At 66.0% G+C, this 85,225-nt stretch carries 78 protein-coding genes, 2 pseudogenes and 2 riboswitches; of the genes and pseudogenes, 43 read left to right on the top strand and 37 right to left on the bottom strand.

The window, feature by feature from the left end:
* Positions 1 to 248 precede the first annotated feature (248 nt).
* Positions 249 to 854, top strand: coding sequence for a DM13 domain-containing protein (locus B5520_RS19195; RefSeq protein ID WP_079598658.1), 606 nt, complete (start codon positions 249 to 251; stop codon positions 852 to 854).
* Positions 855 to 1,013: 159 nt separating this feature from the next.
* Here B5520_RS19195 and B5520_RS22835 read toward each other — a convergent pair whose 3' ends face one another.
* The 7 genes and pseudogenes from B5520_RS22835 to B5520_RS19160 form a co-directional block, all read right to left on the bottom strand.
* On the bottom strand, positions 1,014 to 1,580 hold the full coding sequence (locus tag B5520_RS22835; RefSeq protein WP_079598657.1) for a hypothetical protein: 567 nt from the start codon (positions 1,578 to 1,580) through the stop codon (positions 1,014 to 1,016).
* A 113-nt stretch (positions 1,581 to 1,693) separates the two neighbouring features.
* Entirely contained in the window at positions 1,694 to 1,960 is a 267-nt protein-coding gene (locus tag B5520_RS19185; protein WP_079598656.1) for a GlsB/YeaQ/YmgE family stress response membrane protein, read from the bottom strand.
* Between the two features lie 133 nt (positions 1,961 to 2,093).
* Positions 2,094 to 2,927: an aldo/keto reductase gene (locus B5520_RS19180; RefSeq protein ID WP_079598655.1), complete on the bottom strand. Its 834-nt coding sequence runs from the start codon at positions 2,925 to 2,927 to the stop codon at positions 2,094 to 2,096.
* Positions 2,928 to 2,955: 28 nt separating this feature from the next.
* Positions 2,956 to 5,508 (bottom strand): rhamnogalacturonan lyase, encoded by a 2,553-nt coding sequence (locus B5520_RS19175; protein WP_079598654.1) that lies wholly within the window; start codon positions 5,506 to 5,508, stop codon positions 2,956 to 2,958.
* Between the two features lie 147 nt (positions 5,509 to 5,655).
* A complete protein-coding gene (locus tag B5520_RS19170; RefSeq protein WP_079598653.1) occupies positions 5,656 to 6,681 on the bottom strand; it encodes an NAD-dependent epimerase/dehydratase family protein in 1,026 nt (341 codons plus the stop codon).
* Positions 6,675 to 7,542 (bottom strand): annotated as a pseudogene (locus tag B5520_RS19165) (aldo/keto reductase). Before B5520_RS19165 ends, B5520_RS19170 begins: the two are co-directional and overlap by 7 nt.
* A 69-nt stretch (positions 7,543 to 7,611) precedes the next feature.
* Positions 7,612 to 8,433 carry an aldo/keto reductase gene (locus B5520_RS19160; RefSeq protein ID WP_079598652.1) on the bottom strand — a complete coding sequence of 274 codons (822 nt, stop codon included), beginning with the start codon at positions 8,431 to 8,433 and terminating at the stop codon, positions 7,612 to 7,614.
* Positions 8,434 to 8,641: 208 nt separating this feature from the next.
* On the opposite strand from B5520_RS19160, the gene B5520_RS19155 reads away from it, so the two are divergent.
* The gene (locus tag B5520_RS19155; RefSeq protein WP_079598666.1) at positions 8,642 to 9,553 is read left to right on the top strand and encodes a helix-turn-helix transcriptional regulator; all 912 of its coding nucleotides are present in this window, start codon (positions 8,642 to 8,644) and stop codon (positions 9,551 to 9,553) included.
* Positions 9,554 to 9,681: 128 nt separating this feature from the next.
* The gene (locus tag B5520_RS19150; protein ID WP_079598651.1) at positions 9,682 to 9,900 is read left to right on the top strand and encodes a hypothetical protein; all 219 of its coding nucleotides are present in this window, start codon (positions 9,682 to 9,684) and stop codon (positions 9,898 to 9,900) included.
* Between the two features lie 84 nt (positions 9,901 to 9,984).
* Here B5520_RS19150 and B5520_RS19145 read toward each other — a convergent pair whose 3' ends face one another.
* The 6 genes from B5520_RS19145 to B5520_RS19120 all read right to left on the bottom strand — a co-directional run bounded on the left by B5520_RS19145 (position 9,985) and on the right by B5520_RS19120 (position 17,018).
* Entirely contained in the window at positions 9,985 to 10,197 is a 213-nt protein-coding gene (locus B5520_RS19145; RefSeq protein ID WP_066287620.1) for a dodecin, read from the bottom strand.
* A gap of 139 nt (positions 10,198 to 10,336) precedes the next feature.
* Positions 10,337 to 11,638: a pectate lyase family protein gene (locus tag B5520_RS19140; protein WP_079598650.1), complete on the bottom strand. Its 1,302-nt coding sequence runs from the start codon at positions 11,636 to 11,638 to the stop codon at positions 10,337 to 10,339.
* Between the two features lie 36 nt (positions 11,639 to 11,674).
* A complete protein-coding gene (locus B5520_RS19135; RefSeq protein ID WP_079598649.1) occupies positions 11,675 to 13,687 on the bottom strand; it encodes a pectinesterase family protein in 2,013 nt (670 codons plus the stop codon).
* A gap of 102 nt (positions 13,688 to 13,789) precedes the next feature.
* Positions 13,790 to 14,695, bottom strand: coding sequence for a carbohydrate ABC transporter permease (locus B5520_RS19130; protein WP_079598648.1), 906 nt, complete (start codon positions 14,693 to 14,695; stop codon positions 13,790 to 13,792).
* A 9-nt stretch (positions 14,696 to 14,704) separates the two neighbouring features.
* Positions 14,705 to 15,658, bottom strand: a complete 954-nt coding sequence (locus B5520_RS19125; protein ID WP_079598647.1) for a carbohydrate ABC transporter permease — start codon at positions 15,656 to 15,658, stop codon at positions 14,705 to 14,707.
* 55 nt (positions 15,659 to 15,713) lie between these two features.
* Positions 15,714 to 17,018 carry an ABC transporter substrate-binding protein gene (locus B5520_RS19120; protein ID WP_079598646.1) on the bottom strand — a complete coding sequence of 435 codons (1,305 nt, stop codon included), beginning with the start codon at positions 17,016 to 17,018 and terminating at the stop codon, positions 15,714 to 15,716.
* 292 nt (positions 17,019 to 17,310) lie between these two features.
* Here B5520_RS19120 and B5520_RS19115 point away from each other — a divergent pair, with 292 nt between their 5' ends.
* The 4 genes and pseudogenes from B5520_RS19115 to map all read left to right on the top strand — a co-directional run bounded on the left by B5520_RS19115 (position 17,311) and on the right by map (position 21,643).
* Positions 17,311 to 18,195 carry a DUF6807 family protein gene (locus B5520_RS19115; protein WP_079598645.1) on the top strand — a complete coding sequence of 295 codons (885 nt, stop codon included), beginning with the start codon at positions 17,311 to 17,313 and terminating at the stop codon, positions 18,193 to 18,195.
* On the top strand, positions 18,192 to 19,769 hold the full coding sequence (locus tag B5520_RS19110; RefSeq protein ID WP_079598644.1) for a glycoside hydrolase family 43 protein: 1,578 nt from the start codon (positions 18,192 to 18,194) through the stop codon (positions 19,767 to 19,769). The genes B5520_RS19115 and B5520_RS19110 overlap by 4 nt, the downstream gene beginning before the upstream one ends.
* A 17-nt stretch (positions 19,770 to 19,786) precedes the next feature.
* On the top strand, positions 19,787 to 20,812 hold the full coding sequence (locus B5520_RS19105; protein ID WP_254865645.1) for a LacI family DNA-binding transcriptional regulator: 1,026 nt from the start codon (positions 19,787 to 19,789) through the stop codon (positions 20,810 to 20,812).
* A 64-nt stretch (positions 20,813 to 20,876) separates the two neighbouring features.
* Positions 20,877 to 21,643 (top strand): annotated as a pseudogene (gene map / locus B5520_RS19100) (type I methionyl aminopeptidase).
* 98 nt (positions 21,644 to 21,741) lie between these two features.
* On the opposite strand, the gene B5520_RS19095 reads toward map, so the two are convergent.
* On the bottom strand, positions 21,742 to 22,446 hold the full coding sequence (locus B5520_RS19095; protein WP_079598642.1) for a FadR/GntR family transcriptional regulator: 705 nt from the start codon (positions 22,444 to 22,446) through the stop codon (positions 21,742 to 21,744).
* 171 nt (positions 22,447 to 22,617) lie between these two features.
* On the opposite strand from B5520_RS19095, the gene B5520_RS19090 reads away from it, so the two are divergent.
* From B5520_RS19090 to B5520_RS19060, 7 genes are all read left to right on the top strand, one after another.
* Complete coding sequence (locus B5520_RS19090; protein ID WP_079598641.1) at positions 22,618 to 24,126, top strand: four-carbon acid sugar kinase family protein; 1,509 nt, start codon at positions 22,618 to 22,620, stop codon at positions 24,124 to 24,126.
* A 63-nt stretch (positions 24,127 to 24,189) separates the two neighbouring features.
* Positions 24,190 to 25,089, top strand: coding sequence for an NAD(P)-dependent oxidoreductase (locus B5520_RS19085; RefSeq protein WP_079598640.1), 900 nt, complete (start codon positions 24,190 to 24,192; stop codon positions 25,087 to 25,089).
* Positions 25,090 to 25,195: 106 nt separating this feature from the next.
* A complete protein-coding gene (locus B5520_RS19080) occupies positions 25,196 to 26,614 on the top strand; it encodes a GntP family transporter (RefSeq protein WP_079598639.1) in 1,419 nt (472 codons plus the stop codon).
* Positions 26,614 to 27,465 carry a class II fructose-bisphosphate aldolase gene (locus tag B5520_RS19075; protein WP_079598638.1) on the top strand — a complete coding sequence of 284 codons (852 nt, stop codon included), beginning with the start codon at positions 26,614 to 26,616 and terminating at the stop codon, positions 27,463 to 27,465. Before B5520_RS19080 ends, B5520_RS19075 begins: the two co-directional genes overlap by 1 nt.
* A gap of 58 nt (positions 27,466 to 27,523) precedes the next feature.
* The gene (locus B5520_RS19070; protein WP_079598637.1) at positions 27,524 to 27,943 is read left to right on the top strand and encodes a DUF1304 domain-containing protein; all 420 of its coding nucleotides are present in this window, start codon (positions 27,524 to 27,526) and stop codon (positions 27,941 to 27,943) included.
* Positions 27,944 to 28,025: 82 nt separating this feature from the next.
* Positions 28,026 to 28,352, top strand: a complete 327-nt coding sequence (locus tag B5520_RS19065) for a GNAT family N-acetyltransferase (RefSeq protein WP_079598636.1) — start codon at positions 28,026 to 28,028, stop codon at positions 28,350 to 28,352.
* A gap of 87 nt (positions 28,353 to 28,439) precedes the next feature.
* Positions 28,440 to 29,396: an NAD(P)/FAD-dependent oxidoreductase gene (locus tag B5520_RS19060; RefSeq protein ID WP_079598635.1), complete on the top strand. Its 957-nt coding sequence runs from the start codon at positions 28,440 to 28,442 to the stop codon at positions 29,394 to 29,396.
* 76 nt (positions 29,397 to 29,472) lie between these two features.
* On the opposite strand, the gene B5520_RS19055 is transcribed toward B5520_RS19060, so the two are convergent.
* Together B5520_RS19055 and B5520_RS19050 are read right to left on the bottom strand one after the other, a co-directional pair.
* Positions 29,473 to 29,841, bottom strand: coding sequence for a hypothetical protein (locus tag B5520_RS19055; protein WP_254865644.1), 369 nt, complete (start codon positions 29,839 to 29,841; stop codon positions 29,473 to 29,475).
* Between the two features lie 315 nt (positions 29,842 to 30,156).
* Positions 30,157 to 30,405 (bottom strand): hypothetical protein, encoded by a 249-nt coding sequence (locus B5520_RS19050; RefSeq protein ID WP_079598634.1) that lies wholly within the window; start codon positions 30,403 to 30,405, stop codon positions 30,157 to 30,159.
* A 274-nt stretch (positions 30,406 to 30,679) separates the two neighbouring features.
* Here B5520_RS19050 and B5520_RS19045 point away from each other — a divergent pair, with 274 nt between their 5' ends.
* From B5520_RS19045 to B5520_RS19025, 5 genes are read left to right on the top strand one after another with little or no spacing between them, the layout of a single operon-like run.
* On the top strand, positions 30,680 to 32,278 hold the full coding sequence (locus B5520_RS19045) for a pyridoxal phosphate-dependent decarboxylase family protein (RefSeq protein WP_079598665.1): 1,599 nt from the start codon (positions 30,680 to 30,682) through the stop codon (positions 32,276 to 32,278).
* Positions 32,275 to 33,696, top strand: a complete 1,422-nt coding sequence (locus B5520_RS19040; protein WP_079598633.1) for a lysine N(6)-hydroxylase/L-ornithine N(5)-oxygenase family protein — start codon at positions 32,275 to 32,277, stop codon at positions 33,694 to 33,696. Before B5520_RS19045 ends, B5520_RS19040 begins: the two co-directional genes overlap by 4 nt.
* Positions 33,693 to 34,262 carry a GNAT family N-acetyltransferase gene (locus B5520_RS19035; RefSeq protein WP_079598632.1) on the top strand — a complete coding sequence of 190 codons (570 nt, stop codon included), beginning with the start codon at positions 33,693 to 33,695 and terminating at the stop codon, positions 34,260 to 34,262. Before B5520_RS19040 ends, B5520_RS19035 begins: the two co-directional genes overlap by 4 nt.
* 20 nt (positions 34,263 to 34,282) lie before the next feature.
* Positions 34,283 to 36,139 (top strand): IucA/IucC family protein, encoded by a 1,857-nt coding sequence (locus tag B5520_RS19030; protein WP_303048435.1) that lies wholly within the window; start codon positions 34,283 to 34,285, stop codon positions 36,137 to 36,139.
* A gap of 45 nt (positions 36,140 to 36,184) precedes the next feature.
* Positions 36,185 to 36,958, top strand: coding sequence for an SDR family NAD(P)-dependent oxidoreductase (locus B5520_RS19025; RefSeq protein WP_079598631.1), 774 nt, complete (start codon positions 36,185 to 36,187; stop codon positions 36,956 to 36,958).
* Here B5520_RS19025 and B5520_RS19020 read toward each other — a convergent pair.
* Together B5520_RS19020 and B5520_RS19015 are read right to left on the bottom strand one after the other, a co-directional pair.
* A complete protein-coding gene (locus B5520_RS19020) occupies positions 36,926 to 38,044 on the bottom strand; it encodes an FUSC family protein (protein WP_079598630.1) in 1,119 nt (372 codons plus the stop codon). The genes B5520_RS19025 and B5520_RS19020 overlap by 33 nt on opposite strands.
* 285 nt (positions 38,045 to 38,329) lie before the next feature.
* The gene (locus tag B5520_RS19015) at positions 38,330 to 39,919 is read right to left on the bottom strand and encodes an MFS transporter (protein ID WP_079598629.1); all 1,590 of its coding nucleotides are present in this window, start codon (positions 39,917 to 39,919) and stop codon (positions 38,330 to 38,332) included.
* Between the two features lie 612 nt (positions 39,920 to 40,531).
* Here B5520_RS19015 and B5520_RS19010 point away from each other — a divergent pair.
* On the top strand, positions 40,532 to 40,789 hold the full coding sequence (locus B5520_RS19010) for a hypothetical protein (protein ID WP_079598628.1): 258 nt from the start codon (positions 40,532 to 40,534) through the stop codon (positions 40,787 to 40,789).
* Positions 40,790 to 40,922: 133 nt separating this feature from the next.
* Here the strand turns inward: B5520_RS19010 and B5520_RS19005 are convergent, their stop codons facing one another.
* Entirely contained in the window at positions 40,923 to 43,442 is a 2,520-nt protein-coding gene (locus B5520_RS19005) for an ATP-dependent DNA ligase (RefSeq protein ID WP_079598627.1), read from the bottom strand.
* A 40-nt stretch (positions 43,443 to 43,482) separates the two neighbouring features.
* On the opposite strand from B5520_RS19005, the gene B5520_RS19000 reads away from it, so the two are divergent.
* The 3 genes from B5520_RS19000 to B5520_RS18990 all read left to right on the top strand — a co-directional run bounded on the left by B5520_RS19000 (position 43,483) and on the right by B5520_RS18990 (position 46,130).
* Positions 43,483 to 44,661: a non-homologous end joining protein Ku gene (locus B5520_RS19000; protein ID WP_079598626.1), complete on the top strand. Its 1,179-nt coding sequence runs from the start codon at positions 43,483 to 43,485 to the stop codon at positions 44,659 to 44,661.
* A 192-nt stretch (positions 44,662 to 44,853) separates the two neighbouring features.
* Entirely contained in the window at positions 44,854 to 45,699 is an 846-nt protein-coding gene (locus tag B5520_RS18995) for a class I SAM-dependent methyltransferase (RefSeq protein WP_079598625.1), read from the top strand.
* Positions 45,699 to 46,130, top strand: coding sequence for an SRPBCC domain-containing protein (locus B5520_RS18990; protein WP_079598624.1), 432 nt, complete (start codon positions 45,699 to 45,701; stop codon positions 46,128 to 46,130). The genes B5520_RS18995 and B5520_RS18990 overlap by 1 nt, the downstream gene beginning before the upstream one ends.
* A 122-nt stretch (positions 46,131 to 46,252) precedes the next feature.
* Here B5520_RS18990 and B5520_RS18985 read toward each other — a convergent pair whose 3' ends face one another.
* The 5 genes from B5520_RS18985 to B5520_RS18965 all read right to left on the bottom strand — a co-directional run bounded on the left by B5520_RS18985 (position 46,253) and on the right by B5520_RS18965 (position 50,979).
* On the bottom strand, positions 46,253 to 46,531 hold the full coding sequence (locus B5520_RS18985; RefSeq protein ID WP_079598623.1) for an HPr family phosphocarrier protein: 279 nt from the start codon (positions 46,529 to 46,531) through the stop codon (positions 46,253 to 46,255).
* 59 nt (positions 46,532 to 46,590) lie between these two features.
* Positions 46,591 to 48,660: a PTS fructose transporter subunit IIABC gene (locus B5520_RS18980; protein ID WP_079598622.1), complete on the bottom strand. Its 2,070-nt coding sequence runs from the start codon at positions 48,658 to 48,660 to the stop codon at positions 46,591 to 46,593.
* 2 nt (positions 48,661 to 48,662) lie between these two features.
* Positions 48,663 to 49,643: a 1-phosphofructokinase family hexose kinase gene (locus B5520_RS18975; protein ID WP_079598621.1), complete on the bottom strand. Its 981-nt coding sequence runs from the start codon at positions 49,641 to 49,643 to the stop codon at positions 48,663 to 48,665.
* Positions 49,640 to 50,446 (bottom strand): DeoR/GlpR family DNA-binding transcription regulator, encoded by an 807-nt coding sequence (locus B5520_RS18970; protein WP_079598620.1) that lies wholly within the window; start codon positions 50,444 to 50,446, stop codon positions 49,640 to 49,642. The genes B5520_RS18975 and B5520_RS18970 overlap by 4 nt, the downstream gene beginning before the upstream one ends.
* A 275-nt stretch (positions 50,447 to 50,721) precedes the next feature.
* Positions 50,722 to 50,979, bottom strand: coding sequence for a DUF6458 family protein (locus B5520_RS18965; RefSeq protein WP_079598619.1), 258 nt, complete (start codon positions 50,977 to 50,979; stop codon positions 50,722 to 50,724).
* A 232-nt stretch (positions 50,980 to 51,211) separates the two neighbouring features.
* Here B5520_RS18965 and B5520_RS18960 point away from each other — a divergent pair, with 232 nt between their 5' ends.
* The 3 genes from B5520_RS18960 to B5520_RS18950 all read left to right on the top strand — a co-directional run bounded on the left by B5520_RS18960 (position 51,212) and on the right by B5520_RS18950 (position 55,475).
* Complete coding sequence (locus B5520_RS18960) at positions 51,212 to 51,829, top strand: alpha/beta hydrolase (protein ID WP_079598618.1); 618 nt, start codon at positions 51,212 to 51,214, stop codon at positions 51,827 to 51,829.
* A 430-nt stretch (positions 51,830 to 52,259) separates the two neighbouring features.
* Positions 52,260 to 52,997, top strand: coding sequence for an HAD family hydrolase (locus B5520_RS18955; RefSeq protein ID WP_079598617.1), 738 nt, complete (start codon positions 52,260 to 52,262; stop codon positions 52,995 to 52,997).
* Between the two features lie 132 nt (positions 52,998 to 53,129).
* A complete protein-coding gene (locus tag B5520_RS18950) occupies positions 53,130 to 55,475 on the top strand; it encodes a glycoside hydrolase family 65 protein (protein ID WP_079598616.1) in 2,346 nt (781 codons plus the stop codon).
* Between the two features lie 58 nt (positions 55,476 to 55,533).
* Here the strand turns inward: B5520_RS18950 and B5520_RS18945 are convergent, their stop codons facing one another.
* The 7 genes from B5520_RS18945 to gcvP all read right to left on the bottom strand — a co-directional run bounded on the left by B5520_RS18945 (position 55,534) and on the right by gcvP (position 65,521).
* Positions 55,534 to 56,838, bottom strand: coding sequence for an MFS transporter (locus B5520_RS18945; RefSeq protein ID WP_079598615.1), 1,305 nt, complete (start codon positions 56,836 to 56,838; stop codon positions 55,534 to 55,536).
* Between the two features lie 130 nt (positions 56,839 to 56,968).
* Complete coding sequence (gene lipA / locus B5520_RS18940; RefSeq protein ID WP_079598614.1) at positions 56,969 to 57,982, bottom strand: lipoyl synthase; 1,014 nt, start codon at positions 57,980 to 57,982, stop codon at positions 56,969 to 56,971.
* Between the two features lie 52 nt (positions 57,983 to 58,034).
* On the bottom strand, positions 58,035 to 59,477 hold the full coding sequence (locus tag B5520_RS18935; protein ID WP_079598613.1) for an L-serine ammonia-lyase: 1,443 nt from the start codon (positions 59,475 to 59,477) through the stop codon (positions 58,035 to 58,037).
* Between the two features lie 97 nt (positions 59,478 to 59,574).
* Entirely contained in the window at positions 59,575 to 60,888 is a 1,314-nt protein-coding gene (gene glyA / locus B5520_RS18930; protein ID WP_079598612.1) for a serine hydroxymethyltransferase, read from the bottom strand.
* Positions 60,885 to 61,268: a glycine cleavage system protein GcvH gene (gene gcvH, locus B5520_RS18925; RefSeq protein ID WP_079598611.1), complete on the bottom strand. Its 384-nt coding sequence runs from the start codon at positions 61,266 to 61,268 to the stop codon at positions 60,885 to 60,887. Before gcvH ends, glyA begins: the two co-directional genes overlap by 4 nt.
* 178 nt (positions 61,269 to 61,446) lie before the next feature.
* Positions 61,447 to 62,595, bottom strand: coding sequence for a glycine cleavage system aminomethyltransferase GcvT (gcvT, locus tag B5520_RS18920; protein ID WP_079598610.1), 1,149 nt, complete (start codon positions 62,593 to 62,595; stop codon positions 61,447 to 61,449).
* Positions 62,596 to 62,668: 73 nt separating this feature from the next.
* Entirely contained in the window at positions 62,669 to 65,521 is a 2,853-nt protein-coding gene (gene gcvP / locus B5520_RS18915; RefSeq protein ID WP_079598609.1) for an aminomethyl-transferring glycine dehydrogenase, read from the bottom strand.
* 178 nt (positions 65,522 to 65,699) lie between these two features.
* Positions 65,700 to 65,800: riboswitch (glycine riboswitch) on the bottom strand.
* A 269-nt stretch (positions 65,801 to 66,069) separates the two neighbouring features.
* Positions 66,070 to 66,168: riboswitch (glycine riboswitch) on the top strand.
* A gap of 150 nt (positions 66,169 to 66,318) precedes the next feature.
* Here gcvP and cycA point away from each other — a divergent pair.
* The 4 genes from cycA (at position 66,319) to B5520_RS18895 (ending at position 70,339) form a co-directional block, all read left to right on the top strand.
* The gene (gene cycA / locus B5520_RS18910; RefSeq protein ID WP_079598608.1) at positions 66,319 to 67,848 is read left to right on the top strand and encodes a D-serine/D-alanine/glycine transporter; all 1,530 of its coding nucleotides are present in this window, start codon (positions 66,319 to 66,321) and stop codon (positions 67,846 to 67,848) included.
* On the top strand, positions 67,845 to 68,708 hold the full coding sequence (locus B5520_RS18905) for a methylenetetrahydrofolate reductase (protein ID WP_254865643.1): 864 nt from the start codon (positions 67,845 to 67,847) through the stop codon (positions 68,706 to 68,708). Before cycA ends, B5520_RS18905 begins: the two co-directional genes overlap by 4 nt.
* 85 nt (positions 68,709 to 68,793) lie before the next feature.
* A complete protein-coding gene (locus tag B5520_RS18900; protein WP_079598662.1) occupies positions 68,794 to 69,606 on the top strand; it encodes a hypothetical protein in 813 nt (270 codons plus the stop codon).
* Positions 69,590 to 70,339 (top strand): LamB/YcsF family protein, encoded by a 750-nt coding sequence (locus B5520_RS18895; RefSeq protein WP_079598607.1) that lies wholly within the window; start codon positions 69,590 to 69,592, stop codon positions 70,337 to 70,339. The genes B5520_RS18900 and B5520_RS18895 overlap by 17 nt, the downstream gene beginning before the upstream one ends.
* A 94-nt stretch (positions 70,340 to 70,433) precedes the next feature.
* On the opposite strand, the gene B5520_RS18890 is transcribed toward B5520_RS18895, so the two are convergent.
* Entirely contained in the window at positions 70,434 to 71,783 is a 1,350-nt protein-coding gene (locus tag B5520_RS18890) for a DUF445 domain-containing protein (RefSeq protein ID WP_079598606.1), read from the bottom strand.
* A gap of 49 nt (positions 71,784 to 71,832) precedes the next feature.
* On the opposite strand from B5520_RS18890, the gene B5520_RS18885 reads away from it, so the two are divergent.
* From B5520_RS18885 to B5520_RS18855, 7 genes are all read left to right on the top strand, one after another.
* Positions 71,833 to 72,732 (top strand): glycerophosphodiester phosphodiesterase, encoded by a 900-nt coding sequence (locus B5520_RS18885; protein WP_079598661.1) that lies wholly within the window; start codon positions 71,833 to 71,835, stop codon positions 72,730 to 72,732.
* 8 nt (positions 72,733 to 72,740) lie between these two features.
* Complete coding sequence (locus B5520_RS18880; protein WP_079598605.1) at positions 72,741 to 74,105, top strand: CoA transferase; 1,365 nt, start codon at positions 72,741 to 72,743, stop codon at positions 74,103 to 74,105.
* Positions 74,106 to 74,207: 102 nt separating this feature from the next.
* A complete protein-coding gene (locus B5520_RS18875) occupies positions 74,208 to 74,753 on the top strand; it encodes a DoxX family protein (protein WP_079598604.1) in 546 nt (181 codons plus the stop codon).
* Complete coding sequence (locus B5520_RS18870; RefSeq protein WP_254865647.1) at positions 74,750 to 75,580, top strand: AzlC family ABC transporter permease; 831 nt, start codon at positions 74,750 to 74,752, stop codon at positions 75,578 to 75,580. The genes B5520_RS18875 and B5520_RS18870 overlap by 4 nt, the downstream gene beginning before the upstream one ends.
* Positions 75,577 to 75,888 (top strand): AzlD domain-containing protein, encoded by a 312-nt coding sequence (locus tag B5520_RS18865; protein ID WP_079598603.1) that lies wholly within the window; start codon positions 75,577 to 75,579, stop codon positions 75,886 to 75,888. Before B5520_RS18870 ends, B5520_RS18865 begins: the two co-directional genes overlap by 4 nt.
* 140 nt (positions 75,889 to 76,028) lie before the next feature.
* Positions 76,029 to 76,286, top strand: a complete 258-nt coding sequence (locus B5520_RS18860; protein WP_079598660.1) for a hypothetical protein — start codon at positions 76,029 to 76,031, stop codon at positions 76,284 to 76,286.
* 84 nt (positions 76,287 to 76,370) lie between these two features.
* Positions 76,371 to 76,667 (top strand): hypothetical protein, encoded by a 297-nt coding sequence (locus B5520_RS18855; protein WP_079598602.1) that lies wholly within the window; start codon positions 76,371 to 76,373, stop codon positions 76,665 to 76,667.
* Positions 76,668 to 76,766: 99 nt separating this feature from the next.
* On the opposite strand, the gene B5520_RS18850 is transcribed toward B5520_RS18855, so the two are convergent.
* Both B5520_RS18850 and B5520_RS18845 read right to left on the bottom strand, forming a co-directional pair.
* Positions 76,767 to 76,991, bottom strand: coding sequence for a hypothetical protein (locus B5520_RS18850; RefSeq protein WP_079598601.1), 225 nt, complete (start codon positions 76,989 to 76,991; stop codon positions 76,767 to 76,769).
* 176 nt (positions 76,992 to 77,167) lie between these two features.
* Complete coding sequence (locus B5520_RS18845) at positions 77,168 to 77,815, bottom strand: TetR/AcrR family transcriptional regulator (RefSeq protein ID WP_079598600.1); 648 nt, start codon at positions 77,813 to 77,815, stop codon at positions 77,168 to 77,170.
* Positions 77,816 to 77,934: 119 nt separating this feature from the next.
* On the opposite strand from B5520_RS18845, the gene B5520_RS18840 reads away from it, so the two are divergent.
* From B5520_RS18840 to B5520_RS18815, 6 genes are all read left to right on the top strand, one after another.
* Positions 77,935 to 78,258, top strand: a complete 324-nt coding sequence (locus tag B5520_RS18840; RefSeq protein WP_079598599.1) for a thiamine-binding protein — start codon at positions 77,935 to 77,937, stop codon at positions 78,256 to 78,258.
* Positions 78,259 to 78,332: 74 nt separating this feature from the next.
* Entirely contained in the window at positions 78,333 to 79,010 is a 678-nt protein-coding gene (locus B5520_RS18835; RefSeq protein ID WP_079598598.1) for an O-methyltransferase, read from the top strand.
* Between the two features lie 109 nt (positions 79,011 to 79,119).
* Positions 79,120 to 79,599, top strand: a complete 480-nt coding sequence (locus B5520_RS18830) for a Dps family protein (protein WP_079598597.1) — start codon at positions 79,120 to 79,122, stop codon at positions 79,597 to 79,599.
* Between the two features lie 128 nt (positions 79,600 to 79,727).
* Positions 79,728 to 80,723 carry an acyl-CoA dehydrogenase family protein gene (locus B5520_RS18825; protein WP_254865646.1) on the top strand — a complete coding sequence of 332 codons (996 nt, stop codon included), beginning with the start codon at positions 79,728 to 79,730 and terminating at the stop codon, positions 80,721 to 80,723.
* The gene (locus tag B5520_RS18820) at positions 80,717 to 82,096 is read left to right on the top strand and encodes a bifunctional PIG-L family deacetylase/class I SAM-dependent methyltransferase (protein ID WP_079598596.1); all 1,380 of its coding nucleotides are present in this window, start codon (positions 80,717 to 80,719) and stop codon (positions 82,094 to 82,096) included. Before B5520_RS18825 ends, B5520_RS18820 begins: the two co-directional genes overlap by 7 nt.
* A 2-nt stretch (positions 82,097 to 82,098) precedes the next feature.
* Complete coding sequence (locus B5520_RS18815; RefSeq protein ID WP_079598595.1) at positions 82,099 to 82,848, top strand: glycosyltransferase; 750 nt, start codon at positions 82,099 to 82,101, stop codon at positions 82,846 to 82,848.
* 69 nt (positions 82,849 to 82,917) lie between these two features.
* Here B5520_RS18815 and B5520_RS18810 read toward each other — a convergent pair whose 3' ends face one another.
* The 3 genes from B5520_RS18810 to B5520_RS18800 form a co-directional block, all read right to left on the bottom strand.
* Positions 82,918 to 83,094: a CsbD family protein gene (locus tag B5520_RS18810; protein WP_079598594.1), complete on the bottom strand. Its 177-nt coding sequence runs from the start codon at positions 83,092 to 83,094 to the stop codon at positions 82,918 to 82,920.
* A gap of 139 nt (positions 83,095 to 83,233) precedes the next feature.
* Entirely contained in the window at positions 83,234 to 83,491 is a 258-nt protein-coding gene (locus B5520_RS18805) for a hypothetical protein (protein WP_079598593.1), read from the bottom strand.
* A 331-nt stretch (positions 83,492 to 83,822) separates the two neighbouring features.
* Complete coding sequence (locus B5520_RS18800) at positions 83,823 to 85,019, bottom strand: YihY/virulence factor BrkB family protein (RefSeq protein WP_079598592.1); 1,197 nt, start codon at positions 85,017 to 85,019, stop codon at positions 83,823 to 83,825.
* Positions 85,020 to 85,225 lie beyond the last annotated feature (206 nt).

The raw sequence follows: 85,225 nt of genomic DNA, 5'->3' as shown, positions 1-85,225 counted from the left end.
ACTCCGCAAACTGCTCCCCAATGGCCTCCATGGGACAACTCTGCCAGTGACCACTGACAAAACATCCGGCCCAAAGCCGCTATGTGGAAAACCGGATGCATCCGGCTGTCATCCCTCCGTCACTTCACCAGAACTGACCGGATTGCGAGAGCAGCGGGTCCTAAATCTGTTGGTGTGGCTGTTTGAATCGCTGGTTGGACCATCGTGGCCTCGTTGCTTCAATGAACCAATGCGCGGACCATGAAGGCATGCGCAGAACCAATAGTCCTGGCCGCCGGCGGCTGTGGGCGCTGACAGTGGCGGTTGCCAGCCTGGGCGTGGTGATTGGGCTTGTGGTGTTCAAGCCCTGGCTCCTCTTCGTGGATGTGCGCGTGGATGAGCAGCTCCCGATCGCCGCGAGTGCGCCTGCCGGGACGCAATCCGCCGTTGCCGAACCGGTGCCGCCTGCCACAACTCCGGCTGGTTCTGCTGACACTGCGCAGGGGTCCTCGCGGCCTGCCGGTCCGCAGCAACTGGCGGTGGGCACATTGGTCAGTCACGAACACACGACGACGGGCACGGTGCGTATCGTCCAGCAGCCGGATGGCTCCCGCTTCCTTACGCTGGAAAACCTCGACACCTCCAACGGGCCCGATGTGCACGTCTGGTTAAGCGCCGCCCATGTGGTCGAGGGGACGGATGGGTGGTTCACAGCAGGCTCTGCCGAACATTACGACCTGGGCCTCATTAAGGGAAACCAAGGTAACCAGGTTTATGAGATACCCGCAGGAGTGGACCTCTCAAAGTACCGGTCAGTGGATTTATGGTGCGTGCAGTTCAGCGTATCTTTCGGTGCTGCTGAACTGGGGGCCTGAGGACTGGAAACCCGCGCCCAGTCAGCGGAAACGCCGCCGGCCGCCGCGTCCCCCAAGGATCGCGACGGCCGACAATGCGATTCAGTTGTAACACAGAGTTCCAGCAGCCCCCGTGTCAAGAATGGCTTCCGCGTCATGAAACGGAAGCCGTGGCTTCAACTAGGGCTTGGAGCCAGCTTCACCGGAGGTGCCCAAGTTGGTTGTTTCCGGGTGTGTGCTGTGGGCGGGGATGTGGTCCTCGCCAAGCTCGGTGTCGCTGAGCGTTCCGGAGGTCCCGGCCGCACCGGTAGTCCCGGCGGACGTGCCAAGGGTGCCCGTCGTGCCAAGGGTGGCTGACGTCCCGAGCGTATCCGTCGTGCCGGCAGTGCCCGACGTGCCGAACCCGCCGGATGTACCTGAAGTACCAGCAGCACCGGTGCCGGCGGCGCCCGCGGAAGTGGCGTCGTCGGAGGTTGTGGACTTGGCGCCGCCCGGGGAGCTGTCACGGTGCATGGCAGAGCCGATGACGGTGCCTGCCCGTCGTGCCGCCTCGGTCAGCTGGTCGGCAACATCGGGTGCCTTTTCCTTGATGGCTTCGGTGGCAACAGCCACTTTGTCCTGGACAGGCTTGCTGTCCCAGATGCCCGCTGCCCGCGCCTTGAGCTTGTCGTAAGCGGCGCGGCCGGACCGCGACCCCAGGACGTAGCCTGCGGCAATTCCAACGCCCAAAAGAAGTTTGTTTTTCACGATGAACTCCTGCTCCGTGAGAAGGTTTTCAGTTCCGGCCTCGTGGCCGGGAAAGTGAAAACCGGCCTGGGGGATTGTGGTCCCCAGGCCGGTTTCCTGGCTTGCGCGCGGTGTTAGCCGCGCACGCTGCGCTTGGTGATCATGCCGTACACCAGCAGCACGATGAGCGCGCCACCGATGGCCAGCAGCCACGTCTGCAGGGAGAAGAACTCCTGCAGTCCGGTGCCGAAGATCATGCCGCCGATCCAGCCGCCGAGGAGGGCCCCAACGACGCCGAGCACGAGGGTGATGAGCCAGCCGCCACCCTGCCTGCCCGGAAGGATCGCCTTAGCGATCGCACCAGCAATAAGTCCGAGAATCAGAAATGCAATAAATCCCATTTTTCGTTCCTCTTCCTAAGTAAAGGAGGCCTCCGGATCCCGGAAGCACTTCATCCTTCTGCATCAATAGTAATCATGCTTACTATCTCTTTGCCAACCCCGAAGATAACAAAAAGCGCACTTCAGGCCTGTTTTAGTGCCCGGTTACGTCGGAATCATTGCCGGCCCCGGGACCCTCGTCGAGGATGGACAATTCCGCGAGATCCTGCGGATCCAGGGCGAAATCAAAGATGTCCAGGTTCTCCCTCATCCGGTCCGGATCAGCAGTTTTCGGAATCGTTACAAGTCCATGCTGAATATGCCATCTCAGGACCAGTTGGCCGGGCGTTTTTCCATGCTTTTCAGCGAGCTGCGTCAGGATGGGAGCGCCCAGCAGGCTGGCCCCGGATCCGCCAAGCGGGCTGTAGGACTGGGTGACAATCCCATGCTTTTCGTGGAACTCCCGCTCGGCGGCCCGCGTAATGGCCGGAGTGAGCTGAATCTGGTTGACCGCCGGGACCACGTTGGTCTCCGCCATCAGCCGTTCCAGGTGGGCGGGCTTGAAGTTTGAGACCCCGATGGACCGGACTTTACCCTCCGCCTGCAGCCGTTCGAATGTTTTCCACGTGGAGATGTACTCATCCCGTGCAGGCAGCGGCCAATGGATCAGCAGCAGGTCCACGTACTCCAGCCCAAGCCGTCTCAGCGAGCCCTCCAGGCCCTCCACCGCCCTGTCCTTGCCCTGGAACTGGCCGTCCAGCTTGGTGGTGACGAAGACGTCAGATCGGTCCACGCCGCTGGCACGGATGCCGTTGCCGACACCGCGTTCATTGCCGTACTTCACGGCGGTATCGATGTGCCGGTAGCCGGCTTCCAAGGCCTGCACGACGGCGGTGGCCGCCTGATCGTCATCCAGCGGCCAGGTGCCAAGACCCAGCTGCGGGATGGAGTATCCGTCATTGAGTTTGATGAGCGGTGCAAGTGTCATTTGAACAGTCTCTCCCGTAGAAGGCGTCCTAGCCCCCAAAAGCCCGGAGAATATTCTCCGCATTGTGGTTCAGCACCACCCGGGCAGTGTCCGATACCGTGTCCGGACCCTTCTGCTGGGCAAGGAAGTCCACAAAGCGCTGGACGGTCCGGGCGGCCTTACCGGCGTCGCCATCCTCCACCGCCTTGCCTGCCTGCTGCACGCTGGCAGCCAGCTGGCTGGCCACCGGTCCGGCAACATCACCTGAATCCACGAGGTCCTCCAGGACGTGCTCCAGTGCCTTGACGCTGCCGGGCAGCCAGGCGGCGCGCAGCGGGACGTTGGCGAAGTCCATATCGGAGGCGAAATAGAAGTCGGTGTAGGACGGCTGGTTGTAGGTGGTGTTCTGCCGGGCAACTTCGGCGCGGTACTGCGGATCGTGCATGAGCGTGTACAGCTTGTGGCTGGTCACTTCCGTGCTCATGTACATCCGCAGGGCGGAACTGTCGGCAGTGCGGACCAGCATTTCCTCGCGCCAGTCGCCCACCACGTCCGCCACCAGGCTGGGCGTGCCCTTGGTGCCGTTGTTGGTCCGGGTGCCATCCGCGGTCAGCAGCCGGCCGCGCTTCCAGTCGTCGATGGTGGGGGTCTGGTCTCCGGAGCCGTTGATGATCTGGGTGGTCATGTCCGCCGCCCACTTGATGCTCATGTTGGTGCCGGGCCCGGTGGAGGAGAGCTTGTCGCCGTCGGCGGACTGCATGCCGATGGCCCAGTTCTCGATGCCGGGTACGGCCGGATCCACGTCACCGATCATGCCGCGGCCGGTGTCCTTGCCGGAGTAGGCACCGAACAGCACTTCGCCGTTGGCGGCGTCGCGCATGGCGTAGCCGTAGGGCGCGTAGGTGGCGCCCTCGTGGACCGTGAAGATCTCCTTGCCGGGCCGTGCCGGATCGATGTCCGTCACGTGCATCGCATCGCCGTGGCCCAGCCGCGCCTCTTCGCCGGGCGCGGCGCTGCCGGCCGGCAGGGTGCCGAACGAGCTGTACAGCAGCGAGCCGTCGTCGTCAATCGTTGCGGAGCCGTAGACGATCTCCTGCTTGCCGTCGCCGTCCACGTCCGATGCGCTCAGCGAGTGGAAGCCCTGCGTGGTCAGCTTCCCGTACTCCGGATCGGTTCCGTCGCGGCCGTGCGGCGAATCGTTGAACGGGTTGGTCATGGGTGTCCAGCCCGAGTCGATGTTCCACACGGGGGAGAGGTTCGTCCCGTCCCAGGTGTAGGTGGCCAGGGTGGTGCGGGTGTAGTAGCCGCGGGCGAAGACCGCCGCGGGCTTCTTGCCGTCGAGGTAAGCGACGCCGGCGAGGAACCGGTCCACGCGGTTGCCAGGCTCGATGCGGCCCATGGCGTAGTCGCCCCACATCAACCCGTCGTCGTGCCTGCCGGGCTCGTAGGCTACCGTCTTCAGCTCCTTGCCCGTGGCGCCCTCGAAAACGGTGAGGTACTCCGGCCCGGACACGATGAAGCCCTCGAAGGCGCGCAGGTTGTTCCGGGCGCTGCGCGAGGGTGCGTAGACGTCCATGAAGTGGTTGGTCAGCGCCTCCGCGTCGGCCTTGGACAGTGGGTATTGGTACTGGGGAGCGATGCCGAACGCCTCCTCCAGTGTAGCGGGCCAGTTGCCGGCCTTGACCTCCGGGTGCTCGGTCCAGCCTTGGAACGTCTTGACCAGGTGCTGGTAGTAGTCCGCCGCGCTCATCCGGTAGTCGTCCGTGTTGGCGTAGCCGGCGTCGACGTCGGACTGCAGCAGGGTGATGAACGCGCTGGAGGCAATGCTGCCGTCCGCGTTGTAGTTGGTGCTCTTGGTTCCCGGGGCGGTCTTCATCATCATCTCGGCGCGCCCGTCGCCGTCGAAATCGTTGACCAGCAGTTGCGTGTAGTGCGCGCCGGAGCGGATGTTCACGCCCAGGTGGATCCGGTGCAGGAGCGTGCCGTCCGCTTTGTAGGTGTCCACGTAGGTGTTGCCCGTGTAGCCCACCTGTGAGACGTCCTTGGAGTTGTTCGGGTCCCATTTGACGATGAACTCGTACTGGCCGTCGCCGTCCACGTCGCCCACCGACGCGTCATTGGCCGCGTAGGTGTAGGCCTGTCCGGAGGGCGTGACACCGTCGGCCGGCTTCTTCAGCGGGATGTCCTTGAAGTTGCCGCCCCAGGATGTGGCGGTTGCGCTGCGGTCCAGTTCAACGCCCCCGACGACGGCCCGCACCTGGTACTCCGACGCTGCGGTTCCAGCTGGGTCAAGGTAGTTGGTGCTGTCGGTGACCGTGGCGAGCTTCTGGCCGTCGCGGTACACGTTGAAGTCGGTACCGGTAAGGCCGGTGGCTGAGGAGCCGGTGGCTTCATGCCCCAGGAGGCGCCAGCTCAGGAAGACGCCCTCGGACGTTCCGGCGGCCACCAGTCCACGGTCGAGGTGGTCCAGCTGGACGGCGGGGTTGGCGGGCTTGGCGGAAGGTCCGACGGCGGACGCAGGGGCGGCGAGGCAGCCGATGGTCAGTGCGAGGCCGACGGCCCCTACCGAGAGAAGGCGCAGGGGAGTCCTGTGGGGATTCATCGATGAATCCTTTCAATCGTGAGACGGGAAAACGCTTCCCCAGTAATTTAGAGTGGGGGAGGGTACAAAACAAGCCCTTGCCAGAGTTGCCGGAAGGGGGTATTTAGAACGTTGTAGAAACGCCCGATACCAAGCCCGGAGTCGCCGTTATACGCCCTTGCGGGCCCATCCGGTAAGGCGGTCGCTGAGGTCCATGTAGCTCCGGTCCACCACCTGCAGTCCAGGGTTGGCGTCATACCAACGAACAATCTCGCGTGCACCGTCCGCGAAGGGGATGGTGGCCGTGTAATCCGGAACCAAGGATTTGATCTTGGTGTTATCGAAAATTACCGAATGGGACCGGTCACCGAGCAGGTTGGAGCCAAGTTCAGGGCTGTGAGCAGCGATGGTTTCGGATGCAACGTGGACGAGGTCAGGCTCAGGGGTGCCCGCGGCCCGCGCGAACAGCCGGTAGATCTGGTTCCAGGGCAAGTACTCGTCCGACGTGATGGTGTAGCTCTCACCCACCGCCTGCGGCCTGCCGAGCAGCCCCACGAAGGCCTTCGCGAAGTCGCGGCTGTGGGTGAGCGTCCAGAGGGATGTGCCGTCGCCGTGCACCATGACCGGCAGCCCGGACCGCATCCGGTGGATGTCGGTCCAGCCGCCCACCATGGCGATCTTGGTGCGGTCGTAGGTGTGCGAGGGACGCACCACCGTGAGTGGAAAGTCTTCCTCCCGGTAGGCCCGGTAGAGCAGTTCCTCGCACGCGATCTTGTCCCGCGAATATTGCCAGAAGGGATTCTTCAGCGGGGTGGACTCCCGGATCGGCAGGCGGGAGGGCGGCTTTTGGTAGGCCGACGCGGAGCTGATGAAGACGTACTGCCCCGTCCGGCCCCTGAACAGGTCCAGGCTGGCCTGCGCCTGATCCGGAGTGTACGCAATAAAGTCGGCAACGGCGTCGAACTCCCGCCCGCCCAGCACGTCCCGGACGGAGGCTGCGTCACGGACGTCGGCGGCCACGACCTCCACCCCTTCCGGGACAGGCCGCGTGGACCGGCCCCGGTTAAGGATGGTCAGCCGGTGGCCCAGCCCGGCGGCCAGCTCGGCCGCCGCTGTGCTGATGACCCCGGTGCCGCCGAGAAACAGGATTGTCCTCGGCGCCACCGTATCGGCTGCGTGCAAAGGGTCTACCACGCGTAGTCTTCCGGGGCCGTCCGGTGCCCGGGGAAGATGTCGTCCAGCCGCTTGAGGGCGTCGGCGTCCAGGGTGACATCAAGGGCGCCGATGGCCGCGTCCAGCTGTTCATGCGTCCGCGGACCCACAATGGGCGCCGTGACCGCAGGCTGGTGCAGCAGCCAGGCCAGGGCCACGTCCCCGGGTTCGTGCCCCAGTTCGTCCGCAAAGTCCTCGTATTGGCGGATCTGGTCCTCATGCTTCTTCAGCGTCTCCGCTGCCCGTCCCTCGGTGCGGCGGACGCCGTCGCGCTCTTTCTTCAGCACCCCGCCCAGAAGCCCGCCCTGCAGCGGTGACCATGGAATAAGGCCGAGGCCGTACTGCTGAGCGGCCGGGATGACCTCGAGTTCCACCTGGCGCATGAACAGGTTGTAGATGGACTGTTCGCTGACCAGCCCGGTGTAGTGCCGTCGGCTCGTCCCAGGGGGTGTCCCGGTCGATGTGGTGGAACTGGTAGACGTCGATGTAGTCCGTCTGCAGCCGCTTGAGGCTGGCATCCAGGGCGCGGCGGATGTTGAGTGCGGACAGCTTTGACTCATTGGGGCGGTCAGTCATGGTGCCGTAAAGCTTGGTGGCCAGCACCGTGTGTTCACGGCGCTCGCCGCCCTTGGCGAACCAGCGCCCGATGATTTCCTCGGTCCACCCGCGGTGCCCGGCACCGCCGTAGACGTTGGCGGTGTCGAAGAAATTGATGCCGTTGTCATGGGCGGAATCCATGATGCTGTGGGCGTCCGCCTCATCGGTCTGCGGCCCGAAGTTCATGGTGCCCAGGCAGAGTCGGGAGACTTTCAGGCCGGAGCGGCCCAGATGGGTGTACTGCATTGTTGGATCCTTTCGGTGGTACTGCCTGTTACTGCCTGCCGAACCGGTGGCTGAGCTTCCCGAGACCGGCTAAAGCTGGCTGAAGGAGGCGACGGCGGGATCGGAACCGAGGCGTGCCCCCGATTCGAGGGCGGTGATTGCCGCGAGCTCCTCGCTGGAAAGCGCGAGGGACGAGGCCGCGAAGTTTTCCCGGATGCGGGCCGGATCGACAGACTTCGGGATGACGATGTTGCCGGTGGCGAGGTGCCATGCAAGCACTACCTGGGCGGTGGTGGCGTTGTGCGCATTCGCGATGGTGGTGACGGCGTTTCCGTTGAGGTCGGCGCCCCGGCCCAACGGACTGTAGGCCTCCACCTCGATGCCCAGGCTCCGGCACTTTGCTGCCAGGTCCGCCTGCTGGTAGCTCGGGTGGAGTTCGATCTGGTTGACGGCGGGGACGATCTCGGCGGACTCAAGCAGGGTGTCCAGGTGTTCGGAGAGGAAGTTGGAGACTCCGATGGCCCGGATCTGGTTGTTCTCGTAGAGCCGCTCCATCTCCTTCCAGGCCTGGACGTACAGGCCCTGCGAGGGGACCGGCCAGTGGATGAGGTAAAGGTCCACGAAGTCCAGGCCCAGCGCCTTGCGGCTGTTCTGGAAGGCCTCCTGCGCCCGGCCCTGCTCGCCGTTCCGGAGCTTGGTGGTGACAAAGATGTCCTCACGCGGGATGCCGGTAGCGGTAATCGCCGCGCCCACGCCTGCTTCATTCCGGTAGCCGGCGGCGGTATCAATGTGCCGGTAGCCTGCTTCGAGGGCGTCTTCCACGATCCGCTGGGTGTCCTCGGGCGGGACCTGGAAAACGCCGAGGCCAAGCTGGGGGATGGTGACGCCGTTGTTGAGTGTCAGCTCTGACATGGGTGCTCCTTGCGTAATGCTGGTGATGTGCTGCTGGGAAGGGTGCCGGTTTGCTCGACGCCGAGAAAGCGGTTTCCGCTGGCTCACCATCGAGCCTATGCAGTTTTTGTCCCATAGTCAGCAGGAAAAGCTGATCCTGTTTTTCCTAGGACTGCCAGTCCTACCTTCGTTGTAGAACGGAACACCCTTGCCGGGCACAATGGTCACCATGGGTCAAAGCGCCGAGTTCGGAAAGTTCCTCAAAGCCATGCGGTCCCGGCTAAGCCCGGAGGACGCGGGAGCGGGCCCCACCTCCGGCGCCCGCAGGGTCCCCGGCCTGCGGCGCGAGGAGGTGGCCCGGCTGGCAGGGGTCAGCACAGATTACTACGTCCGACTGGAACAGGGCCGGAATATCCACCCCTCACGCGCCGTGCTCGAGGCCGTGTCACGGGCGCTCCGCCTGGACAGCAGCGAGCATGCGCACATGATGGACCTGCTGGAGAACTGCGCGAACAATCCCCGCACCCCCGGCAGCCCGTCAGTCCAGGGTGTCCGGCCGGCGCTGCGCCACCTCCTGGAGGCTGTGGGCGATGTGCCGGCCATGCTGCTGGGACGTCGCAGCGACGTCCTGGCGGGCAACCGGATGGCGTTCCTTCTCTTTACGGACTTTGCGGCGCTTCCCGCCGGGGAACGGAACCTCACCCGCTGGCTGATCCTCGATCCGGGGGCCAGGACCTTGTTCCGCGATTGGAAAACGGTGGCGGCGGAAGCCGCCGGAGCCCTTCGGATCGACGTAGGGCGGCACCCTAACGACCCCCAAACAAACCAGTTGGTGGGCGAACTCGCAGTGAACAGCGAGCACTTCCGGCAATGGTGGGCAGGGCACCGTGTGGCAACCCGGTCTGCCGGGACCGTCAGGCTGCACCACCCGGCCGTGGGCGACCTGGAACTGAACTTTGAAAACCTTGCCCTTCCGGACGAGCCCGACCAGACGCTGCGGGTGTACTCCGCCCGGCCTGGATCGCCGTCGTCGGACGCCCTCGCGCTGCTGGCCAGCCTGGGCGCCGGCCCCGCCCCGGTTGGGGAGCGCAGTATTTCCAGCCCGGATGCGGCGGTCGTCGAACGGGGAGAGGTGTCCTGAGCGCGCCACTCCTGCTGTGCATCTGGCCAAGCCAATACGCCAATTCTGGCCAGCCGTCCATTGGTTGGCGATCGTGCTGTTCCTAGGCTGGAGAAACAAGCTTTTCACCACCAAGGATGGTCTCAACGATGAAACGCATCGCACTGCTCAAGGAACGCCAGGCGGGTAACGCCGGCACCGCCTCCTCCACGGCCACCGGCTCGCATTGCCCGGTGTCCGGCCTTTGGAGCCCGGACCACGACCCGCACACCGTGCTGTCCTTCTTCGAAGGGCACGTGTTTCCCGCGTTCGACGGCGTTCCCACCGTGTGGCGCCGCCGTTCAGCCGGCACTGTCTCGGCCAACTAGCGCCGCTTTAACCCAAACTGACCCGCAGCCAACGCCGTCAAAACCAGGTTTTGCGACGTTTGACTGCGGGTCAGTTGGGTGTATCTAGTGCTCTTCGAGCCGGAAACCGAGCTTGATGGTCACCTGCCAGTCAGCGATTTTGCCTTCTTCCAGGTGGCCGCGGATTTCCTTCACCTCAAACCAGTCGAGGTTGCGGAGGGTCTGCGATGCCTTGGCGATGCCGTTGCGGACGGCGTCATCCACTCCCTGGGTCGATGTGCCGACAATTTCAGAAATGCTGTACGTGTGGTTGGACAACTTCGCTCCTCTTGATCATCGTTGCTCCCGGTTGCGGGCCGTTCTTGAAGACTAGTAGCACTCGCAGAGCCCTGACCAGCCCTTATCCGCCTGCCCTTTGTGGATATGACGTGGTGTCGTTTCTCCTATGAGGATCGATTCAGTGCGTGATGGATGGGTCCAGCTGCCCGGATCCTGCTCCCCGTTCAACCCGTTCTTGTGCGGCCGGTGCGGGTTCAATGGGCAGATGCGGGCCGGGTATGCCCGATACTTCCGGAGCCAGTGATTCGACCGGACTGGCCGTGTTATAGGCGTCCAGTACGCTGACACGTCGCCCGTTCACCCATGTGCCCTCTTCATCTATTCCAGTGCCACCAAAGTTCCGGATGACCTGGGCAGGAGGAATGCCCGCCGCCAGCTCAAAGGTATTGTTCCGCGCGATGATGCTGGACTCCACGCCGACGCCCCAGGAGTACTGGTAGCGGTCAGGGCTGGTTACCCTGTACACGTTGTTATATACATGGGCCTGCCCAAACCGCACCCGGGGTGCGCGCTGATCAAGATCAATCAATTCGTTGTGGTGCAGCGTAACGCGGAGGCGGCCACGATCGCCGGTGGCACCGTCGCCATTGCCCCACAGCAGGGATTTGTCATGCCCCACCATCCTGCTCCACGAAATGGTCACCAGGTCTGCCTGGCGGACGACGTCCAGGAGACCGTCGTGCCGCAGGAAGGGCTCACCAAAATACTCGGGCTGCTCAGCGTCGGCTGTCCCGCCGTCATCCAGTGTCAAGTGGTCCAGCCACACGTGGGTGGAGCCTGACACCACCAGGTTGTCCCACTCTGTTTTCCAGGTGTCCCCGTTCCAACCCGGGAAGCAGTCATAGGCGTCGGAGAGGCGTAGATTGCGGACAATCACGTTGTCAACCCCGTCAATGTTCAACGTAAAGCCCGTGAGCTGGACATCGCCCAGGCCAACGATGGTTGTGTTGGCGCCGACGTCGATCCGGATTTGCTTCCGCTGGTTGGCGCTTGATGCCTTGCGGGCATCTTCGAGGGGGCCGGACGCCTGCCCGGTCCAGTGCGCGGGATCGAACGCTGCGAGGTAGGCGTCCAGGGAGTAGCCGTCCACGGCGTAGTCTTCGCAGGCGATCGGAGTCCCGTCCGGGGCGGCATTTGCGTTGATGTGCTGTTCTACGTACACAATCTTGGGCTCGTTTCCGGCCACTGCCGCGGCAAGTTCATCCCTCGTTGAAACCTTTTGCACGTCTTCCGGCGCTGCATTGGCACCCCCGGTGGTGCCGCCGTCGGCAGACGCCCATCCGTCACCTGCCGCAAGAGTCTGCCTCCCCAGCTCGGTGGAAATCGGGTTGCGGTCAGCGGCATGCGGCGCTGGTGCGGGAACTGACGAACTGAGGGCAAGACCGGTGGCAATGACGATGGACAGGGGGAAGGACATCATCGTCGATGCTCCTTGGGGTGTTTGCTGCCGGCCATCTCAACCACGTCCCGCCGGGGTCCAGTCGCCAAGGAAGGTTTCCTTGGTGAATTTCGGGGCGTCTTCCGGTGGGAGCTGCGGGTGGAATTCGTTCACCTGGGCGCCCGGCCCTGAGTTGTTGTACTCGGCGAACCGTCCTTCCTTCCAGGAGTGGCCGCTCATGTCCGCCCATCCCTGGACGGCGATATGGCTGCCCAGCACCGAATCCCGGATGACCGCCATGGGGTGCGCCTGCGGATCGCTGCTGGCAAACCATGGGCGGCCCAGGCTGACGGTGCCGGCCGCCGCGTCAGAGGTGAGGGTGCTGTTGACGATCAGGATGCCGTAGGGGTTGGAGTTCTTGGTGCTTGGAGCCACGATGTAGCCGTTGTTCGTGCTGCTGCCGCGGTCCAGGGAGTGGATGGTGCAGCCGTCCAGGACAGCAGTTCCCCGGCCGTAGATGAAGTCCACGTCACCTTCGATGTAGCAGTCCTTGAGGTAGGTGCGGGCAGTCGCGTCCCGCCCTATGGTGTCTGCGAGGTAGGTGTCCTGATTGCCCAGGAAGCGGGTGCCGTCGAACGTTACACGGTCCGCCACGCTCCGGACCGCAAGTGCCTGGCTGCCGCCGTTGGCGGCTTCGTCGTAGGCGTTTTCCACCGTCAAGTTGCGGACGGTGGTGCCCTCGGCGAGGACGTTGAGGGTGGCGCTGCCGCCCGCGCCCCAGGTGCCGCCGAAGAACTTCACGCCGTTGGCCGGAAGGTCGTAGGTGATGACGACGTCGGCCGGGTTGGCTGTTGCGCCCTGGATGGTGAGGTTGGGCCGGTCGGCCCAAACATTGACGGATTCCCGGTACGTGCCGGGCTTGACGGTGATGGTGCGCGGCAGCGTGCTGCCGCTGGGGATCGAGCCGATGGCGGCCTGCAGGCTGCCGAAGTCCCCGGTGCCGTCCAGGGCAACGGTGATCTCCGTCGTCGTATTCGGGGCGCTGTTCCCGCGGGGGCCCGCTCCGGCTGCCACGATTTCCGGCACCCGGGCGGCGTCGTCCTTCTGGTAGCTGTAGTTCTGCGTCGGATCGAAGGCGGCTCCCACGTTGTCCTTGCGGCCGCGGGTGCCGTTGAAGACGTTGTCCCGGTTCACTACTTCGGTGGCGGGGTCCTTGGCGACGATGGGGTCCTGCACGGCGCTGAAGCTGTTGCCTTCGAGGACCACCTTGGCGGCGTTCCGGCCCATCATGCCGTACTGGCCAATGTCCTGCAGGAAGTTGTTGTAGACATGCGCCGCCGCAGTGTTGTCCAGGCTGAAGTTGCGCTGGGTGGTGTTCCGGATCCAGTTGTGGTGGATGGTCATCCGGGTCACGGCGTTGGCGGTCCAGCCCACGCCGAGAGCCTTGTTATTGTCCGAGAACACGTTCCACGAATAGGTGACCAGGTCCGAGTCCTTGCGGGTGTCGATCAGTCCGTCGCCCATCCGCTGGATGGCCATGTGGTCAACCCAGACGTGGTGGGTGGTGTCCAGCTGGATGCCGTCGCGGTCGTTGTCCGGGCGTTTGCCGTCCCAGTCGCCGGGGATGTAGGAGTCCCGGATGGTGAAGTTCCGGAAGATGACGTTGGAGACGTTGATGAGTTTGAAGCCGGCATTCACCACTTCCGCTCCCGCGCCCACGCCGATGAAGCTTTTGTTGGCGGCGACGGGAATCTTGACGTAGTCCGTGGCGGCAAGGCTGCCGCTGATGAAGATGACCAGGGGCTCGTCGGCCCCGGCATAGTCCTTGAGTTCCTGGATGGTGGACGCGGTGACCATCCTGCCGGACTGGCCGCCGGTTGTTCCCGGCAGCCCGTATCCGGGCAGCGCCGCGAAGCCGTCCGGTGTCTGCTTCCACAGCACTTCCGGAGTGCCTTCGGCCTTGGCGGCGGTAGTGGCAGGTGTGCCGGCTTCCTGGCCCGGACCGGGCGGTGCTGCCTGGGCTGGTGCCGCCGTGAGGCTTCCCAGCATAACGACGGCGGCAGCCGCGCCGAATAGACGTCGCAAACTCATGCAAAACTCCTTTGTTTTGTTCCCGGGCAGCCTCCAGCCCAGGGTTCAATAGGGTGTTCAGTGATGCGCGCGGAAGGGAAAGGGGCTTGCGTCAGCCCCGGGCTATTTCAAACCCGTGGTGGCGATGCCGTTGATGAGGTATTTCTGGCCCGCGATGAAGAATCCAATGATCGGGGCGATGGATACCACCGACATGGCGAACATGGGACCCCACATACTTTGGCCTTCCGAGTCCATGAAGGCGCGCAGCGCCAGGGGAACGGTGTAGAGGTCCTGGTTCTGGATATAGAGCAGCGGACCGAAGAACTCGTTCCAGGTCGAGATGAACGTGAAGATGGCGGTGGTGGCCATGGCGGGAACGCACAGCGGCAAAATGACCCGGAGGAACGTGCGGAAGGGCCCGCATCCGTCGATCTGCGCGGCGTCGTCCAGCTCTTTCGGCAAGGCCTTCATGAACTGGACCATCAGGAAGATGAAGAACGCGTTGGTGGCCATGAAGTTCGGCACGATCAGGGGCAGGTAGGTGTCCAGCCAGCCGAGTTGGGAGAAGATGATGTACTGCGGGACCAGGAGCACGTGGCCGGGCAGCATCAGGGTGCCCAGCATCAGTGCGAAGAAAAGCTTCCGGCCCGTGAACTCCATGCGTGCGAACGCATAGGCGGCCAGGGCACAGGAGAAGATGTTGCCCACGATCGAGAACACCACCACGATCATCGAGTTGATCAGGTACACGTGGAACGGCTGGTTCAGTGCCGTCCAGCCCTGTTCGTAGTTGCTGAAGTCCCAGTTTTCCGGCCACAGCCCCAGCTGCCGGAAGATGTCATTGCTCGGTTTGAAGGAGCTGGAAACCAGCCAGAGCAACGGGTACAGCATCACCAGGCCCACCAGGCACAGGATCAGGTGGCGGGAAAAGCGGGTGGTGGGTGTCCCCGCCAGGGCGTCTTCCGGGTCCTTCGGCTTGGCGGGCTTGTCTTGTTTGCGCTTCGTGGGTAGTTCGAGGAGTGCCATGGGGTTGCCTTAATTGTCGTAGAAGACCCAAAACTTGGATGCGATGAAGTTGATGGCGGTGAAAATCGCAATGATCATCAGCAGCAGCCAGGCCATCGCGGAGGCATACCCCATCTCGAATTCGGTGAAGCCCTTTTGGTAGAGGTACAGGTTGTAGAACAGGGTGGAATCCGCCGGTCCGCCGGTTCCGCCGCTCATCACGTAACCCTGCGTGAAGGTCTGGAAGGACCCGATGAGCTGCATGATCAGGTTGAAGAAGATGATGGGGCTGATCAGCGGAATGGTGATGCTGCGGAACTGCCTCCACCTGGACGCACCGTCAATCGAGGCTGCCTCGTAGTACATGGTGGGGACCTGCCGCAGGCCTGCCAGGAAGATCACCATGGGCGAGCCGAAGGTCCAGACATTCAGCACAATAAGGGTGCTCAGCGAGAAGTCGGGGTCGGTAACCCAGGCCGGCCCGGCAATCCCGAACAGGCCCAGGAAGCCGTTGACGATGCCGTCGTTCCCGAAGATGTAGCGCCAGAGCATCACGATGGCCACGCTGCCGCCCAGCAGTGAAGGCAGGTAGTAGATGGAACGGTAGATGGCCAGCCCCTGCAGCCCCCGGTTGAGCACCAGGGCGATCAGCAGGGCAACGGCCAGCGAGATGGGCACGGACACGAACGTGTAGATGAAGGTGACCTTCAGCGACTGCCAGAGCCGGGGGTCTTCGATCATGGCCTGGAAGTTCGCCAGGCCCACGAAGTTCGGCTCGGTGAACAGGTTGTAGTCCGTGAACGCCAGGTAGAGGGACGCGAAGAACGGGATGATCGTGAACAGCATGCCCAGGAACCAGGGCAGCAGGAACAGGTACCCCGAGCGCTGGTTCTTCCGCCGGGCAGTTCCCCTTCTAAGTTTCCCCGGTCCTCCGGAAGCCAGGGCGGCGGCCGCGCCGGGGGCTTGTTTGGTCAGCACTGACATGCGTCAGGCTCCTATCTGCTTCTGGTGGTGCGCTGTCCGGACGGAATGGCCCGGATTACTTGTTGATGGCTGCATTGCTCTTCTCGAGGAAGGTCTTGGCGGCGTCCGCCGGAGTGATACGGCCGAATTCAACCTCGGTGGCAAGCTGCTTGAGGGTGTCAGCCACCACGCTTGCGCCCTTGGGGTACACGTAGGCCGGTGCAAGCTCGTCTTCCTGGATGGCGGCCACCATGTCCACGAAGGCGGTGTCGTCCTTGCCAAGCTTGGGTTTAATGGCATCGGCCACATCAGGGTTGATGGGCACGCCGCGCTGGGTCAGCGTCTCCACCGCTCCATCCGCGTCATTGATGAGGAAGTTCAGCAGTTTGGCAGCTTCCTTGGGGTGCTTGGACTTTGCGGCGATGGACCACAGCATGCTCGGGTCAGCGGAGTAGCCGCGGCGCTCGCCGGTGGTTTCGCCGGGCATGCGGAGCAGCACCAGGTTTCCGCCGGACGCCTCGTTGTAGCCCTTGAAGTTGTTGATGGGAATGATCTGGGAAGCCACCGTTCCCTTGGCGAGGTAGGACTGCGCGGGCGAGCCGCCGATTTGTTCGAAGAAGCCCGCCGGGGGATAGCCGCCGGCATTCCGCAGGTCCACGCTGTACTGGAACCACTCACGGATGGTTTCCTCGCTGACACCGAGCTTGTTGTCCTTGGTGTAGAAGTCCTCGCCGCGCTGCCGGGCAAAAAGGATGGGTCCGGTTTCAGTGGCGACGTCGTACCCGGCCCCGTAGATCTTTCCTCCCGTTTTTTGGGTCACCTCGGTGGCAAATTTTGCGTAATCTTCCCAGCTCCAGGTCTTGTCGTCGGGGATGGTGACGCCGGCCTGGTCCGTGATGGTCTTGTTGACCACCATGCCGATGGTGGTGACGCCGGTGGCCAGCCCGTACAGCTTGCCGTCCACCTCACCACGGCTCTGGATGGTGGCGGGAATGTTGGCGAGGTCGATCTCAGGCAGGGACTTTAGGTCAGCCAGCGTGCCGCGCTGGGCATACTCAAGCAGGCTGCGGTTCGCCATGTTCAGCACGTCCGGCGGGTTGCCGCCCGCGAACCGGGTAGCAAGCTTGTCCGCGTAGGGGCCGCTGTCCTGGTATTCGCTCTTGACGGTGATGCCGGGGTTCTTCTCTTCAAAGATCTTGATGGCCGCGTCGGTCATTTTGGCCCGGTTGGAGTCGCCCCAGTAGACAAAGTTCAGTTCCACGTTCCCGCCTGCCGACGGGGACGACCCACCGCCGCAGCCGCTCAAGGCCAATCCGGCGGCTGTTATGGCCGCGCCCAGGAAGATCCTGCGCGGGACCCCGGTGGTTGCTGTCTTCTTCATTGAATGACGCCTTTCTGTGGCTGCCCGGTGATGGGCAATCGGTACATCCGAACGGAAACTTTCTGATTCTCTTTCGCGAGACACCGCTGAGTTTCGGTTGCGGAGCGCGGGTTTTCGGCAAGAGGAAAAGGTGAGTAAACGATTTCTAGCAAGGAAGGACTGTGACTGTCAACACAATTTTCCAAAGCTGCATCACTACAAATCAGAAACTTTCTACGTCTATTGCTGATTGTTTCCGCGGTGCTTATGCTGTTCTCCATTGCCACGCAGCAACTCGCAGGAAGGAGGCCTGATGGCAGAGCGAACTCCCAATCTCAATACCCTGGTGGGCCGGCATAGCGGCCGGGACCTTCCCGGGCACAGCTCACCCCGGCCATACCTTCATCCGGTCCGTTCCCTGGCCGGGGCCATGCTTACGGAGGTGGCACCGGAAGACCATCCTCACCATCTGGGCCTGTCGATCGCCTTCGCCGACCTCAACGGCACCAATTTTTGGGGCGGCTCCACCTTCACGCCGGACGGCCCGGCCGTATTGCCCAATCATGGGCGCCAAGTGCCCTCGGGCTGGACGGACTCCCCAACCGAAGCTTCCCCAACCGGGGCCGCCGGCACGGTGGTGTGGCGCTCGGAGCAAGGGGTGGACGTGGCCGTTGAACAGCGGAACATCCGCTGCTTCAGCCACCCGCAGCCGGGGACCTGGAGCCTGTCCGTGGAGTCGGTGATGGTTCCCGCCGGCAACGTCGGCCGCCTGGAGGTCTCGTCGTCGGCCGTTAAAGGACGGGCGGGCGCCGGCTACGGCGGGATCTTCTGGCGTTTCCCGGCCCCACGCTCCCAGCCGTTGGTGCTGTCAGCCAACGGTGAAGGAGCTGCGGCTGCCCACGGAAGCCGTTCGCCCTGGCTGGCCATCAGCACCACCGTCGACGGCGCCCCGGTCAGTGTTGTCCTGGCCCAGGGCGGCAGCCTCCGTCCCTGGTTCGTCAGGACAGCCGGCTACCTGGGCGCGGGACCTGCCGTCGCGTGGTCTGAAAAGGCCGTCGCCGTCGCCGCCAGCCCACTGGCCCAGTCCCTGCATGCCGTCATCCACGACGGGCTGGTGGAGACACCAACACAAGCCGTGGAACTCCTTCAGCACCATCCCGGAATCCCGGCCCTCAGCCCTCCCGACAGGACACCATGACATCCCGAAACGCCGTCCCCGTGTACACCAACCCGATCCTCAATGCCGACTGGCCGGACCCGGACGCGGTCCAGGTCCGGGGTGTCTACTACCTCATCGCCTCCAGCTTCAACCGGGTGCCAGGACTGCCCGTCCTGCGTTCCCGGAACCTTGTTGACTGGGAGCACGCCGGGCACGCCCTTCCCCGTCTGCCGCAAGCCAGCCATTACTCCTTGGTCCGCCATGGCGGCGGGGTGTGGGCGCCCTCCCTGCGCTACCACGACGGGCGCTTCTGGATCTTCTATCCCGATCCGGACCATGGGATCTTCGTCCTGAGCGCCGAAAAGGCGGAAGGTCCGTGGACCGAGCCGCACCTGCTCTACCCCGGACGCGGGCTCATCGACCCGTGCCCGCTCTGGGATGACGACGGCCAGGCGTACCTGGTCCACGGTTGGGCCCACAGCAGGGTGGGGGCCAAGAACCGGCTCACGGTCCACCGCATGAGCCCGGATGCCAGCCGCCTGCTGGACCACGGCACACACGTCATCAACGGCGCGGACCTGCCCGGCTACACCACGCTGGAGGGGCCGAAGTTTTACAAGCGGGACGGCTGGTACTGGATTTTCGCTCCGGCGGGCGGCGTGGCCACCGGCTGGCAGTCGGTGTTCCGCTCCCGCTCCCCGTTCGGTCCCTACGAAGGGCGCCGCGTCCTGGAGCAGGGGGATACCGCGGTGAACGGTCCGCACCAGGGGGCCTGGGTAACCAGTCCACGTGGCGAAGACTGGTTCCTGCATTTCCAGGACCGCGGGCCCTACGGCAGGGTGGTCCACCTGCAACCCATGGGCTGGGATGACGACGGCTGGCCATGGATGGGCGCGCGGGCGTCCGACGCCGGACCGGGCACCCCCGTCTCCAGCCACCCCTACCCGGCGGGTACTTCGCCGAAGGATGCAGCGCCACCTGCCAGCGACGATTTTTCGACGGCGACGCTGGGGCCGCAGTGGCACTGGCAGGCGAATCCGCAGCACGGCTGGGCGCACCAGTGCGGGGGCGGGCACCTTGTGCTCAGGCCAAAAGCCAACGATCCGGTGAACCTGAGGGAGCTTCCCAACGTGCTCGGGCAGATCCTCCCGGGCACGCCCTCCACCTTCACCACGTCCCTTGAGCTGCAGGATGTTCCGCTAGGAACGCGTGCCGGCGTGGTGGTACTGGGCCAAAAATACGCCTGGCTGGGAATTGTGCGGACGTCCGAGGGATACGTCCTGGGAAGCGGCACCGGGGGAGACGGGCCCCACGAGCAGGCGCCGGGCCGGAGGGTTATGCTGCCGGGTTCGAGGATCGAGCTCCAGATCCGCACGGACGGCACACCCCGGTCCACCTTTGCCTGGCGCACCGGCCCCGGTGAACCGTGGGAAGTCCAGGGCTGGAATTTTGACGTGGTGGAAGGGAGGTGGATCGGTGCCGAGCTCGGCATCTTCGCCACGTCACCCCTGGGATCGCAGGAAGGCGGCAGTGTTATCGTGGGACCCGTGCGGGTGGACACCGCGCCCGTGCGCCGGGCCACAGCCCCGCAACTCGCCGCCGCAACCACATGACCCCAAGGACTGCACCGTTGACCGCCACCCCGCGTCCCAAGATCGCTGACGTCGCGGCGGCTGCCGGCGTCTCCGTGCCCACCGTGTCCAAGGTGCTCAATGGACGCACCCACGTCTCCGAGGCTACCCGCGCCAAGGTGCAGCAGGCGCTGGAGGAACTCGACTACTCCAAGCGCAACACTCCGGCGGGCCAGCCGGGAATGCTGCAGCTGGTGGTCAACAACTTCGATTCGCCCTGGATCCTGGAAACCATGGCCGGCGTGGAAGCCGCGGCGGACCGCCTGGGCTACGCGGTGGCGTATGCCCGGGCGGAGCACGCCACGGCCGAGCGCTGGCGGAAGCTGCGGGAACCATCGGTGAACCGGCTGGACGGGGTGCTGCTGCTGGCTCCCAGGAAGGGATCCATGCTGGTGACCACCCTTCGGACGCTGAAAATCCCGGCGGTGGCGATCGATCCGGAGGGTACCGAGGGCCTGCCCATCCCCAGCGTCAGCCCCGCGTCCTTCTCCGGTGCGCTGACCGCCGTCGGACATCTGCTCGAACAGGGCCACCGCCGCATCGGCATCATCACGGGACGGAAACACAGCCCCGGGCACGGCCGGGCGCGGTATGCGGCCTACGCGGCAGCCCTGCACGAGGCAGGCCTTCCCGTGCTGCCCGAACTGGTGCGGGACGGCGACTTCAGCATTGAGTCCGGCATGCGGCTTGGCGCCGACCTGCTGGATCTGCCCGAGCCGCCCACGGCCATCTTCACCGGCAGCGACCTGCAGGCCATGGGCGTGATGAATGCGGCGGGGCAACGCTCGCTGCGGGTCCCGCAGGACCTGAGCATTGTGGGCTTTGACGACATCGCCCAGGCGGCGCTGACCTCGCCGCCCCTCACCACCGTCCGCCAGCCGCTGGCGCAACTGGCCTCCATGGCGGTGGGCATCCTGGCCGAACAACAGGACCAGCAGCTTGCCCAGCTGCCTTCTGCCCTCGAAGTGGCAACGGAGCTGGTGGTCCGCGGAACAACGGCCCCACCCGGGCGGCAGGCGCCGTAACGCATCCGGGCCGGCCGATCCGTATGGTTGGAACAGCTATTGGTTGCGTAAGGAAGGCCGCCGCATGATCGAGATCCTGAACCCCGCCGAACTGCTCAGGGCCAAGGAGACGGGCTCGCTGGTCGCCAACATCCTGCAGACCCTAAAAAGCCGGAGTGCGGTGGGCACCAACCTCCTGGACATCAACCGGTGGACCAAGGCAATGATCCTCGACGCCGGAGCGCCGTCCTGCTACGTGGACTACGAGCCCTCCTTCGGACGCGGACCCTTCGGCCACTACATCTGCACGGGCGTCAACGATGCCGTGCTGCACGGGAAGCCGCACGACTACACGCTTGCCGACGGCGACCTGCTGACCCTCGATCTCGCCGTCACCAAGGCCGGAGTTGCTGCAGACGCTGCCATCAGCTTCACGTGGGCGAATCAAGGCCGGCGGAGAGCGTCGCCCTGATCAGCGCAACCGAACGCGCCTTGAGTGCAGGAATAGCCGCAGCCGGGCCCGGCGCCCGCATCGGCGACATCTCCCATGCCATCGGCTCCGTCCTCAGCGAGGCGGGGTACCCGATCAACACCCAGTTTGGCGGTCACGGCATCGGATCGACCATGCACCAGGACCCGCATGTTCCCAACACCGGACAGCCGGGCCGGGGATACAAACTCCGCCCCGGGTTGCTGCTCGCCCTGGAGCCCTGGGTCATGGTGGATACCGCCCAACTCGTCACCGACCCCGACGGGTGGACGCTCCGAAGTGCCACGGGCTGCCGGACGGCACACACCGAGCACACCATCGCCATCACCGCTGACGGAGCCGAAATCCTCACCCTGCCATAGCAGGCGCAGACGTAACAGGGCCGCTGAAAACGGACCTGTCGGCATCCTAAACGCGCACAGCCCGTTCCGCGCCAAATCCCCGTTAGCGCCGCCACCGGTTATTTGGCGGGCAGCACCAGGTTCTTCAGGTCATCCAGGGTCTGCTGCATGTGCGCATCCATGGCCTCCCGTGCCCGTGTTGCATCCCGGGACTGGAGTGCATCCGCGATGTTCTCGTGATGCCCAATGGCATGGACCTGGATTTCCGGTACGGCCGAAGTTTCTGCCCGCCGCTTTTCCAGGACCCGGTGCAGCGGCTCGAACAGCACGGACACAAACACGTTGCCCGAGGCGCGCAGGATCACGTCGTGGAAGGCAAGGTCGGCCTCGACAAAGGCGGCAACGTCATTGATGGCATGGGCTGCCTTCATGGCGGAAATGTAGGAAAACAGGGAGGCGATGTCCGCCTCCGCGATCCTCCCGGCGGCCAGTTCGCAGGCGCCCGTCTCCAGCATCCTGCGGAGTTCGATGAGCTGGACGGAAGATTCGGCCTCGTTCTTGCCCTCGGACGCCGCCCGCAGGACGGCTTCCAGCGAGGTCCAGCGGTTCAGGGGATTGACGAAGGTGCCCCGGCCCCGCTCCACGCTGAGGATCTGCTGCGCCTGCAGGGTTTTCATGGCTTCCCGCACGGTCATCCGGCTTACCTCGTGCCGCGCGCTCAGTTCGTGCTCCCCGGGAACTGTGGCGCCAGGCGGAAATTCGCCTTCGATGATGCGGTCCAACAGCTCGTCGGCCACGACGCCGACCAACGATTTCCTTGCCATGATGCCCCCGATTCCTGCCCGCGCCCTTGCCCAGCGGATATGTCGGACAAGTCTACTTGCGCGTCTTTATGTCCTATGCCACACTAGCATCAGATGCAAGATGTCAGACATCTTACAGATACGTTTACATCAGGATCCGCCACCTCGGATCACTACACAACGGAGTGCACTGTGACGCTTGAAGCAGACCTTCTGGCCGCCTACCCGGCTGAAATCCAGATCCCGGCGGGGCTGGTTGCGGACACGCTGGCCGCGTCCAATGCAGAGGTTCCCCGGGTGCTGGTAGTGCTCGACGACGACCCCACGGGAACGCAGTCCGTGGCGGACCTGCCCGTGCTCACCCGCTGGGAGGTTGAAGACTTCATCTGGGCCTTCGGCCAGGCCAAGCCCGCCGTATATGTCCTGACCAACACCCGCAGCCTCGATCCGGCCGAAGCAGCCGCCCGGAACGGGGAAGTGGTCCGCAACGCCCTCTCCGCCGCCGGCTCGCCGGACGCACTGCGCCTGGGGTTTGTCAGCCGCAGCGATTCCACCCTCCGCGGCCATTACCCGCTGGAACCCGACGTCATCGCCGCCACCGTTGAGGAAGTCAGCGGCGAAACCACCGACGGCGTGGTCCTGGTCCCTGCCTTTCCCGACGCCGGGCGCGTCACCATCGGTGGCGTCCACTACATGCGGGGCACCGGTGACGCCGCCGGGACGCTCACCGCGGTCTCCGAAACCGAGTTCGCCAAGGATGCCACCTTCGGCTTCACCACCTCCGTGATGGCCGAGTACGTCCAGGAGAAGTCGCAGGGCCGCTTCGCGGCGGACTCGGTGATTGTCCTGGACCTCAACATCATCCGCGCTGGTGCCGCAGCAGGGAACCCCGCCGAGAGCGCAAAGATCAGCGCCAACGCAATCGCCGACGCAATCGAGGGCGCCACCAATTCCACCCCCGTCGTGGCGGACATCGTCACCGAAAACGACCTCCGCGCCCTTGCCCTGGGCCTGGAAGAATCAGAGCGCCGCGGCAAGAAGCTCCTTTACCGCGTGGGCCCGCCCTTCGGCCGCGCCAGGATCGGCCAGGACATCCGCGCCGAACTGACCGGAGCCGAGGCCTACGCCGGCAACACACCGTCCGAGGCCGGCGGCCTGATCGTCGTCGGATCGCACGTAGGAGTCACCACCCGCCAGCTCAAGGCACTGACCGAACAGCACAGCTCGGCCCGGATCATCGAGATCGACGTCGAAAAGCTGCTGGGCGATGAAGCAGCCGCCGCCAACCACCTGGAACAGACAGTGGACGCCGTTGTCGAGGCCCTCCGCGGCGGCGACGTCATCGTGCACACCAGCCGCCTGCTCATCAAGACAGACGACCCCGCCGAAAGCCTGCGGATCGCGCGCACCGTGTCGGCAGCCGTCGTCGCCGTGGTCAACCGGACCCTGAAGACCTTCCCGCCGCGGTTCGTCATCGCCAAGGGCGGGATCACCTCCTCCGACGTGGCGGCCCACGGCCTGGAAATCCGCCACGCCATCGTCCGCGGCCCCATGCTCCCCGGCATCGTCAGCCTGTGGGAACCGGTTGACGGCCCCGCAAAGGGCATCCCGTACATCGTCTTCGCCGGCAACGTAGGCGACGACCAGTCCCTCGCCGACGTCACCCGCAAGCTCAGCAACACATCCCCACTCGCCCCCTAACCTCGCAAGCTCGGCCAGGGAACCCGGCGAGCGTGGCCCCTATTCAATTCAATGGAGAACACCATGACCAGCAATTACACCGTCACCGTCCTGGGCCTCGGCGCCATGGGGCTGCCTATGGCCACCCGCCTCGCCAGCCAGCTGACCGTCCACGGCTTCGACATCGCCGAACCCCGCCTGAAGCTCGCCGAAGAAGCCGGCATCGCCACCTTCGCTACCGCCCGCGAAGCGGCCAAGGGCGCCGACGCCGTCCTGCTCGCCGTCCGCAATGGCGAACAGCTCAACGACGTCCTCTTCGGCGAGAACGGCGTGGCCTCCGTGCTGGAACGCGGCGCCGTGGTCATCCTGGGCAGCACCGTGGGCACCGAAGCCATCCCCGCCACCGTGGAGAAGCTGGCCGAATACGGCGTCGAACTGGTGGACGCCCCGCTGTCCGGCGGCCCCAAGCGCGCCGGCGAAGGCGACCTGCTGATCGTGGTGGGCGCTTCCCCCGAAGCCCGCGAAAAGGCTGCTCCCGCCCTTGAACTCCTGGCCTCCACGCTGACCGTGGTGGGTGACAAGCCGGGCGATGGCCAGGCCCTCAAGACCGTCAACCAGCTCCTCTGCGGTGTCCACATCGCGGCCGCAGCCGAGGCCATGGCCCTCGCGGACGCCCTGGGACTGGACCAGGCCAAGACCCTCGCCGCCCTCGAAGCCGGTGCCGCCGGCTCGTTCATGCTGTCCAACCGTGGGCCCCGAATCCTCGAGGCCTACACCGAGGAAGGCGCCGAGGTCCTGTCCCGCCTGGACATCTTCGTCAAGGACATGGGCATCGTTGGCAAAGCCACCCGCGCCGCCGGCCTCGCAGCCCCCGTGGCTGCGGCAGCGGAGCAGCTCTACCTCCTGGGCCAGGCCCAGGGCCTCGCCGCCGCCGATGACTCCGCCGTCATCAAGGTGGTCGCCCCTACCAAGCGCACCAAGTAGCAACCCACCTCCCCCCTCAACGTGCGACGGCGGCGGTCCCCCCTCCGCCGCCGTCGTACACACCCAGCTCGCTAGGCTTAACTAGCGACGTCAAAGGAGACACACGATGAGCGCACTAGCTCTCCTGGCCATCGCAGTTGCGGGCGTCGCCCTGCTGCTCGTGGCCGTCATAAAGTTCAAGATCCCCGCCTTCCTTGCCCTGCTCGTGGTCAGCGTCTCCGTGGCGCTGGTGGCAGGCATCCCGCTGCCGGACGTCATCAAGACCGTCACAGAAGGCATGGGCGGCACCCTTGGGTCCGTCGCCATTTTGGTGGGCCTCGGCGCCATGCTGGGCAAGATGATCGAGATTTCCGGCGGCGCACAGTCACTGGCCGGCAAATTCACCCAGCTGCTCGGTCCCCGCCGCGTCATTGCCGCCCTGACCTCCGCCGCCTTCCTGCTGGCAATCCCGGTCTTCTTCGACGTCGGATTCATCATCCTGATTCCCATCATTTACGGTTTCGCCAAGGCTGCCGGCGTCAACCCGGTCAAGATCGGCCTGCCCGTCGGCGGCATCATGCTGGCCATCCATGTTGTTGTCCCGCCGCACCCCGGCGTTGTTGGCGGTGCCGGAATCCTGGGCGCAGACATCGGCTGGACCACCATCATCGGCCTCGCCCTCTGCATCCCAGTGGGCGTCCTGGGCTATTTCGTTGCCCGCAGGCTCAACCGCCGTGATTTCGCCATGCTGCCCGCCACGGCCGAGCAGTTCCGCCTCTTTGGTACCGGCACTTCACAGGTCGAGCAGGAAGCTGCGCAGGGCACGTCCAACGTCGCCGTCAAGAGCCAGGTCAAGACGGCTCCCAGCCCGACCATGATCATCACCCTCATTGTCCTTCCGATCCTCATGATCATGGTGGGCACGGTGGGCGCAGTGATCCTGCCCAAGGACAGCTTCGCTTCCCAGTTGGCCGCATTCATCGGAGCGCCGCTGATTGCACTCCTCACCGCGCTGGGCCTGGCCTACTACTTCCTGGGCATCCGCCGCGGTTGGTCCTCCCAGCACACCGGTGAGGTCATGGACTCCGCGCTGGCTCCCACCGCCATCGTCATCCTCGTCACCGGTGCCGGCGGCGTCTTCGGCAAGGTCCTGACTGTATCCGGCATCGGCAAGGCCCTTGCAGAAGGCCTGCAGACTGCCGGCCTCCCGGTCATCGTGATGGCCTTCGTCCTGGCAGCCATCCTGCGGGCATCGCAGGGGTCTGCAACGGTGGCCATCATCACCACCTCCGGCTTGCTGGCAGCCTCCGTGGCGGACGGCGGCTTTTCACCGTTCCAGACGGCACTCATCCTGGTGGCCATGGGCTTCGGCGCCTTTGGGCTCAGCCACGTCAATGACTCCGGCTTCTGGATCGTGACGCGCTTCCTCGGCTTGTCGGTGGCAGACGGACTCAAGACCTGGACTGTGCTCACCACTGTCCTGGGCCTGGCCGGGTTCGCGCTCACGTTCCTGGTCTGGATCGTTACCGGCGGACTCACCGTCTGATGCGCACCCGACTGGACCAGCTTGTCACTTCCGCCCTGCAGCAGGGCTCGGCTGTCCCGGCCTTCACCTGCTACGACTTCACCACCGCCCTGGCCGTCGTGGGCGCTGCAGAGGAGTCCGGCCGCGGCGTCATACTGCTGGTGGCGCCCAAAACCGCTGCTACTCCCAACGGCCTGCGGCTGATCGCAGCGCTCCGCGGCCTGGCGGATGCGGCGTCCGTGCCTGTGGCGGTGCAGTTGGACCACGCCTCGGACCTTGCAGTGATGGCCGACGCCGTCGCGGCCGGGGCGGATTCCGTCCTCGCCGACGGTTCCTCCCTTCCCTACGAGGACAACATCGCGCTGGTCCGGAACGCCCGCGCACTGCTGGGCCCCGACGTCGTGCTTGAAGCGGAACTTGGCGGCCTGGCCGGCGACGAGGACCGCGCCTTCGGTGCGGATGAGGCCGGTGTTTCCGTGGCCGGCCTGACCGACTCTGCCCAGGTGGAAGACTTCGTCTCCCGCACCGGAGCCGGGCTCCTGGCCGTGGCCGTGGGCAACGTGCACGGCAAGTACAAGGGAGAACCGCAGTTGCGGTGGGACGTGCTGCAGGACATCGCCGTGCGGACCCACATTCCCCTGGTGCTGCACGGCGCCTCCGGCATCCCGGCGGAGGAACTGGTGAAGGCGGCGTCCATGAACGTGGGCAAGGTCAACTTCAACACCGAGCTCCGTACCGGCGTGCTGGCCACCCTGCAGGAACAGCTGCCGGCGCACCGCGCCGACGGCGAAAACCTGCAGGCACTGCTGGGCCACTGGAACCGGTCTGCCGGAGGATTCGCCACGGCTGCGCTGGGCATGCTGACGCGCTGACGGACTGCACTGCGGCTACCGTAAGGGCGCCATAAGGCAGGGAGGCTAGGATCAAGCAATGATCCTGGCCTCCCTCCTTTTTGCCTTCCTCGCTGCCGCCCTCCACGTTTTCATCTTCACCATGGAGTCCCTGACCTGGACCCGGCCGGCCACCTGGAAGCGCTTTGGGGTTGCCTCCCAGTCCGACGCCGAGACCACCAGGCCGCTCGCCTACAACCAGGGCTTCTACAACCTCTTCCTGGCCATCGGCGCCTTCATCGGCATCGGCTGCGTCGCGCTGGCACCCGAAGGATCAGCGCAGTCCACAGCCGGGCAGTCCACAGTGGGTTGGACGCTGGTCTTCGCCAGTTGCGGCTCGATGGTCCTCGCCGCACTGGTCCTCGCCCTGACCGGCAAAAAGTACCTCCGCGCGGCCGTGACCCAGGGCGCCACGCCGCTCCTCGCCGTCGTCCTGGGCCTCCTCGCGGTGGTGCTGTAAGCACCGGCATGCACTTTTTTCGTAGCCCTAGTCTTGCTGCGGGGGCATTGCCAGCAGGATGAAGTAGTGCCAATGTCGAACCATGACCGAGAACACGATGTCCACCGAGGATAAGTTCACGCCGGATGTCATGCTGCGGCGCAATGATGCGCAGCACCGCTACGAACTGCTGGTGGGCGGCACGCTGGCCGTCCAGTCCTTCTTCGAGGACCTTCCCGGACACATCGACTTCATCCGCACGGAAACGGGGCCGGACTTCGAAGGCCGGGGCCTGGGAAAAGTCCTGGCGCACTTCGCCCTGGATGATGTGGTGGCCACCGGTAAACGCATCGTCCCGCATTGCCCGTTCATTGCCGGCTACCTACGGAAGCACGAGGGGTACGAACAGTTCGTCGACTGGCCTGAGTGACGAAAAAATCTCCCGGCCGTTAGAGGCCGGCCCCATCGGGTAATCCATCTGCAGGAAAGCAGCCGATGGCAGGCCGGGAGGGACTATATGGTTCACGGGGAACTGTTCGACGTGGCAATTATCGGCGGCGGACCGGCGGGGCTGAGCGCGGGCGTTGCCCTGGCCAGGGCCTTGCGCTCCGTTGTGGTGGTCGATGCAGGGGAGCAGCGGAACCTGAAGGCGGAGGGGGTGCATGGCTTCCTCAGCCGCGAGGGCATGAGCCCAAAGGAGCTGGTTTCCGCGGGCAGGGAGGAGCTTGCCCGGTATGGCGGCACGGCCATTGAGGGTTTCGTGACCTCAGCCAGCCGCGACGGCGGCAACTTCATTCTCAGCCTCAAGGACGGCTCCACCATTGCTGCCCGGCGCCTGCTGATCGCGTCCGGGATCACCGACGAACTGCCGGAGCTTCCCGGCCTGGCGGAACGCTGGGGGCGGGACGTCCTCTACTGCCCGTATTGCCACGGCTGGGAAATCCGGAACCAGCGGATCGGCATCCTGGCATCGGACTCCAACGCCGTTCCTGAGGCGCTGACCTTCCGGCAGTGGAGCCCCGACGTGACGCTGCTCCTCAACGGCGCATTGTCCCTGAGCCCGGAAGAGGAAGAGCAGCTGCGTGTCCGGGATGTCCGTGTGGTGGACGGAAGGGTCCAACGACTGGAGACCGACAACGACAGGCTTGTGGGGGTGGTGCTCGACGGCGGTTCCGTTGTCCCGCTGGATGTGCTGGCCGTCAGTCCCGCAACCGTCAGCAAAGCGAATATGCTCCAGCGCCTTGGGCTTGAACCCTGCGGCCTGGACGAGGGGGAGGGCACCTGCCTGGAGACGGATGAATCCGGGCGCACGTCCTGCCCCGGGGTGTGGGCCGCCGGCAATGCCACGGACGTCTCGGCCCAGGTGATGACGGCGGCGGCAGCCGGCCTGCGGGCCGCCGCCGCCATCAATGCTGATCTGGTTCTTGCTGATACACGGCAGGCCGTGCAGGAGGCCAGGGCCTACGCGCGGTAGCCGCAGCGCATTGGGAACGGCGGTAGCCGCACAGTCCGGGAACAGTGCCTGCAGCTGCCGGTAGCTCCAGTGCCAGTCAGCTGGCCAGGGCGTGACCGCCCGCCGCCGGGTTGAACGGGGTTGAAGTGAATTCGGTTGCGTTGAAGCAGGCGGCATCAGCTGCGGGATCATCGATGGTAAAGCCGCAGGCGCAACGGTAGGTCACGACGTTGCCGGCGGCGGCACCTGCACCGAGGGGAACCACTCCTGTCCCGTCAACGTAGACAGGCTGCCGTACGGGCAGTTCGTCGGGATCGATGCGCTGCATCGGGGTGCGGCAATGCATCCGCGAGTTCAGGGTAAACAGAAGCCCCACGTCCACGGGCCCGTTGGTTCCGACGGGAGCCAATGCTCCCTCTGTGCGTTCCCCAAACGCCGTCAAGTGATCTTCTGTAACGCTGGTCATGATGTTCATCCTTGGGCTTCTTCACGAAGCTGCCGGCGTTGGCAGCTCCGCCGCGAACTGCTTGCGGAGGTTCATTTACCCCAATACCTAAGCATGCTTACTAATCGTCACGCAAATCAGCTTGTGGTCCAGGGCACACCCCGCGTTAGCGGATCCGGTGTCACGCCGAATGGGTTTTGGTGACGTGTCTTGCGGGTGGCTGCGTAGCCTGCTTCACCTATCCGCGCCGCTTCTGCCACTGCAGCGCGTGCCAGAACAGCAGGCTGATAAGGGCTGCAAGCCCCGCGAAGAGCGCGTAGGGCGCAAAGGTGAAGATCAGGAAAGACGTCGGCATCCCGCCTCCCGCCGACGGCCCCACCATGGAGTCCGCATTGAGGAAAACCGCGCTCCGCCGCCGATGAGCAGGATGGTGAGCAGCCACAGGGCCGCGATGAACGGGTTGACTGCGAGCGCGTTGCCCCTGCCGAAGTCTCCGGTGGCGCCGGGGAGATGGTCTTCATCGACGGGGTTGCCGTCGCGGTCCACTTCGCGGAACCCGTTGGCTCCGGATGGTTGCTGTCCCATGCTTCCCCCTTGCATTTCTGCGCCCCGGCCCGGCTGCCGGAAACCCCAGCCTAGCCCAGCATCCTCCAGCCTCCGGCGCCTGCAGGGTGCGGGGTATTTTGCAGCAGAACGCTTCGGCCTGCCAGTCAATGACTCCCCGGCGACTTCGAAAACCCCTGGTTTCTGCGGCTCCAGAGAAATACAACACAAAAGTTTGATTAAAAGGTTCACCTAAGTAAGGCTTGCCTTTGCAATCCAAGAAAAACCGCTGACCGAAGGATGACCAGTGTCGCTGATGCCCCGCCTTGACGAGTTACACGTGCATGACCCGCACAACAGCGAAGTCCATGCCAAACAGGATCCGCCGGGGCAGGATTTCGGCTCGCGGGTGGAGCTCGCGCTGGGGGCAACCAACCATCTCTTCAACGCCAGGAACTCACCCCGCTACGTGGCGCAGGTGCTGCAGGGCGTCACCGCAGTGGCAACCAAGCTGGAACGGACCACCCGGCCCTTTACCGGCGTCGGGCCTTCCGAAATGAAGGCGCGCGTGGGCGCGGTGGACCTGGATACCCCGCTGCCGGACACGGCGGCCGCGCTGCAGGAACTCGAAACCGTTTATCTGCGGGACGCCATCTACTTCCATGACGCAAAGTACGCAGCCCACCTGAACTGCCCCGTGGTAATCCCCGCACTGGTGGGAGAGGCCATCCTGTCCGCCGTGAACTCCTCCCTGGACACCTGGGACCAGAGCGCCGGGGCCACCATGATCGAACGGCGCCTCATCGACTGGGCAGCAGAGCGGCTGCACCTCGGTGACAACGCGGACGGCATCTTCACGTCCGGCGGCAGCCAGTCCAACCTCCAGGCCCTGCTGATCGCGCGCAACCACGCCGTAGCCGGCCTCCGCCGGGAGCCCGCCCAAAGCGGGCTCCGCCTTCCGGCCCTGCTGGATACGCTGCGGATCTTCACCTCCGAGGACAGCCACTTCAGCATCCAGAAGTCTGCCTCCATGCTGGGCCTCGGCTTCGACGCCGTCATCACCGTTCCCTGCACGCCCGATCACCGGATGGACCCGGCCGCGCTCGCTGAGGCCATGGCGTCAGCCAGGGATGCCGGCCTGACACCGATGGCCGTGGTTGCAACCGCCGGAACCACCGATTTCGGCGCCGTGGATCCGCTCGCCGAACTCGCCGCATTGGCCCGTGCCTACAGGGCCTGGTTCCACATCGACGCCGCATACGGCGGCGGGCTGATGGTCTCCGGGCGCTACCGCCACCTGCTGGACGGAACCCGCCTGGCGGACTCAGTCACCGTTGACTTCCACAAGACCTTCTTCCAGCCGGTAAGCTCGAGCGCCCTCCTGGTCCGCGAGTCCGCCATGCTGCGCCACATCACCTACTACGCCGATTACCTGAACCCGGAAAGCGCGGCACTGGCGGACATCCCCAACCAGGTGGACAAGAGCATCCAGACCACCCGCCGGTTCGACGCCCTGAAACTGTGGCTCACCCTGCGGATCATGGGTGCCGACGCCATCGGCGCGCTGTTTGACGAGGCGATCGACCTCGCCGCCCGCGTCGGCTCGCTCCTGGCTGCCGACGACGACTTCGAACTTGCCGCTGCACCCCAGCTGAGCACCCTGGTGTTCAGGTACCGTCCCGTCGTCGACGGCGTCCGGCTCCCGGAAGATACCGCCGACGTCCTCAACCCGGCCATCCGTGCCGCCGTTTTCGCCTCCGGTGAGGCCGTGGTGGCCGGCACCAAGGTGGGCGGCCGCCACTACCTGAAGTTCACCCTCCTCAACGCCGAGGCCACCCTCGAGGACATCGCCGAGATCATCGGGCTCCTGCGCCGCACCGGCGCGGACCTGCTGCAGAGCGAGGTGTCCGCATGACCCGCATACACGACTTCGCTGCCATCGGCGCCGGCCCCTTCAACCTGGGCCTCGCCGCGCTCACCGAACCGCTGGAGGACGTGGACGGCATCTTTCTGGAACAGCGGGCGTCCTTTGACTGGCACCCCGGAATGATGCTGGAACCCGCCCACCTTCAGGTCCCGTTCATGGCGGACCTGGTCACCCTGGCAGACCCCACCTCGCCCTACTCGTTCCTGAACTTCCTGAAGCAGACAGGGCGCCTGTACCGCTTCTATATCCGGGAGAACTTCTACCCCCTGCGGGCTGAGTACAACCAGTACTGCCAGTGGGTGGCCGGCCAGCTGCCGTCCGTCCGTTTTGGCACGGCTGTGCTGGATGTAACGTACGACGCCGGCGTGTACCGGCTGGCTGTCTCCGGTCCGGACGGGCCGGAGGTGCTTTTGGCGCGGCGGCTGGTGCTGGGCACCGGCACATCCCCCTATGTTCCGGAAGCGGCTGCCGGAATCGTTGCCGACGCAGCGGCAGGGCGCGGGGGAGTGGTCCTGCACAACGCCGACTACCTGGCGCGGAAGGCCGAACTCCAGCAGCAGCGCAGCATCACCATCCTGGGCAGCGGCCAAAGCGCGGCCGAGATCTACTACGAGCTCCTGCAGGAGGCCGACGCCCACGGTTACCAGCTCAACTGGGTCACCCGCTCGGGCCGGTTCTTCCCGCTGGAATACACCAAACTGACCCTCGAAATGACGTCCCCCGAGTACGTGGACTACTTCCATGGCCTCCCGCAGCACCAGCGCGACCACCTCAACAAGACGCAGAAGAACCTCTACAAGGGGATCAACTCCGATCTCATCGACGCCATCTACGACCTGCTCTACACCAAGAGCCTTTCCGGCATGGTGGACACCCAACTGCTGACCCACTCGACCCTTACCGCAGCACAATGGGATGCAGCGGCCGGAACGCACATCCTGCACCTGCACCACGGCGAGCAGCGCAGCTCCTACACCCTGGACAGCGAAGGGGTTGTCCTGGCCACCGGCTACGGCTACCGGGAGCCCGGGTTCCTGGCCGGCGTGCAGGACCGGATTTCCCGCGACAGCGCCGGACGGTTCGAAGTGGACCGGAACTACAGCACGGGCGTCGAACCCGGCGAGATCTTCGTCCAGAACGCCGAGCTGCACACCCACGGCTTCGTCACCCCGGACCTGGGCATGGGCGCATACCGCAACTCCTGCATCCTGCGGGAGATCACCGGCCGGGAGGTCTACCCGGTGGAGCGGAGCATCGCGTTCCAGCAGTTCGGATCACCTACGGGTATTGGCGCCCGGGCGGACGTGGGGACTAGCGCGGACATGGGGACAAGCGCGGACGTGGGGACAAGCGCGGACGTGGGGACAGGCACGGACGTTAGCGTTGCGGCAGGGGTGTCCGCATGAGGTTCACGTTCCGCTGCCTTGACGCGAAGGCCGACGCACTGCTCCTGCACAGCTGGGTGACCCAGCCCTACGCCTCGTTCTGGGGAATGCTCACCGCCGGCGTAGAGGATGTGGTGGAGGAATACGCCAGGATCCAGGCCAGCGGGCACCATCACGCCCTGCTGGGGCTCGACGGCGGCGTCCCCGCCTTCCTGATGGAGGAGTACCTTCCGGAGTCCTCGCCGCTGGCAGGCCTGTACGCCGTCCAGCCCGGCGACGTGGGCATGCACCTGCTGGTGGCGCCGCCGTCGGAAGGCCCGGAACCCGGGTACACCACGGCGGTGATGGACGCCGTCCTGGACCACCTGTTCGCCAGGCCGGAGGTGCAGCGCGTCGTGGTGGAGCCGGATGCGCGGAACACCAAAATCCACGCACTGAATGAACGGCTGGGTTTCCAGCCCGCAGGCATCGTCACCCTGCCGGACAAGGACGCCCTGCTGAGCTTCTGCAGCCGCTCCGACTACCTGGCCGCCCGCGCCGCACTCGACACTTTGTCCACAACCGTCCCGCAGGGAGCTGCACTGTGACCGTCCACCTCGATTCCGCTGTGTCCGCCCTTGCCGCGGACCCTGCCACCGCCGGCGCTGCCAACGCCGCGCCCCACCTCGCCGGAGACCGGTGGGACATGGCCAACCGGCACCTGCTCCGCAAAGCGCTCGCCGAGTTCTCGCACGAACGGATCATCGCTCCGGAACTCCTGAGTGATGAACCGGGGGATGAGGGGACCGGCAGCTACCGGCTCCGCAGCGGTGACGGCTCGCACGAGTACCGCTTCTGCGCCCGGATCCTGGAACTTGACCACTGGTCCATCGACGCCGGCTCCATCCGGTGCTTCCGGGACGGCACCGAAGCGCCGCTGGACGTGCTGGAGTTCATCACGGCGTTCCACACCACCCTGGGCATCACCATCCAGATGCTCCCGGTCTACCTGGAGGAGGTCAGCAGCACCCTGGCCAGCCACGCCTACAAGCAGTGGGCCGGCCAGCCGTCCGCCGCCGAACTCGCAGCCGGCGTCACGGGCGGGCGCGATGCCGCCGCCGACTTCCAGGCCATCGAACGCAGCATGACCGAGGGGCACCCCTGCTTCGTGGCCAACAACGGCCGGCTGGGCTTCGGCATCAGCGACTACCATGCGTTTGCTCCCGAGACGGGCGCCCCGGTCCAGCTGCAGTGGATCGCCGTCCACCGCAGCCACGCCGTGTTCACCTCTAGTGCAGGGCTGGACTACCGGGCGCACCTGGACGCCGAACTCGGCCCGCTGGCCGGCCACTTCACCAACGAATTGCAGCTCCAGGGCCTGGACCCCGGGCATTACTTCTTTATGCCCGTCCACCCGTGGCAGTGGGAGAACAAGCTGACGGTCACGTTCGCAGCTGAAATCGCCCGCCGGCGCATCGTTTACCTGGGCACCGGGACGGACGTGTACCAGGCCCAGCAGTCCATCCGCACCTTCTTCAACACAAGCGCCCCGGCCCGGAACTACGTCAAAACCGCCATGTCCGTCCTGAACATGGGGTTCATGCGCGGGCTGTCGCCGCAGTACATGAAGGCAACACCGGCCATCAACGACTGGCTGCGCACCCTGATCGAGGATGACGCGGCGCTGCAGCAGCGCGGATTCACCATGATTGGCGAAATCGCCGCCCTTGGCTACCACAACGGGTACTACGAGGCGGGGTCAGCGCCCGGTTCCCCCTACCGCAAGATGCTCTCTGCCCTGTGGCGGGAAAGCCCCCTGCCGCTGCTGCGGGACGGGCAGCAGCTGGCCACCATGGCCTCCCTCCTGCATGCCGATGCGGCGGGCAAACCGATGGTTTCCGCGCTGATCCGGCGCTCCGGGCTGGCGCCGGCGGACTGGCTGCGCCGCTACTTCGAGGCCTACCTCGTTCCGCTGGTGCACTGCCTCTACCGGTACGAGCTGGCGTTTATGCCGCACGGCGAGAACGTCATCCTGGTCCTCGAGGATGGCGTTCCCGTCCAGGCCATCATGAAGGACATCGCCGAGGAGATCGTGGTGATGGGGGACCGGCTGGACCTTCCCGAGGAGGTGTCCCGGATCCGGGCTGCCATCCCGGACGGGGAAAAGGTGCTGGCCATCTTCACGGACATCTTCGACTGCATCTTCCGCTTCCTCGCAGCACTCCTGGAAGAGGACGGGATCCTGGGCCAGGAGGAGTTCTGGCGCACGGCAGCAGCGGCCATCAGGGACTATCAGGGCCAGCACCCGGAACTGGCGGACCAGTTCGCCCGCCACGACCTGTTCGCCCCGGACTTCGAACTGTCCTGCCTCAACCGGCTCCAGCTCCGCAACAACCAGCAGATGCTGGACCTCGCGGATCCCTCGGGCGGGCTGCAGATGGCCGGGCGCCTGGCCAACCCGCTGGCGAAGTTCGCCGGGCGGTAAGAGCCGGGAACATCCGCCGGAGGTCAATGTGGCTAGGCTGGCAGCATGATGCCAACCACTTCCCGAACAACCGCACTCGTCACCGGGGCCAGCGCGGGGCTGGGCGCCGAGTTCGCCCGCCAGCTCGCTGCCCAGGGCACCAACCTGGTCCTGGTGGCGCGGAACCGGGCCCGCCTTGAACATACGGCGGCGGACCTGGAACGGCGCTACGGAATCATGGCTGAGGTGCTTCCCGCGGACCTGACCGACGACGCCGGCGTGACCGCCGTCGTCGGACGCCTGTCCGATGCGCAGCGGCCGGTGGGCATCCTGGTGAACAACGCGGGGATCGGGCTGCTTCATAACTTCGAGGACAACTCCATCACCGAGGAGAAAAAGCACCTGAAGCTGCACGGCGAAACGGCCATGGTGCTCACGCACGCTGCCCTCAAAGGCATGCTGGAGCGCGGCGAGGGCCGGATCATCAACGTGGCCAGCATTGCCGCGTTCCTGCCCCGGGGCACGTACTCGGCGGCAAAGGCGTGGCTGGTGAGCTTCAGCCGGTGGGCCAACCTCGCCTACCGCAAGCAGGGCATCAAGGTCACGGCGGTGTGCCCCGGCTTCACCCACACCGAGTTCCACGACCGGATGGGCATGGACAAATCCGTGGCGCCGTCGTGGGCCTGGCTGCACGCCGGCCGTGTGGTCCGCGAAGGCCTTGCCGACAACGAACGCGGACGGGCGGTGTCCATCCCGTCCAAGCGGTACAAGGTGGTGGCCGCGGTGGCGCGCGTAGCTCCCGCCAAACTAGTGGCGGGGCCTCCCCGCACGCCCAAATAAGGGGAGGCGCCCCAACAGGGGAGCCCGTCCCAGCAGGGCCGCAGGGCTCCGCGACCCCGCCCGCCGCACGGCCACCACCACCAGGATTCCCACCAGGGCGCCCACCAGCGTTTCCACGCCACGCTCCAGGATCAGGAGGGCGGGGTCGATGGGTGCGGCAAGCTGTGTCATCAGCAGGATGACGGGTGTGAAAGAGACCATGGCAAAGCCGTAATGGCGGGCCATGAACAGCTCAGTGGTGAACTGGAACAGGATCACCAGCAGCGCCAGCAGGATGGCCTGCTGCCCGGGGAAAAGCCCAGTGAGGGTCCATGGCTCAGGGAGAATGACGACGGCGGTGACCGCCAGCCCCACGAACGTCCCCACGATGCGGTGGACGCCGCGGCGCACGCTGCTGGGGAGGTCTGCCCCGGCCAGCGGGACGGCAGCCGCCGCCATGGCCCAGTGCGGATGGCCGCTGCCGCTGAGCACGCCCAGCGAACCCGCGGCCCCCACTGCCAGCACATACCTGGCGGCGTGCAGGATCACCTCCCGGCGCCCGGCCGAACCCGGATGCCTCGCCGCGCCGCGCTGCCAGGACCGCCGGCGCAGCCAGCCGCTGAAACCCACCGCCACGGAGAACGCGGCACTGCCTGCGGCAATCAGCATGGCCACGTACCAGGGAACCACCGTGGGGACGGAGGCGCAGGCGCCCAGCGCGAGGATGCCGAAGAACGGGCCGTTGGGCTTGAGCCGCACCCGGTCGGAATACACGGATCCCACCCCGGCAAGCACGGCTTCAACAGCCACCAGCCACCAGGAGTGAAGATGGTTGACGGACAGGAACACGCCCACGCCTACGCCGGACAGGAGCACCAGTGCGGCCTGGGCCTGGTGGCGGAGCCGCAGCTGATGCTGCTCGTTCCGCCCGTACATACCCGTCAGTGCCCCGAACACGGCATAGATGATGAGGTCCGGCCGGCCGGCAACCAGAAGCAGCAGCGAAGGGACTGCCACGCTGGCGGCCACCCGGAGCGCCGCGAGGTGGTCATTGTTGGCAGGCTCCAGCCGGTGGAGGGCGCGGACCTGCTCAACCACCCGTTTCATCCCGCACCATCCCCGCCGTTGTGTGTGTCCGGGCCCTTTGCCGGCCCCCCAAAATTATTGCCGGACGGCCTGAATGGAGTCATATCCTTCGGCGCCCCACGGACACACAAGGACATGGGCCGGCCCAGGAGAGGGCCGGCCCAGCACACAGGCCTGCCTGTCCCGCCGCGGGGGCAATGAAAAAGCGGTACGGCAAAGGCCCGCCCTGCATGCTTCCCCCAAGGAAACATGCCGGACGGGCCTTTGAAGCGTGGGCTACAAGACGCGCCTGGCTCCGCCGGAAATCTAGACTCCGGCCGGAACCTTTTCGGCCGCACGGGCGTCCGTGACGTCCTGCGTTTCGAACGGCAGCTGGTCCAGGTCGATCAGTGGGTTCTCGTCCTGGGTGGCCACCAGTTCCCGGGCTTCCGCCTGGGTGTCAACGCTGGGCATGGAACCCGGCAGCGGACGCTGCGCTGATTCCTTCAGGAAGTAGATAGCCACCGCACCCACCAGGGACGTGCCCATCAGGTAGTAGGCGGGCATCATGTCGTTCCCGGTTGCACTGATCAGGGCGGCAACAACGAAGGGCGTGGTCCCACCGAAGATCGCCACCGAGAAGTTGTAGGCGATGCCCATGGCGCCGTAGCGGCTGGACGTGGGGAACTGCGCCGGCAGTGCGGAGGCCAGGTTGGCCACGTAGAACGTCACCGGGAAGGCGATCAGGGCGAGGCCGGCAAGGGTGGACCAGATCTCACCGATGCCGATCAGCATAAAGGCAGGGGTTGCCAGGACCACCGTGCTCAGGGCGCCGATCCACAGGACCGGCCTGCGGCCAATCCGGTCGGACAGCTTGCCGGTCAGCGGAATGCAGAGGCTCATGACCACCAGGACCGGAATGGTCAGCAGGGTGCCATGCACTTCGTCGTAGCCCTTGGCCTCCGTGAGGTACGTGGGCATATAGGAGGTGAGGGCGTAGCCGGCCGTGTTGGCGGCGGCCACCAGGATCATGGCCACGATGATGGAGCGCCAGTAGGCCTTGACGATGCCCACCGGGCCCTTTGCCGCGGCCTCGTCGGAGGCGGCAGCGTTCTTGGCGATGTCCTCCTGGGCATCCAGGGTGGCCTGGAACTGGGGGGATTCCTCGATCCTGCTGCGGAAGTAGATGGCGACCAGGCCCAGCGGACCGGCAATCAGGAACGGGATGCGCCAGCCCCACTCCTCCATGGCAGCCTGTCCCAGGGTGAGCTGGAGGGCAGAGACCAGGGCCGCGCCCAGGGCGAAGCCCAGGTAGCTGCCCATGTCCAGGAAGCTGGCGAAGAACCCGCGGCGCTTGTCCGGCGCGTACTCGCTGACGAACGTGGTGGCGCCGGCGTATTCGCCGCCCGTGGAGAAGCCCTGCACGATTTTCAGCAGCACCAGCAGGCCGGCGGCCCACAGGCCGATCTGGGCGTAGCCGGGCAGGAGGCCGATCGCGAAGGTGCTCGCGGCCATCAGCATGAGGGTCGCGGCAAGGATCTTCTGCCGGCCCATTTTGTCGCCCATCCAGCCGAAGATCACGCCGCCCAGAGGGCGGGCGATAAACGTGGCGGCGAAGGTTCCGAGCAGGAACAGGGTCTGCGTTGTGGGGTCGGATTCCGGCAGGAAGACCGGCCCCATGGTGGTGATGAGGTAGCCGAAAACGCCTACGTCGTACCATTCCATGGTGTTGCCGACGATGGTGCCGCCGAGTGCTTTTTTGAGCATCGGCTGGTTCACGACGTTGACATCGGATTCCTTGAGCCGGCGGCGTGGCAGCCGCCGGGGCTTCTTGGCAGCCGTGACGGCTGCCTGGTCTGTTCCGCTGGCGTTCCTGGCGCCTGCTGAAGAGTCGGTCATGCTTCGGTCTGTGGGCATTTGGGCAACTCCTGTGGAGGTCATTTGCTTGCGACTTGTAGCTGCCCCGCTCCGGGCAGGCCTTCAATTTTACGGGAAAACCATGGCTTCCCCGCCCGAAATGCCGTAGGATCAGCTCTTTTGGGGCCGTTTACGCTGACTTTTCCCACATTGTTTTCCCGCCTTTTCCCGCGTCATTACAGGGATGGGGCCCGCCGGCACGGATCGTTACCGAATTTTTTTGGCTGCAACCCGGTTTGGGATGCTTTTTGCGGGTACTCCGCCGCCAAAGTGAGCGTCCTCACGCAGTCTCCGTGCCTCCCTTCCGTCCCCGCAGCGGCGTCGTGGCGCGGGCCTCACGGACCGCCGTCGGCCTTCTTTTCCGTCCTCGGGCCAAGGGGTTCACAGGCGGCTGCTCGGTGCCTATGGTGGAGCAATGGGAATCCTTCTTTTTGAGTAGGCGGATGCGTGCGGCCGGACAGGGTCCGGCTGTGCCCCGCCCCTCCGGTCAGGCCCGCGCAACACTTGCTGGGCACGGTGCGCATTACAGTCCGCTGGCATTTTCAGCGATCCCCGGACGCCCCCGTGGCGGCAACGGGCAACACTTCGTTTCATCGCGGAAAGGAAGATCACATGGCTGACAAAGTCCGTACATCACACATCAAACCCGAGCTTGCCGACCACCTGGCGGCGGCGATGAACACTCCGTACCTGCCTGGTCCCGCAGTGGCCGGTGCAACCGGAATGCCGCAGCAGAACGCGTGGCCGGATGGCAACGGAAAGCGGCGGCACCCGAAGGAACGCGGCTCCGGCCTTGGCAGGATGGGCCACGAAGCCGCAGTGACGGCCGTTCACCGCACCAGCCGGCCGCAGATGCCGCACTCGTCCTGACCTGGCCCGGACAACCATCGCGCTGGCAACACCCTGAATAACCATCGACACGCAAATTGCCTGGCGACCCCACTATGTGATGGTCGCCAGGCAATTTCCGCGTCACGGATGAAGGTGTGCGTCGAAAGCCGGCTCACGCTTCGCGCACCACCTCGGACGGTTCCTTGTCGAGCCGCCAGCCCCGCCATACCGGGTGCCGCAACCGCCCGGGACCGGTCCACTCGCTGTAGGTCACCTCACCCACGAGCTGCGGGGCAATCCAGTGGGCGTCCGCGGCGTCGGGGCGCGGGACGTCATGGAACGGTGAGGTTTTCCTCGCGAGGCGCTCCACCGTCTGCCGGAGTTCGGCAAGCTCCCGGGTGCTGAACCCACTGCCCACCCGGCCCACGTACTCCAGTTTGTCCCCATCAGGGATGCCCACCAGCAGTGAACCCACAGTGTCCTGGCGGCCGCCCTTGCCCGGCCGCCAGCCGCCCACCACCACTTCCTGGGTCTGTTCAATCTTGAGCTTGATCCAGGTGCGGGTCCGCTGTCCGCTCACATAGCGGCTGTCCGTCCGCTTGGCCATCACGCCTTCGAGGCCCAGCTCCCGGGCACTTTCCAGGATGTGTTCAACCTTGTCCTCGAGGACAAGGGAAAGGTCCACCGGGCAGCCGGAGGGCCGAAAGAACTGCTCCAGCCTCTGGCGCCGCTTGGTGAGCGGCAACCGCCGGAGGTCCGTCCCGTCGTCGTACAGCAGGTCGAACAGCACCAGCCGCACTGGGATGGCTGTCCGGGCCTTCGCGACGTCGGCGGGCCGGGTCAGCTTCATCCGGCCTTGCAGCAGTCCGAAGTCAGGCCTGCCGGCGGGCCCGACGGCGATGATCTCACCGTCTGCGACGAACGGCTGCCCGGGCCAGCACTGCCGGTCGGTCAGTTCAGGATAGGTCCGCGTGACGTCGTTGCCGTTGCGGCTGAAGATGCGCACAGTGGTTTCGTCCGCGACCATGATGGCGCGCACCCCGTCCCACTTGAGTTCGAACTGCCAGTTGCTGCCCTGGAGGTCGGCGGTGTCACCTGACGTGGCCATCATGGGCCCGAAATCCTGGGGTGCGAGATTCGGGCGCGAAGCGGCAGCCGGCGCCTCCTTCTTATCCGGCACGTCCTCCGGCACCTCTTCCGGCACCTCCGGCGGCTCTGGAGGCGGCGCCGCGTGCCGCCGTCGTCCGCGTTGATGCTCCGTGTCCATAAGGTGGATGAGCCACTGCCCTTCGGCGTCCTTGCCCTGCCCGCGGCCGGTGTGGATCAGCGCGACCTTTTTGGTCCCGCCCAGGCCGCCGCCCTCGGACCCATTGAGGGTGACGATGACCTCGCGGCCGTTGATCCACTTGTGCAGCTCATAGGTGCCGGTGTCCCAGATGGTCATCTCGCCTGCGCCGTACTCCCCTTTGGGGATCGTGCCGTGGAAGGTGAGGTAGTCCATCGGGTGGTCTTCGGTCTGGACGGCAAGGTGGTTCTTGCCGCCGGATTCCGGGACGCCCTTGGGCAGGGCCCAGGACACCAGGACGCCCTCGTGCTCCAGCCGGAGGTCGAAGTGAAGCCGGCTGGCGTGGTGCTCCTGGATGACGAACGCATCGCCGCTGCCTGCCGCGCCGCTGAACGGTTCGGGTGTCTTCTGTGGGTCGCGCATGGAGCGGTACTTCCCCAGGCGGGGGTTGCCGTCGTGCACGTCGCCGCCATGCCCGTTCCCGCCGTGCGCTCTGGCGTCGCCGGAAGGATGGCCCGCGGCCTGGACGACGGCGGCAAACGGGTCCTTGCCGTCCTGCACCCGCCGCAGGACTGTTTTATAGTCCAGGTGCTTGAGGCCGGGAGAACTGATTTCCCGCCAGGTGCGGGGCGCGGCGACCATGGGCGTGGGGCGGCCGCGCAGTGAGTAGGGCACGATGGTGGTTTTCGCCGCATTGTTCTGGCTCCAGTCCACCAGCACCTTGCCCTTGCGGAGGGTTTTCTTCATGTCGCTGACGGCCAGGTCCGGATGGTCCGCCTCCAGGGCGCGCGCCAGTTCCCGGGCGAATGCCGAGATCTGGTCCGAGCTCTGGCTGCGGTCCAGGGCGGCGTACAGGTGGATGCCCTTGCTGCCGCTGGTCACCGGTACCGGGTCCATGCCCACGTCCTGCAGGATGGCCCGGGCCAGGAGCGCCACCTCAACGCATTCCTCGATGCCCGCTCCCTCGCCGGGATCCAGGTCCAGGACCAGCCGGTCCGGGTTCAGCTGGTTCCCGTGGGAGTCCACCTGCCACTGCGGCACGTGGATTTCCAGGGAATTGATCTGGCCGAACCAGGTCAGCGTGGCGGGGTCGTTCACCATGGGGTAATGGATGGTCCGGTCTTTATGGGTAATGGCGGCCCGGGGGAGCCAGCCCGGTGCGGAGTCCTCGAGGTTCTTCTGGAAAAACACCTCGCCCGGCTTTTCCGCGGTGCCCACTCCGTTGACCCACCTTTTGCGGGTGGCCGGCCTGCCGGCTGCCGCGGGGATCAGGACGTGGGCTACGGCGGCGTAGTAGGCAAGGACGTCGGCCTTGGTGGTGCCGGTCTCCGGATAGATGATTTTGTCCAGGTTGGTCAGCGTGAGTTCACGTCCGGCAACGCGGACACGCTCCTTACTTGCTGCCATAGGGCTTCACCTCCGGCCCGGACTGATGTTGACTGTAGGAATGAGAGCCATCTGGAAAGGTGCCATCGCGTTTGGCCTGGTGAACGTGCCCGTCAAGGTCTACAGCGCCACTGAAGATCATGACATCAGTCTGCACCAGGTTCACAATGCCGACGGCGGCAGGATCCGCTACCAGCGCCGGTGCGAAGTCTGCAGCCAGGTCATCGACTACTCCGACATTGAGAAGGCCTACGAGGAAGACGGCCGGACGGTCATCCTGTCCAAGGACGAGCTCAAGTCCATTCCGGCGGAGAACAGCCACGAGATCGAGGTGGTGCAGTTCGTCCCGTCCGAGCAGCTGGAACCCATGATGTTCGAGAAAAGCTACTACCTGGAGCCGGATTCCAAGACGCCCAAGGCCTACGTGCTGCTGCGGCGGGCCCTGGAAGACACGGACCGGGTGGCCATAGTCCAGTTCGCGCTGCGGGAAAAGACACGCCTGGGCGCCCTGCGGATCAAGGACGACGTGCTGGTGCTGCAGTCCCTCCTGTGGCCGGACGAGGTGCGTGAAGCCAACTTCCCCGCACTGGACACGTCCGTCAAGATTTCACCCCAGGAGCGCGAGATGTCAGCCGCGCTGGTGGAGTCCATGGCCGCGGACTTCGATCCCGTCTCCTTCACGGACGAGTACCAGGTGCAGCTGCGCCAGCTGATCGAGGCCAAACTCGAACAGGGCGACGCCCTGGATACGGAAGCAACCTTTGGCGTGGAGGAAGGCGAAGGCGGCAAGGGTGAAGTCATTGACCTGATGGAAGCCCTGAAACGGAGCCTGGACCGGAAGCGCGGTGCCGGGGCGGCTGCCTCCTCCGGCGATGAATCCGGCGGGGAGTCCGATGAGGAGGAGGACAGCGGCGAGGAGGAGGCCAAGCCCGCGCGCCGGGCCTCCGGAACAAAGACGACGGCAGCCAAAGCCGGGACCACCTCCACGGCATCAAAGCCGGCCACGAAGTCCACGGCTGCCAAAGCCGGGACCGCCAAGACCACGGCAGCAAAATCCACCGCTGCAAAGTCGGCCGAAACGAAGTCCACCGCCGCGAAGTCATCGGCCACGAAATCCACCGGGACAAAGACCGCAGCGAAGACAACAGCAAGCAAGACCGCCAGCAAGACGGCGTCCGGCAAAACCTCCGCTGAACCTGCCGCGAAGTCCACCTCCACCAGGGCCCGCAAGCCGGCCTGATCCGGGATCCGGGCAGCACGCGCAGGGGGACCAGAAGGGGACTGCCCGACGAGCCCCGATCCACCTGGGTCAGCCCTGGAAGCAGTGCGATCTTTACAGCGGGCTACTGCGCGTCCACAATGAGTCGCATCGCAGCCTCCGCTGTGCCCACAGCGTGCTGACACCTGAGCGGCCAGTAAAGGAGCGCGGACCATGAACGATCAGACGGATACGGCGGAGGCGGACCGGGCGCTGAAGCAGAAGCACCGGGCCATGTGGGCGTCCGGCGATTACCCGGCCTTGGCGGACGAGATGCTGCTGGAACTGGGCGCCATCCTGGTGGAAGCATGCGGAATCACGTCCCGCCACCGTGTGCTGGACGTGGCAGCCGGCTCCGGTAACGCGGCAATTCCGGCCGCGATGATGGGCGCCAAGGTGGTGGCCAGCGACCTCACGCCCGAGCTTTTCGAGGCCGGGCGCCGCGAGGCCGCGAACCGGGGAGTGAGCCTGGACTGGCAGGAGGCGGATGCCGAGGCCCTGCCGTTCGGCGAGGCCGGGTTCGACGTCGTGATGTCCTGCCTCGGCGTTATGTTCGCGCCGCACCACCAGGCTGCTGCCGACGAACTGGTCCGGGTCTGCAAGCCCGGCGGCACCATCGGCCTGCTGAGCTGGACCCCGGAAGGGTTCATCGGCAAGATGTTCGCCACCATGAAGCCCTTCGCCCCGCCGCCCCCGCCCGGTGCCCAGCCCGCACCGCTGTGGGGGAGCGAGGAGCACGTCCGGGAACTGCTGGGGGACAGGGTTACCGAGGCTAAGGCGCGCAAGCAGACGCTGGCGGTCCGCAGCTTCCATCAGCCGGCCGATTTTGTCCGCTATTTCAAGTCCCACTACGGACCCACCATCTCGGTGTACAAGTTCATCGGCGAGGACCCGGACAAGGTCAAAGCACTGGACCAGGCCCTCACGGAGCTGGCTGATTCCTTCGGGGACGCGCACGGCGATTCGCCGTTCCAGATGGAGTGGGAGTACCTGCTGTTCACAGCGAAGAAGGCTGGCTGATGCCGGGAAACCATGTGGCAACGTCGTCCACCGTGATCGGCGCACCGGCGAGCCATGTCTGGGATGTCATTACCGACCCGGGGGCCGTCAAGGAGTTTATGTTCGGCGCGGACCTGGTGACGGACTGGACCGTTGGCGGACCCATCGTGTGGCGCGGCGAGTGGGAGGGCAAGGCCTATGAGGACAAGGGCTACATCCTCGAGGTGGAGCCCGGCCAACGGCTTGTCCATACGCACTTCAGCCCGCTCGGCGGCGAAGAGGACAAGCCGGAAAACTACCACACGCTGACCTGGACCCTCGAGGACCAGGGCGGCGCCACCAGGCTCACCCTGAGCCAGGACAACAACCCCACCGAAGAGGCGGCCGCCCATGCCCAGGGCATGTGGGACATGCTCGTGGCGGACGTCAAGAAGATCGCCGAGCGCGGCTGACCTACCCGGCGCGGCGGGATTGACGCGGCGGGATTAAAAAGCGGCGGCCGCCGTCGGGCGCATCCCCTGGGGGACACGCGCGACGGCGGCCGCCGGCACGTTGCTGTCACAACGCGGTGCTGCTACTCGGCGTCGTGATCCGTTTCCAGGATCTGGACCAGGCGGTCCAGCGCGGTGTCAGCGCCGTCGCCTTCGGCGCGGAGGACTACCACGTCGCCGTGGGAGGCGCCCAGGCTCATGAGGGAGAGGATGCTGGCGGCATCCATGGCCTCGTCCGCCGGCTCGCCTTCACGGGCGATGGTGATGTCCAGGTCGAACTCTCCGGCTGCCTCGGCAAAGATGGCGGCGGGGCGGGCGTGCAGGCCCACGCGGCTGGCGACGGTTGCGGTGCGTTCTGGCATTGTTGCTCCTTTTGTCTTTCGGCTTGCTGTGCTTCAGCGCCGGATGGGTAGTGGCCGGATCAGACCGTTGCTGGAACGGTTTCCACCGTAGCAGCGGTCTTGGGGGCTGCCCAGCGTTTGAGGGCCACCACGGCCAGGGCGCTGACGATGGTTCCGGCGATGATCGAGATCACGAACATCAGCAGGTTGCCGATGGCGAAGAAGACGAAGAGGCCGCCGTGGGGTGCCTGCGACGTGACGTTGAAGGCCATGCACAGTGCGCCGGTGAGGGCACCGCCCACCATGCTGGCAGGGATGACGCGCAGCGGGTCGGCCGCGGCGAACGGGATGGCGCCTTCGGAGATGAAGGATGCACCCAGCAGCCAGGCTGCCTTGCCGTTTTCACGCTCGGCGAGGCTGAAGAGTTTCTTGTCCAGGACCGTGGCCAGGGCCATGGCCAGCGGCGGAACCATGCCGGCAGCCATGACGGTTGCCATGATCTGCCACGGCGCCTGGTTGTCGGCGCTGCCGGCGCTCAGGCCGGCCACCGCAAAGGCGTAAGCCACCTTGTTGACCGGGCCACCGAGGTCGAAGCACATCATGAGGCCGAGAATGATGCCCAGGACGACGGCGGACGCGCCGGTCATGCCGGACAGCCACCCGTTCAGGGCCAGCGTCAGGCCTGCGATGGGGCCGCCGAGGACCAGGAACATCAGGCCGGAGGCAAAGATGGAAGCGAGCAGCGGGATGATCACCACGGGCATCAGGCCGCGGAGCCAGCGCGGCACCTGCCAGGTCCCGATCAGGTGGGCCATGTAGCCGGCGAGCAGGCCGCCGACGATGCCGCCGAGGAAGCCGGCGCCCATGAAGCCGGAGACTGCACCGGCAACGAAACCGGGTGCGATGCCGGGCCGGTCAGCAATGGCGTAGGCGATGTAGCCGGCCAGTGCAGGGACCAGGAATCCCATGGACAGCGCGCCGATCTTGAACAGCACTGCGCCAAGATAGGTGGTCAGGCCACCTTCGGGCAGGTTGCCAAAGTTGTTCTCTACAACCACCGTGTCCGCGACTTCGGTGATGTCGTAGCCACCCAGCAGGAAGCCGAGGGCGATCAGCAGGCCGCCGCCGGCGACGAACGGAATCATGTAGCTGACGCCGGTGAGGAGTGCCCGCTTCAGCTTCTGGCCGATGTGCTCGCCCTTTTCCTCGGCGTCGTGCTCGGCCTGTTCCTCGGCACCGAAGTGCGGGACGCGGCGGGCGTTCGGGTTGTCAGCCGCAGCCAGTGCTTCCTGGACCATCTTGGCGGGCTCGTCAATGCCGCGCTTCACGGGGGCGTTGATGACCGGCTTGCCGGCGAAGCGCTCCTTGCCGCGCACGTCCACGTCCACCGCGAAGATCACGGCGTCGGCGGCAGCGATCACGGCGGGGTCCAGCGGCTTGGCGCCGGAGGAGCCCTGCGTTTCCACCTGCAGGTCAACGCCCGCTTCCTGTGCCGCGGCCACCAGGGAATCGGCTGCCATGTAGGTGTGGGCGATGCCCGTGGGGCAGGCCGTCACGGCAACGAGGCGCCTGGGTGCTGCGTTTGAGCCTGTCGAAACCGCAGTTGCCCCCGCAGCGCTGGCGCCGGCGGCTGAGCCGGCGGAAGCTGCACCGACAGAAACTGCGTCCGCCGGGGCGGCGGCAGCATGGGCGGCCGGCTTGTCGGCGAGGGCGCCGTCCACCAGCTCGACGATTTCCTCCCGGGAGGACGCGGCGCGCAGGGCTGCGGTGAAGTCCTTTTTGATCAGGGACCGGGCCAGCTTGGAGAGCAGCTTCAGGTGCGCCTGGTCTGCTCCGTCCGGGGCGGCGATGAAGAAGATGAGGTCGGCGGGGCCGTCCTTGGCGCCGAAGTCCACCTTCGGGTCCAGGCGGGCCATGGCCAGGGTGGGCTCCGTGACGGCGGCCGAGCGGCAGTGCGGGATGGCAATGCCACCGGGAATGCCCGTGGCGGTTTTCTGTTCGCGGGCGAAGGCGTCGGCGAAGAGGCCTTCAACCTCTGTTGCGCGTCCGGCGGCAGCAACCTTGCTTGCCAGATGCCGGATCACCGCCTCGGGCGCGTTGCCCAGGTTCTGGTCGAGCTCGACCAGTTCCGTGGTGATGAGCTGAGTCACTGTCAATCCTTTCGAAGGGCCGTGATGGTTACGGCATCCGGGGTGGTTTGGTGAACTGCCGGAACGGTGGAACCGGGCAGGGAGGCGGCAGCGGCACCGTGGGCCACTGCCTGGCGAAGGCAGTCGGCCGGGGCGGCGCCCTGGCCGTGGGCGAGCAGATAACCGGCCAGCGCGGAGTCGCCCGCGCCCACCGTACTGACCGCGGCGACCGGCGGATGCGTGGCCAGCCACGCGCCCTCGGCCGTTACCAGCACAGCTCCCTTGGATCCGAGAGTTGCCAGCACAGCACCCACACCGGTACGTACGACGGCGGCGGCGGCTGCCGCTGCAGCCGCCGGGTCCGCTTCCAGTTCGTCAGCGGTGGCCGGGGCAAAGCCGGCCGCGGCGGCCAGTTCTGCCAGTTCTTCGGCGTTGGGCTTCAGGAGGTCCGGCATGCCGGCCGCCCCGCCCGTGAGGGCGGCGGCGAGCGGCTGTCCGGATGAGTCGACGGCGATGCGCGGGGCGGCGCCGTCTGCGGAGGAACGGAGGCGCTGGGCCGCCGTTGCGTAGAAATCTGCGGGGAAGCCCGGCGGCAGGGAGCCGGCCATGACCACCCAGCTGGCACCGCGGGAGCTTTCCAGCAGCAGCTTGATCAGGGCTTCCTGCTGGTTTTCGTCCAGCAGGGGGCCCGGCTCGTTGATCTTAGTGGTCACGCCGCCGGGCTCGGTGAGCGCAACGTTGGTCCGCAGCGGCTCGCCGATGGGCAGGGAGACGAAGGGCACCGCGCTCTCCCGGAGGCCGGCGAGGACCGGATCGCTGTCGGCACCGGGAAGGACCGCCACCGACTCCAGGCCGGAGGCCACCAGGGCGCGGGAGACGTTGACGCCCTTGCCGCCGGATTCCTGGCTGACGGAGACGGCGCGCTGCACCTCACCGCGTTCGAGGGGCCCGGGAAGGGCGACGGTGCGGTCCAGGCTGGGGTTGGCCGTGAAGGTGACGATCATGCGATCACCACATCGACGCCGGCCTCTTCCAGGGCGGCTGCAAGTTCAGGTCCGGGTTCGCTGTCTGTAATCAAGGTGTCCAGATCTTTCAGGGAGGCGAACTGGACCAGGGTTTCCGTGTCCAGCTTGGTGGAATCGGCCAGCACCACAATGCGGCGTGCCGAGTGGACGAAGGCTGCCTTGACGGCGGCTTCTTCAGGATCGGGGGTGCTGAGGCCGAAGCCTGCGTGGATGCCGTTGGTCCCCACGAAGGCGATGTCCGGGCGGATTCTTCCCGCGGCCTCAACCGTTGCCTGGCCCACGGCTACCTGGGTGATGCCGCGGACCCTGCCGCCCAGGATGTGCAGGGCAATCCCGGGAACACTGGAGAGCTTCCCGGCGATGGGCACGGCATGGGTGATGGCCACCAGTTCGGGCCGTGGCCCGGCACCATCGGAATGTTCGACGGCGGTGCGCCGGGCGAGCATGTCCGCCAGGACTTCCGTGGTGGTGCCGCCGTCGATCAGGACGCTGCCGGGGGAGTTGCGTGGGATGAGGGCCAGGGCCGCCTCGGCGATACGGATCTTTTGGTCGGGCCGCTGGATGGCGCGCTCGTTGACGCTTTCCTCGGTGGTGCTGAAACGGTCGGCCGCCACGGCGCCGCCATGGACCCGGCGGACGGTTCCCGCGTTTTCGAGGGTGGCGAGGTCCCGGCGGACGGTTTCGGTGGTGATGCGGAAGCGCTCGGCCAGGAGGGTCACGCTGACCCGGCCGCTGCCGGCAACAAGCTCGGCAATCTTTTGCTGGCGCTCCTCGGCGAACACGTACCCTCCGTTGCGTAGTGGCTGGGATTGCGGTGGCTACTCAGCGTGACTGGCATCACATGATGTTGAGTTACTTGACTTTATCTTTGATTCTGTTGGTTTGTCAATGGAAACCCACACGAAACAAAATGCCCGCTGATTCGGGAGTGCTGACCGCGGTGGTGGAGCAAGCGAAAAGCCGGGCCGGACCATGGTGGTCCGGCCCGGCTTTCGGGCTTGGGGGGCACGTCGTGCCTGGTCACTCCTGCAGCGCTCTCCCGGCGCTTTCGGCCCGGCTAGATTCCGCCGTCCCTGCTTTCGTTGCGCGTGATGCGCTCGCCAGTGTTGGGGTCCACCACGGAGCGGGTTTCGCTGACGCGCCTGCTGCGGCCGGGGGAGGCGAGAATGAGTGAGGCGATGAGCCCGATAACGCCCACGGCCATCAGGATGTAGCCCACCAGGACCTGGTCCACGAAGGGGATAAGTCCTGGCGCTACAGCCCAGGCGAGGATGGCGCCCAGGGCGATGAGGAAGATTGACGATCCGATTCTCATAACGTGCTCCTTTATAGGCCGGAAAGTGCGGCGCCGGTAGGGCATTGTTGGAACGGTATTGCCTGCGTATTAACTGCTCAGCATGCTGCTGTTAGGCGCCACGCTACAGCCCGGAGTTGCCGGATTCAATGACCCGCGCGGGTGCTCCGGCGGCGGAAAGCCTGGTGCAGGAGGGAAAGCAGTGACGCAGGGGTTTTGCCCCGGGCCTCAGCGGCATCGCTAGGCTGGGCGGATGGAAACAGTTGTGTGGTCCAGGCCGGAGGACCAGCGCGCAGGAACTCCCTTGCTGGTGATGATGCACGGTTACGGCACCGACGAGTCCCGCATGGTCCGCCTCTTCGACTACCTGCCTGCGGAATTCACCTTCGCCGCGCTGAGGGCGCCGATGCCCATCGGCGACCACTATGGCTGGTTCCTGCTGGACTACTTCCTGGCCAATGATTTCGCCGACGTCATTACCATCACCAGCAAGGTTCACGGCTGGATCAGGTCGGTCAGGGACCAGCACACCAGTGTCAGCCTGATGGGATATTCGCAGGGGATGGCCATGGCGAGCACGCTCCTGCGGCTGCATCCGCGGGAGTACAAATCAGTTGTGGGTCTGTCCGGCTTCGTCCTGGACAACGAGCTCCTGGCGCTGACCGACTCATTTGATCCCAAGCCGCCGTTCTTCTGGGGCCGCGACAAGGCGGACCTGGTGATCAATGATGACGCTATCGCCCACACCGCTGACTGGCTTGAGAAGAACACCCTCCTGACCGCCCGGACCTACCCTGGCATGGGGCATGCCATGTCCAAGGCTGAGATGGTGGACGTCAGCGCGTTCCTCAGGCACTACGCCCTGCGCTAGGGCTACCCACCCCGAGATTTCCGTCACATTGGCGCGCCAATCCGGCGGGTCGAAAAAACAGTTGCCAGCCAAATTTGTAAGCGCTTACACTCATCTTCGGCCGTAACAGCGCGGTCCTGAACTGGGCGGACGAGGAGGCCAGTGACATGCAGGCACCGTGCCGCGGCCGCAACACCTGCGCTTGCCGCCCCACTGCGGGCACACTCCTGCACGACACCAGCCGGGCGGGCCTTGCCCGCCGGGGTTGTTCCCTGGGGTCAACAGCCCCATCATGGAAGAAGTATCTGGATCAGCAGGCCCCGCGCGCCGCAGCGTCTTTCGCCGGCAGCCGCCCGCCGCACGTGCAGATCACCCGGGCACCGAAGCCAACACTTAGACCACCAATCCGTCTTCACGGCTGCCCGCCGTCTGAAAGGACAACGTACTGCTGATGACTGCACCTTCCGTAACCGAGACCGCCGCCTGGACCGGAGCTTCCGCCATCCTGTTCGACCTGGATGGAGTCCTCACACCCACTGCAACCGTGCATGAGCAGGCATGGCAGGAACTGTTTGAGGGCTACCTTGCCTCCCAGCCCCAGGTGCCGGGCTACAGCGAAAGCGACTACTTCGACCACATTGACGGCAAACCGCGGTTCGACGGTGTCCGCGACTTCCTGGCGTCCCGCGGAATCGTGCTTCCCGAAGGCCCTTTGGATGACGACCCCGCGAACTCCACGGTCCAGGGGCTGGGCAACCGGAAAAACCGGATCTTCAACGACATCGTGAGCGCCGGCGTGGAGCCGTTCGAGGGCTCAGTGCGTTTCCTTAAAGCCGTGCTGGACCGCGGACTGAAGGTCGCCGTCGTCTCCTCCTCCCGCAATGCCCCCGCGGTCCTCGAAGCTGCCGGCCTCAGCCGCCACTTCGCAGTCGTGGTGGACGGTGTGGTGGCTGCCCGGGAAGGCCTGCCCGGAAAACCCAGCCCGGCCACCTACGACTATGCCGCCCGTTTGCTGGGGTTGCCCAGCGAGGAGTGCGTGGTGGTGGAGGACGCCATGTCCGGCGTGCAGGCCGGCCAGGCCGGATCGTTCTATTCCGTCATCGGAGTGGACCGTGGCGCCGGACGGCAAACCCTCCTGGACGCCGGGGCAACCCTGGTGGTCAACGACCTCCAGGAACTCCTGCCGTAGCCCGCCCGCCGCCTTCCCCCGGGCGGCACCGGCTGCTCCCCCCGGCAGCGCCAATCCAAGTACCTCCCTCCCTACGAATACCCTGTGCCGGCCGTGCCGGTTGTACAGCACACGCCTAAGGATCCCAACACCATGGCCATCATCACTGCGGACCGCGACAGGTTCCCGAACACCCCTTGGCAGCTTGTGGAAACACGCCACGAGCCGGGTGACGCCGGGACCCTGGAGACGCTTTTTTCCCTGGGCAACGGGCACCTGGGCATCCGCGGTGCCCACTGGGCTGCCGCCGACTCCGACTTGCCGGGCAGCTTCATCAACGGCCTGCACGAGATCTGGGACATCAAGCACGCCGAGAATGCTTTTGGTTTCGCCAGGACGGGCCAGCGCATCCTGTACATCCCGGACGCCAACAACTTCACGGTGATCATTGACGGCGAGACCCTGAGCCTTGCCGAATCCGAGGTGCTGGACTACCGCCGCTCCGTTGATTTCGCCACCGGAACCTACGAGTGCCGGATCACCTGGCAGTGCCGCTCCGGCGCCTCCGTGACCACCACGGAACGCAGGGCCCTGGGCTTCGCCTCCCGCGGCAGCCTGGGTATTTCGCTCCAGGTGGCCGCCGACCGCGACGTCGCGCTGGACGTGACGTCATCCGTCATCAACCGCCAGGACCAGCCGGTGGAGGACCACTCCGTCCACGATCCGCGCCGGGCCGGCCGCCACGCCGGCCGGGTGCTGCTGCCGCTGCGGCTCGACGGCGGCGACGGCTCACTGCGCCTGGCCTGGGAAGCTGCCGAATCGAAGCAGCGCGTGGGCATCGCGGTGGACCACTGGACCTCGGCCGGCTACCAGCCATTCGACACCCAGGTGGACCAGGACGACAGCAGCGTCCGCTACGTGCTGGCCGTCAGCGCGGACGAACCCTTCACGCTGGAGAAGAGTGTCAGCTATGCGGCCGGGCGGGCAATCCAGGACGCCGCAATCGACGCGGCCGAGGTGGCCGAAGCAGGCCTGCGGTCCGTCCAGGACATCTTCGCCGAGAGTGCGGCCCACTTCCGCGACTACTGGGCAACCTCGGACATTGTGGTTGACGGCGGCGGGCCCGAACTGCAGCAGGCCATCCGCTGGAACCTGTTCCAGCTGGCCCAGGCCACTGCGCGTGCCGGTGTGGCCGGCATCCCCGCTAAGGGTGTCACGGGCTCCGGCTACGAGGGCCACTACTTCTGGGACCAGGAGGTCTACCTCCTGCCGTACATGACCTACACCAACCCGGAGGGCGCCCGGCAGGTCCTGGAGTTCCGCCATGGCATGCTTCCCGAGGCCAAGATCCGCGCCAAGGAGCTCAGCGTGGACGGCGCACTGTTCCCCTGGCGCACCATCAACGGGCTGGAGGCCAGTGCCTACTACGCAGCCGGCACGGCACAGTTCCACATTGCCGCAGCCATCGCCTTCGCCACAAACAGGTACCTCTGGGCTACCGGGGATACCGCGTTCCGTGACGGGATGGGCGCCGAACTGCTGATCGAAACCGCACGCATGTGGATCTCGCTGGGCTTCTTCGGCAAGGACGGGCTCTTCCACATCCACGGCGTCACCGGCCCGGACGAGTACACCGCCGTGGTCAACGGCAACCTGTACACCAACGTCATGGCCCGCTTTAACCTCCGCGCTGCTGCCGCCCTGGAGCATGCCGGCGTCAGCCAGGAAGAACGGCAGCTGTGGGAGGCCGCGGCCAACCTGATGCAGCTGCCGTTCGATGACCGCATGCAGGTCCACTCCCAAGACAACGACTTCATGACCCTGGAGGCCTGGGACTGGACCACACCACGGTCCAAATACCCACTGCTGCTGCACTTCCACCCGCTGGTGATCTACCGCCACCAGGTCCTCAAGCAGGCTGACACCGTCCTGGCGATGTTCCTGCAGTGGCAGGACTTCACCGCGGAGGAAAAGCAGCGGGCGTTCGACTTCTACGACCCCATCACCACGGGCGATTCCACCCTTTCCGCGTGCGTGCAGGGCATCATGGCCGCAGAGGTGGGGTACTCCAAGGAAGCACTGGACCACTTCACCAATGCCGTGTTCATCGACCTTGATGACACGCACGGCAACACCATCGACGGCGTGCACATCGCCTCCACCGGCGGGGTGTGGAGTTCGCTCGTCTGCGGCTTTGCCGGCCTCCGCGACCAAGGGCCCGTTCCCTATTTCGACCCGCGCCTGCCGGCTGAGTGGAACGGGCTGACCTTCCACCTCAAGATCCGGGGCCGGCTGCTGCTGGTGCAGTTGGATTCCGGCTCGCTGACCCTGACGGTGCAGGAGGGCGAAACCCTCGAGGTGGACGTCCGTGGCCAGCTGCTGGCTGTTGGGGCCGAGCCGGTCCGGGTGGCACTTGAGCCCGTCAGTGAACCGGAGCCCACGGTCTTCCCGAGCGGACTTCCGACGGCGAGCATCCCGGTGGTGCGCGGCCACAGCTGAGCCGCTGCCCACCCCAGCGCGGGCTAAGCCGGGGAGGCGGCGGCGGCGGGCCGCCGCCTCACTCTCCTGCCGCCGTCGTCCGTTCCACCTCGGGTGACCGGTCCAGGGGGTGGGCCAGCTCGTCGTCGGGCATCCGTGCCACGGCCATGGCGACCACCGCCATGACGGGGCAGACGCCGCCGGCCAGCAGGAAGATCAGCCAAATGGGCAGGACCTCCGCCGCAGGGCCGGCCAGGGCCATGGACACCGGCATCAGGGCGAGCGACACGAAGAAATCCAGGCTGGAGACCCGGCCCAGCAGGTGGGGCGGAACGCGCCGCTGGAGCAGCGTGCCCCAGATGACCATGCCCACACTGCCGGTGACGCCCCACACAAACAGGGCTGCCGCCATGACCCAGAAGTTGTCCATGAGGCCGACGGCGGCCAGCGGCATACTGCCGATTCCCCAGGACACCATCATCACCGTGAGGTAGCGCCGCGGCAGCCGAAGGGACGCCGTGACGAGGGAGCCCGCTGCCGCGCCGACGCCCATGACTGCCAGCAGGAAGCCGAACATGCTGGAGTCGCCGCCCAGCTGGTCGCGCACCACGAACGGCAGCAGCACCTCGATAGGGCCGATCAGGAACAGCACGGAGATGCACGCCCAGATCAGGGTCCACAGCAGCCACGGCGTGCGGAGGGTGTAGCTGACGCCCTCGCGAAGGTCATTCAAGAACGACTGTTTCCGGTGCTCCCCGGGGCTCTGTTCATGCCCGCCGTGCTGCGTGGCCAGGGTATGGCGGCCCAGGAAGTTCAGCACGATGAACGCCAGCAGGTGGCACATGGCCACACCCGTCACCGCATGCGAGGGCGAGAGGGCGGCCACCAGGATGCCCGCCACGGCAGGGCCTGCCGCCTGCTGGAGGACCGGCCGCATGGTGCCTTCCATGCCGTTGGCTGCCAGCAAATCCTCGGCGGGGAGGATGCGCGGCAGGATGGCCGAGTAGGCGGGGAAGAAGAAGGCGGCGCCGACGCCCAGGACGAACGCGCCCGCCGCAACATGCCACAGCTGCAGCCACCCGGTTATCGCCAGTCCGCTGATGGTTGCGATGACCGCCAGGTTGACGCCTTCGACGGCGATGATCAGCTGGCGCTGCGGGATCCGGTCTGCGGCGATGCCGCCGGCCAGGACGAACGCCACCAGGCCGATGCTGCCGGCGGCCGCCACCATGGAGAGTTCAAGCGGTCCGCCGTCCAGGTGGATTACCTGGTAGACCATGGCCACGGCCCACATGCCCGAGCCGAAGATGGAGATGGCCAGCGCTGCGATCAGGACCCGGTACTCACGGTGGGCAAAGGGGCGCAGGGCTTTGGGGGCGGGCATGGGGTTAATTCTAGGCTCTGGGCGACAGCCGGGGACCGGCCCGAAACCCCCTCCCGAAGGCAACGCGGGGTCACTCCCGGCCCAATGTCCGCCGCTCATCGGGCCTGTTCTGACCCCGCGTTGCTTCGTCTTAGCCGGCGAGGAGGGTGCTGGCTTCCTGGCGGGTGGTGCCGGAGTCCTGGATGCCGTCGGCGATGTGGGCGAGGGCGGCGGGGATGTCGCGGCCTTTTTTGCGCATCGCGGTGGCCCAGAGCCGGCCGGCGCGGTAGGAGGAGCGGACCAGGGGCCCGGACATGACGCCGAGGAAGCCGATCTCGTCCGCTTGCTGCTGCAGGTCCACGAATTCCTGCGGCTTGACCCAGCGGTCCACGGGCAGGTGGCGTTCGGAGGGGCGCAGGTACTGGGTGATGGTGATCAGGTCGCAGCCGGCGGCGTGCAGGTCGCGGAGGGCTTCGGAGATTTCCTCGCGGGTTTCGCCCATGCCCAGGATCAGGTTGGACTTGGTGACCATGCCCAGGTTCCGGCCCTGGGTGATGACGTCCAGGGACCGGTCGTAGCGGAACGCCGGGCGGATCCGCTTGAATATCCGGGGCACGGTTTCGACGTTGTGCGCGAACACTTCGGGCTTCGAGGCGCAGATCGCGGCGATGTGCTCCGGCTTGCCGGAGAAGTCCGGGATGAGCAGTTCGACGCCCGTGCCGGGGTTCAGCTCGTGGATTTTGCGGACGGTTTCGGCGTAGAGCCAGACGCCTTCGTCTTCGAGGTCATCGCGGGCCACGCCGGTGACCGTGGCGTAGCGCAGCTGCATGGCCTGGACGGAGCGGGCCACCTTGGTGGGTTCGAACCGGTCCACGGGGGAGGGCTTGCCGGTATCGATCTGGCAGAAGTCGCAGCGGCGGGTGCATTCGGAGCCGCCGATCAGGAAGGTGGCTTCCTTGTCTTCCCAGCATTCGAAGATGTTGGGGCAGCCGGCTTCTTCGCAGACGGTGTGCAGGCCTTCCTTTTTCACCAGGTTCTTCAGCCCGACGAACTCCGGGCCCATCTGGACCTTGGCCTTGATCCAGTCCGGCTTGCGCTCCACCGGGGTGGCCGCATTGCGCTGCTCGATCCGCAGCATCTTCCGGCCTTCAGGTGCCAGTGTCATGGTTGTTTCCTTTGTTCGTGCGGGGTTGTTGTGCGTCAGCCGGCAGCGGTTGCTAGCATTCGACGACGTTGACGGCGAGGCCGCCCATGGCGGTTTCCTTGTATTTGGAGGACATGTCCTTGCCGGTTTCGCGCATGGTGATGATGACCTCGTCGAGGGAGACGCGGTGGGTGCCGTCGCCCCAGAGCGCCATTTTCGCGGCGTTGATCGCTTTCGCGGCGGCGATCGCGTTCCGTTCGATGCACGGGACCTGGACCAGCCCGCCGATCGGGTCACAGGTCAGGCCCAGGTTGTGTTCCATCGCGATTTCCGCGGCGTTTTCCACCTGCGCCGGGGACCCGCCCATCACCTCGGCCAGGCCCGCGGCCGCCATCGACGACGCCGACCCCACTTCGCCCTGGCAGCCCACCTCCGCCCCGGAAATGGATGCCTGTTCCTTGTAGAGGACCCCGACGGCCCCGGCGGCGAGCAGGAACTTCACCACGACGTCGTCGCGGTCCTGCTGGCCGGCCTGGTCCATGCCGGGGGCGAAATGCAGCGCGTAGAACAGCACCGCCGGGATGATCCCGGCCGCGCCGTTGGTCGGCGCGGTCACCACCCGCCCGCCGGAGGCGTTCTCCTCGTTCACGGCCAGGGCGATCAGGTTCACCCACTCCTGCCAGTACTTCGGGTCATGGAAGTCCTGGTCCTGGCCGTCACTGTCCGGGGTGCCAGGTTCCAGGCGTGAGCTTTCCTTCTTCAGCCGCTCGTACCAGTCCGGGGCCCGCCGTCGGACCTTCAGCCCGCCCGGCAGCACACCCTCACGCTTCAACGACGTGGCCACGCAGTCCTCCATCACGGACCAGATATGCAGCAGCCCGGCGCGGATCTCCTCCTCCGTGCGGGAGGCCTTCTCGTTGACCAGCATGACATCGCTGATGCCCAACCCGGTTTCCCGGCAGTGCTCCAGGAGCTCGGCCGCGGTGCGGAACGGCAGCGGCAGTTCCTTCTTCGACTCCTCCAGCTCCTGCTGCGCCGCGTCCTCCTCACCCTCACGCACGATGAACCCGCCACCGACCGAGAAGAACGTCGCCGAATGCAGCACAGTGCCCTCGGCACCGGTGACGGTGAAGGTCATCCCGTTGGTGTGCCGCGGCAGCACGGTCAAGGGCCGCAGCACCATGTCCTTCACCCCGTAGGGCAACGCCACCGCCCCGGCCAGCTGCAGCACACCGGTCTCCGCTATCGCAGCCAGCCGGGCCTCCACCTCATCGGGCAGGATCAGCTCCGGATGGAACCCCTCCAACCCCAACAAAATCGCGGTCATCGTCCCATGCCCATGACCGGTCGCCGCCAGCGACCCGTACAGGTCCACCCGCAACCCCGCCACCTCCGCCAGCACCCCGGAAGCCTTCAACTCCTCCGCAAACACAGCAGCAGCCCGCATCGGCCCCACAGTATGGGAACTCGAAGGCCCGATCCCAATCGAAAAGAGATCAAAAACACCAACAGCCATGAGTGGTTCCTAACGAGAAGAGGTGCCGAGATGGCAGTGCGCGCTGGTGTTCGTACTAATTACTGCCGCGAACTGCCATCTCGATGCGTGGTTGGGGCTAGAGCCCCGGGTAGAGGGGGTGGGCTGTAGCCAGGGCCTCGACGCGGTTCCGCAGCCCGGAAAGGTCCGTATCGGCGTCGGCCGTTAAAGCCTCGGCGATGATGTCCGCAACCTCGCGGAACGCTGCTTCGCCGAACCCGCGTGTGGCGAGTGCGGGCGTGCCGATGCGGAGGCCGGAGGTGACCATGGGCGGGCGGGGGTCGAAGGGAACGGCGTTGCGGTTGACCGTGATGTCGATCGCCGCGAGCCGGTCTTCGGCCTGCTGGCCGTCGAGTTCGCAGTTGCGCAGGTCAACCAGGACCAGGTGGACGTCGGTGCCGCCGGAGATCACGTTGATGCCCTTGGCGGTGACGTCGGGCTGGACCAGGCGCTCGGCCAGAATGCGGGCACCGGCCAGGACGCGCTCCTGGCGTTCCTTGAACTCGGCAGACGCGGCGATCTTGAACGCCACGGCTTTGCCGGCGATGACGTGCTCGAGTGGCCCGCCCTGCTGGCCCGGGAACACTGCCGAGTTGATCTTCTTGGCCACGTCGGCGTCGTTGGACAGGATGATGCCGCCGCGTGGACCGGCGAGGGTCTTGTGCGTGGTGGACGTGGTGACGTGCGCGTGCGGCACGGGGGAGGGGTGCAGTCCGGCGGCAACCAGTCCGGCGAAGTGGGCCATGTCCACCATCAGGTAGGCGCCCACCGAATCGGCGATGCGCCGGAATTCGGCGAAGTCCAGCTGCCGTGCGTAGGCGGACCAGCCGGCCACGATCAGCTGCGGCTTGTGCTCCTGGGCCAGGCGCTCCACCTCTGCCATGTCAATGGTGTGGGTGTCTTCGCGGACCTGATACGGAACCACGTTGTAGAGCTTGCCGGAGAAGTTGATCTTCATGCCGTGGGTGAGGTGCCCGCCGTGGGCCAGATTCAGGCCCATGATGGTGTCGCCCGGCTTGATCAGCGCGTGCATGACTGACGCGTTGGCCTGGGCGCCGGAGTGCGGCTGGACGTTCGCGTACTCGGCGCCGAAAAGGGCCTTGACACGGTCGATCGCCAACTGCTCGATCACGTCCACGTGTTCGCAGCCGCCGTAGTAGCGCTTGCCGGGATAACCCTCGGCGTACTTGTTGGTCAGCACCGAGCCCTGCGCCTGCATGACAGCAGCGGCCGTGTGGTTCTCGGACGCGATCATTTCCAGGCCGTCGCGCTGGCGGCCCAGTTCGTCGTCGATCTTTGCGGCGATCTCAGGGTCCAGCTCGGACAGGTCAGCGTCCAGGGACGGGGAGATGACCTGCTCGAAGGCTGCCGTTGCGGCAGCGGCGCCGCTCACAGCTCGCCGCCGTTGGCTGCGGCGTACTCTTCTGCGGACATGAGCGGGCCTTCTTCAGTGACCGCCACCTTGAAGAGCCAGCCGGCGCCATAAGGGTCGGTGTTGATGAGGGCGGGGTCCGAGACGACGCCGTCGTTGATCTCGACGACCTCGCCGGTGACCGGGGCGTAGAGGTCGGACACGGACTTGGTGGATTCCACCTCGCCGCAGGTTTCGCCGGCAGTAACCGTCGAGCCAACATCGGGGAGGTCCACGTACACAATGTCACCCAGGGCGTCGGCGGCGACAGCGGAAATCCCGACCCCCGTGGGCCCGGACCCGTCACCGGCAACCCATTCGTGCTCGGCGGAGTACTTCAGTTCAGCAACAACTTTGCTCATGTGTAATTCCTTCGTTAGATGTGGAGAGTGAGCGAGCGTATGGTTCAAACGTGCGAAAGGTGAGAGAGCGTCCGAGGGCCGGCGGAGCCGGGCTTTTCGAAAGCGTGCGTCAAAGCGACGAAGGAGCAGCACGCGTGAAAAGTCCGGTCTGCCGGCACGTACCCGGCCGCGAGGGGAGTTACTTCGTGCGCTTGTAGAACGGGAGTTCAACTACTTCGAACTTCTCTGGCTTGCCGCGGAGGTCGATGTCCAGGACGGTGCCGGGGGTGGCGAATTCGACGTCGACGTAGGCCATGGCCACGGGGTAGCCGAGCGTCGGGCTGGGCTGGCCGGAGGTGACCTCCCCCACCAGGGAGCCGTCCTTGAGGACGGGGTAGTGGGCGCGGGCTGCGCGGCGGCCGGTTCCCTTGAGGCCCACCAGCTTTTGGCCGACCGTTGATCCGAATCCGGCAGCCTTGATTGAGGCCAGCGCCTCCTTGCCCACGAAGTCGCTCTCCTTGGTGAGCGACACAACGGGGCCGAGGCCCGCGGAGTAGGCGTTCACGTGGCGGGACAACTCGTTCCCGTACAGCGGCATGCCGGCTTCAAGGCGGAGCGAGTCGCGGGCGGCGAGGCCGGCGGGGATCAGGCCGGAGCCTTCACCTGCTTCCAGCAGCGCGTCCCAGAGCCCGGCCGCGTCCAGGTTGCCGATGTAGATCTCGAAGCCGTCCTCGCCGGTGTACCCGGTGCGGGCCACAAGGAGATCCTGGACCGCACCGCTGACGGTGATGCCCACCTCAACGGCGGCGTAGTACTTGAGTTCCGTGACCAGCGGGTGCTGGTGCGCCGGGACGAGCTTCAGCAGGATTTCTTCGGCCGCCGGTCCCTGGATGGCGATCAGCGAAGTGTCGGCAGAGGCGTCCTCGACGGCGACATCGAAGTCCGCCGCCCGCTCCAGGAGTGCCCTGGCCACGACGGCGGCATTGCCCGCGTTGGGAACCACCAGGTACTGGTCCACGCCTTCCTTCGGGGAAGGGCGGCGGTAGGAGATGAGGTCGTCGATGATGCCGCCGTCGGCGTCGCACATCAGTGAGTACTTCGCCTTGCCGACGGCAACCGCGGAGAGTTTTCCGGCCAGGGCGTAGTCCAGGAACGCTGCGGCGTCGGGACCGGTCACCCAGACTTCACCCATGTGGGAGAGGTCGAACAACCCGGCAGCATTGCGGACCGCGTGGTGTTCCGCCAGCTCTGATGCGTACTTGAGCGGCATCTGCCAGCCACCGAAGTCCGTAAAGGAGGCGCCGGCTTTCTTGTGCTGCTCGAACAGGGCAGTGTATTTCTCGGTCATCAAGAATCCTTACTGTTGCCGGTGGTCGAGCCTGTCGAGATCCAGGTTTCGACCGGCTCAACCAACGGGTGAATTAGTTTTCGAAGTCTTCGAGCGGCGGGCAGGAGCAGATGAGGTTGCGGTCCCCGGCTGCGCCGTCGATGCGGCCGACGGGCGGGAAGTACTTGTCCTGCCGCAGTGCAGAGACAGGGAAGGCGGCCTGCTCGCGCGGGTAGGCGCGGTCCCAGTCAGAGCTGACGACGGCGGCTGCCGTGTGGGGTGCGTTGCGCAGCGGCGAGTTTTCCAGGGAGAAGTCCCCGGCGGCCACCTGATCGATTTCGGCGCGGATGGTGATCATCGCGTCGATGAAGCGGTCGATCTCGGCGAGGTCCTCGGACTCGGTGGGCTCCACCATCAGCGTCCCGGCCACCGGGAAGGCGAGGGTGGGGGCGTGGAATCCGAAGTCGATGAGGCGCTTGGCCACGTCCTCGGCGGTAACACCCGTCTTCGCGGTCAGTTCGCGCAGGTCGAGGATGCACTCGTGCGCCACCAGCCCGCCCTCACCCGTGTACAGCACAGGGAAAAACTCGTTCAGCCGGGACGCGACGTAGTTGGCCGCCAGGAGTGCGGCCTTCGTGGCCTCGGTCAGGCCCTCGCCGCCCATCAGCTTCACGTAGGCCCATGAAATGGGGAGGACACCGGCGGAGCCGTATCGTGACGCGTTGATGGCCACGCCGTGGCCCTCCTCATGCGCGGCTTTATTGGCGTCGCCCGGCATAAAGGGTGCGAGGTGTGCCTTTGCTGCGACCGGTCCGACGCCGGGGCCGCCCCCGCCGTGCGGGATGCAGAAGGTCTTGTGCAGGTTCAGGTGGGACACGTCGCCGCCGAACTTGCCCGGCTGAGCCAAACCGACCAGGGCGTTGAGGTTTGCGCCGTCGACGTAGACCTGCCCGCCGGCGGCGTGGATGGCGTCGCAGACCTCGCGGACGTCGGCGTCGTACACACCGTGGGTGGAGGGGTAGGTGATCATGATCGCCGAAAGGGCGTCCTTGTGCGCCTCGATCTTCGCGGTCAGGTCCGCGTGGTCGATGGTTCCGTCGGCGGCGGTGGCCACGACCACAACCTTCATGCCGGCCAGGACCGCGGAGGCAGCGTTGGTGCCGTGCGCGGACGCCGGGATCAGGCAGACATTGCGCTGGTCGTCGCCGCGGGACAGGTGGTAGCCGCGGATCGCCAGCAGCCCTGCAAGTTCACCCTGGGAACCGGCGTTGGGCTGGATGGACACCTGGTCGTAGCCGGTGATCTCGGTGAGGTCGGCTTCCAGGCCTTCAATCAGTTCGCGCCAGCCCTCAGTTTGCGAGTCGGGGGCGAACGGGTGGATTGAGGCGAATTCGGGCCAGGAGATGGCTTCCATCTCCACGGTGGCGTTCAGCTTCATGGTGCACGAACCCAGCGGGATCATGGTACGGTCCAGCGCCAGGTCGCGGTCCGAGAGGCGGCGGATGTAACGCAGCAGCTGGGTCTCGGAGCGGTGGGTGTTGAACACCGGGTGCTGCAGGTAGCCCGACGTGCGGAGCACCGTTTCGGGCAGCTCGTAGCCCTGTGCGTCCCCGATGGGACCGGCGCCAAAGGCGACGGCAACAGCGGAAAGTGTTGCCGCCGTCGTCGTCTCATCGATGGAAACACCCACAGTGTCTTCGTCGACGAAGCGCAGGTTGATGCCCCGGGCCTCAGCCGCGGTGATGGCCTTGCGGGCCTTGCCGGGGACACGGACGGTAAGGGTGTCGAAGAAGGAGTCGTTGACGAGCTCCCGGCCCACCTTGGCGAGGGCGGTGGCGAGCACCCGGGTGTTGTTGTGGACCCTCTCGGCGATGGCCTTCAACCCGTCCGGGCCGTGGTAAACGGCGTAGAAGGAGGACACGATGGCGAGCAGCGCCTGGGCGGTGCAGATGTTCGAGGTCGCCTTTTCCCGGCGGATGTGCTGCTCGCGGGTCTGCAGCGCGAGACGGTAGGCGGGGGCGCCTGCATTGTCCTTGGACACGCCGACGATGCGGCCCGGCAGGGTGCGTTCCATGCCCGTCCGGACGGCCATGTAGGCCGCGTGCGGGCCGCCGAAGAACAGCGGAACGCCAAAGCGCTGGGTGGAACCGACGGCGATATCGGCGCCCTGCTCGCCCGGAGGGGTGATCAGGGTGAGGGCGAGGAGGTCGGCAGCGACGGTGACGAGGGCGCCGCGTTCCTTGGCTTCAGCGATGACCGCCGACTGGTCCCACACCCGGCCCGAGACGCCGGGCTGCTGCAGCACGATGCCGTTGATGGCGCCGTCGGGCAGTCCGTTGGACAGGTCGGCGACCTCCACCTCGAAGCCGAGCGCCTCGGCGCGGCCCTGGACGATGGCAATGGTCTGGGGAAGGCAATCGGCATCCAGGACCGTCTTGCCGTCCTTGGCGTCCTTATTCTTGTTGGCCCGGCGCATCAGCAGCACCGCCTCTGCCACGGCGGTGGCTTCGTCCAGCAGCGACGCGTTCGCGACCGGAAGCGCGGTCAGGTCCTGGACCATGGTCTGGAAGTTCAGCAGCGCCTCAAGCCGGCCCTGGGAAATTTCAGGCTGGTAGGGGGTGTAGGCCGTGTACCAGGCCGGCGCTTCCAGGACGTTGCGGCGGATGACGGCCGGGGTGATGGTGTCGTAGTAGCCCTGGCCGATCATCTGGACCGCGGTCTTGTTTTTGGCGGCGATCCGGCGCAGCTCGGCCAGGACCTCAACCTCGCTCATGGCGGCCGCCAGCCGGAGGGCCTTGTCCTGGCGGATCGAGGCAGGGACGGCAACGTCCACGAGACCGTCCACGCTGTCGTAGCCCACGGCTTTGAGCATCGCGTCGACGTCGGCCTGGCGGCGCGCGCCGATGTGCCGGTCGGCAAAAGTCGATGGAAGGGATTGAATCGTCATGAGGAACTCCAGGTCTGGCCGGCCACGGGTGGCACGGCATGGTTTGGGTTCCTCCCCGCTCTGTATTGGACCTGAGAGATTCCGGTTGAGCCTGTTTGTGGCAGGCCCCGCCTTGCACCGTCGGTGAGTCCGGCACCCCTCGTCAAAGGGATGTGGCCGGGCTGCTTTCCAGAGTCGCCTCGCCGTGACGGTACATGGGCCTGAGAGATTCCTGGGGAGGATTTGCTCCTACGGCGCCTGCCCGGTGTTGCTCCGGGAGGACTCTCCCGTCACAGCTCGAAAGGCTTATTCAAATTTGGGGTGATTCGGCTCACAAGGTACAGGCTGAAGGGCTTCGAAAGCAAATCGGTCCAGTCATGACGGCCGGGATCAGCCGGTTCGCGACGTTGTTGCGGGCAGGGGTTTGACAATCGTTCGTGACCGGAACCACACTGAACCCGTGATCGGCGTCCCCTGCCGGACTGGCTCAACCTACTCTGGGCAGTCCGTGCCGGGATGGGGCTGGAAATGCTCCGCAACTGATCACGACTTCTAACTTAAAATGCCTTTGACCTGCGGCGGGAGAGTCCTGCCCGGTACATTCAGCAGGCGCCGTAGGAGCAAACCCTCCCCAGGAAACTCTCAGGCCCCCGTACCGCCGCGGAAAGGCAACTCTGGAAAGCAGCCAGGCAGGTCCTGGCTCACCGACGGTGCAAGCACGCCTTTATGGCTGCGGAAACTCTCAGGTCCTGTACAGAGCGGGGAGGAACCGAATCTTTGTGGCACCTGACGGTGCTGCTTGAACGATGGAGTTCCTCATGACGATTCATCCCCCGACGTCCCCCAGCGGCCAACCACACCCAGGCAAAGCCCAACACAGCGAACCGCCGCACCTGGAGCGGCAGCTCAGCAACCGGCACATCCAGCTCATCGCCATCGGCGGAGCCATTGGCACAGGCCTCTTCATGGGCTCCGGCAAAACAATCTCCGCGGCCGGCCCGTCCGTGATCTTTGTGTACATGATCATCGGGTTCATGCTGTTCTTCGTGATGCGGGCCATGGGCGAACTGCTGCTGAGCAACCTGAACTACAAGTCCTTCAGCGATTTTGCGGCCGACCTCCTGGGGCCCTGGGCCGGGTTCTTCACCGGATGGACCTACTGGTTCTGCTGGGTGATCACCGGCATCGCCGACGTCATCGCCATCGCCGGGTACTCCCGGGAACTTTGGCCCTCGCTGCCGCTCTGGATCCCCGGGCTGGCCACGGTCGCCATTCTCCTGCTGCTCAACCTCGCCACCGTGAAGGCGTTCGGTGAGACGGAATTCTGGTTCGCCCTCATCAAGATCATCGCCATCGCAGCGCTGATCATCGTGGGCCTGTTCATGATCTTCACCGGGTTCCAAAGCGACGCAGGAGCCGCCGGGTTCAGCAACCTGTGGAGCCACGGCGGTTTCTTCCCCAACGAATTCATGGGATTCGTGGCCGGCTTCCAGATCGCCGTTTTCGCCTTCGTGGGCATCGAGCTGGTTGGCACAACGGCCGCCGAGGCCAAGAATCCTGAACGGAACCTGCCCAAGGCCATTAACGCCATCCCCATCCGGGTGCTGCTCTTCTACGTCGGCGCGCTGATCATCCTGATGTCCGTCACCCCCTGGACCCAGTTCGCGGCTGGCCACAGCCCCTTCATCGGAATGTTCTCCCTGGCCGGGCTTGGAGCCGCGGCAACCATCGTCAACCTGGTGGTCCTGAGCTCCGCCATGTCCTCCGCCAACTCGGGCATCTACTCCACGTCCCGGATGGTCTTTGGCCTGGCACAGGAAGGCGACGCTCCCGGCATCTTCAGCCGCCTCTCCACGAGGAAAGTACCCAGCAACGCGCTGTTCCTGTCCTGCGTGCTGCTGCTCTCCGGCGTCGTCCTGATGTATGCCGGCCAGGACGTGGGCAAGGCCTTCGAGATGGTCACCACCGTGTCCGCCGTCTGCTTCATCTTCGTCTGGTCCATCATCCTTGCCAGCTACCTCGCCTTCCGGCGCCGCCGCCCGCACCTGCACGCGGCGTCCACGTTCAAAATGCCCGGCGGCATCCCCGTGGTGTGGCTGATCTTCGCCTTCTTCGCCTTCGTCCTTTGGGCCCTCACCACCCAGCCCGACACCCTTGCCGCGCTGCTGGTCACCCCCGCATGGTTCCTTGTCCTGGGCGTTGCGTGGGCCATCCTGCGGCGCCGCCCGGCACATCTCGCCCGCTTCGCCGTCTTCCAGGCCGAGCTCCGGGCCGATGAGGCTGCAGCGGGCCGCAGCAAGGGGGCAGTGAACGACAGGACTCCCCAGAAAGAGCAGGCGCCGAAGTGATCGGCACGGAACTGACGGGTGCGGCAAGCGAGCGGGTCACCCGGTCAGGCACCAAACCACATACGCGGGCGTCCCGGGAAGTCAGGAGCCTTCCCACCCGGCTGGAGATCATCCCGACGGAGGGCATTACCGCCGGCGTCCGGGCCCACGTTCCTGCGGGGTCCACCATCACCGTGACGTGCCTGCCGCACCATGGCATCGCGCGGACCATGCAGACGGCGCTGCAGCTGGCCGGTATGGGATACAGCGTGGTCCCGCACCTTGCTGCCCGGAGCATCGGGAGCCGCGGGCAGCTGGAAGCCGCGCTGCGGGATTGCCGGGATGCAGGGATCAGGGAGGTGTTCGCCATCGGCGGTGATGCTTCGGAAGCTGCGGGCCCGTACAGCAACTCCCTTCAACTGCTGGAGGACATCATGGAGCTGTCGGGCGGGGACATCTCGGCGGGAGTGGCGGGATACCCGGAAGGGCACCCGCATCACGGCGAGCTCCAGATGCTCGACGCCTTGCTGGAAAAGCAGCACCTGGCATCCGGCGTCACCACCCAGATGTGCTTTTCCGTTCCCCGGATCAGCTGGTACGCGGAAACCCTCCGGCGCGAAGGTGTCCAGCTGCCCATCTGGGCGGGGGTGCCCGGCGCCGTCCCCCGTGCCAAGCTCATCGCGCTCGCGGCAAAGATCGGCGTCGGCCCGTCCCTGAAGTTCCTCACCCGGCAGGGGCCGCTCGGCCGCCGTCTGCTCAGCGGCGGCAGCTACTCGCCCCTGCCGATCCTGGACCAGCTCCGCGATGTTACGGAGATTGCAGGCATCCACCTGTACACCTTCAACAGCCTGGGCCATGGAAACCCGCAGGCCACGTCATAGAAGTTAAGCATGCTTAGTGTTGATCCACTTAGGATGGAGAAGCACGGCAGCCCACCGCTGCAGGTCGATTTGAATGAAGGTGACCATGGCCAAGAGCAGCAATCCCGCAGTACGAATCGCACAGGAAACCGCCCACAACGCGGTGTTCGACGCCGACGGCAAGCCCAAGGCGGGCGTCCACAACATGCTCTTGAAGGCGGTGGAAATCCAGCGTCCACTGGTGGTGGCCTACATCCGCCGGCTGCAAAAGAAGCATCCCCGCGCCACGGCGGCGCAGCTGGCGAACATCCTGGAACGCGACTACCTCCGTGCCGTCACCGGCGGGGGTGCAGTGGTGGGCGCTACCGCCGTCGTCCCCGGGGTGGGAACGGTGGCGTCGCTGGGACTGTCCGCTGCCGCCACCGTGGGGTTCCTGGAAGCAACAGCCCTGTACGCGACGTCACTGGCGGAGCTGCACGGCATCCGCCTCACCAACCCCGAGAAGGCCAGCACCATGGTCATGGCCATCATGCTTGGCGAAGAGGGGACGGCGCTGCTGGGAACCCTGAGCGGCCAGGCCGCGGGCAGCGGAGTCAACGCCACCAGGGCCTGGGGCAGCATGCTTTCCAAATCCATGCCCATGCCGGGATTCAGCAGCATCCGGAGCAGGATCCAGAAGGCTTTCCTCAAAAACCTCCTCAAGCGCCAGGGCACGGCACTGTTTGGCAGGGCCCTGCCGTTCGGCATCGGGGCTGTGGTGGGTGGAGCAGGTAACCTCATGATGGGCCGCGCGGTGGTGTCCAACGCCAAAGAAGCGTTCGGCCCCATGCCGGACACCATTCCCGGGGAGCTTAAGCCCACCGCTGCCGCTCCGGACAACCTGACGCTGGAAGGCAACACACTTGGATCTCAACGCTGACCTCGGCGAATCATTCGGCTCCTGGACGATGGGAGACGACGCCGCGATGTTCCAGCTGGTGACCAGCGCCAACGTGGCCTGCGGGTTCCACGCCGGGGACCCCATCACCATGCTGGACAGCTGCCGGGCAGCCTACGAGCTCGACGTCACGGTGGGTGCGCACGTCGGCTACCGCGACCTGCCCGGCTTCGGCCGGCGCTCCCTGGACACAAGCTTCGATGAGCTGTTCGGCGACGTGCTGTACCAGCTGGGCGCGCTCGACGGCGTTGCCCACGCCGTGGGTGCCTCCGTGGACTACGTGAAGCCCCACGGCGCGCTGTACAACCGGCTGGTCCACGACGCCGGGCAGGCCTCGGCTGTGGTTGCAGCGGTCAACGCGTACGATCCCGGGCTGCCCATCCTGGGACTGCCGGGCTCGGAACTGCTGAAGCAGGCACAGGAAGCCGGGCATCCGGTGTTCATCGAGGCCTTCGTGGACCGTGCCTACCGGGGCGACGGCACGCTGGTGCCGCGCTCGCAGGAAGGTGCCGTCCTGCACGACGTCGATGCGATCGTTGAGCGCGCAGTCCGACTGGCAACCAAGGGCGAAGTGGTGGCCGTCGACGGAACAGTGGTGCAGGTCCGGCCGGATTCCCTGTGCATCCACGGCGACACCCCCGGTGCCGTGGAGATGGCCGCGGGCGTCCGGGCAGGACTCGAGGCAGCCGGCGTAGAGCTGGAGCCGTTCGCGTAGGCCGCCCTCCTCAAGCAACGCGGGGTCACTCCTGGCCCGCCCGAGGCCGTTTATGGGGCGTTGCCTGACCCCGCGTTGCTGTGCAGGAGCTGGCTCACCCGAAAATCAGGTGCGCCACCGTAAAGATCGCCAGCCCCGCCAGGGACCCCACAACTGTTCCGTTGATCCGGATGAACTGCAGGTCCTTGCCCACCTGCAGCTCTATCTTCTGCGAGGTTTCCTCCGCGTCCCAGCGGGCAACGGTATCCGTGATGACCCCGGCAATGTCGGACCGGTAAGTCCGCACCAGATAGCCGGCGGCGTCGCCGATCCAGGCGTTGACCTTGCCGGCGAGTTCGGGGTCGTTGACCAGCCTGGAGCCGAAGTCGCGGACGGCTGCCTTGAATTTGATGGTGAGGTCGCTGTCGGGATCCTCCACGGCGCCGAGCAGGGCGTTCTTCACGGTTCCCCACGTGCGCGACGCGAGTTCCCGGACCTCCGGGTCGCCAAGGACCTGGGCCTTGATGTCCTCGGCGCGGGCGATCATCACAGGATCGTGCTGCAGGTCCTGGGCAAGGTCGTTCAGGTACTTGTCGATGGACTGCCGGACCTGGTGGTTCGGATCGGACTGCACGGCACGCACGAACTTGAGGAACTCGATGTAGACCTTGTCGCCCACCAGCCCGTCCACGAACTGCGGCACCCAGGTTGGCGAACGCTCCGAGACCAGCCGGCTGACCGTTTCGTGGTTCTCGCTGACCCAGTCGGCCGCCCGGTCCACCAGCAGGTCCACCAGCTTGTGGTGGTGCCCGTCGTGGAAAATCCGCTCCGCCATCCTGCCCACCGGAGGTCCCCACGGCGGAGTGAGAAGGTGCTTGCGCACCATTCCCTCGATGACGGCCTGGACGTCGTCGTCGTTCAGGACCTTGAACAGGCCCCGGATGACCGCCGCACCCTCTTTGGCCACCCGGTCGGCGCCGGCCGGAGCGGCCAGCCATTCGCCGGCCCGGCGGGCAATGTTGACGCTGGCCAGCTTCTCCTGCACAACCTGCTCCGAGAGGAAGTTGGTCTCCACGAACTCACCCAGCGAGGCGCCGATCTGGTCTTTGCGCCGCGGAATGATGGCAGTGTGCGGGATCTTGATGCCCATCGGGTACTTGAACAGTGCGGTCACAGCAAACCAGTCGGCCAGCGCGCCCACCATGCCGCCTTCCGCCGCCGCCCGAACGTACTGCAGCCACGGGTACTCCTTCTGCAGCGCGAAGGCGAAGACAAAAACCACTGCCATGGCGATCAGCAGGCCCAAGGCCACAAGCTTCATTTTCCGCAGCGCTGCCGCCTTTTCGGCATCGCCGGCGCTGAATTGGCGGCCGACGGCGGCGGCACCTGCCTGTGCGTCCGCCGGCACCGCGCGGGCTGGCTGGGCCGGGGCTTCCTGGGTAGTTGGCTCAGAGTTCACCTGCATGTGCCAAGCCTAGCCCCGCAGCAGGGGTGTGGTCGGCTACCGTGTCTCCATGACAAGTGAGGAGTCGGTGCCGCAGCGGCCCCTGGTCTTTGCCCACCGCGGTGCCAGCGCCGCGTTCGCCGAACACACCCGCGCCGCCTACCTGCAGGCGTTGGCGGACGGAGCCGACGGTGTCGAATGCGACGTCCACCTCACGCGCGACCAGCACGTGGTCCTCCTGCATGACGCAAACCTGGACCGGACCTCGGACGGAACGGGGCCCGTGGCGGAGCGGACCCTGCGCCAGCTGCGCCACCTGGACTTTTCGTCGTGGAAGGGCGCCCGCATCCCGGAGGTCTACGGGGCACGCTCTGAACAGTTCCTGACCCTTCCGGAGCTGCTCGATATCCTCCGTGGAGCGGGACGGCCGGTAAAGCTCGCCATCGAACTGAAGCACCCCAGTCCCTATCAGCTCAAGCTGGAGGACCGGGTGCTGGAGGTACTCCGGGGCGAAGGCTGGAACGCGGCAGGCTCAACGGTGGACAACATCGCCGTGACATTCATGAGTTTCAGCCCGGATTCCGTCCGGCACCTGCTCCATTCTGTTCCGGCGCAGTACATCTGCCAGCTGGTGGACGACATCAATATCCACGAGATCCGCGGCGGGCTGGGCCTGGGACTGATCACGGGCGGAGCCATCGCCAACCTCATGAAGGCAACCCAGCTGGAGGCCGAGCGGATCCTGGACGCGCGGCTGGCAGGCCTTGCAGGCCCGGGCATCGATTACGTGCGCGAGCATCCGGACACAGTACGGCGCTGGCTGGATGCCGGCCGGCGCTTCCGGGTGTGGACGGTGGATTCAGCGGAGGACGTGGCCCTCTGCCAGGAGCTGGGCATCCATGAAATCACCACCAACGTGCCCGCCCGGGTGCTGAACCAGCTGCAGGTGGCCTCGCCGCAGGGAAGTTAGGACTTGGCATGAGCAGGTACCCGGCCGACGGCGGCCCCCGCCGCTGGTGGGCAGGTCCCCTGGACGTTGAGGGACTTGCCCTGAGGGCCGTGAGTACCGCGGCCGCGGCCCTGAACCTCTACGCGGGATCGCCTGGCCGGTTCACCACCACCTCCCGGCTGACCGCAGCCGCCTTCGATTCCTCAGGCCTTCTTCGGATTGCCGGCCGGAAGCTGCAGGGGTTCGCGCCTTTGTCCGGGTTCCGGCGCACGCAGGACGGCTGGATCCGGCTCCACGCCAATTACCCGCACCACGAGAAGCGGCTGATGCAGGCGCTCGGCGCCGGCAGCCGGGAGGACGTCGAAGCCGCCCTCCTGGAGATGACATCGCTGGAGGCCGAAGCGGCAATCCAGGGCCTCGGCGGCATTGCCGCTGCCGTCCGGACGCGCAGCGGCTGGCTCGCCACCGGAATGGGCCAGGCGGCGGGCTCCGGTCCATGGATCTCCGTCACTTTTCCCGATGGTCAACACGCAGGGCTGGGGCTAACCACGCCGGGGACCGGGCTTGAACTGACCGGGATGGACATCCCACCAGCGCCGGCGCCACACCATGCCACAGATCCCGCAAGACCTCTCGCAGGTGTCCGGGTCCTGGACCTCACCAGGGTCATCGCCGGTCCTGTGGCCACCAGGCTCATGGGAGCACTGGGTGCGGAGGTCCTGCGGATCGACCCGCCCGCGATGCCCGAACTTCCCGACCAGTTCGTGGACACCTGCTTCGGCAAGCGCAGCGCCGAGGCGGACCTTGGCACCCCCGAAAACCAGCGCCGGCTGCACCAGCTCCTGACGGACGCCGACGTGGTGGTCAGTGGCTACCGCCGAGGGGCTCTGGACCGTTTCGGGCTGCACGCCGGCGCCCTGCAGGCTTCCCGCCCGGAGCTGGTGGTGGTCACACTGGACAGCTGGGGCGATGCAGGACCCTGGAGTGAGCGCCGCGGCTTCGACAGCATCGTCCAGGCCGCGAGCGGCATTGCCCACCTCTACGGAAAGGAGGACGACGGCGGATGGCGGCCGGGTGCCCTGCCTGTCCAGGCCCTGGACCACGCCACCGGGTACGGCGCTGCTGCCGCGGCTGTCGCCCTGCTCGCCGTCCGCCGGCAGACCGGCCTGGGCGGAGCGGGCCGCCTGTCCCTGGCCAGGACCGCCGAGGAGCTCTTCTCCCTGCCTGAGAACCTTGAGGAGGCTGCAGAACTGCCCGGGCCCGAATACCGGACGATGCCTAGCTCCTTCGGGGAGCTGCGCTATGTCCGGCCGCCGCTGTTGATCGATGGCCACCCGCTCGATTACCGCAACCCTCCGCCGCCCTATGGCAGCTCGGGGCTGGCATGGGCCTGACGCCGTGACGGCCTGACGCCCCGACGCATGCCGGGAGGAACGCCGGATCACGGCCGAGCGGGCGGTTTCAACCACCGGCTGCGCCTGTGATTGAGTGGAGCCATGTCTTCTCCCCGGTCCGGCCGGGCTGCCCGGAACCTCTCCGCCGCGGCCATGAGCGCCCTGCTCCTGGCCAGCGCCAGGCAGCATTTCCGGAACCCCGGTTTTTACCACCAGGTGGTTCCCGGCTACCTCTGCCGGGACGATGCATCAGCCGCAGGCGGCGCCGCCAGCACAGGCAGCACCGCAGACGGCAGTGCAGGGACGCCCGACGCCGGCCCACGCCATAGTGCGCAGCCTCCACGTCCGTTCGCCGTGCTGTCACGGGAGGAATGGATCGCAGCCAGCGGACTGCTGGAACTGGCCGCCGCCGTCGGGATCCTTGTCCCTCTGACGCGGAAGGCGACCGCCACCGCACTCGCCGCGATGTTCACCGCGTTCCTGGCGGGACATCTGGATGCGCTCCAGCGGGCCTATGGTCCGCACGGTACTCCTGCCCAGCGGAAGATCCATACGGTGCGCCTTCCGCTCCAGGCCCCGCTCATCCTGTGGGCGTGGAGCCTCCGCAGACCGGCGCCGTCCAGCCTGACAGCAGGGCTGCTGCGGTGAAGCTGCTGGCATCTCCGGCAGTGCGGGTGGGCATCTCCATCAGCATCGCCACGGGTCTGTACGGGGTGTCCTTTGGCGCGCTGTCCGTAACATCCGGGCTCGACATCTGGCAGACCATGGCCCTGAGCCTGCTGCTGTTCAGCGGTGGCTCGCAGTTCGCGTTCATCGGGGTGGTGGGCGGCGGCGGCTCCGGCATCGCCGCGATGAGTGCCGCCACGCTGCTGGGCATGCGCAACGGCATCTACGGGATGCAGTTGAACGCCCTGCTGCGGCCCACCGGCTGGCGCAAATACGTCAGCGCCCAGCTGACCATCGACGAATCCACGGCTACCAGCACCGGACAGACCGATCCTGCGGAGCAGCGCCGGGGATTCTGGGCCGCCGGCATCGGGATCTATGTGCTCTGGAACTTCTTCACGGCCGTGGGCGCGTTCGCCGGAAGCGGGCTGGGCGACCCCAAACAGTGGGGACTCGATGGTGCTGCCGTGGCCGCTTTCCTGGCGCTGCTGTGGCCGCGGCTCAAGGGCCGTGAGCCTGTGGCCATTGCCGTGGTGTGCGCCCTGGCCACGGTGATCGCCGTGCCGTTCGTTCCGGCCGGCGTGCCCATCCTGGTGGCTGCCGTGGTTGCCGCTGTGATCGGCTGGTTCAGCCATGGCCGCAGCGACGAGGGCCTGGAGCCGGATGTGGAACCTTACCGCGGACATCACGGCCACGACGGCGGGCGGCACAGCCATCGGGGAAATGAGGGAGATCAGGGCAGCCAGGAGGATCACGACGGCGGCCGGTACCGCCGCCGGAACGGCACCGTTCCGGGAGCTGACTCATGAGCCTCTGGTTCTGGCTTTTGCTGGCCTGTGTGTTGGCCTACGCCTGGAAGCTGGTGGGCTACTTCGTGCCGGCCCGGTTCCTGGAGGACCCGCGGATGTCCCGTATCGCCGGCACCATGACCATCGGCTTGCTCGCGTCCCTGACCGTGGTGAACGCGGTGGCGTCCGGGCAGGCGCTGGCTGCCGACGCGCGGCTGGGCGCCCTGGCCGCGGCAGCCATAGCCCTGGCGCTCCGGGCCCCGTTCCTGGTGGTGGTCCTGGCAGGTGCAGGCGCTGCCGCCCTCTTGCGCATGCTCGGGTGGAACTGACACCGAATCCGGGCGGGACGGAAGCATGCGACGTGCTGCGCCGCATTCTGAGTGATGCAGGTCACGCCGTATGCGTGCCTGCGGCTGTACTATGAAACCGGCTGATGCAGTTGGCCGCGGAAGTTCGGCGAATGGCGACAATGGACAATCAGCTGCATGCTGCCGGAGAAAGAGCCGGCAGGCCCCACCACAAAAACGCCCGACGGCGGGCGGGGCTGCCCCCCAAACGCTTCTACACCCGCTACGCCGGTTTGTCCGGTGTCCCGCCGGAGGACCTGGAGCAGCTCGCCGAAAGCCTGGGCCACTCGCTTGACCTCGATCCGTCGTCGCCCATTCCGGCGCTTCAGGCCCTGGTGCGGCAGGAGATCCGTAAGCGGGGAGACACTGCCCGCGGCTGACATCCTGCCAGCATTCAAAAGTCCAACTGTGATGGACTGAAGAAAGGGCCGCACCATGTCACGGCGGCCAGGAGGAGGTACCAGATGAACGAACAGTCACCGCCCGTAGAGACGGAAGACGCCCGGGACGCCGGGGACGCCGGGAAGAAATCCGCCGAAAAGCAACTGCCGGGTCTGCCGGCAGGGGAGTACCAGGCAAAATCCCGCACCAGCTATCTTGACCCCCGGGGATCCGAATCCACCCGGGAAATGCGTGATACCGCGCGGCGCCGCCGGGACGCCGAGGAGAAGCTGCAGCAGCATCTCCTGCAGGCGAAGGAGCACATCCCCAACGAACACCACCAGCACCCTGAACACAACGGCTCCGGACATCGCGGCTAGCAGGCCAAAAAGAGCCTGGCGGAAAGAAGCCCTGGCGCGCGGAAACGAGCCCTGATGCGCAGGGTGGGAATTGCGGGGGCCCAGGGGCCGGGGGAGTTGCTATGCCACTCCGTGGGCGGCGCCGTCCGGCGAGACGCTCCTGCGGCAGCTCTCTTCGACGGCCATTTCGTACCAGGCCTCCGCGCCGAATTCCGGTTCGGGAGTGTCCAGATTCTGGTAGAGGCCGTCCAGCAGGTCCGCCAGTTCCCCCGAGGTGAGCGTGGGAAGGACCTCTTCAGGCCCCCGCGGATCGTTGAGGTAGCGCGACAGCTTGGAACTGTTCATCGCACTGCGACCGTTGGGCGCCGGAAATGCAGGAACTGCTTCATGGGGATGGCTCTCCATCTCGAATGTACAGAGGCTGGCTGCGTAACCCTCTAGAAGTCTATGGCACCTGCTGGGCGCCCACAATGGTCGAAGTTGGAGGCTATGAAGGCCGGTACATATCCGTGGGCAGCAAGCTACCCGGGCAGGATACCGGCCGGCAGTGCGGCGGAAGCGGAAGCCGGCACCGGCACGTGGGCAGGAAGCGGCCGGCTTGGCCGCGTGGTCCGGATGGCATCTTCCACCAGAGCCAGCGGACGCTGCCAGGCGTCCGAGCCCGGTTCCATGGTGTCCACCACTCCGATCAGCATGGCGAGCAGGCGGAACATATCGGTCATGGAGATGTCCGCCCGCAGGCTCCCCTGTCCCTGGCCGCGGACCAACAAAACGCTGATGGATTCCATGAGGGAACCCGAAATGCCGGTCAGCAGCTCCCGGCGCCCGGCCACGGCTCCCAGCAGGTTGGCGTCCGCGCTGGCAGCATCCATCAGCGCCTCCAGCACCCGGAACAGGCCCGCAGCGGCGTCGATGTCCGCCAGGGCGCCGTCAATCACGGGATCCACGGTCAGCCGGAGTTGCCGGTTCAGCGCGGCAAGGACCAGTTCCTCCTTGTCCGCGAAATTCCGGAAGAGGGTGGCCGGGCCGACGCCGGCGGTCACTGCGATGGTCTGCAGGGGGACATCCGGGCCAAACTCACGGAAGCACTGCCGCGCCGCTGTGATGATTTTGTCCACGTTGCGCGCCGCGTCGGCACGAAGGGGCTTACGGGCGACGGCGAGACTCATGCGAAAAGGTTAGCAACGGAGCTGCAGGCGTTCACCGTTACTGGGGGGTAGGTGCTCATTGTGACGGAAGCACCCCATCCGCCCCTGCACCGGCCCCTGGCGCGTGGCAGACTGGCCTTATGCTGCTTGCTTTTTCCGTTGCCCCCTCCGGCGTTCCGAGCGAAGGTTCCCGGCCTGGTGACGCGTCCGTGCACGACGCCGTTGCCGCCGCGGTGAAAATCGTCCGGGAGTCGGGACTGCCCAACCAGACGGATTCAATGTTCACAACCATCGAGGGCGAATGGGACGAGGTGTTCGACGTCGTCAAGCGCGCCACCGAGGCAGTGGGGCAGTACGGCAGCCGGGTGTCCCTGGTGATCAAAGCCGACATCCGGCCCGGCTACACCGGTGAACTCACCGCCAAAGTGGACCGCCTGGAGGAAGCCCTCACCGACGGTTCCTGAGCCGCAGGCCTCCGGGGAGTTCCAGGACCTGCCAGTCTCTGGACCCGTACGTCGCTCCGTGCCAAACTGTGGCAATGTTCGAGCACAAGCCCCGTCCGGAGTGGATCGCCACCGAAAAGTTCCTGTCTGACGTTGTGGTTCATCCGGACCCTGCACTGCAGCAGGCCATTGACTCCGCCGCCGAGGCGGGCATGCCGGCCATCGAGGTGGCACCCAACGCGGGAAAGCTCCTCAAGCTCCTGGTCCAGCTGTCCGGCGCCCGCCGCATCCTGGAAATCGGAACCCTCGCCGGTTTCAGCACCATCTGGATGGGCCGCGGCCTTCCCGACGACGGCACGCTGGTGACGTGCGAATTCCTGCCCAAGCATGCGGAAGTGGCCTGGGCCAACATCGATGCTGCCGGGCTGGGCGAGAAGGTGGAGATCCGGCTGGGGCCTGCGCTGGACACCCTGGCTTCGCTCGAGGAAGAGGACAGGGAGCCCTTCGACTTCATCTTCATCGATGCCGACAAGGAAAACGACAGCCAGTACCTGGAGTGGGCGGTGCGGCTGGGGCGGCCGGGTGCCACCGTGGTGCTGGACAACACCATTTGGGAAGGTGCGGTGCTGGACCCGTCCATGGACCCGGTCAACGCCCCCGGCATCATCGAGGCCCTCCGGCTGCTGGGGGAGCACCCGGCGCTGGACGCAACGGTCATCCAAACGGTGGGTTCCAAGGGCTGGGACGGATTCGCGCTGGCCCGCATCCTCTGACGCGTCCCCGGCCTGGGGCCGGTTTGACTGGCCGCACCGCAATTGTAAGTATGCTGAGCATAAGCGTCCGGCTGACGGGAAGCCGGACAGGCCGCAACGGAGGAAAATGATGAAAGCGTCACCCACCCTTGCCAGCAACCTGCAGATGGTCCTCACCGACCTGATTGAGCTGCACCTGCAGGGTAAGCAGGCGCACTGGAACCTGGTGGGCACCAACTTCCGGGACCTGCACCTTCAGCTCGACGAGATCATTGCTGCCGCACGGCTCTTCGCGGACCAGACAGCGGAGCGGATGCGTGCCCTGCATGCCCTTCCCGACGGACGCAGCAGCACGGTCACGGCGGACAACCGCCTTGAGGAGTTTCCGGAGGGCCTGACCTCCACCAAGGACACCGTCAAGCTGATCACCGCCAGGCTGGAACGCGCCGTGAAGACGATGCGCGACGTGCATGACGAGGTTGATGAAGAAGATCCCACCAGTGCCGACCTGCTGCACGCCGCCATTGAGCGCCTGGAACAGCTGGCATGGATGGTCAACGCCGAAATCATGGCACCCACCGCATCCGTCACCGAACCGGCAGAAAAGTAGGCGCCGCCGGGGCCCGCGTGAAAGCCGCAGTACAACGCCCTCCACAGGTTGACCCCGGAGGACAGGCGGTACCGGTTACGCCGGTCCGCCTGTCCTCCGGAAACCCGCAGCCGCCGGAAGCGGTAGCCCTGTTGACGGCCGTGGCAACGGCCGCGGGCGACGTGCCGGCCTTACTCGAACTGGCCAAGGAAGCGGGAAGCACCTGGCCGCAGCCCGGTGGAGGCAGCACGCAGGTCCTTTGGGAACTCCTTGCCTCGGTGTCGGCCATCGACGTCGCCGCCGGCCGCATCTTTGAGCCGCACCTGGACGCACTGGCGATCCTGGCCCAGGCGGGCCATGATCCTGCCCTGGCCGAAGGTGCCTGGGGAGTCTACGCCGCGGAGGGGCCGGGTCTGCGCCTTGAGGCATCCGGGGGCACTTCGGGAGCGGTGCTCAGCGGGTCAAAACCGTGGTGTTCGCTGGCGCCGGTCCTGGACCATGCGGTCATAACTGCCCACACCGACGGCGGCCGGCGCGCCTTCGCCGTCGACCTCCATCACGCCGGCGTGACCTTTGGTGAGCCGCCGTGGGTGGCCCGCGGACTCCGGGAAATCCCCAGCGGCACCGTCCACTTTGACGATGTACCGGCGGAGCCGCTGGCTGGCGTGGACTGGTACTTCAGCCGGCCGGGCTTCGCGTGGGGCGGCATCGGAGTTGCCGCCTGCTGGCTGGGCGGCGCCATCGGCGTTGGCCGGGACTACCGGAACTCCCTGCAGGAGGGGGCAGCCTCCGGCCGCGAACCGGACCAGGTTGCGCTGGCGGCGCTGGGTGAAATCGACCGCACCTTGAGCGCAGGACTGCAGTACCTCGCGCGCACGGCCGAGGCGATCGACGCAGGACGGACAGCAGCAGGGGAACGCGGTCCGGGGTGGAGCGACGCGCTGCGGGTGCGCGGTACGGTGGCTGCCGCCGTCGAACGCGTGCTGCACCTGGTGGGCAGCAACCGCGGGCCGGCGCCGCTGGCCTTCGACGAGACCTACGCCAAGAGGATGGCGGACCTGGCCCTGTACGTCCGGCAGCACCACGCCATGCGGGACGATGCCCAACTGGGCAGGCTCACGCTGGACGGCGGCTCCGCGTGGTGACCTTTTCCCACACCGACGACGGGACGGACGAGGCAGCCTGGGTGGACCACGGCCTGCCTGTCATCCCGGAACTGCCACTCAGCCCACCGGAGTTGGCAGCCATGCGCTTCGTTGTCCTGGCAGCCCACCCCGACGACGAAACCCTGGGCGCCGGGGGCCTGCTGGCCCACGTGCACGCCCTGGGCGCCCACGTCGAAGTCCTGCTGTGCACCGCGGGGGAAGGCTCCCATCCGGACTCACCCACAGTCACCCCGGACCAGCTCGCAGGGACCCGGCTGGAGGAATTCGCCGCCGGCCTGGCCTCCCTGGGGCTGGAAGGGCGCTGGCGCTGCCTGGGCTATCCGGACCGGGGACTGGGTGCTCATGCTGCCGGCATCACCTCCGTTGTCCGGGAGGCGGTGCGCCGGTTGCCGGGTGATCCCGGGCAACTGGTGCTGGTGGCCCCTTACCGGCAGGACGGCCACGCCGACCATGATGTCCTGGGGCAGGTGGCGGCGGAGGTTGCCCGCCAGGGCGGACACGGCCTGCTCGAGTACCCCGTGTGGTTCTGGCACTGGGCAACGCCGGACAACCCGGCGTGGCAGGCCTGGGTCCGGTTCCACCCGGACCCGCCGGCCCTTGCGGCGAAAGCCCGTGCCATGGATGCCCACGCCACGCAGGTCCGCCCGCTCTCGCCGGCTGCCGGGGACGAGGTGCTGCTCAGTGAAGCATTCCTGAAGCACTTTTCCCGCGGTTATGAGGTCTTCGCCTGGACGCCCCCTGCGCAGACCAGCGGCGCGCCGCACCGCAGCGCCGACGCCGAGCGCATCTTTGACGCGGTGCACGCCCGGGCTGAGGATCCGTGGGATTACCTGGGCAGCTGGTATGAGCGGCGGAAGCGGGCCTTGACGCTGGCCGCGCTTCCCCGGGAAAGCTATGAGTCCGGACTCGAAGTCGGCTGCTCCATCGGAACGCTGACCGCCGGCCTGGCACCCCGCTGCCGCAGCCTCCTCGCGGTGGACGCGAGCAGCACTGCGCTGGACCGGGCAGCCGCCCGCCTGGCACCGTTCCCGGGCGTCACCACACGGCAGCTGACCCTTCCCGGTTCCTGGCCCGGCGGGAGTTATGACCTGGTGGTGGTCTCCGAGGTGGGCTACTACCTTGGCCGGGACGAGCTTGGGCTGCTGCTGGACCGCGTCGTGGAGTCGATGATGCCCGGCGGAACACTGCTGCTCTGCCACTGGCGGCACCCCATGCGGGGGTGGGAGCTCGACGGCGAGACGGTCCACACGCTGGTCCGTGACCGTTTAGGGTGGCCCACTGCTGGCCTGTACCGGGAACGCGACTTCGTCCTGGAGACGCTGATGGCTCCCGCCGCGGCTGTGGCTTCCTGAGCGTGCCAGGGAGATACACGCCGGTAGACCGGGTGGCGGTGGTGATACCGGTCCACAACGAGGAACGACTCCTGGCCAGGGCGCTGGCCGGTGTGCAGGCGGCCGCAGCATCACTTCGGCGCCTGCATCCGGAAACTTGCGTCTCAACGGTTGTTGTGCTGGATTCCTGCACGGACAACTCGGCGACGATAGCCATGCACGCCGCCGGCCAGGACCCCGGCATGCAGGTCCTTGCCGTGGACTTCCGCAACGTAGGCCGCACCCGGAATGCGGGGATCCGGCACGTCCTTGCGGGTGGGAGGGACGCGGCTTTCGGGCACCGGCTTTGGTTGGCCAACACTGACGCCGATTCCGTTGTTCCGGAGGGCTGGCTTACCGGCCAGGTTGCGATGGCCGCGGTGGGCGCCGATGCGGTGCTGGGCTCCGTGGAACCGGACCCGGCGGGCATGGACCCGGAACTGCTGCGCCTCTGGCGGGCGAAGCACCCTTTTATCGAGGACCATCCGCATATTTATGGTGCGAACTTCGGCATCAGGGCTTCCGCCTATCGGCTGGCGGGTGGATTTCCGGGGAAAGCCGTGCACGAGGACCGGGATCTCGTGGTCCGTCTGCGTCGTTTGGGATGCAGGGTCAAGGCAACAGACAGCATCCGCGTCGTGACATCGGGCAGGACCCAGGCGCGTGCCCCGCACGGATTCTCCGGCTACCTGATGGCGCTTGCGCTGGAACAGGTGGCGGCGCTTGAGCGCTGACCCTCCTCAGGGAAGGAGTGGCACGACAAAGGGCTGCCGCGCTAAACGCAGCAGCCCTTGTGCCTGGACCTATTCCTTCTTGAAGGCGTCCTTGACCTTCTCGCCGGCCTGCTTCAGGTCGGCCTTGCTCTGGTCCATCTTGCCTTCGGACTCAAGCGCCGGATCATCCGTAGCCCGGCCCGAGGCTTCCTTGGCCTTGCCGCCCATTTTCTCGGCGGCATTCTCGATCTTGTCATCCAAACCCATGGCATTTCTCCCTTCGGCTGGTGACCGGCGGACCAGAATGCCGCCGGTCATGCTTTTATGCTAGCCAGACGCACAACACTGCAACAGATGCGCGCATGGGCCTGACCTGCAAAAAGCCAGCAAAGGCAGGGCGGGAATGTCAGACCAGGTCAGGTGCGCTGGCGACGATGTAGTCAGCCGCGGCAGGACCCGTCATTGAGAGGTTGTTGCTGTCGGGGTTGATGCCCTGCTCCTGCAACGCTTCAAAGAGGGCTTCGGGAGGTTGCAGCTGGGCTTTGTGGAGCAGGCACCAGCTGGTGTACAGGCCATAAAGCTCGTCGCGTCCGAGGCCCAGTCCGGGCTCCCTGTCCGGAACAACTGCTTCGGCAAGAAAATCTTCAAAGTGGGTAGCAGGCATGTCCGCTCATTAAGGGTCGACCGTGATCCCGCCGTATCTGCTTCAGCGGCCCTGCCGGCACCAAAAGGGCCAGCAGAGTAATCATGAAAGTATTGCAGTGCGGATCATTTTGTCCAGTCGTGCCCTCTAAATGTGCCGGGACCCCCGCCGGTTCAACCGGATCGAGGGGGCCGACGGCGACTGGGGGGACTGGCCTCGGTCTCAGAAGAGGCCATCTCACCGCCGGCCCCGCCTTGCCCCGGGCTGCCGACAACCCGGGAAACTTGAACAGGACCTCCACAACAATTTTCCCCCATTGTGGAGGTCCTGCCTAGTCCTTTGGGCTGCGTGCCTAACGGCCGCCGTTGCCCTGCCCGTCGTCGTCGCGCGTGGTGCGGTCCTGCACCTTGTCGCGGACGCGGTCGCGGTGCGGCTGCGTTTCCCGCCCTGGGCTCCGGTCCTCGCCTGAATCGTCAGCCTGGTCGTCATCTGCGCTGTACTTCTCGCGCAGTTCCCGTCCGTGCTTGATGTCCTCTTCTTCCTGTTTCTGCAGCTTCTCGCTCTTCTTGGTGTCACGCGGCGGCAGCTGAATGGTCTCTTCCGCCTCGATACCTGCCTGGAGCTGGCGGCCCCGCTCCATCTCTGCGTCGAACTCTGCGCCGAAGAGCAGCGACATGTTCAGGATCCAGAGCCACAGCAGCATGACGATGACGCCGCCCAGTGCACCGTAGGTCTTGTTGTAGTTGCCGAAGTTACCCACGTAGAACCCGAAGCCGAGCGAGGCGAGCAGGAACACGAACAGGGCAATGCCGGAACCCATGCTCATCCACTTGAACTTTGGCTGCTTGACGTTGGGAGTGGCGTAGTAGAGGACCGCGATGATGACGATGATCAGGGCCACCATCACCGGCCATTTGGCGATGTTCCAGACCGTGAGGAACACGCCGCTGAGGCCGATCAGCCCGCCCACGGCCTCGGAGACCGGGCCACTGAGGACCAGCATGCCGGCGAGGAGGGCAATGATCACAATGGCGAGCAGCGTGACTGCGAGCATGGTGCCGCGGAGCTTGATGAACGCCCGGCCCTCATCCACCTCGTAGACGCGGTTCATGGCGCGGCCGAAAGCCCCTACGTACCCCGACGCGGACCACAGTGCGGTGGCAAGGCCGATGACCAGCGTGAATCCTGCGGCCGGCGCGTTCGCCAGTTCCGAGACGGTGCCGCTGACGGTGTTGACCGTCTCCGCCGGAGCGAAACCTCGCACGATCTGCAGGAGGGCGTCGGTGGTTTTTTGCGGATCCCCGAAAATCCCAATCAGTGAAACGAGTGCCAGGATGGCCGGGAACAGCGACAGCACCGCATAGTAGGTCAGGGCTGCGGCAAGATCGGGGCACTGGTCCTTGTTGAATTCCCGCAGGGTTTTCTTGGCAATGTACTTCCAGTTCGGCCTGTCCAGGTCTTTGGGGCTGCCCGGTTTCCGTGAGTCATTTGGATCCGGAGCCTGGCCTGCCTTGGCGGTGCTGGTCTCGGATGCGTCATGAGTGGCCATGGGGTGTCCTCTCGATAAGGGTGCGAAAACTGAAAGGCCGGCTCCGCGGATGGCGGGGCCGGCCTCTCAGGTGGTGCTCGTGCCTCTTGGTGCCGCGTCCAGTGGCGGGTCAGGTGTTCTGGACGTGGTCCTTGGCGTCGGTGGCGCGGTCCTTGACGTCGGTGGCGGCGTGCTGGCCTTCGGCTTTGACGTTCTGGGCTGCGTCG

Origin of the sequence: Arthrobacter sp. P2b, assembly GCF_900168295.1 — a bacterium.
In the GTDB taxonomy this organism is placed as follows: domain Bacteria; phylum Actinomycetota; class Actinomycetes; order Actinomycetales; family Micrococcaceae; genus Arthrobacter.
The sequence above is the reverse complement of the archived record's forward strand: the minus strand, read 5'-3'. Positions and strand labels throughout refer to the sequence as shown.

What these genes read in the sequence shown, in the direction of transcription:
- B5520_RS19195 (WP_079598658.1), top strand. Translation starts at nt 249, where the DNA reads ATGCGCAGAACCAATAGTCCTGGCCGCCGGCGGCTGTGGGCGCTGACA.
- B5520_RS19185 (WP_079598656.1), bottom strand. Translation starts at nt 1,960, where the DNA reads ATGGGATTTATTGCATTTCTGATTCTCGGACTTATTGCTGGTGCGATC.
- B5520_RS19180 (WP_079598655.1), bottom strand. Translation starts at nt 2,927, where the DNA reads ATGACACTTGCACCGCTCATCAAACTCAATGACGGATACTCCATCCCG.
- B5520_RS19175 (WP_079598654.1), bottom strand. Translation starts at nt 5,508, where the DNA reads ATGAATCCCCACAGGACTCCCCTGCGCCTTCTCTCGGTAGGGGCCGTC.
- B5520_RS19160 (WP_079598652.1), bottom strand. Translation starts at nt 8,433, where the DNA reads ATGTCAGAGCTGACACTCAACAACGGCGTCACCATCCCCCAGCTTGGC.
- B5520_RS19155 (WP_079598666.1), top strand. Translation starts at nt 8,642, where the DNA reads ATGGGTCAAAGCGCCGAGTTCGGAAAGTTCCTCAAAGCCATGCGGTCC.
- B5520_RS19150 (WP_079598651.1), top strand. Translation starts at nt 9,682, where the DNA reads ATGAAACGCATCGCACTGCTCAAGGAACGCCAGGCGGGTAACGCCGGC.
- B5520_RS19140 (WP_079598650.1), bottom strand. Translation starts at nt 11,638, where the DNA reads ATGATGTCCTTCCCCCTGTCCATCGTCATTGCCACCGGTCTTGCCCTC.
- B5520_RS19135 (WP_079598649.1), bottom strand. Translation starts at nt 13,687, where the DNA reads ATGAGTTTGCGACGTCTATTCGGCGCGGCTGCCGCCGTCGTTATGCTG.
- B5520_RS19130 (WP_079598648.1), bottom strand. Translation starts at nt 14,695, where the DNA reads ATGGCACTCCTCGAACTACCCACGAAGCGCAAACAAGACAAGCCCGCC.
- B5520_RS19125 (WP_079598647.1), bottom strand. Translation starts at nt 15,658, where the DNA reads ATGTCAGTGCTGACCAAACAAGCCCCCGGCGCGGCCGCCGCCCTGGCT.
- B5520_RS19120 (WP_079598646.1), bottom strand. Translation starts at nt 17,018, where the DNA reads ATGAAGAAGACAGCAACCACCGGGGTCCCGCGCAGGATCTTCCTGGGC.
- B5520_RS19115 (WP_079598645.1), top strand. Translation starts at nt 17,311, where the DNA reads ATGGCAGAGCGAACTCCCAATCTCAATACCCTGGTGGGCCGGCATAGC.
- B5520_RS19110 (WP_079598644.1), top strand. Translation starts at nt 18,192, where the DNA reads ATGACATCCCGAAACGCCGTCCCCGTGTACACCAACCCGATCCTCAAT.
- B5520_RS19095 (WP_079598642.1), bottom strand. Translation starts at nt 22,446, where the DNA reads ATGGCAAGGAAATCGTTGGTCGGCGTCGTGGCCGACGAGCTGTTGGAC.
- B5520_RS19085 (WP_079598640.1), top strand. Translation starts at nt 24,190, where the DNA reads ATGACCAGCAATTACACCGTCACCGTCCTGGGCCTCGGCGCCATGGGG.
- B5520_RS19080 (WP_079598639.1), top strand. Translation starts at nt 25,196, where the DNA reads ATGAGCGCACTAGCTCTCCTGGCCATCGCAGTTGCGGGCGTCGCCCTG.
- B5520_RS19075 (WP_079598638.1), top strand. Translation starts at nt 26,614, where the DNA reads ATGCGCACCCGACTGGACCAGCTTGTCACTTCCGCCCTGCAGCAGGGC.
- B5520_RS19070 (WP_079598637.1), top strand. Translation starts at nt 27,524, where the DNA reads ATGATCCTGGCCTCCCTCCTTTTTGCCTTCCTCGCTGCCGCCCTCCAC.
- B5520_RS19065 (WP_079598636.1), top strand. Translation starts at nt 28,026, where the DNA reads ATGACCGAGAACACGATGTCCACCGAGGATAAGTTCACGCCGGATGTC.
- B5520_RS19060 (WP_079598635.1), top strand. Translation starts at nt 28,440, where the DNA reads ATGGTTCACGGGGAACTGTTCGACGTGGCAATTATCGGCGGCGGACCG.
- B5520_RS19055 (WP_254865644.1), bottom strand. Translation starts at nt 29,841, where the DNA reads ATGACCAGCGTTACAGAAGATCACTTGACGGCGTTTGGGGAACGCACA.
- B5520_RS19050 (WP_079598634.1), bottom strand. Translation starts at nt 30,405, where the DNA reads ATGGGACAGCAACCATCCGGAGCCAACGGGTTCCGCGAAGTGGACCGC.
- B5520_RS19045 (WP_079598665.1), top strand. Translation starts at nt 30,680, where the DNA reads ATGCCCCGCCTTGACGAGTTACACGTGCATGACCCGCACAACAGCGAA.
- B5520_RS19040 (WP_079598633.1), top strand. Translation starts at nt 32,275, where the DNA reads ATGACCCGCATACACGACTTCGCTGCCATCGGCGCCGGCCCCTTCAAC.
- B5520_RS19035 (WP_079598632.1), top strand. Translation starts at nt 33,693, where the DNA reads ATGAGGTTCACGTTCCGCTGCCTTGACGCGAAGGCCGACGCACTGCTC.
- B5520_RS19025 (WP_079598631.1), top strand. Translation starts at nt 36,185, where the DNA reads ATGATGCCAACCACTTCCCGAACAACCGCACTCGTCACCGGGGCCAGC.
- B5520_RS19020 (WP_079598630.1), bottom strand. Translation starts at nt 38,044, where the DNA reads ATGAAACGGGTGGTTGAGCAGGTCCGCGCCCTCCACCGGCTGGAGCCT.
- B5520_RS19015 (WP_079598629.1), bottom strand. Translation starts at nt 39,919, where the DNA reads ATGCCCACAGACCGAAGCATGACCGACTCTTCAGCAGGCGCCAGGAAC.
- B5520_RS19010 (WP_079598628.1), top strand. Translation starts at nt 40,532, where the DNA reads ATGGCTGACAAAGTCCGTACATCACACATCAAACCCGAGCTTGCCGAC.
- B5520_RS19005 (WP_079598627.1), bottom strand. Translation starts at nt 43,442, where the DNA reads ATGGCAGCAAGTAAGGAGCGTGTCCGCGTTGCCGGACGTGAACTCACG.
- B5520_RS19000 (WP_079598626.1), top strand. Translation starts at nt 43,483, where the DNA reads ATGAGAGCCATCTGGAAAGGTGCCATCGCGTTTGGCCTGGTGAACGTG.
- B5520_RS18995 (WP_079598625.1), top strand. Translation starts at nt 44,854, where the DNA reads ATGAACGATCAGACGGATACGGCGGAGGCGGACCGGGCGCTGAAGCAG.
- B5520_RS18990 (WP_079598624.1), top strand. Translation starts at nt 45,699, where the DNA reads ATGCCGGGAAACCATGTGGCAACGTCGTCCACCGTGATCGGCGCACCG.
- B5520_RS18985 (WP_079598623.1), bottom strand. Translation starts at nt 46,531, where the DNA reads ATGCCAGAACGCACCGCAACCGTCGCCAGCCGCGTGGGCCTGCACGCC.
- B5520_RS18975 (WP_079598621.1), bottom strand. Translation starts at nt 49,643, where the DNA reads ATGATCGTCACCTTCACGGCCAACCCCAGCCTGGACCGCACCGTCGCC.
- B5520_RS18965 (WP_079598619.1), bottom strand. Translation starts at nt 50,979, where the DNA reads ATGAGAATCGGATCGTCAATCTTCCTCATCGCCCTGGGCGCCATCCTC.
- B5520_RS18960 (WP_079598618.1), top strand. Translation starts at nt 51,212, where the DNA reads ATGGAAACAGTTGTGTGGTCCAGGCCGGAGGACCAGCGCGCAGGAACT.
- B5520_RS18955 (WP_079598617.1), top strand. Translation starts at nt 52,260, where the DNA reads ATGACTGCACCTTCCGTAACCGAGACCGCCGCCTGGACCGGAGCTTCC.
- B5520_RS18950 (WP_079598616.1), top strand. Translation starts at nt 53,130, where the DNA reads ATGGCCATCATCACTGCGGACCGCGACAGGTTCCCGAACACCCCTTGG.
- B5520_RS18945 (WP_079598615.1), bottom strand. Translation starts at nt 56,838, where the DNA reads ATGCCCGCCCCCAAAGCCCTGCGCCCCTTTGCCCACCGTGAGTACCGG.
- lipA (WP_079598614.1), bottom strand. Translation starts at nt 57,982, where the DNA reads ATGACACTGGCACCTGAAGGCCGGAAGATGCTGCGGATCGAGCAGCGC.
- B5520_RS18935 (WP_079598613.1), bottom strand. Translation starts at nt 59,477, where the DNA reads ATGGCTGTTGGTGTTTTTGATCTCTTTTCGATTGGGATCGGGCCTTCG.
- gcvH (WP_079598611.1), bottom strand. Translation starts at nt 61,268, where the DNA reads ATGAGCAAAGTTGTTGCTGAACTGAAGTACTCCGCCGAGCACGAATGG.
- gcvT (WP_079598610.1), bottom strand. Translation starts at nt 62,595, where the DNA reads ATGACCGAGAAATACACTGCCCTGTTCGAGCAGCACAAGAAAGCCGGC.
- gcvP (WP_079598609.1), bottom strand. Translation starts at nt 65,521, where the DNA reads ATGACGATTCAATCCCTTCCATCGACTTTTGCCGACCGGCACATCGGC.
- cycA (WP_079598608.1), top strand. Translation starts at nt 66,319, where the DNA reads ATGACGATTCATCCCCCGACGTCCCCCAGCGGCCAACCACACCCAGGC.
- B5520_RS18900 (WP_079598662.1), top strand. Translation starts at nt 68,794, where the DNA reads ATGGCCAAGAGCAGCAATCCCGCAGTACGAATCGCACAGGAAACCGCC.
- B5520_RS18890 (WP_079598606.1), bottom strand. Translation starts at nt 71,783, where the DNA reads ATGCAGGTGAACTCTGAGCCAACTACCCAGGAAGCCCCGGCCCAGCCA.
- B5520_RS18885 (WP_079598661.1), top strand. Translation starts at nt 71,833, where the DNA reads ATGACAAGTGAGGAGTCGGTGCCGCAGCGGCCCCTGGTCTTTGCCCAC.
- B5520_RS18880 (WP_079598605.1), top strand. Translation starts at nt 72,741, where the DNA reads ATGAGCAGGTACCCGGCCGACGGCGGCCCCCGCCGCTGGTGGGCAGGT.
- B5520_RS18875 (WP_079598604.1), top strand. Translation starts at nt 74,208, where the DNA reads ATGTCTTCTCCCCGGTCCGGCCGGGCTGCCCGGAACCTCTCCGCCGCG.
- B5520_RS18865 (WP_079598603.1), top strand. Translation starts at nt 75,577, where the DNA reads ATGAGCCTCTGGTTCTGGCTTTTGCTGGCCTGTGTGTTGGCCTACGCC.
- B5520_RS18860 (WP_079598660.1), top strand. Translation starts at nt 76,029, where the DNA reads ATGGACAATCAGCTGCATGCTGCCGGAGAAAGAGCCGGCAGGCCCCAC.
- B5520_RS18855 (WP_079598602.1), top strand. Translation starts at nt 76,371, where the DNA reads ATGAACGAACAGTCACCGCCCGTAGAGACGGAAGACGCCCGGGACGCC.
- B5520_RS18850 (WP_079598601.1), bottom strand. Translation starts at nt 76,991, where the DNA reads ATGAACAGTTCCAAGCTGTCGCGCTACCTCAACGATCCGCGGGGGCCT.
- B5520_RS18845 (WP_079598600.1), bottom strand. Translation starts at nt 77,815, where the DNA reads ATGAGTCTCGCCGTCGCCCGTAAGCCCCTTCGTGCCGACGCGGCGCGC.
- B5520_RS18840 (WP_079598599.1), top strand. Translation starts at nt 77,935, where the DNA reads ATGCTGCTTGCTTTTTCCGTTGCCCCCTCCGGCGTTCCGAGCGAAGGT.
- B5520_RS18835 (WP_079598598.1), top strand. Translation starts at nt 78,333, where the DNA reads ATGTTCGAGCACAAGCCCCGTCCGGAGTGGATCGCCACCGAAAAGTTC.
- B5520_RS18830 (WP_079598597.1), top strand. Translation starts at nt 79,120, where the DNA reads ATGAAAGCGTCACCCACCCTTGCCAGCAACCTGCAGATGGTCCTCACC.
- B5520_RS18810 (WP_079598594.1), bottom strand. Translation starts at nt 83,094, where the DNA reads ATGGGTTTGGATGACAAGATCGAGAATGCCGCCGAGAAAATGGGCGGC.
- B5520_RS18805 (WP_079598593.1), bottom strand. Translation starts at nt 83,491, where the DNA reads ATGCCTGCTACCCACTTTGAAGATTTTCTTGCCGAAGCAGTTGTTCCG.
- B5520_RS18800 (WP_079598592.1), bottom strand. Translation starts at nt 85,019, where the DNA reads ATGGCCACTCATGACGCATCCGAGACCAGCACCGCCAAGGCAGGCCAG.